The organism is Streptomyces sp. NPDC053069, from assembly GCF_044546895.1.
In the GTDB taxonomy this organism is placed as follows: Bacteria; Actinomycetota; Actinomycetes; order Streptomycetales; family Streptomycetaceae; genus Streptomyces.
Genome location: NZ_JBITZN010000015.1, coordinates 56,693 through 170,484, shown reverse-complemented (window position 1 = coordinate 170,484; position 113,792 = coordinate 56,693). Strand labels below are relative to the sequence as shown.

Below are 113,792 nucleotides of genomic sequence, written 5' to 3'. Positions count from 1 at the left end.
TGCCAGAGGAATGTACGAAGGCCATCGATACCTCCTGCCTCAGGGCCGTGGGAATTCTGTGTCGCCGCGTGCTTTCCGGACAAGGGCGATTTGGTGCTGCCGGGCTCCAGCGGCCCGAAAAAGGACGGCCGCGCCGCCTTACGGCCGCCCTCATCAGGGAAAATGCGGCGCATCGGCTTTCCCGATGGCGCGAATCGGTGCCGGCGATCGGTTTCGGTGGGGCTGTTTCGGCGCTTTCCAGAAGCGGAATTTCCCGTTTCCCTATTGATTGTTTCCCACCCCCTCGCACGTGCGGAGATCAAGGGTTTCCATGCCCAGGGGGTGTGCCGCCGACCTCCCGGTTTCCCTTCCGTTGATCGTTTTCCGGCGGCGGGCCGGGCGGCCGGGAGCGCGTGACACGGGGAGAATCCTTCGTGGGCCACCGGGAAATCCCTTCCATTGAGGTTTTTTATTGCGCGCAGGCGGCCCTTGCTCCATCGGGATTTCTTATCGGGTGGTGCTGGACGAGTGAATCCGGCGCCGCACACAATCCGTGTCGCAAGGCAGCGTCTGCATCGTTCTGCCGCCCTCGGAGGTTGCTTCGTGAACGCCCCCGTTTCCCGCACGGAACCCGTGACCGCGACCCGTACGTTCACCGACGCCCTGCAGCACGCCGCCGCCCGCCGTACGGAGCCCGCCGTGTGGGACGCGGGCCGGTGGCGGACCTGGCGGGACTGCCTGGAACAGGCGGAGCGGGCCGCTGCCGCGCTGCACCGGCGCGGGCTCGCGGCCGGCGACGTACTGGCGGCCCGACTGCCCGACTCCTGGGAGCTGGTGGTGCTGCACGCCGCCACCGCCCGGCTCGGCGTGCTGCTGCTGCCGCTGCACGGCGCGCACGGTACCCGTGAGACGCAGCGGCTGATCGAGCAGTCGGGCGCGGTCGCGCTGGCCGCCGCGGCGTTCCAGCGGGGGCACGACCGAACCGGTGAGATCCTCACCCTGCGGGAACGGTGCCCCGGACTACGGCACGTGTGGGTGTCGACCGCGGGCGCCGCCCGCCCGGACACCGGCGGCCTGCCGGACCTGGCCGAGCTGTTCGACGCGGACCCGGACGCGGTCCCGGGCGCATACCCGGACGCCGACCCGGCGCTGCGGCTGCCGCCCGCGCCGGCCGATCCGCGGACCCCGCTGATGCTGCTGGCCTCCTCCGGAACGACCTCCCAGCGGCCCAAACTGTGCGTCCACAGCCATGGCGGGCTCCTCGGCAACGCGGCGGCCGTCGCGGCCGACGGCGGCCTCGGCGCCGCCGACACGATCGTCTCGGCGAGCCCGCTCAGCCACGCCTTCGGACTGCTGTCCGTGCACCTCGCACTGGTCACCGGCGGCGCCGTCGGGCTCGTCGACGGCTGGGATCCGAGCCGGTTCGCCGCCGCACTGGAGGCGGCCGGCGCCACCGCCGCGTTCGCCGTACCGGCTCAACTGCGCGATCTGATCGCCCTTGTGGAGGACGGTACGGAGGCCTCCTGGCCGCCCGTCCGGACGCTGCGCGAGGTACGCACCGGAGGTGCGCCGGTGCCCCGGGAGCTGGCCGACGGGGTCCGCCGGACGCTGGGGGCGCGCCTCGTCGTGCAGTGGGGGATGACGGAGGTCGGCGCCGGCACCTACACCCGTCCCGGTGACCGGCCCGAGGCGGTCGGGACCGTCGGGCGGCCGGTCTCCGGTGCGGCGGTGCGGATACTCGGCCGGGACGGGAGGCCCGCGGCGCCCGGCGAGACCGGTGAGCTGCAGTACCGCAGCCCGTACATGTTCTCCGGCTACCACCTCGACCCGGAGCTGACCCGGGCCGCGTTCACCGCGGACGGCTGGCTGCGCACCGGTGACCGGGCCGCGCTGGAGCCGGACGGCTCGGTCGTCCATCGCGGGCGTGCCGACGAGCTGATCAACCGGGGCGGGCTGAAGTTCAGCGCGCTGGAGGTGGAGGAACTCCTCGACGACCTGCCCCAGTTGGCCCAGCATGCGATCGTCCCACGCCCCGACCCGCGACTGGGTCAGCGCTCGTGCCTGATCGTGGCGCTGCGCGAGGGTACGCACATGACGTTGGACGACATCACCGCCCACCTCCTCACGAAGGGGCTGGCGACCTACAAGCTCCCCGAACAACTGGTGGTGTTGGATCAATTGCCGACCACGGTCACCGGAAAGATCGCCCGAGCCCGCCTCCGCGCGATCCCCCTGCCCCCGCTACCCGCCCACCCGTCCCGCCGCGCCCCGGAACGGACACCGGACGAGCGGGAGGCCCAGCGATGACGCCCCACCGCCGGGTCACCTCGCCGGCCGGGCCGCCGCGGCCCGCGCTCACCGCCCGGCAGCCTGCCTCAGCCCCCCAGTTGCTTACGAAGCACCGTCTGCAGGGTGATCAGGTTCGGGTTGGTCGAGTTGCGTGCGAGCCAGGTCATGGTGATGTGCGTGCGCAGGGACACGTCGTCGACCTCGACGAGTGCGACCTCGCCGCGGTCGGCCTGGGCCCGTACCGCGAGGGACGGCAGCAGGGCGCAGCCCATGCCCGCCGCCACGCACGCGCCGAGGGTGCCGATGCTCGACACCTCCGCGACCGGTTCCTTGGCGGCCGGCCCGGAGAAGGTGTTGTCGAACATCTCCCGGAACCCGCAGCCCCGTTCGGTGGCGAGAAAGGGTTCCGCGGCCAGCTCCCCGAGGTGTGCCCGGCCGCGCGCCGCCAGCGGATGGTCCGGCGGGGTGATGACCACCAGCGGTTCCTCGGCCAGTGTCTCGGCGTGCAGGCCCGCGTCCGGCGGCGGGTCTCCGAAGGTCAGGCAGACGTCGAGGTCACCGCGGCGTACCGCCTTGTACAGCTCGCCCCGGTTGTCCTGGGCGATGCGCACCCGCGTCTCCGGGTACAGCGCGCGGTAACGCGTGAGCACCCCGGGCAGGACGTGCAGGCACACCGTTTCCAGCGCGCCCACCGAGACCTCCGCGCCGGGCCTGCTCACCGCCCAGCGCGCCTCCTCCAGCAGCTTCAGCAGCCGCTCGGCGTACTCCGACAGCGTCACGCCCTGCGGCGTCAGCCGCACCCGCCGCTGCGAGCGGTCGAGCAGCTCGACCCCCAGCTCACGCTCCAGCGCCTGGATCTGGTCGCTGACGCTGGACTGGGCGTAGTGCAGCTCCCTGGCCGCCTGGGTGACACTCAGCGTCCTGGCGACCGTCTCGAATGTTCGAAGATGCCGTAACTCCACGTCCGTGCTCCCCCCGATGACCGATCGGCTGAGCCGATGTTACCCATAGGGCATTCCCGTCGTCACCAGCGACAATTCGCCTTTCCGGTCCGCTTGAATGGTTTGTGCCGCCGCCCGACTCCCCGCGTGGCGCGGCAATTTGACTCCAGCGAAACAAAGGAGAAAAACATGTCGACGCAGGCGGAACCGCAACGGGCTTCCGTCGCACCGGCACGAACCGACAAGCCCTCGCGGACCCTGCTGGTCGGGCTCTCGCTCGGCTACTTCATGGTCCTGCTGGACATGACGATCGTCTCGGTGGCGCTGCCCGCCATCTCCAAGGCACTCCACGTCGGGCTCAGCGGTCTGCAGTGGGTCACCAACGGCTACACCATCACCTTCGCCGCTCTGCTGCTCACCGCCGGCTGGCTGTCCGACCGCTTCGGCGGACGCCGCATCTTCCTCTGGGGCCTGGTGGCCTTCGGTGTCCTCTCCGGCGTCTCGGCCGCCGCGAACTCTCTGGGCGCACTGGTCGCGCTGCGCCTCGCCCTCGGTGTCGCCGGCGCGCTGCTGCTGCCCGCGTCCCTCGCCGTGATCACCAACGCCTACAGCAACCCGGCCGACCGCGCCCGCGCCGTCGGCAACTGGGCCGCCATCACCGGACTGGCCCTCGCCGCCGGCCCGTTGGTCGGCGGTGCGCTCACCGACACCGTCGGCTGGCGCGCGATCTTCCTCATCAACGTGCCGCTGGCACTGATCAGTTTCGTCATCACCCTGCGCCTCGCCCCGGAGACCGCCCGCAAGCAGCGCAGCGGCCTCGACGGGGTCGGCCAGATCAGCGCCGTCGTCGCCCTCGGTGCCCTGTCGTACGCGCTGATCGAGGGCCCGGACCGGGGCTGGGGCACCGGCCTGGTGGTCGGCTCCTTCGTCCTGGCGGCGGTCGCGGCGGCGGTGTTCGTCACCGCGGAGGCGCGCGCCGGGGACGCGGCGATGCTGCCGCTGCGCATGTTCCGCAGCCGTGGCTTCTCCGCCGCGCTCGGCGCCGGGCTGCTCGCCAACTTCGGTCTGTCCGGGCTGCTGTTCGTCCTGTCGCTGTACTTCCAGGAGAGCCGCGGCTACTCCTCGTTCAGCGCCGGCCTGGCCTTCCTGCCGCTGACCCTGCCCACCGCCTTCAACCCCATCTACACCGGGCGCCTCGTCGGCCGTATCGGCCCGCGCCGCCCCGCCACCATCGGGTTCGTCCTGATGGGCGTCGGCGCGCTGCTGCAGGCGCCGTTCACCGGCGACTCCCGTCTCGCGCTGGCCGCCACCGTCGTCGGCCTGCTCGCCTTCGGTTTCGGTGTCTCCTTCGCCCTGCCCGCGCTCGTCGCCGGCATGGCCAGCTCCGTACCGCCCGAGCTGGCCGGCATCGGCGCCGGCGCGCTCAACTCGGCCCGCCAGGTCGGCGCCTCCCTCGGCGTCGCCGTCCTCGGCGTGGTCCTCAACCTGTCCTCGACGAACGCGGGCGGCACCAAGTGGGCCCTCGTCGTCGGGGGTCTGACCCTGCTGCTCGGGGCGATCATCGCCGTGACGGGGCTCAGGGGGCGTTCCGCGAGCTGAACCGACCCCGCCCCGGCGTGCAGCGCCTGTTCCCACCACAGGAGGAGCATTGGCAACCGCATCACCGTCCGCCCGTCCCGGGCCGGGCCTGCCGGCCCTGCACGTCGACGGGGTCGACCATCTCGCCTTCGTCACCTGGAAACCCCGGGCCACCGTCGAGTTCTACACCCAGGCCCTGGGCATGCCACTCGTGCACGCCATCACCGCCACCGGCTGGGTCACCGAGGACTACCCGGACTTCGTGCACTTCTTCTTCGACATGGGCGCGGGCAACCGCCTCGCGTTCTTCTACTACTTCGGACTGCCGGAAGAGGACGCCCCGAGCGACCTCATGCACCGCTCCCGGCATCTCGCCTTCCACGTCGACACCGAGGAGCAGCTCCTCGCCTGGCGCGAGCGGTTGAAGGCACACGGGATACGGGTCACCCGGCCCCTCGCCCACGAACTCATCGAGTCCGTCTACTTCGACGACCCCAACGGCATCCAGCTGGAGATCACCCGCCCGCTGCGGGTGATGTCCGCGATCGACGCCCGGGACGCCGAACTGACCGTCCGCGCACTCGCCGACGTCGCGGAGTCCCCGCGGCCGTCGGTGGAGGCGCTGTGGCAGCGCAAGGCGGAGCTGGTCCGCAAGGGCACGGAAGGAGCGGGACTGTGAGCCTCACCCTGTACGTGCTCGACGTACCGGAGTTCGCGCCGGTGGTGGGCGCGGCCGAGGCGGCCGGCCTGACCGCACGCCGGGCCGGCGACTACCTCGAACTGAGCACCGACGCGGCCGAGGCCGTACTGCGCCGCGACGGGACGGAGATCCGCACCGCCGTGTGGCACGCGGCCCTCACCGGCGGTCTCGACGGCCGCATCGTCAGCTTCACCTCCGACACCCTCCACCTCGCCGAGGAGACGGCATGAACGCGGACACCGGCACCTCCACGCGTCACCCGGTCCTCGTCGTGGGCGCAGGTCCCGCGGGCCTCAGCGCCGCCCTGGCGCTGAGCGCCGCCGGCCTGCCCGCGGTGGTGCTGGAACGCCGTACGGAGGACACCGTACGGCCCGGCAGCCGTGCCGCTTACCTGCATGGCGCCTCGTTGCGCGAACTGGAGCGGCTCAGCCCCGGGCTCGGCCACGAGACGGCCGGCCGGGGCCTGATGTGGGCGACGAAGCGCTCGTACTGGGCCGGCCGGGAGATCTACGTCCGCACCTACCCGCCGACGACCCGCGAGGGGCTGCCGCACTTCACGAGCCTGCCACAGGTGATCACCGAGGACCTGATGGCGACGGCGTGCCGCAAGCAGGGGGTGGAGTTCCACTGGGGCGTGGAGGTGACCTCGGCGCTGAGCACGCCCGAGGGCGTTCTGCTCACGGACTCCGCGGGACGTGAGTGGCAGGCCGACTACGTGGTGGCCGCCGACGGCTCGCGCTCCGTGCTGCGGTCGGCGATCGGCAGCCCGCTGGAGGGTCCGCGGTCCCGCAACACCTTCGTGGTGGTCGACCTCGACGACGACCCGGAGCACCATCCCATGCCGATCGAACGGGTCTTCCACTACCGCCACCCGAACGTCGGCGGCCGCAACGTCCTGACCGTTCCCTTCGCCGGGGGCTGGCGGGTCGACCTGAACCTGAAGGCGGACGACGACCCGGAGCGGTTCGTCTCCCCGGAGGGCCTGCGCCGCTGGATCCCGCGGATCCTCCCGGAGGCCTACGGCGAACGGGTGCGCTGGGTCTCGACCTACCGGTTCGCCCAGCAGGTCGCGGCCCGGTTCACGGACACCCACCGGCGGATCCTGCTGACCGGCGAGGCCTCGCACCTGTTCGCGCCGTTCGGCGCCCGCGGCATGAACTCCAGCATCCCGGACGCGGTCCGGGCGGTGGAGGCGATCGTCCGGGCCCTGGAGGCCGGCCCCGACCGGGCCGCCGCCGGGGCGGCGATCGGCCGCTTCGCCGAGGAACGCAAGGACGCGGCCACCTACAACCGTGCCTGCGCCACCACCGCACTGGACCACATGCTGGCCCGGCGTCCCTCGCTGTGGCTGCGCGAGCGTGCCGCCGCGGCGGTGGCCTCGGCGGGCCGCAGGGCGGGCGAGTGGCTGGATTCGGCGCCGTACGGCCCGAAGCTGACGGCGCGGGGGGCGGCCCGCGGCTCGTACTGAGCCGTCACCGATCCACCTCCGGCGACGGGCCGCCACGGCCGGCCAATCCCCCGGGCCGGCCACCCGAGCACGGGCCGTCGCCGGAGGTCTCCAGGGCACGGGCCACGCGAAGGCCGGCTCAGGGCGGGGAGACGGGTGAGTCCGCCAGGATGGTGCGGGCAGCGGCCCGCACCGCGTCCACGACGGACTCGCGGACGGTCGGGGAGAAGGCCAGGTACACCGGCAGCGGCGCGGGAGCGGGGCCCAGCATGCCCGGTGCCGCCGGGCGCAGTTCCGAGTGCTTTTCGTGGGCGTTCTCGCACAGGGCCGTGTAGGCCAGGCCGGCTTGGACGGAGGCCCGTACGGCCAGCGGGTCGGAGCACCAGGGGATCGAGTACCAGGGGACACCGTTGCGGTCGAGGGTCTCGGCGATGTGCAGGCTGAGCGCCGAACGGCCGCCTATGAGGGCGATGGGCACCCGGCTCCCGGCGGTGAGCGGCACCCGGCCGAACCAGTCGAGGCGCAGCCGCCCCAGCAGTTCGCAGCGCGGGGTGTTCGTGCCGAGCAGCAGGGCCGCTTCGAGTTCGCCCTCGGCGACCCGGTCGGCGAGGGCGGAACTCTGGCCGGTGATCATGGCGCACCGCACATGGGGCCGCTCCACGGCCATGCGGGTGAGCATCCTGCCGAGGCCGTCGGTGAAATGGATGGAACAGCCCATGCTGAATGTTTCCTGGCTGGAAATCGCCGACACGCGATCCAGCACTTCGTTGTTCAGCATGATGACCCGGCGGGCGTGCGCCACCAGTTCCCGCCCGGCCGGAGTGAGGCGCATCGGCCGCTTCTCGCGGTGGAACAGCGGGGCCTGGACGATCGATTCCAGCCGCTGGATCTGCTGACTGACCGTCGGCTGGGTGACGTGGAGCGACTGTGCGGCACGGGAGAATCCGTCTTCGGTGACGACGGCCAGCAACGTACGCAGGAGCTTCACTTCTATGTCGCGCTGCACACGGAATCCCCCCGAACCGTCTGCGTTCCCGCACGATTATGTGGCTATATTGATACCTCATCGGTCAGATATTTCCAATAATTGAATAGGAAAGAATACTTGACGCCCGGGTGGCCGGGGTGACCCGGAGCGGCGCCTCCTGCTCGTCCCCCCGCTACTCCTCGAACAGCACCTCCTGCTCGCCCTCCCGCTTCGCCCGCACCCGCCGCGCGCGCACGCCCACGACCAGCGCCGTCGCCGCGGCCGTGGCGCCGAGGGCCGCCGGCACCATCCAGCCGCGGTCGAAGACATGGCCGAGGGCGTGGTCGAGGGAGAGCCGGCCGGGACCCGCGATGCCGAGGCCGGCTGCCGCGAGGCCCAGGCTCGCCGCGTATTCGTAGCCGCCCTCCTGGGCGAAGAAGCCGTTGGGCAGGTGGACCGCCGCCGCCCCCGCCATCGCGCCGGCCGCCGCCGCGCCCGCCGCCGGGGTCGCCAGACCCAGGGCGAGCAGAGTGCCGCCGCCGGCCTCCGCGAGCCCGGCCGCCGTCGCGCTCGCCCTGCCGGGTGCGTAACCGACGGACTCCATGAACTGGCCGGTGCCCTCCAGGCCGTGCCCGCCGAACCAGCCGAACAGCTTCTGCGCGCCGTGTGCGGCCAGCACCCCGCCGGTCCCCAGCCTGAGGAGCAGCAGCCCCAGATCGCGTCGGTCGTAACAGCTCACGGTGACTCCCATGCAGACAGGCGGACGGAGGCTGGTTCCTCCCGCGTTTCCACCGTCGCAGCTCTCGCACCGGCGGGCCCGCCGTGGCGGGCGTTCGGGTGGCGGGGCCGGGAGAGCGGTGTGAACCTGGCGCCATGACGATTCAGCCGGCCAAGCTCAGCGACCCTGCCGTCCGGGCCTTCGTGAACGCTGTCAACTCCCGTGATCTGGAAGGCTTCATGGCACTGCTCGCCCCCGGCGCGACCATGTCCGACGACGGCTCCGACCGTGACCTCGCCGACTGGATCGACCGGGAGATCTTCTCCTCCCACGGCCACATGGAGGTCGACAAGGAGTCCGCCGGCGGCCGCGCCCTGCTCGCCCGCTACCGCAACGACACCTGGGGCGAGATGCGCACCAGGTGGACCTTCACGGTGGAGGACGACGGCCGGATCTCCCGCTTCGAGACCGGCCAGGCATAGACGGGCAGGCATGGACGGGCGGGCACGGACGGGCAGGTAAAAGGCAGTTGTGAAACCGAGGCGACTCATCGGATTTACATAACGCGGCAAATTCCACGCCGTACCGGCCCGCCCTGAGGGAATGCCCTGCTGGGCGCGGTGTACGGTCCCCGGGTGCGTGAATGTTCCCGGCTCAGCCGACGTGCCGTCCTCGGGTTGACGGCCGCCGCCCTTCCCGTGTCCACAGCCACCGCGGCCGCCGCCGATTCCACCGTCGTCGGGGGCGAGCGGCTGGCCCGCTCCGGCGTCCAGGTGCGCGGGGCCTCGGGGTTGCCCAAGAAGATCACCGCCCAGTCCTGGCTGATCGCCGACTACGACAGCGGAGACGTGCTCGCCTCGTTCAACGCGCACCGGCGGCTCCCGCCCGCGTCCACGCTGAAGATGCTGTTCGCGGACACCGTGCTGAAGAAGTTCGACCGCACCGAGCGGTACACGGTCAAGGACGCCGATGTCGCCGATGTCCCGGCCGGCTCCAGCCTCGTCGGTATCAAGCCCGGCATCACCTACACCGTCGAGCAGCTGTGGCAGGGCGTGTTCCTGCGCTCCGGCAACGACGCCGTGCACGTGCTCTCCCACATGAACGGCGGCATCGCCAGGACCGTCGCCGAGATGCAGGCCAAGGCCGTGGACCTGCAGGCCCTGGACACCCATGTGGTCAGCCCCGACGGCTTCGACCACCCCGGCCAGATCTCCTCGGCCTACGACCTCACGCTGTTCGCCCGGCACGGCCTGAAGGACGCCGACTTCCGCGGCTACTGCGGCACGCGGACCGCCGACTTCCCGGCGGGCGGCAAGAAGACCTTCCAGATCCAGAACACCGACCGCCTGCTGACCGGGGCGTGGGGGCTGAAGACGTACGACGGCCTGATCGGCGTCAAGAACGGTTACACCAGCCATGCCGGCAACACCTTCACCGGTGCGGCCACCCGGTACGGGCGCACCCTGCTGGTGACGGTCATGCACCCCGCCGAGGGCAGCAACGCCGTCTACGAGCAGACCGCCGCGCTGCTCGACTGGGGCTTCGGACTAGGGCGTTCGGCACAGGCCGTGGGCACGTTGGTCGATCCGCTCAGCGAGGGCGGGGCGAGCGCGGGTCCGGCGCCGGCGCGGAAGGCGGTACGGGCGGCGGCCGGCGCGCCCGGCTCGGGCTCCGGCGGCCCGTCCACCGGGCGGCTGGTGGAGGGCGCGGGAGGCACGGCGCTGCTGCTGGCGGCGGCGGGGGTGCTGGTGATGAAACGGCGCCGCAGGGCGGTGGCGGCGGTCGCGGGGGCGGAGGCGTCCCAGGAGGCCGAGGAGCCTGCGGCGCCGGGCGGCCGGCACCGGCGCTGAAACGAGCGGCGGCCGTTCCACCGGCCGGTGCGCACCCCGCGTCCCGCGCGGGGGCCGCCCCCAACTCCGGCCCGGTGGAACGGCCGCCGCCTCCCCCCTCGGTGTGGCTGCGGTGTGGCTGCGGAATCCACATGCTCCAAGTGTGAAGCTCTTGTGGAGGAAAGTTGAGCACATGTGCTCGACCGGCCGCAATACCGCGGATGTTCGAAGTCCGCTTGCGCACGCAGGGTCAGCCGCGCCCGATGTACGGCATCGCCGTCGCCAGTACCGTCGCGAACTGCACGTTCGCCTCCAGCGGCAGCTCGGCCATGTGCCGTACGGTGCGTGCCACGTCGGACACGTCCATCACCGGCTCCGGGACCACCTCGCCGTTGGCCTGGAGCACACCGGCCTGCATCCGGGCCGTCATGTCGGTCGCCGCGTTGCCGATGTCGATCTGCCCGACCGCGATGCGGTACGGCCGCCCGTCCAGCGACAGCGACTTGGTCAGCCCGGTCAGCGCGTGCTTGGTCGTGGTGTAGGCGACCGAGAGCGGGCGGGGGGTGTGGGCCGAGATCGAGCCGTTGTTGATGATCCGGCCGCCCTGCGGCTCCTGCTCCTTCATCCGCCGGTACGCCGCCTGCGCGCACAGGAACGCCCCGTTGAGGTTGGTGTCCACCACGTGCCGCCAGGCGTCGTAGGACAGCTCCTCGACGGGGACTCCGCCGGGGCCGAAGGTGCCCGCGTTGTTGAACAGCAGGTCCACCCGGCCGAACCGCTCCACCGTCGCCGTGAACAGCCCCTCCACGTCCTCGGGCCGGGACACGTCGGTGCGCACGGCGAGCGCGGCGGCCCCCGGGACCAGCGCCGCCGTCGCCTCCAGCGGCTCGGTGCGCCGGCCGGCCAGCGCCACCGACCAGCCGGCCCCGAGCAGCTCCACGGCGACGGCCCGCCCGATGCCGGAACCGGCGCCGGTCACCACCGCGATCTTCGATTGCCTGTCAGTCATGGCTCCGCAGCGTAGGCGGAGCATCCGCCATACGGAATCCACTGTCCGCCATACGGTTGCACGGTCACGGCGGCCGTCTCGTCGCCCCGCCCTCGCTCATGCGTACCCCGGCACTCTGTGCGAGCTGAGAGCATGGGTGCCGGTCACACCCAGGGAGGAACACATGCCCGAGCACGCGGCGGCACCGCCACCGGAGACGGAACAGGGCTCCACCGCCCCTGCCACGCCACCGACCGCCGGCACCCGCCGCACCGGCCTGCTCGTCACCCTCGTCCTCGGCGGCCTCACCGCGACACCCCCGCTCGCGATGGACATGTACCTCCCGTCCCTGCCGGAGGTCACCGAGTCCCTGCACGCGCCCGCCGCCACCGTCCAGCTCACCCTCACCGCCTGCCTGCTGGGCATGGCGCTCGGGCAGCTGGTCGTCGGCCCGATGAGCGACCGCTGGGGCCGCCGCAGGCCCCTGCTCACCGGCCTCGCCGTCTACCTCCTCGCGACCGCCCTGTGCGCCTTCGCGCCGAACGTCGGGACCCTCGTCGCCTTCCGTCTGGCCCAGGGACTCGCGGGCGCGGCCGGCATCGTCATCGCGCGGGCCGTCGTACGCGACCTGTACGACGGAGTCGCCATGGCCCGCTTCTTCTCCACCCTGATGCTGATCTCCGGGACCGCGCCGATCGTCGCCCCGCTGATCGGCGGGCAGATCCTGCGAGTGACGGACTGGCGGGGGGTGTTCGTGGTCCTCACGGCGGTCGGAGCCCTGCTCACCGCGCTGGTCTGGCTGCGGCTGCCCGAGACCCTGGCGCCGGGCGACCGGCACGAGGGGGGAGTCGGCGCGGCCCTGCGTTCCATGCGGGCGCTCCTCGCGGACCTGCCCTTCACCGGCTACATGCTGGCCGGCGGCTTCGCCTTCGCCGCGCTGTTCGCGTACATATCCGCGTCCCCCTTCGTCGTCCAGGAGATCTACGGCGCCTCCCCGCAGACCTTCAGCCTGCTGTTCGGCCTGAACTCGGTCGGCCTGGTGATCGCCGGACAGGTCAACGGCAAGCTGCTGGTCGGCCGGGTCGCCCTGGACAAGGTCCTCGCCACCGGCCTGACGGTGATCGTGCTCGCCGCGACCGCGCTGCTGCTGATGTCCACCGGCGCCCTCGGTGACGTGGGTCTCGCCCCCGTCGCGGCAGCGCTGTTCGTCCTCATGTCCGCCATGGGCATCACCCTGCCCAACGCCCAGTCCCTCGCCCTGCTGCGCACCCGGCACACCGCCGGCTCCGCCTCCGCGCTGCTCGGCACCTCCTCCTTCCTCGTCGGAGCGGTCGCCTCCCCGCTCGTCGGCGTCGCCGGAGAGCACACCGCCGTCCCCATGGCGGTGGTCCAGCTGGCGGGAGCACTGGTCGCGGCGGCCTGCTTCGTGGGAATGTGCCGTCCCTGGAGCGCACGTGGGAACACTCGTGCGCAGGTGGAGGGAGACGGGAACTGAGCGCACCCAGACTGCGCGCCGACACGCCGGAACGGGCCGGACTCGACCCCGTGGAGCTCGGGCACCTGGTCGGCGAGGTGCACGCCCTCACCGCCGGCGACCGCCCCTGGGCGGCCGGCGCCGTCGTGCTGGCCGGCCGCGGCCCCGTGATCGCCGTGGCCGAGGCGGCGGGCTGGGCGGTCCGCTACGCCTCCTGCGACCCCGAGACCGGCACCGGCGTCGAACTGCCGCCCGCCGCCCGGGTCCCGGCCACCGTCGACACACCCTTCGACCTCGCCTCCCTCACCAAGCTGTTCACCGCCGTCGCCGCGGTGCAGCAGATCGAGCGCGGCACCCTCGGCATGGACGCCCGGGTGGGCGACTACCTGCCCGACTTCCACGCCGCAGCCGCCCATGGCATCACGGTGCGGCAGCTGCTCACCCACACCTCGGGGCTGCGCCCGGAGCTGCCCCTGTACGACTGCCCGGACGACGCCGCCCGGCTGGCCCTGCTGCGCGCCGAGGCCCCGACGGCCGAGCCGGGCCGGTACCGCTACTCCGACCTCAACATGCTCCTGCTCCAGTCCGTCCTGGAACGCATCACCGGCCGCACCCTCGACGTCCTCGTCCAGGACGGCATCACCCGCCCGCTCGGCATGACGGCCACCGGTTTCGGACCCTGCCCCGGCGCCGCCGCCACCGAGGACCAGCGGCGGCCGTGGGCCAAGGCGGACCGGGGGATGCTGCGGGGCGTGGTCCACGACGAGAACGCCTGGGCGCTCGGCGGCGTCGCCGGCCACGCGGGCCTCTTCTCCACCGCCCGCGACCTCGCGGTCTTCTGCCGCACCCTGCTCGCCGGCGGCTCCTACGGTCCCGCCCGCATCCTCGGCCCCGACTTCGTCGAGCTGCTGCTGACCCCGCCGGGGCTGGGCTTCGTCGTCGACCAGCCGTGGTTCATGGGCGAACTGGCGGGCAGCGGCGCGGCGGGCCACACCGGCTTCACCGGCACGTCGCTCGTCCTCGACCCGAGGACGGACACGTTCCTGGTGCTGCTGGCCAACACCGTGCATCCCCGGCGCAAGGCACCGGACAGCGGGCCCAGGGCGGCCCTGGCCACCCTTCTGGCACGGGCGGTGATCTGAGTCCGCCGTAGAATCACCGGGTGAACGACCCCGTGACCCCGGCCCAGACCCTGCGCGCCGCCCTGGACGACGTCCTCGCCGGGCTCCCGCCCACCCAGGCCGCCGGAGCCGTGGAACGGCTGATCGCCAACTACCGCGGGGAGACCCCCACCCACGCCCCGATCCTCCGCGACCGCGCCGACGTGGCCGCCTACGCCGCCTATCGCATGCCCGCCACCTTCGAAGCGGTCCGCTCGGCACTGGAGGCGTTCGCCCAGGCCGTGCCCGACTGGACGCCCGGCAGTCATGTCGACGTCGGCGGCGGCACCGGCGCCGCCACCTGGGCCGTCACCGCGACCTGGCCCGGCGAGCGCAGCGTCACCGTGCTGGACTGGGCCGAGCCCGCGCTCGCCCTCGGCCGGGAGATCGCCGCCGCCCACCCGGCCCTGCGCGGCGCCCGCTGGCAGCGCGCCCGGATCGGCGCCGACCTCACCCTTGCGGACACCGACCTCGTCACGGTGTCGTACGTCCTCAACGAGCTGGCCGGGCCCGACCGCGCCGCCCTCGTCGACGCCGCCGCGGCCGCCGCGCAGACCGTGGTGATCGTGGAGGCCGGCACCCCGGCCGGCTACGCCCGCGTCCTGGAAGCCCGCGACCGCCTGATCCGCGCCGGACTCCACGTCGTCGCCCCCTGCCCGCACAGCGCCGCCTGCCCCATCGAGCCCGGCAGGGACTGGTGCCACTTCTCCGCCCGGGTGAGCCGCTCCTCCCTGCACCGGCAGGTCAAGGGCGGCACCCTGCCGTACGAGGACGAGAAGTTCTCGTACGTCGTCGCCACCCGCCTGCCCGCCGAACCGGCCCCCGCCCGCGTGGTCCGGCGCCCGCAGATCCGCAAGGGCCAGGTGCTGCTGGATCTGTGCGAGGCGGAGGAGCAACTGCGCCGCACGACGGTCACCAAACGACACGGCCACCTGTACAAGGCGGCACGGGACGCCGAGTGGGGAGACCCGTGGCCGCCGGAGGACGCCCCGGAGCCGTCCGCGTAGCCGCCGTGGCTTGTTAACGTCGCCCCATGGTCGACAAGCCCGCCCCCGACGCCACCCGCCGCAGCGAGAAGTCCCGCAGGGCGATCCACGCCGCCGCCCTCGCCCTGGTCGGCGAGGTCGGGTACCAGAAGACCACCGTCGAGGGGATCGCCGCCCGGGCCGGCGTCGGCAAGCAGACGATCTACCGCTGGTGGCCCTCCAAGGCGGCCGTCCTGCTGGAGGCGTTCCTCGACCTGTCCCGGCAGGCGGCCCAGGAAGCGGGCCAGGAGCCGTACGCCGTCCCGGACACCGGGGACCTCGCCGCCGACCTCAAGGCGGTGCTGCGGATCACGGTGGACCAGCTGCTCGACCCGCGCTTCGAGGTGCCCTCCCGGGCGCTGGCCGCCGAGGGCGTGGTCAACGAGGAGCTCGGCCGCGAGCTCGTCACCACACTCCTCGAACCCCAGCTCCAGCTGTACGTCGACCGGCTGCGCGCCGCCCAGGACGCCGGGGACGTACGGGCCGGCGTCGACCCCCGTATCGCCCTGGAGCTGTTCGTCTCCCCGCTCGCGCAGCGCTGGCTGCAGCACACGGGACCGATCTCCTACGACTACACGGACACCCTGGTCGAGTACGCACTGCACGGAATCGCATCCCAGCCACCCCGAAGCAGATGAAGATGGGACGATGGGGCACACTGTCCGCACACCAGCGAGGCGACCACCAGACTGAGGGGATAGATGAGCGCGACGTTCGGCGGCCGGTCGGGCCGGCAGGGCAAACTCTCCCAGTGGCTGCTCGGACGCCGCCCGAAGGAAGCCGCCGACGACGGCGGCCGTGAGGCCCTGCTGCTCGCCGCCGCCGCGGCGGGCCTGCCGCTCGCCCCGGCCGCGTACCCCGCCCCCGGCTACCGCTGCTCCTGCGACCGCGTCGGCTGTCCCACCCCGGCCCGGCACCCGGTGTCGTTCGCCTGGCAGACCCAGTCCACCACCGACCGCGCCCAGCTCGAGCGCTGGGCCCGGCACCAGCCGCAGGCCAACTTCATCACCGCGACCGGCATGGTCCACGACGTCCTCGACGTCCCCCTGGAAGCCGGGCGGGAGGCCCTTGAGCGGCTGCTCTCCTCCGGTGTCGAGGTCGGTCCCGTCGCCGAGAGCGACGACGGCCGCATGCTGTTCTTCACGCTCACCCGCGGCACCCCCGAGGACGAGGACGAGTGGTGGCCGTGCGAGCTGGACTGCCACCCCGAGACCATGGACGAGCACCCGGGGCTGCGCTGGCACTGCCGGGGTTCGTATGTGCTGGTGCCGCCGGCGCGGCTGCCCGGTGACGATCAGCAGGTGCGGTGGGTGCGGGGGCCCGAGCATGCGTTGCCGGATCCCCTGAGTCTGCTGGAGGCGCTGACCGACGCGTGTGCGCGGTACACGGGCACGGAGAGTGTGGCCTGGCCGTTGCGCGGCGCCTAGGAGCGCTACTCGCCCTGCGCTGACACCAGACCCGGCACCCGCCCCAGCACCGACACCTTGCCGCTTCCCGGCGGGTCCAGGGCGGCCTCCGCCGACATGAGCTCCAGGGTCAGGGACTGCTTCACCTCACCCTTGGTCAGGGCCTGGACGTCCTTGGGCTGGGCCGGGACCGTGGTGCCGGTGAAGGCGGTCTGTTTCTCGTAGTGGTGCGTGGTGAAGAACACCAGCGCGCCGCCGTCCGCCGTGCGCAGCGCCAGCGGGGCGTAGTCGCCGCTCGTCAGCGGCCGGTCGATGAACTGCGTGACCAGCCCCGGCTTGCGGTCCCGCTTGGCGCGGTTGGCGCGTTCGACACTGGTGTACGTGCCGTCGGCGAAGGTCCGGCCGCCCTTCTTCAGATAGGTCGCGTAGTCCGCGCTCAGCTTCCCCGGCTCGACGGCGAACCGTGCGGAGTCGGCCGGTACCGCTTCGGCCCAGCCGTCCTTGTCCGTCTTGAACTCCGGCACGGTGCCGGGCGCCAGGAGGGTCACATACGCCACCCGCCAGCGCTGACCGAGGTCTTGCCGGGTGAAGACCATCAGCCAGCGGGCCCTGCCGGTCTTGTTGCCCTGGGCGTCGGCGACGAACCAGCGCGGCCAGCCGGCCTTCTCGGGGATCGTGATCTTCACGTCCGACAGCGTCAGCGGCACGTGGTTCGGGTTGCCGGACGGGCTGTTGGCGTGCAGGGCCTTCAGCCGCGCGGCGGTGATGTCGCCGAACGGGCCGGTGAGAAAGGGCGCGTCCAGGGAGTTGTCGTAGGCCTTGTCGGCCTTGTTGTACGCGGTCGTGAACGCGGTGAGCGCCTTGGCGGCCTCGGCGCGGGTGGCGGCGGGGAGCACCTCGCGCTCCCCGTGCACCACCACGCATCCGCTCGCCGTGAGCGACAAAGCGGTCAGCGTGGCCGCTATGAGTGCGTTCCTCTCACGCCTGCGGAGCCTGCGCGGGCTGCGATCCCTGCTCATCGGATCCCTTCACCTTCCCCTTTCCGGAGGCGAACCCTACCGGGGCGAGGAAGATCGCGAGCGTCGGGATCAGGTACAGCAGCCACACCGTGACCTGGAGGACCGTCGGGTCGGGCTGGAAGTTGAGGACGCCCTTGAGCAGGGTGCCGTACCAGCTGTCCGGCGGGATGGTGTCGCTGATGTCGAAGGCCAGGTTCGTCAGGCCGGGGAGCCAGCTCGCCTCCTGCAGATCGTGGAAGCCGTAGGCGAGGACTCCCGCCGCGACCACGACCAGCATGCCGCCGGTCCAGGTGAAGAACTTCGCGAGGTTGATCTTCAGGGCGCCCCGGTAGAACAGCCAGCCGAGCAGGACCGCGGTGGCCAGGCCGAGGGCCACGCCGATCAGCGGGCGCGGGGTGCCGTCGCTCGCCGCGTGCACCGACGCCCACACGAACAGCGCGGTCTCCAGGCCCTCCCGGCCGACGGCCAGGAACGCGGTGGCGACCAGCGCGCCCGTGCCCATGGCGAGGGCCGCGTCCAGCTTGCCGTGCAGCTCCGACCTCAGGTGCCGGGCGGTGCGCCGCATCCAGAACACCATCCAGGTCACCAGGCCCACGGCGACGACCGACAGCGAGCCGCCGAGCGCCTCCTGCGCCTGGAACGTCAGTTCCTGGGAGCCGTACTGCAGGACACAGCCGAAGCCCATCGCGATGGCGACCGCGATGCCGATGCCGATCCAGACCGGCTTCAGCGCGTCCCGGCGGCCGGTCTTGACCAGGTACGCGATGAGGATGCAGACGACGAGCGACGCCTCCAGGCCCTCGCGCAGACCGATCAGGTAGTTGGAGAACACGGGCTACGCCTCCTTGGAGAACAGCGTGCGGCCCCACCAGTCGCCGGAGTCCCGGACACCGGGCGGCACGGCGAACACCGCCGAACCCACGTGCTGGATGTACTCGTTGAGCGCGTCGTGCGCGGACAGCTTGCGCTGCAGCGGGATGAACCCCTTGCGCACGTCCCGCTGGTAGGCCAGGAAGAACAGGCCGGCGTCCAGGCGGCCGAGGCCGTCGGTGCCGTCGGTGAAGGAATAGCCACGGCGCAGGATCGTGATCCCGTTGTTCGAGTCCGGGTGCGCGAGACGCACATGCGCGTCGGGCTTCATCGCCTTCAGGAACGGCTCGTCGTGCTCCTTGGCCTTGCCGACCGGCGCGCCCTCGCGCTTGTCCCGCCCGAACACGTCCTCCTGCTCCTGCAGGGAGGTGCGGTCCCAGGTCTCGATGTTCATCCGGATGCGCCGGGCGACCAGGTACGACCCGCCCGTCATCCAGCCGGGACCGTCGCCGTCGCCGACCCACACGAACTTCTTCAGCCGGTCCGTCTCGGTGCCCGCGATGTTGCGGGTGCCGTCCTTGAAGCCCATCAGGTTGCGGGGCGTCTGTGCGTCCGGGGTCGTGGACGAGGTCTTGCCGAAACCGAGCTGCGACCAGCGGATGGCGACCTTGCCGAAGCCGATGCGGGCGAGGTTGCGGATCGCGTGCACGGCCACCTGCGGATCGTCCGCGCAGGCCTGGACGCACAGGTCGCCGCCGGTGCGGGACTTGTCCAGGTTGTCGCCGGGGAACTGCGGCAGGTCGGCCAGGGCCTCCGGCCGCCGGTCCCGCAGCCCGAAGTGCTCGAAGAACGAGGGCCCGAAGCCGATGGTGAGCGTCAGCCGCGAGGGCTTGAGCCCCAGCGCCTCGCCGGTGTCGTCCGGCGGTGCCTCGGCGAGTCCGCCGTAGGCGCCCTCACCGACGGGCTCGCCCGCGGTCATCCGCCGGGCCGCCGCCGTCCAGTCCTTGAGCATCTGGACGAACTCGTCGCGGTCCTCGGTCTTCACGTCGAACGCGGCGAAGTGCAGCCGGTCCTGGACGGGCGTGGCGATGCCCGCCTGGTGGGCGCCGTGGAACTCCACCGCGCCGCCCGTCTCGGCGGCCACCGGGTCCACGTCGTCGCCGGCCTTGGCCATCGCCACCGCGCCTCCGGCCGCCGCGGCACCGAGCGCGAGCCCGGCGCCGCCCCAGCCGATCAGCGCCCGGCGCGACGGATTGCTCCCCTGGTTCTCGGTCATCGCTCTGCCCCCTGCTTACTTCGCGACCGCGGCGGCGAGCTTGGACAGCGGCTCGGCGAGCGCGTTCACCGCGTCCGACAGCTCCTTGCGCTGCTCCTTGGTGACCTTGTCGTAGGAGACGAAGTCGTAGGAGTTCTTGTCCGTGCGGTACTTGTCGAGCACGCCGTTCAGCGCGGTGAACTGCTTGTCCAGCTCCTTGGCCAGCGCCGGGTCGTTCTTCGCGGCGACCGGCTTGAGCAGCTCGTACGCCTTCTGCGCGCCCTCGACGTTGCCCTTGAAGTCGGCCAGGTCGGTGTGCGAGTAACGGTCCTCCTCACCGGTGACCTTGCCGGTGGCGACCTCGTCGAGCAGTTCCTTGGCGCCGTTGGCCATGGAGGTCGGGGTGATCTCGGCCGTGCCGACCCGCTTCTGCCAGTCCTTCAGGTCGCTCACCAGCTGGTCGGCGAGGGTCTTCTCGTCGGCGCCGATCTTCTTGTCCGCCCAGAGGGCCTTCTCCAGCCGGTGCCAGCCCGTCCACTTCTGGCCCTTCTCCAGGCCGTCGGCGCGGGTGTCGGTCTTCGGGTCGATGTCACCGAAGGACTCGGCGACCGGCTCGGTGCGCTCCCAGCCCAGGCGCGAGGGGGCGTAGGCCTTCTTGGCGGCGTCGAGGTCGCCGGACTTGACCGCCTTGGCGAAGGCCTCGGCGAGCGGCACGGTGGCGTCGGCCTGGTCCTGCGCGTACTGGCGGTAGTCGGCGACCGCCTTGTCCAGCTGCGGGTTCCGCTTGGCGTTCGTACCACCGCCGGTCACGTCGAGCTTCTGCCGGATGCCGCGGCCCTTCATGCCTGGGCGGCAGGCGATCTCGTACGAGCCCGCCTTGATCTCGGCGGTCAGCGTGTACTCGGTGCCCGGCCCGATGTTCTCCTTCTCGGAGACGATCCGGTCGTCCGGGAAGAGGATCTCGACCTCGGTGGCCTTGGTGCCCTTGTTCTCGATCTTCAGCGTGACGTGGCCGGCGGGGACCGACGTGGCGGAGGTGTCGCACTTCGAGTTGGCGGCGGTGACCTGGATGGCGTCGCCGTCCTTGGCTTCGCTCTTCGCGGTGCAGGCCGAGAGGGCGGTCAGAGCGGCCACGGTCGTGGCGGCGGTGACGGTCAGTCGGACGGCTCGCATGCAGGCTCCCAGCGGATCTGGTGTGGTGAGGCTGGCCTAACTTACCTGAGGCTTACCTCACCACTACCCCCCGGGGCCGTGATTCACGTCTCAGAATGGCCCGTGGGCAGACCGTCGCCTTACTGCCGGGCTGCCGTACGAACCGTCCGGCATCCGCGCCCGGCCGCTCCCCGGCGGCGCCCCCGCCTGGGACGCGCTCGCCGCCGCCGCGATGTTTCAATTCCCCCGTGACTGACTACGACGTACTCCGTGTCTTCTGCGGACCGCACGGCGGCTACGGCAACGAACTCGGTGTCGTCCGCGACGGCTCGGTGCTGCCCGAGCGAACCGACCGGCAGGCGCTGGCGGGCAAACTCGGCTTCAGCGAGACCGTGTTCGTGGACGACCCCGAGCGTGGTGTGATCGACATCTACACGCCCACCCTGCGGCTGCCCTTCGCCGGTCACCCCTGCGTCGGCACGGCCTGGCTGCTCGACGTGCCCGAACTGGTCACCCCGGCCGGAGTGGTCGGCGCCCGCCTGGACGGCGAGTTCAGCTGGATCGAGGCACGGGCGGAGTGGGCCCCACCGCGCACCCTGCGCCAGTACGCCACCGCCGCCGAGGTCGACGCCCTGGAGGTGCCCCCGCCCGGGGAGTGGATCTACGCCTGGGCCTGGGAGGACGAGGCGGCCGGCCGGATCCGGGCCCGCGCCTTCCCCGGCCGGGGCGACGGCATCGACGAGGACGAGGCCACCGGCGCCGCCGCACTGCTCCTCACCGACCGGCTGGGCCGCGCCCTGAACATCACCCAGGGCAGGGGCTCCCAGATCCTGACCGCGCCTCAGCCGCACGGCTGGGTGGAGATCGGCGGCCGGGTGTTCCTGGAGCGTTAGGCGCTCAGCGGGAACTCGTCCCCGAGCGCCCGGAACACCGCGGTGTTGAGGGCGAAAGCCCGCTTGCACTCTCCGACGATCCGCTGCTTCTCCAGGTCGTCCACCCCTATTCCGTCGAGCAGTTGCCGGTAACTGCGCTTGAAGGCCGCCGGGTTGGGGACGCCGTCGAAGACGTAGAAGCGGACGCCGTCGCCCTTCCTGGTGAAGCCCCAGGTCTTCTCGGCCCGGTCGCGGATGATCTGGCCGCCGGACAGGTCGCCCAGGTAGCGGGTGTAGTGGTGGGCGACATAACCGCCCGGCCAGCGCTCGGCGCACTCGCGGACCCGAGCCGCGTACGCGTGCGTGGCGGGCAGGGCGCTCAGGCCCGCCCGCCACTCCGGCCCCCGCAGATGCGCCAGGTCCCGCTCCAGCGCGGCCAGCCGGAACAGTTCGGGCCGGATGAACGGCCCCGCCACCGGATCCGCCGCCAGCCGCCCGATGCCGCTCTCCAGCGCCTCGTACACGAACCACAGCTGCTCGGTGTAGCGCGCATAGGCGTCCACGCCGAGCCTGCCGCCGAGCAGGTCGCCCATGAACGTCGAGGTCTCCGCCTCCATGTGCTGCTCGTGGGAGGCGATGCGGATGAGGGACGAGAACGACTCCATGGACACTCCTCGGTTTGCCGACGGCCTGTCGGCAAGTTTACCGACAGTGTGTCGGAAAAACATCAGGACCGCCCCCGGCACGGATCCGGGCATGAGAAAGGCCCGCCCCCCGAAGGGAGCGGGCCGAGCGAAGAGCGGCGGCTACGGCAGGGTCAGGATCTCCGCACCCGTCTCCGTCACCACCAGCGTGTGCTCGAACTGGGCCGTCCGCCTGCGGTCCTTCGTCACGACCGTCCAGCCGTCGTCCCACATGTCGTACTCATGGGTGCCCAGCGTCAGCATCGGCTCGATCGTGAAGGTCATGCCGGGCTGCATGACCGTCGTCGCGTGCGGGCTGTCGTAGTGCGGGATGATCAGCCCGGAGTGGAACGACGAGTTGATCCCGTGGCCGGTGAAGTCCCGCACCACGCCGTACCCGAACCGCTTGGCGTACGACTCGATGACCCGGCCGATGACATTGATCTGCCGGCCCGGCCGGACCGCCTTGATCGCGCGGTTCAGCGCCTCGCGGGTCCGCTCCACCAGCAGCCGGGACTCCTCGTCCACGTCCCCGACCAGGTAGGTGGCGTTGTTGTCGCCGTGCACCCCGCCGATGTACGCCGTCACGTCCAGGTTGACGATGTCGCCGTCCCTGAGGACCGTCGAGTCCGGGATGCCGTGGCAGATGACCTCGTTGACCGATGTGCACAGCGACTTCGGGAAGCCGCGGTAGCCGAGCGTGGACGGGTAGGCGCCGTGGTCGCACATGTAGTCGTGGGCCACCTTGTCGAGCTGGTCGGTGGTGACCCCGGGCGCGATGATCTTCGCGGCCTCCTCCATCGCCTGCGCGGCGATACGGCCGGCGATCCGCATCGCCTCGATGGTCTCCGCGGTCTGCACCTCCGGCCCGGTGTACGGCGCCGGCGCGGGCTTGCCGACGTACTCGGGGCGGCGGATGTTTCCGGGAACCGAACGGGTGGGAGACAGCTCCCCTGGTACGAGCAGCGACTGGCCAGACATGCCAGCGAGTCTATCGAGCGCACATGGGGGAACATGTCGGTGGCGAGAGGAGCTGTTCATGGCCCTGTTCAAGAAGCGCACCGTCGGCAAGCCGGGCGAGTGGTACTACTGCCTGGAACACAAGAAGGTCGAGGAGGGCCCGGACTGCCCGGGCAAGGACCGCTTCGGGCCGTACGCCTCTCCGCAGGAGGCCCAGCGCGCGATGGAGACCGCCGCCGAGCGCAACCTCCAGTGGGAGAACGACCCGCGCTGGCACGACGCGTCCGCGAAGAGCGACACCGACGACGCGTGAGGGCGAGGGGTCACGTCGGTACGGCGGCGCGGCGCTCGCGCATCCGCACCGCGTGCTCGTCGGTCCGGGCGTCGTACGTCATGAGACCCGGCAGGCACAGCGCCAGCAGCCCCATCGCACCCGCGCACGCCAGCCCGCCGGAGACGACGGAGGTCCGTACGCCCGCCCAGGCGGCCAGGCCACCCGCCCGGACCTGGCCCAGCTGCGGGCCGACCGAGTAGGACAGCAGCTCGATCCCGGCGAGCCGGCCGCGCAGCTCGTCCGGGATCGTCTGGTTCCACATCGCGGCCCGGAAGATCCCGCTGACCATGTCGAACCCACCGCCGACGGTGAGGAACAGCAGGACCAGCCACACGTTCCCGCAGGCACCGGCCGCCGCGACCGCGAGGCCCCAGCCGGCCGCCGACAGCACCACCATCAGCCCATGCCGGTGGATCCTCGACGCCCAGCCGCCGGTCAGGCTCACCAGCATCGCCCCGGCGGGCACGGTGGCGTACATCAGGCCGAGGGCCCAGTCGGCGTGCAGCTCGTCGGCGAGGAACGGCAGCACCGCGAGCGGCATGGCCAGAAACATCGCGGCGAGGTCGACGACGTAGGTGCCGAGGAGGTCCTTGCGGCTCCAGGCGTACCGGGCGCCTTCGAGGACGGCGCCCAGCGAGGGTCTCGACGCCTCGTGGGAGGCGGGGGAGGGGGCGATGGGCACGATGAACGCCAGCGAGACGGCGAAGGTCAGCAGGTCGGCGGCGTACGCCCAGCCCAGGCCCGCGTAGGCGACGACCACGCCCGCGAGGGCCGGTCCCGCGACTCCGCCGACGGTCCAGCGCAGCGAGTTCAGCGAGGCCGCCGCCGGCATGTCGTCGTGGGCGACGATCCGTGGCCACAGGGAGTCCAGGGCGGGACGCTGCACGGAGACCAGCGCGGAGGAGAGGGCGGCGACGGCGTACAGCGGCCACACCGCCGGGTGCGGGAGCAGGGCGTCGACCAGCAGGGCGGCGCTGAGCAGCCCCTGGCCGGCCTCCGTCCACACGATGAGCTTCCGCTTGTCGAGCGCGTCGGCGAGGGCGCCGCCGTACAGGCCGCAGACGATGAGCGGCAGCAGTTCCACGGCGCCGATCGCACCCACCGCTGCCGCGGAGCCGGTCAGGTCCTTCAGCTGGACCGGGAGCGCGACGAAGGTGAGGAAGCTGCCGAAGTTGCTGATCAGGCCGGACTTCCACAGACGCCGGAAATCCGCGGATGCCTTCCAGGGGGACAGGTCGGGGAGAAGGGCGCGGGTCACCGGGGCATGTTCGGCCGGGCCGGGTGCAGGGGCAACCGTATTTCCGTGCCGAGCCGCTTGTGTCACCAAGGAGCGGGCGGCGGTGCCGTCAGGATCTCCGTCAGCCGGGCCAGCCTGTCCCGGAACCCCCGCCGAACCCTCGGAGAGCCGCCGTTCTCGCCCGCCGCCGCGCTGAGCAGGTGCTGCACCGTGTCCAGGTCCAGCTCCGCCCCCTCCGGCACGGCCAGCGTGTCATGCGCCATCGCGGCGAGTTCACCCCCGCCCGCACCGAGAGCCAGCACGGTCACCCCGGCCCGGCGGGCGTCGTGGACACGTTCCAGCAGCGGCGCGGGCTCCTCGGGAGCCACCACCAGCAGGGTCTCGCCGCGCCGCGCCGCCTGGATCCGGCCCGGTCCGACGGCCAGGTGCGGCGGGTCGCAGGGGCGCGCGTGATGCCGTACCAGGGTCGGGGCCAGCTCGGGCGTCCCGGACCACGCGGCCTCGTCCACCAGGTGCGCGGCCAGATGCCACGGCTCGTACGCCGGCGTGCCCACCAGCAGTAACCCGCCCCCGTGCGCCACCACCGACCCGCGCAGCACCCCCGCGAATCGCCGGGTGGCCCCCAGCCACTCGGTCCCGGCGAGCACTTCCCGCAGCAACGCGACCCGTACGGCGTCCATGCGTCCGCATCCTGCCGCAACCGGCCATTCGTGACGTGGAGTTCACGCGGAATTCGCCCGCCTCGGGGACGTACCCCGCGCCGCCCCCTCCCCGTGCACCGGCTCACCTGAACCCGTGCCGCCCGCGCCACGGACGTAGGCTCGCCCCATGACCTCTACCGACAGCGCACAGACCCCTGCCAAGGCCCCCGCCAAGGACCCCTGGGACCTGCCCGACGTCTCCGGGTACGTCGTCGGCGTGCTCGGCGGCACCGGACCGCAGGGCAAGGGCCTCGCCTACCGGCTCGCCCGGGCCGGCCAGAAGGTGATCATCGGCTCCCGCGCCGCCGAGCGTGCCCGCGCCGCCGCCGAGGAACTCGGTCACGGCGTCGAGGGCGCCGACAACGCCGAGACCGCGCGCCGCAGCGACATCGTGATCGTCGCCGTACCGTGGGACGGCCACGGCGACACGCTGAAGTCCCTGCGCGAGGAGCTGGCCGGCAAGCTCGTCGTGGACTGTGTCAACCCGCTCGGCTTCGACAAGAAGGGCGCCTACGCCCTCAAGCCCGAGGAGGGCAGCGCGGCCGAGCAGGCCGCCGCCCTGCTGCCGGACTCCCGCGTCGCCGCCGCCTTCCACCACCTGTCGGCCGTCCTGCTCCAGGACCCCGGGATCGAGCAGATCGACACCGATGTCATGGTGCTGGGCGAGGAGCGGGCCGACGTCGAGATCGTGCAGGCCCTCGCCGGGCGCATCCCCGGGATGCGCGGCATCTTCGCCGGGCGGCTGCGCAACGCCCACCAGGTCGAGTCACTGGTCGCGAACCTGATCTCCGTCAACCGCCGCTACAAGGCACACGCCGGGCTCCGCCTCACCGACGTCTGAGCGGATGGGGGACACTGTTCGTCGCAGCAGTGTCCCCCCGCAAGGAGCCGACCCCATGCCCCTCCTGCCTCCGCCCGCCCGGACCCGGCGACTCGCCCTCTACACCCTCGTCGTCTGCGTCCTCGCCGTGGCCGCCGCCGTCGTCTCGTTCGCCCAGGGCAGCTGGCTGGGGATCGTCTGGGTGCTGCTGGCAGGCCTGACGTCCAACATGACCTGGTACTACGTCAAGCGCGACCGGACCACCACCGCGCAGGACACGTCCGTCACGGGGTGACCTGGCAGATCTCGGGGGTGCCCTGCCAGAAGCGGTACAGCTCCTGGCCGCAGTAGCGCGAGAAGCCGCCCACGCCCAGGTGCTGCAGAAGCGCGTCTATGACGTCGAAGAACGCGGTGTTGACCGACGGCACCCACAGCAGCGCGAACACGAACAGCAGACCGAACGGCGCGAACGGCTCCACCTGGCGCTTCACCTGGTAGGACAGCCAGGGCTCGATGACGCCGTAGCCGTCCAGGCCCGGCACCGGCAGGAAGTTCAGGATCGCCGCCGTCACCTGGAGCAGCGCCAGGAACGCCAGCGCGTACTGGAAGTCGGCGGGGACGCCGTCCAGCGCGTGCAGCCAGAACGGTGCGGTGCACACGGCCGCGAACAGCACGTTCGTCAGCGGGCCCGCCGCCGAGATCAGGCTGTGCCGCCAGCGGCCCCGGATCCGGCCGCGCTCGATGAACACCGCGCCGCCCGGCAGGCCGATCCCGCCCATGATCACGAAGAGCACCGGGAGCACGATGCTCAGCAGCGCGTGCGTGTACTTCAGCGGGTTCAGCGTGAGGTAGCCCTTGGCACCGACCGTGATGTCCCCGCTGTGCAGGGCCGTGCGCGCGTGCGCGTACTCGTGCAGGCACAGGGAGACGATCCAGGCCGCCGTCACGAACAGGAACACCGCGACGCCCGGCTGCGCCGCGTACCCGCTCCAGGTGGCCCAGCCCGTCACCGCCGTCACGGCCAGGATCCCGATGAACACCGGGCTGACTCGGCGCTCGCCGCGGCGGGTGGTGGCGGTGGTCATCGGCGGACTCCTGTGCGGACGGGGACGGTCGGGAATGCGACCGTACCGGCCGCGCACTCGTGGGGGAAACGTCTCGCGCTCGCCGTCCGGTTCCTGAAAGCGTGGGGCAATGCCACGGATGAGGGTGTTCTACGAGGACTGGCAGATGGAGTGCTGCGGCAGGCCGTTCGGCGTGGGCCAGGAGGTCGGCTGGCGGCTGGTCGCCGTCGACGGGTCACAGGCCAGGGACGACCGCTGGTACGGCGCCGACGCGTGGGTGGAGAACCACGGAGGCCCGAAGCACAGGACCGTCGGCCGGGTCTGTGCCATCGACCTGGTGCACCAGGAGTACACGGCCCGCCACGACCCGGGCGCCGCCGAACCCGCCGGCCCGGCGCCCGGCACGGTGGTCGTCCGGGCGGCCGGGCGCGCGCTGGAACCGGTGCCCGGCGCACGGACCCTGGAGCCCGTCGACAAGTGTCCCAAGTGGTTCCCGGGGTTCGAGGAGGACAAGCGGCCGGCGCGGCGGGTTCCGTACCGTGTCCGCCGCGCCGTCGGCGTCCTCGTCACCCTGGAGGTCCCGGACGGCACACCGCCGAAACCCGGTGACCGCCGCTGAGCGCTCGGAGACAATGGACCCCGTGCGCTATCGCCTGCTCGGCACCACCCAGGTACTCCGCCCCGACGGTACGGCCGTCCCGGTCGGCGGGGCGCGGCTGCGTGCCCTGCTGGGCGTGCTCGCGCTGCGGGCCGGGCGGACCGTGCCCGTGGGCATGCTCGTCGACGAGGTGTGGGGCGCCGAGCCGCCCGCCGACGCCGCCGGTGCGCTGCAGGCGCTCGTCGGCCGGCTGCGCCGCACCCTCGGCGCGGACGCCGTCGCCTCCGCCGAGGGCGGCTACCGGCTCACCGCCGCGCCCGACGACGTCGACCTCACCCGCTTCGAGCGGCTGACCGGCGACGGCCTCGCCGCACTCGCCGACGGCGACCCGGCCAAGGCCGCCGCCGTCCTCGACGACGCACTCGCCCTGTGGCGCGGCCCCGCCCTCGCCGACCTGCCCGACCACACCGCCGAGGCGGCCCGCTGGGAGACCCGCCGCCTCGACGCCCTGCGTGCCCGGCACACCGCCGCCCTCGCCCTCGGGCACGCCGAGCAGTCGCTGCCCGAACTGACCGCCCTGTGCGACGCCCACCCGCTGGACGAGCCGCTGCAGGCCCTGCGGCTGCGCGCCCTGCGCGACACCGGCCGCCCGGCCCGGGCACTGGCCGCCTACGAGGACGTACGACGGCTGCTCGCGGACCGGCTCGGCTCCGACCCCGGCCCCGAACTGCGGGCGCTGCACGCCGAGTTGCTGCTCACCCAGGCTCCGCCGGAGCCCGCGCGCCCGGTCCTCGGCAACCTCCCCGCCCGGCTCACCTCCTTCGTCGGCCGGGAAGCCGACATCGAGGCCATCGGCGCCGATCTCGCCGCCGCCCGCCTGGTCACCCTGCTCGGGCCCGGCGGCGCCGGGAAGACCCGGCTGTCCCAGGAGGCCGCCGAAGCGGTACGGCACACCGTCCGCGACGGAGTGTGGCTGGCCGAGCTCGCACCCGTGGACGACCCCGACGCCGTACCGCAGGCCGTGCTCACCGCGATCGGCGCCCGCGAGACCGTGCTGCACGGCGCCGGCGCCGAGAGCATGCGCGCGGTCGCCGACCGGTACGACGACCCCCTCGAACGGCTCGTGGAGCACTGCGCGCGGCGCCGGATGCTGATCGTGCTCGACAACTGCGAGCACGTCGTCGAGGCCGCCGCCCACCTGACCGAGCGGCTGCTGGCCCGCTGCCCCGGGCTGACCGTCCTCGCCACCAGCCGGGAGCCCCTCGGTGTGCCGGGGGAGCTGGTGCGTCCGGTGGAGCCGCTGCCCGAGCCGGTCGCACTGCGGCTGCTCGCCGACCGGGGCGCGGCGGCCCGGCCCGGATTCCGTACCGAGGACGATCCCGAGGGCTGCGCCGAGATCTGCCGGCGGCTCGACGGACTGCCCCTCGCGATCGAACTGGCGGCGGCGCGGCTGCGTATGCTCACCCCCCGTCAGATAGCCGACCGGCTCGACGACCGGTTCCGGCTGCTCACCTCCGGCAGCCGCACCGTGCTGCCCCGCCAGCAGACCCTGCGGGCCGTCGTGGACTGGTCCTGGGAACTGCTCGACGAGGACGAACGGGACGTCCTCGCCCGGCTGTCCGTCTTCGCGGGCGGCTGCGACCTGGCCGCCGCCGAGGCCGTGTGCGGCCCCGTCGCCCTGGACGCGCTCGGCTCCCTGGTCGACAAGTCCCTGGTGGTGGCCGCGCCTGTGGCCGAGGGCGGGATGCGCTACCGGCTGCTGGAGACCGTCGCCGAGTACGCCGGCGAACGGCTCGACGAGAACGGCCGCCGCGCCGACGCCGAACGCGCCCACCTGACGTACTACCGCGAACTCGCCCGCACCACCGACCCGTTGCTGCGCGGCCCCGGACAGCGCACCGCCATCGACCGGTTCCAGCTGGAGTACGAGAACCTGCGCACCGCGCTGCGGCACGCTATCGCCGCGGGCGACGAGCAGGAGGCGCTGTGCCTGGTGCTGTCCCTGGTGGTCTTCTGGCAGATGCGGGACCAGCGCATCGAGACCCGCGCCTGGTGCGAGGAGGTCATGGCGCTCGGCCCCGACCCCTTCGCCGCACCCGTACGGCCCGCCGCACCGCTGTGGCAGCGCTGCACCGACGCCCCGCCCCCGTACACCGGCGAGATCCTCGCCGAGGCCCGGCGCGGCGTCCACCTCGCCCATCTCGCCTGCATGGACCACGATCTGGAGTCGTGGCAGACGCCCGAGGCGCAGGCCAAGCTGCACGCCGTCGTGGAGACCTACGAGCCCGGGCTGCCGCAGACCTGCCGGGTGCCCGGCCTGCTCTGGTTCTTCGCCGTCATGCTGACCGGCGGCGCCGAGCGGATGTGGGCGGTCATCGACGCGTGCGTACAGACCTGCCGCGACACCCCCGGTTTCGAGTGGGAACTGGCCACGACCCTGCAACTGCGCGCCAACCTCCTCGCCAACCGTGCCGCCTGGGCCGGCAACGCCACCCGTGACGCCGAGGAGTCGCTGGAGATCTTCCGCCGCTTCGGTGACGCCTGGGGCACCGCGGAGGCGCTGTCCGCCCGCGGCGAGGCCCATGAACGCCAGGGCGCCTACCGCGAGGCCGCCGCCGACTACCGGGCGGCCATCGAACACGCCGAACGCCTCGGCGCCCGCGGCCAGATGGCCGTCCTCCGCGCCCGCCTCGGCAGCGTGCTCATGGAGACGGGCGACCTCGAACGCGGCGAGCAGCTGCTCCGGGACGTCATCGCGAGCCAGGAGGGCTCCCTCAACGAGGCGATGCCGGCCGCCCGGCTCTTCCTCGGCTGCTGGCTGGGCCTGACCGGTCGCGTCGCCGAGGCCCGGGAGCAACTGCGCCTGCTGCGCGAGGAGTTCAAGATCGCGCACTTTGTCGTCTTCGACTCCATGATCCTCGCCCAGGAGGCCTGGCTGGACGCGCTGGACGGGCATGCCGAGGCGGCCCTGGACCGGTCCCGGCGGGCGATGCACCTCGCCCGCGACCCACTGGCCCAGACCATCGCCCCGCATCTGCACTCGGTGTGCCTCACCACCGCGGCGATGGCCCTGGCCGCCCTGGACGGCGGCAGCCGCGCCGCCGACGCCGCCCGCTGCCTGGGCGCCGCCGACGCCCTGCTGCCGGCCGGCCACATCCTCTCCGGCGTCGAGCTGCGCTGCCACGACCTGACCGAGGCCCGGATCCGCCGGGGCCTGGACGAACCGGCCTACCGGGCCGCGTACGCCGAGGGCGGTGGCCTCTCCCTCGCGGAGGCCACCGCCCTGGTCTGAGCCACGGCTCAGCTCTTGGTGCGGAACTTGTGGATGGCGACCGGTCCCATGACGGCCGTGATCCCCACCGACCAGGCCACGGTCACCCACAGGGGATGCGCGACCGGTCCGCCGTCCATCAGGCCGCGGGCCGCGTCCGCGAGTGTCGACAGCGGGTTGTAGTCGGTGAAGTGCTGCAGCCAGCCCGGCATCGACTTCGGCGGCGCGAAGATCGAGGACCCGAACTGCAGCGGGAAGAGCACCAGGAAGCCCATCGCCTGCACGGACTGCGCGTTCTTCAGGATCACGCCGAGGGTGAGGAACACCCACATGATCGAGGAGGCGAACAGCGCGGACAGACCCACGGCCGCGAACAGGCCGGCCCAGTGGTGGATGTGGAACCCGACCAGCACGGCGACGACCATCAGCACGGTCGTGGCGAACAGCATGCGGGCCAGCTCGACGGCGATCTTCGCGAACAGAACGGACCCGCGGCCGATCGGCAGCGACCGGAACCGGTCCATGACGCCACTGTTGAAGTCCTGGCTGAACCCGGTGCCGACCCCCTGCGACAGGGTCATGCTCATCATGGCGATCATGCCGGGGATGACGTACTGCACGTACCTGCCCTGGCCGCCGCCGAGCGCCTGCCCGATGGACCCGCCGAAGACGTAGACGAACAGCAGGGTGAAGACGACCGGCATCAGCAGCGCGTCGAACATCGACTCCGGGTCCTGGCGGATCCAGAGCAGATTGCGGCGGATGAGCGCGCCGGTGTGCCGCAGATGCCCGCGCAGCGGGATACGGACGTCGGAGTCGGTGACAGCGGTGGTGGCGGTGGTGGCGCTCATACGGCGACCTCCTGGCGGGCGTCGGCGGACGTCGTGTCCTGCGGGGCACTGGCGCGGTGGCCGGTGAGGGACAGGAACACCTCGTCCAGGCTGGGGAGTTCGGTGGTGATGGAGGAGATCGTGATGCCGCGCGCGGTGACCGCGCCGACCACTGCGGTCAGCTGCTCGTCGCTGAGGATCGGCACCAGCAGGGTGCCGGTCTCGGTGTCGACGGTGGTGGAGGCGAGCCCGGTGATGCCCAGCTCGTCCAGCATGGCGGCGAGCGGGCGCAGTTGCAGCGGGTCGACCGGCCGGACCCGCAGGGTGCGCCCGCCGACGCGGGCCTTCAGCTCCTCGATCCCTCCCGTGGCGATGACCTTCCCGCGGTCCACCACGGTCAGCTCGGAGGCGAGCTGTTCGGCCTCCTCCATGTACTGGGTGGTCAGCAGCACGGTGACACCGTCGCCGACCATCGCCTTCACCTCGTCCCACACCTCGTTGCGGGTACGGGGATCGAGCCCGGTGGTCGGCTCGTCCAGGTAGAGCACGGCCGGCCGCCCGATCATCGAGGCGGCGAGATCCAGCCGTCGCCGCATACCGCCGGAGTACGTGCTCGCCGGCCGCCGGGCCGCCTCGGTCAGGGAGAACCGCTCCAGCAGCTCGTCGGCGCGGGCGCGGGCGTCCTTGCGGGACAGGTCCAGCAGCCGGCCGATCATGTACAGGTTCTCCCAGCCGGGCAGCTTCTCGTCGACGGAGGCGTACTGCCCGGTGAGGCCTATCACCCGGCGCAACTGGCGGGGCTGCCGTACGACGTCGTACCCGGCCACGGTCGCCCGGCCGGCGTCCGGGGCGATCAGGGTGGACAGGATCCGTACGAGGGTGGTCTTGCCGGCGCCGTTCGGGCCGAGCACACCCATCACGGTGCCCTCGCGCACGTCCAGGTCCACACCGTCCAGTGCCTTGGTCTCGCCGTAGTGCTTGACCAGTCCCCGTACCGTCACGGCGTGGCTCGCGCCGACGGGGTTCTCGTGGATTCGCTTCATGGGGAAGACGGTGCCAGGGGCCACCGACAAACCACCGACAGGCCGCCTACAGCCACCGACAACTTCCCGACGACCACCGCAACCATCGGACGACCACCGCAACCATCAAGTGAGGAATCACGACGGCGAGCAATCACGTCCGCGAGAGCGGCGCCGGATCAGGCGCAAAAAAGGGCCAGCCCGCCGACGGGGGATGATCGGCGGGCTGCCCGGTGTTGCCGCAATGGCTCAGTGGACGGAGTGCTCCTCCAGCGGGAACGTTCCGCCGACGACGTCCTCCGCGAACGACTTCGCCGCGTCGCCCATCACTTCACGGAGGTTCGCGTACTTCTTGACGAACTTCGGCACCCGGCCGGAGGTCAGCCCGAGCATGTCCGTCCAGACCAGCACCTGCGCGTCCGTCTCCGGTCCGGCGCCGATACCCACCGTCGGAATGTGCAGCACCCGCGTCACCTCGGCCGCCAGCTCCGCCGGTACCAGCTCCAGGACGACCGCGAACGCACCCGCGTCCTGTACGGCCTTCGCGTCCCGCAGCAGCTGCTGCGCCGCCTCCTCGCCCCGCCCCTGCACGCGGTAGCCCATCGCGTTGACGGACTGCGGGGTCAGCCCGATGTGGGCCATGACCGGGATGCCGGACTCCACCAGCAGCCGGATCTGCTCGTGCGACCGCTCGCCGCCCTCCAGCTTGACCGCGCCGACGCCGGCCTCCTTCACCAGCCGGGTCGCCGAGCGCAGCGCCTGCACCGGGCCCTCCTGGTAGGAGCCGAAGGGGAGGTCGCCGACGATGAGGGCGCGCTGGGTGCCGCGGACCACGGCCGCCGACAGCATCGTCATCTCGTCGAGGGTGACGGGCACGGTCGTCTCGTACCCGAGGTGACAGTTGCCCGCCGAGTCACCGACCAGGATCACCGGGATCCCGGCCTCGTCGAAGACGGACGCGGTCATCGCGTCGTAGGCGGTGAGCATGGGCCACTTCTCGCCCCGCTCCTTGGCGAGCGTGATGTCGCGGACGGTGATGCGGCGGGTGCCCTTCCCCCCGTACAGCGCCTTGCTGCCGTCGGAAGGCTTGTTCTGGGCAGCCGAAAGCTGCGTCATGGCAACGGCTCCTTCAGTCATCTCGAGGCGCCCTGACGGCGTCCCCGGATCGCCTCCATGGTGGCACCTCGTGCCAGTCAGGACCAGAGGGGCCCCTTGTGATCCCCGCCCGGCGCCCGGGAAGGCCCCTGTGGGTAAGGCCTTGGTAAAGAATTAAGATACGAGACGGTTCCGTATCGAAATGGCCGTAGGGTCGAACACATGACAAGTCCCGTCCCTGCCTCCCGGATACCGGAAGCGGTGCACCGGCGCCGCTGGGCGATTCTCGGCGTGCTCATGCTGAGCCTGCTGATCGTGGTGCTCGACAACTCGATCCTGAACGTCGCCATCAAGACCATCTCCAGCCCCGCGCCGACCGGCCTCGGCGCCACCCAGGGCGAGATCGAGTGGGCGATCAACTCCTACACCCTCGTCTTCGCCGGCCTGCTGTTCACCGCCGGCCTCATCGGCGACCGCCTCGGCCGCAAGAAGGTGCTGCTCGGCGGCATCGCCGTGTTCGGCATCGGCTCCATGCTCGCCGCCGAGTCCGGCTCGCCGAACCAGCTGATCGCCTACCGCGCCCTGATGGCCGTCGGCGCCGCCTTCGTCATGCCCGCCACCCTCGCTGTCCTGATGAACGTCTTCGAGCGCGAGGAGCAGCCCAAGGCCATCGGCATCTGGGCCGGCGGCGTCGGCCTCGCCATCGCCATCGGGCCGATCACCGGCGGTGCGCTCCTCGACCACTTCTGGTGGGGCTCGGTCTTCTTCGTCAACGTGCCGATCGTGATCCTCGCGCTGGTCCTGATGGTCTGGCTGGTGCCCGACTCCCGCGACCCCAAGCCCGGCCGCCTCGACCCCGTCGGCGTCGTCCTGTCCGTCGTCGGCCTCGTCCTGCTGGTCTACGGCATCATCAAGGGCGGCGAGCTGGCCGACTTCACCGACACCAAGGTGCTGGCGACGATCATCGCCGGTCTCGTCGTGCTGGCCGCGTTCGTCGTCTTCGAGAAGCGCAGCGACCACCCGTCGCTCGACGTCACCTACTTCAAGAACAAGGTCTTCTCGGCCGCCATGAGCGCCATCGCGCTGGTCTTCTTCGCGCTGATGGGCGTCACGTTCTTCGGCGTCTTCTACACCCAGAGCGTGCGCGGCTACTCCCCGCTGGAGTCCGGTGTGCTGATGCTGCCGCTCGCCGTCGCCCAGCTGATCTTCGCGCCGCGGGCCCGGCTGCTGGTCGACCGGTTCGGCAACAAGGCCACCACCACCGCCGGTCTGGTGCTGATCGCGGCGACACTGGCCATGTTCGCCACCTTCGAGGCCGACACGCCGATCTGGATCCTCGAGGTCGTCTTCTTCCTCATGGGCACCGGCATGGCGCACATCATGACGCCGACCTCGGTCGTCATCATGCAGGCGCTGCCGCGCGAGAAGGCCGGCTCCGCCTCCGCGCTCAGCAACACCTTCCGCCAGGTCGGCGGCGCGCTCGGCATCGCCGTCCTCGGCTCGGTGCTCGCCACGTCGTACCGCAACGGCATCGAGGGCAAGCTCGGCATGCTGCCGCCCGCCCTGCGCGACAAGGCCGCCGAGTCCATCGAGGCCACGCTCGGCATCGCCGACAAGCTCGGCCCGCAGGGCAAGGCCCTGGTCACACCCGCCGACGACGCGTTCCTGCACGCCATGCACGTCACCGCGCTGTGCGGAGTGGGCGTCGCACTGATCGGCGCCGTCGTCACGGCCCTGTTCCTGCCGGGCAAGCCGCCCGCCACCGAGCAGGGCGAGAAGGAAGCAGAGCTGGTCGCGGCCGCCGACTGACGCGGACCGCGGTTCAACGGGGGAAGGAGGCGGCTGCGGGACAATTCCCGCAGCACAGTGAGAGGACGGATCGACGTGAGCCTTGCCGAAAGCCGGCCGCGACCGGGCTGCCCCGCACGGGGCAGGCCCCGCAGTGAGGCCGTGGAGCGCGCCATCATCGAGGGCGTGATGAAGCTCCTGGAGGAGGGCGTGCCCCTCGCCGAACTCTCCATCGAGCGCATCGCCCGCACCGCCGGGGTCGGCAAGGCCACCATCTACCGCCGCTGGAGCGGCAAGGAGGACCTGTTCATCGACGTCGTGCGCGCCGCTGAGCCCGCCGACCCCGAACTCCCCGGCGTCTCCATGCGCGACGACCTCGTCGTCCTGCTGGAGAACCTGCGCCAGCGCGGCCTCGCCAGCCGGACGTCGGCGCTCCTGCACAACGCCCACGCCCAGATCAAGAGCAGCCCCAGGATCTGGGCCGCGTACCACGCGAACGTCGTGGCGCCACGGCGCGACCTCGGGGTCGAAGTCCTGCGCCGCGGGCAGCGCAACGGCGAACTCCGCGCCGATGTGGACCTGGAACTGGCCAACGACATGCTCGTCGGCCCCATGCTCACCCGGGCCGTGCTGCGCCCGGACGCCGACCTGCCCGAGGGCCTGGCGGAGCAGATCGTCGACACGGTCCTGGCAGGCCTACGCCCCGTCAGCTCGACAGCCTCGTAGCACTCATGTGCGCGTTTCGTCACAGACCCCGGCCGTCCCGGGAAAAACGGAACTCCCCGCCCCGGCTCTTTCGTCCTCGTCTTCCGTACGGCCGTCATGGGACGGCGGGAACGGAGCCGATCATCCCCTAGGGTCGGAAGAACACGGGGGACGACGGTGTGCACGGCAGGCAGTGAGGCAGACGGTATGGCGCAGCAGGCGTACATGACGGAGACGGCGGACGGCGGCTCGGGGCCCGAGCGACCGGGATCCCGGCTTCGGCGCCTGACGCACCGTCTGCTCGCCGGGTGGCGCGGGGATCCACGGATCTGGCGCCGGGGCACCGTCCTTGCGGTGCTGGCGCTGCTCCTGGCCCTGGTGATGCTGCTGCACTCGCGCATCCCGAACCGGCTGGGCAACCTCGGCAGTCTGACCGAGACGTTTCTGCCCTGGCTGGGCCTCGCCATCCCGGTCCTGCTGCTGCTCGGCCTGATCCGGAAGTCGGCGACCGCGCTCATCGCCGTCGTCCTCCCGGCGATCGTATGGCTGAACCTCTTCGGCGGGCTGCTCACCGACAAGTCGGGCTCGGGCGGCGACCTGATGGTGGCGACCCACAACGTCAACGCCGACAACCCCGACCCCGCCGTGACCGCCCGTGACGTCGCCTCCTCCGGCGCCGACGTCCTGGCCCTGGAGGAGGTCCCCGGCACGGCGGTGGCCGTCTACGAGAAGGCGCTCGCACCGACGTACCGGTACCACGCGGTCGTCGGCACGGTCGGTCTGTGGAGCAAGTACCCGATGAGCGATGTGCAGGCGGTGGACATCAAGCTCGGCTGGAAGCGCGCGATGCGGGCCACCGTCACCACCCCGCACGGCCCCGTCGCGGTGTACGTCGCCCACATGCCCTCGGTCCGGGTGAAGGTGGAGGCCGGGTTCACCGCCCGCCAGCGCGACAAGAGCGCCGACGCGCTCGGCGAGGCCATCGCCGACGAGCCCCTGAAGCAGGTCGTCCTGCTCGGCGATCTGAACGGCACGATGAACGACCGCTCGCTCAACGCCGTCACCTCCCAGATGCGCTCCACCCAGGGCGCGGCCGGCAGTGGCTTCGGGTTCAGCTGGCCGGCGTCGTTCCCGATGGCGCGGATCGACCAGATCATGGTCAGGGGCATGGAGCCGGAGAGCTCCTGGACACTGCCGCGCACCGGCAGCGATCACCTCCCGGTGGCCGCCCGTGTGAAGCTGGACACGTCCTCGTAAGCCGGTGGAACAGGGCCCGGGGAGAGTTTGTTCTGTAGCTGAACATAAGCTGTACGGAACTCCCTCTCGTCGACTCCCACGTCGAGTCGACTCCTACGTGAAAGGCACAGGCCCTTCATGCCCCTGGCCCTGCTCGCCCTGGCCGTCGGCGCTTTCGGAATAGGCACCACCGAGTTCGTGATGATGGGCCTGCTGCCCGACGTCGCGGACGACCTGCACATCTCGATCCCCACCGCCGGACACCTGGTCTCGGCCTACGCGTTGGGCGTGGTGATCGGCGCCCCGCTGCTCGCCGCGCTCACGGCCCGCATGTCCCGCCGCACGGTCCTGATCGCCCTGATGGCCCTGTTCGTGGTCGGCAACGCCCTCTCCGCCCTCGCTCCCGGCGACGGCTCCCTCCTCGCCGCCCGCTTCCTCAGCGGCCTGCCGCACGGTGCCTTCTTCGGCGTCGGAGCGGTCGTCGCCACGGCGATGGTCCCGCCGGAGCGCAAGGCCCGCTCGGTGTCCCTGATGTTCCTCGGCCTGACCGTCGCCAACATCGCGGGCGTGCCGGTGGCGACGCTGGTCGGCCAGCACCTGGGCTGGCGCGCGGCGTTCCTGGGTGTGAGCGTGATCGGCCTGGCGGCGATCGCCTCGCTGGCCCTGCTCGTTCCGCGTGACGGGGGGCACGGGGCTTCGTCGGCGGGCCTGCGCGGCGAACTGGCGGCCCTGCGCTCCCTCCCGGTCTGGCTGGCCCTCGGTACGACGGTGGCGGGCTTCGGCGCGCTCTTCGCGGCCTACAGCTACGTCACCCCGATGCTGACCGGGTCGGCCGGGTTCGCGGAGGGCAACGTGACGCTGCTGCTGGCCCTGTTCGGCGTGGGCGCCACGGCGGGCAACCTGCTGGGCGGCCGCCTGGCGGACCACTCCCTGCGGGGCACGCTGTTCGGCGGGCTGGCTTCTCTGGGGCTCGTGCTCCTGCTGTTCCCCCTCCTCATGCGGGCGCCGTGGAGCGCGGCGCCGGCGGTGGCACTGCTGGGCATGGCGGCGTTCGTCACGGGTTCGCCCCTCCAGCTGATGGTGATGGAGAAGGCGGCCGCGGCACCGTCCCTGGCCTCCTCCGCCAACCAGGCGGCGTTCAATCTGGCCAACGCAGGCGGCGCGTGGATCGGCGGCCTCGCCCTCGCGGCGGGCTTGGGTACGACGTCCCCCGCGCTCGCCGGTGCGGCGCTGGCGGTGCTGGGGCTGGGCGTGGCGAGCGTGGCGTACGCGGTGGACCGACGCCGGGGGACTCCGTCGGCCGGCCGGGTCGTCACGTCCGGCGTTCCGCAGGAGTCGGGGGCACTGCACCACTGACCCGGCGCAAAGGGGCCCGGGGTCTTCATGACCCCGGGCCCCTTCCGCTCAGCGGAGCGTCAGTGGTTCTTCGCGGGCTTCGCGTACGACGCGACGTATCCGCCTGCCGGCGAGCCGACGCCCGTGACGTCGTCGTAGCCCTTCACCGCGGACAGCGAGCTGTCCTTGCCGAGGCTGCGGACCGAGGTCGCGAGGCCGCCGGAGGCGTCCAGGCCGTTCACGAAGTCGATGCGGGCGACCGCCAGGCCGGAGCCCGTCGGGTTGTCCGTGACGTCGTGGTAGACGCCCTTCTTGCCGTACTTGGCGTAGATGGTCGGGTTGGCGAAGCCGATCGCCTTGCCGCCGCGCGCCTCCTGGGCCAGGGCCTGGACCGCGGCGATCACCGGAGCGGCGAGCGAGGTGCCGCCGATGCGGTACTCGCTGTACTGCTGCGAGCCGTCCGGGAAGGTCTGGCTCTGGCCGACCAGGAAGCCGGTGTTCGGGTCGGCGATGGCCGCGATGTCCGGGACGACACGGTTGCCGTCGGCGCTGTTGGCCTTGGCGAGCGAGTCCGGGACGACGCCCTTCTGGTAGTACGGCTGGGCGACCGTCCTGCTGGTGCCGCCGCCCGCGCCCGAGGTGAAGGTGCCGGGGAAGTTGGTCCAGCTCTTGCCGTCGGCCGACAGGGTCGCCTTCTCGGTGCCCCAGCCGGTCTCCCACTGGTACGTGTCGCCCTTGCCGACGGCCAGGGACGTACCGCCGACCGCGGTCACCCAGGCCGAGTTGGCCGGGGTGTCGACCTGCTTCGTACCGGACTTGGCGACCTGGTCGCCGTCGTCACCGGAGGAGAAGTAGAAGCCGATGCCCTGCACCGCGCCCAGCTGGAAGACCTGGTCGTAGGCGGCGGCGAGGTCCGGCGTCTGATTGCCCTCGATGTCGCCCCAGGAGTTGGAGACGATGTCGGCCAGGTGGTTGTCGACGATCTTGCTGAGCGAGTCGAGCAGGTCGTCGTCGTAGCAGGAGGCCGCGCCGACGTAGGTGACGTCGGCGGCCGGGGCTACCGCGTGCACGGCCTCGACGTCGAGGGTCTCCTCGCCGTACCAGCCGCCGGCGCCGCACTCCTTGGTCTTGGTGTAGTTCTTCGGCAGCACCTGGTGCAGCTGGCCGGTCTTCCAGGCCGCGTCACCGTTCTTCAGCGCGTACTTGCCGGCGTCGTAGGCGATGGTCGGCGAGGCGTAGGCGTCCGTGATGGCGATGCGGACGTTCTTGCCGGTGTAGGAGCCGGCGCCGTAGGCGGCGCGCAGCTGCTTGCCGGTGTAGCCCTTGATCGCGTACGGGATCTTGCCGCCGTACGCGTCGGGCAGGGTCGTCGCGATGTTCGAGCCGAAGTACGAGGAGAACGGCCCGGAGTTCTTGAACACGGCGTCCGGCGGCGGGAGCTGGTCGTCGTGGTTCGCCTTGTGCGGGGCGTTGTCCAGGCCGGTGACGGTCAGGACGGCGTCCTTCAGGGCGGACGGCACGGAGGCCGTCTGCGCCGGGGCGCGGTAGGTCGCCGAGCCCTTGGCGAAGTTGTGCAGCTGGGTGCCGAACGCCTTCTCGGCGGCGGCGACGTCACCGGAGACGGCGACGTAGTGCGGGGTGACCTGGGTGACCTTCAGACCGGCCGAGGTCAGCCAGTTCTTGACGGCGGTCACCTGGGCCTTGGTGGCCCCGAAGCGGGCCTGCGCCTTCTTGGCGTTCAGGTACTTGCCGTACAGCGGCGAGCTGGGGTCGGACACGGCCTTGGCGTAGGCCGCGAGGCCCGCCGCGTCCTTGCCGGCCAGGTACACCCGGGCCTTCACCTGGGCGCTGTCCGGGGTCGCGCCCTTGTCCGCCTTGGCCGTGGCCCAGAGCGGCTTGGTGCCCTTCAGTGCGTCACGAGCGGGGCTGTCCGCGGCGTGCGCCGCGGGTATGCCCAGCGCCAGCGCGCCGGCGACCATGGGCAGTGTCGCTGCCATGCTCACAGCGCGCAGCTTGGCGCGGTTGGATCTCATAGAACCCCCTGCGATGCGGTTCGCATGCATGTAGTGGTCGGTACGTCATGCATCCGCGCGCCGGCCCGCGGCGGTTCGGCCGGTCGAATGGATCACATGATGGGGGTCACTCTGTCGATGAACCGTTCATGCCAGGGGAACGTAAAGGTCAAGAGAAGCTCAAGTGCCCGTCAGGTGGGGCGAATTGCGCGTTTCGTACCTCACGGTTGGGTAACGGAACGGCCCGGGGACTGTTCACGTACCGCTGTTCACGACCGCGGCGCCGCTCCCCGCTCCTTCAGCATCCCGGCCATCACCTCAAGCTCCGACTGCTGCGCGTCGACCATGCCCTGGGCGAGCCGCTTCTCCACGCCGACGGTGCACTTGGCCACACACCCCTCGGCCATGTGGATCCCGCCCTTGTGATGGTCCGTCATCAGCTGCAGATACAGGATCTCGGCCTGCTTGCCGCTCAGCGACTGGAGCTTCTTCAGCTCCGTGTTCGTCGCCATGCCCGGCATCAGCGCGCCGTCCTTGCCGGAGGCCATGCCGCCCATGCCCATCCAGGTCATCGGCGGCTTGGCCGACACCTTCGACAGCTCCCACAGGTCCAGCCAGCCGAGCAGCATGCCGCGCTGGTTGGCCTGCGTCTGCGCGATGTCGTAGGCGAGCCTGCGCACGTCCTCGTTCTTCGTGCGGTCCCGGACGATGTACGACATCTCGACGGCCTGCTGGTGGTGGATCGCCATGTCCCGCGCGAACCCGGCGTCCGCCGACTCGGGGCCCGGCGTCGTCGTCGCCGAGCCGCCGCTGGAGTCCTCGGCGACCGCGTACGTGATCGCGCCGGCCGCGACGAGCACCGCCGCCGCGGCGCCCGCGATCCATCCGACGTGCCGCCGCCTCACTTCATGACCCCGCCGGTGCAGGGGGCGCCCGGCTCGGGCGTCTGCTTGCCCTGGACATAGGTGGCGAAGAACTTGTCCACCTCGGGGTCGCTCGCGCTCTTGACGCTCACCTGGTGGCCCCACGCCGACAGGATCAGCGGGGCGGCCTGGTTCTCGTACGGGCTCATCAGCGAGAACGGCGTCTTCTTCACCTTGGCCGCGAGCGCGTCGATGTCGGCCTTGTTGGCCTTGCCGGTGTACGTCACCCAGACCGCGCCGTGCTCCAGCGCGTGCACGGCGTTCTCGTCCGGCACCGGCTCGGGATAGACGTCGCCGTTGCAGTTCGCCCAGACGGGGCTGTGGTTGCCGCCCACCGGCGGGTGCATCGGGTACGCCACCCCGGTCGCCACGTGTGTCCGGGACAGCTTGCCGGTCCAGCTCTTCACGCCGTCGTCACCGGTGACCCAGTGCCCGACGTCACCGGCGGAGCCCTTGGCGCCGCCCGAGGTGTCCTTCGCGCTGTTCGCCCTGCTGTTCGCCTTGTTGTCCGCCTGGCCCTCTGCCTTGCTGTCCGCCTTGCTGTCCGCCTTGCTGTCCGCTTTGCCGTCCGACCGGGAGTCCACGAGGACCACGCCGCCGACGACGAGACCGGCGACGACCACCACGCTCGCGGCGACGGCCAGCACACGGTTGCGGCGCTCGCGGGCGTGCTCGGCGCGGCGCATCTCCTCTATGCGCGCCTTGCGCGCCACGGTGCTGTTCTTGGCGGTACCCATGAGGTGTGTCCTTCTGGGAAAGGGGTGGCATCGGTAAGGGCGGGCTCGCCGATCGTAATCGGGACGGGCCGTCTTCCGTAGGGAGGCCGGGTCAAACTTCCGTAGGGTCGGCGCTGCGGAGGAGTGACGGCGGGATAATTTGAACCACCGGTGCGTATTACCTACGCTCGTGGTATGCGGCTCCTGCGCTCCACCGACCTGGCCCTGCGCGTCCTGATGCGACTGGCCGTCGCCGCCGACGCCATGCCCACCACCCGCCAGGTCGCGGCGGACATGGACGTGCCCTACACGCACGCCGCGAAGGTCGTCGCGGAACTCCAGCACCTGGGCCTCGTCGACGCCCGGCGTGGCCGGGGCGGCGGTCTCACGCTCACCGGAAAGGGCCGTACGGCCTCGGTCGGCGCGGTGGTGCGCACCTTCGAGGGCGACGGCGACGTGGTCGACTGCGAGGGTACGACGGGTACGGCCCCCTGCCCGCTGAACACCGGCTGCCGCCTGCGCGGCGCGCTGCGCCGGGCGCAGGAGGCCTTCTTCGCCGAGCTGGACTCCGTCACGGTGGCGGACATCGTCTCCGACCCCACCGGTCCCCTGCTGCTGGGCATCTCCCGGGGGCCGGACGGGGGCGCGTTTCCACTGGCCGGAAAACATCGTTGATCGCCCGGCGGACCTGGTGAAGGCTGACCCCGACTCAAGAACGACGACGGGGGTACGTCAATGAAGGTCCTCATCTCCGGCGCGAGCGTGGCCGGTCCCGCGCTCGCCCTCCTCCTGCACCGCGACGGCCACGAGGTGACCGTGGTCGAGCGCGCCCCGGCACTGCGGGACAGCGGCTACGCCGTCGACTTCCGCGGCGCGGCCTTCGAGGCGCTGGCGGACCTGGGGATCCTGGAGGAGGTGCGCGGGCACGCCACCGGGATGCGCGGCACCGATCTGCTGGACGCCGACGGCAACCGCACGGGCGAGCTGCCCGCCGAGCACTTCGCCGGTGAACTGGAGGTGCCCAAGCGGGACTTGACGCGCATCCTGCACGCGCACACGGCGGCGAAGGTGCGCTATGTCTTCGACGACTCGATCAACGCGATCGAGCAGGACGCCGACGGGGTCCGGGTCGGCTTCGAACGCGCCGCCCCGGACACCTACGACCTGGTCGTCGGCGCCGACGGCATCTACTCCGTGGTGCGCCGCCTGGTCTTCGGCCCGCACAGCGAGGCCATCCGGCACCTCGGCCTGTCGGGTGCGGGCTTCAGCGCCCCGAACCGGCTGGGCCTGGACCACCGGGGCGTGCTGTGGCAGACCCCCGGCCGGGCGGTCTACGCGTTCAGCGCGGCCGATCCCGAGCGGATGTCCGTCAGCCTCTCCTTCGCCAGCGACTCGCCGAAGCTGGACCTGCTGAGCCGCGCGGAGCAGGAGCGGACCACCCGGGAGCGGATGGCCGGCGCCGGCTGGATCGTGCCCCGCCTGCTGGACGACATGTCCGCCGCCACCGACCTCTACTTCTCCTCGGCCTGCCAAGTCCACCTCGACCGCTGGTCCGAGGGCCGGGTGGTGCTGCTGGGCGACGCCGGTTACTGCGCCGCCCCCACCTCGGGCATGGGCACCTCCCAGGCGCTGATCGGCGCCCGCACCCTGGCCCGGCACCTCGCCGAGTCCGGCGGCGACCACCTCAAGGCCTTCGCCGCCTATGAGCAGGAGCTGCGCCCGTACGTGGCGCAGAACCAGCAGACCGGCCGGGAGGGCGCCCGCAGCTTCGGCGCCCACTGACCGGAGGGGCTCAGCCCCGGGCCAGCCACAGGTCCGGGCCGAACACCTCGTAGTGGATGTCGGCCGGGGCCACGCCCCGCTCGATCAGCTGGGCGCGGACCGTGCGCATGAAGGGCAGCGGCCCGCACAGGTACGCGCGCGTGCTGGGCCGTACGGGGATGCCGGCCAGGTCGACCAGGCCGGTGCGGGTGCCGGGCTCCGCGTCGCGCTCGTAGAAGAAGTGCACGGACGCTTCGGGGAGCTTGCCGGCGTAGGTCTCGTGGTCGGCGCGCAGGGCGTGGTCGGCGGGGGAGCGGTCGCCGTGGACGACGGTGACCGGGCCCTGGTGGCCGGTGGCCGCGAGGTCGGCCAGCATGGCGACCATGGGGGTCACCCCGATGCCGGCGGAGGCGAGCAGCAGCGGGGTTGCGGCGTCGGTGTCCAGGACGAGGTCGCCGTACGGCTCGGACAGGTCCAGGACGTCGCCGGGCCGCACGCGTGCGTGGAGGTGGTTCGACACCTCGCCGGCGGGGGTGGCGTCGTCGCCGCTCACGCGCTTGACGCTGAACTGGCGCACGCTGTCGCCCGGCGCCCCGGACAGGCTGTACTGCCGTATCTGGCGGGCGCCGTCGGGCAGCTCGGCCTGGACGGAGACGTACTGACCGGCGCGGAAGGCGCGCACCGGGCCGCCGTCGGCCGGGCGCAGCCGGAAGGTGACGACGTCCGCCGTCTCCTCGATGCGCTCCACGACCTCCCACGGCCGCCGGACCCGGCCGCCGCTCTCCTCGTACAGCCGCTTCTCGATCGCCACGAGCGCGTTCGCCATCAGCCAGTAGACCTCGCCCCAGGCGGCGGCGACCTCGGGTGTCACGGCCTCGCCGAGGACTTCGGCGATGGCGGCGAAGAGGTGCTCGTGCACGACGTCGTACTGCTCGGGCGTGACGCCCAGCGAGGCGTGCTTGTGGGCGATGCGGCCGAGCATCGCGTCGGGCCGGGTGTCCGGGTGCTCCAGCAGGTGCGTGGCGAAGGCGGCGAAGGAGCCGGCGAGGGCCTGCTTCTGGGCGCCGGAGGCCTGGTTCCCGCGGTTGAACAGGTCTCGCAGCAGTTCGGGGTGGGCGGCGAAGAGGCGGGCGTAGAAGCGCTCGGTGATCTCACCGATGGCCGCGCCGACGGCGGGAAGGGTGGCGCGGACGGTGGCTGCGGACTGCTCGGACAGCATCGGGACTCCTCACGACTCGACTGATCGGAACGCTATGAAAACTTGCATTTGAGATGCAAATTAAATGGGCGTGGTGTCCCTCACGTCGCGAAACGGACCGGCCATTACGGATGTCGGTCCGAGCAGGCAAGATGGGCGGGAGAGCAGTACACCTGCCGTACGAGAGGCGTTCAGGCCGACGACGCCCGGGCGATCAAGGTCTGCAACGCGCATGAAATGGTGTTGTGGTGGGATGCTCAGGTGCCCGACCGCCTCCCGAGGGATGGGGGACAGGCGGCCTGACCAGCAAGGATGGGGTAGCGGAAGATGGACAAGCAGCAGGAGTTCGTGCTCCGGACACTGGAGGAGCGCGACATCCGGTTCGTACGCCTGTGGTTCACGGACGTGCTGGGCTTCCTCAAGTCCGTCGCCGTGGCCCCCGCCGAGCTGGAGCAGGCCTTCGACGAGGGCATCGGCTTCGACGGCTCCGCCATCGAGGGCTTCGCCCGGGTCTACGAGTCCGACATGATCGCCAAGCCGGACCCGTCCACCTTCCAGGTCCTGCCGTGGCGCGCGGAGACCCCCGGGACCGCCCGCATGTTCTGCGACATCCTCATGCCGGACGGCTCCCCGTCCTTCGCCGACCCGCGCTATGTCCTCAAGCGCGCCCTGGCCCGCACCTCCGACCTGGGCTTCACCTTCTACACCCACCCCGAGATCGAGTTCTTCCTGCTGAAGGACCGCCCACTCGACGGCTCCCGCCCCACGCCGGCCGACAACTCCGGCTATTTCGACCACACGCCGACCAACGTCGGCATGGACTTCCGCCGCCAGGCGATCACCATGCTGGAGTCCATGGGCATCTCGGTGGAGTTCTCGCACCACGAGGGCGCGCCCGGCCAGCAGGAGATCGACCTGCGCTACGCCGACGCGCTCTCCACGGCCGACAACATCATGACGTTCCGGCTGGTCATGAAGCAGGTGGCGCTGGAGCAGGGGGTGCAGGCGACCTTCATGCCGAAGCCTTTCTCCGAGCACCCGGGCAGCGGCATGCACACGCACCTGTCGTTGTTCGAGGGTGACCGGAACGCGTTCTACGAGTCCGGCGCCGAATACCAGCTCTCCAAGGTCGGCCGCTCCTTCATCGCCGGCCTGCTCCGGCACGCCGCGGAGATCTCAGCGGTCACCAACCAGTGGGTGAACTCCTACAAGCGCATCTGGGGCGGCTCCGAGCGCACGGCGGGCGCGGGCGGCGAGGCCCCGTCGTACATCTGCTGGGGCCACAACAACCGCAGCGCCCTGGTCCGTGTGCCGATGTACAAGCCGGGCAAGACCGGCTCCGCGCGCGTGGAGGTCCGCTCCCTGGACTCCGGCGCCAACCCCTACCTGGCCTACGCCCTCCTGCTGGCCGCCGGACTGAAGGGCATCGAGGAGGGCTACGAGCTGCCGCCGGGCGCCGAGGACGACGTCTGGGCCCTGTCCAACGCCGAGCGCCGCGCGATGGGCATCGAGCCCCTCCCGCAGAACCTCGGCGAGGCCCTGACCCTCATGGAGAGCAGCGACCTGGTCGCCGAGACCCTCGGCGAGCACGTCTTCGACTTCTTCCTGCGCAACAAGCGCCAGGAGTGGGAGGAGTACCGCAGCGAGGTCACGGCCTTCGAGCTGCGGAAGAACCTGCCGGTGCTGTAGTCGCGGGCCGGCGGTCGGTCCTCAACGGTTGCGGGCGGTGGTACCGGAGTGCGCCGACAGCGCTCTCGGTGCCACCGCCCAGCCACTTCCCACCGTTCAGGGGTGCTGAACCGGCCTCTTACCAGGCCTTGTTGTCGCAGCCCATGGTCGAACCGATGTGCGTCGCCTGTGCGCCCGGGTCGCCTTCGCCGTTGAGCGCGTTGCCCAGTACGCCGTTGAGGATGCCGACCTCGCCGAGGACGTCGACGTTCAGGTCGTGCGACCGGCAGTTCGAGCTCTGCATGACGCTGTTGCCGCCTTCGCCTCCGGCGTGGGCGGTGCCGGCGGTCAGGAATCCGACGCTCCCGAGAGCCGCGACCATGACGGCAGCCTTGTGAAGCTTGTTCATGTGATCTCCATAGAGTGAGTTGTGGATGCGATCTGTCACGGATCTTCCACCTACAGCAACGGAGATTAGGGTTAAAATCACCCAAGATGGACTTCGACACGCCGATTTCATGATCTCCCGAAGTGCGGACCGGTGTCCGTCGCGGCGGCCACCCGGCACGCAGGGAGCACCCTCTCAGGGCACATACGCCGGCGACACGGCGGCCGTACTGATCCGCCGCGCCCGCCCCGAACCATCCGCCGGCACCTGGTACAGATCGGCGCCGTAGTCACCCGGCAGGGCGTACACGAGCGTCCGGCCGTCCCGCCAGACCGCCTGGTCGTCCACGCTCCTCCGCTCGGCCGACGGAGTCTCGCGCATCGTCCGCAGGTCGAGCACGTACAGCTGCCAAGGGGCGTCCGCGGGCAGGCCCTTGACCCGCTTCTTGTAGGCGATCCGGGTGCCGTCGGGGGAAAGGGACGGACACTCGACGTTGCTGCGCAGGGCCGTGACCGTACGGTCCCGCAGATCTCCACGGACCAGATACGTGTGCCCCTTCGTCGCCAGCGTCGCGTAGAACGTGCGGTCGTCCGCCGCGAACGTCACCCCCCAGAAGTTGACGTCCGGTGCCCGGTATGGATGCCCGTCCTTGACGATCCGGAAGTCCTCCAGGGACGGGATCAGCTCCCCGCTCCTCGTGTCCACGATCGCCGCACGCGTGGAGAAGTCCGTTCCGGCGTACGAGTCACCGCCCACGAAAGCCGTCCAGGCCGCGAAGTGACCCGTGGGCGAGACCCGGGCCCGGGACGGAATGCCCGGGACGCCGTACCGGTGCACCGTCCGCAGCCGGGCGTCCAGGACGAGCGCGCGGTAGGTGTCCGAGACCGGCCCGTGCACCGCCTGCAGACACAGGCCTGTACGCGAAGCGGCGTGAAAACGCAGGCACTTGACCCCGGACGCGGTCCGTTCCCCCGACGGATCGCCGGCCGGAACGCTGACGACCTCGTCCCGGTGCGGGCCCCACGCCATGTTTCGGAACACCATCCGCCCGGCCCCGCTCAGCGTCACCGCCCCCGCGGTGACCCGCGGACCGCCCGCCTGTTCCCGGTCACGGCGGTCGGCGCGGGCCGAGGCGTGCAGCACGGACGCCAGCCCCACCGCCGCGAGCACGGCGACGGCGGCGACCAGGATCAGGATGCGGCTGGGTACGGTCATGCGGGCACCGTTCCCTTCGGGCGCAGGGCCACGGAGAACACGGCACACGCGGCCAGCGCCACGGCCGCGCCCGCCAGCGCCGCCCGGTCGCCCCACACCGTCCAGGCCTCACCGAACAACAGACTGCACGCGAACCGGGCCAGCGCCTGCCCGGTCTGTACGAGGGCCAGCCCGGACGAGCGCAGCGCCTGAGGCACCCCCTCCGAGGCCGCCGCCATCAGCACCCCGTCGGTGGCCGCGTAGAAGGCGCCGTGCAGGGCCAGGACGACGTACGGCAGGGCCGGGCCGTGCCACGCCGTGAGCAGCAACGCGTAGGCGACCAGCAGGGCACCGTGCCCGGCGACGAAGACCGCCCACCTGCCCACCCGGTCCGCGAGCCGCCCGAGCGGCACCGCCAGCAGCAGGAACGAGGCGGCCGTACCGAGCGGCAGCAGCGCGAACCACCGGTCCGCCACGCCCAGTCGCCGCTGGAGCAGCAGATACACGAACGAGTCGCTCACCGTGGCGAGCCCCAGCAGCAGCGCGCACACGGCGACCCGCCGCAGCCCCCGCCGCCGCAGCAGCCCCACCGCACCCCGCACAGTGGGCCGCTCGGCGGCCACCACGCCACCACGCCCGCCGGGCACGAAGAGCACCAGCACCAGAACGCCCAGTACGGCCACACAGGAACTCACCGTGAACACGGCGTCGTAGCCGTCCACCGTGGCCCGCAGGATCACGAACGCCACCAGCGGCCCGAGCAGTGCCCCGGCCGTGTCCATCGCCCGGTGCACCCCGAAGGCACGCCCCCGCGACCCGGCCGTACTGGACAGCGAGATCAGGGCGTCCCGAGGCGCGGTCCGCAGTCCCTTCCCGGTGCGGTCGGCGGCCAGCACGAGCCCGACCGGCGTGAGCGAGTGCACCACCAGCAGCAACGGCTTGCACACGGCGGAGAGGCCGTAGCCGAACCCGGCGACCCATTTGTGCCGCCCGCCGCCGCGGTCCGCGAGGTGGCCGCCCACGAGCCGTACGACCGCCGAGAACCCGTTGTACACACCGTCCAGCAGCCCGAAGCCCAGCGGGGACAGACCGAGCCCGGTGACCAGATACAACGGCAGGACGGCCGTGACCATCTCGGAGGACACATCGGTCACCAGACTGACCGTTCCGAGCGCGAGCACGGTCGGGGCGATCGCGGCACGGCGCCGCCCGGCCGGTGGCCGGACGGCACCGTCCGCGGACGCCGATGGGGGTCCCCCCGCGCGAGCGCCGTCGAGCGCGGGGGAACTTGCGCGGCTGTCCGCTACGTACACGTCAGGACGCCCAGATGCCGGTGATGTCCTGGGCGGCGGCGGCGTTGCCCGCGTGCGAGGTCAGCCCCTGGGTGTCCTCAAGGGTGCGCAGCAGGTCGTAGTGGTCGTACGTCGTGGAGCCGGACGACCCGGCCGTCACCGGCTGCCCGTACAGCACGGTCGGGATCCGGTTGCCGCTCAGCCGGTTGTCCTCGTCGAAGGTGACGACGAGCAGGCTGTTGTGGGTCTTCGCCCAGGTCGCATAGGCACCCAGGTTGTTCTTCAGCCAGGTGTCGCCGGTGGACACCGAGCAGTCGTGCATGTCGCTGCACAGGTCGGGGGTCACGAACGACAGCTGGGGCAGCGTCGAGTAGTCCGTCGGGAACTGGGCGAACGTCTTCGCGCTCGACGCCGGCACATTGCTGAAGCCGAACCACGGGTTGTGCTTGCGCGCGTAGTTCCCGCTGCTGCACGTGGTCGAGCCCGCGCTCGGCAGGCTCTCGTTGTAACTGGCCCAGCTGCGGCCGGCGGCGATCATCTCGGAGGCGAGATTGGGTGCCGACGAGAAGCCGGGCGTGTAGCAGCTGTCGTCCGTGATGCCCTGCGTCGAACCGGAGAACAGGGCGAAGTAGTTGGGCTGGCTCGGGTGGGTCTCGGCGTACGACTGCGTCAGGTTGGCGCCTTGCGACTTCAGCGAGTTGATGTACGGGGCTCTGGAGGAGCCGATGACCTGACTGTAGGCGTGGTTCTCGAAGACCACGACGACCACGTGGTCCGGACTCGGCACGGAGCCCGCGGCGTGCGCGGACTCTTCGCCGAACCCGGTCCACAGCCCGACCGCGGCCGCGGCGAACGCCGCCGCGGCCGCCACGACGGTACGGGCACGGCGGTACACGGAACTGCCGGACACATCAACCTCCGGGTTGGGGGACGGGGCTGGCGGTGCGGACAGAGCATGCACACGTCAATGTTCCCGTCGCCCACGTCGGCCAACCTCGCGGGTGAAGACCGGATGAACGACGGGTACTCCCGCCCCCATGGCGCGGATTCTCGTGGGCACATGCGGCTGGACGGACCGAGCACTGCTGGCGAGCGGCTGGTACCCATCCGGCCACCGGGACGCCGAAGGCCGCCTCCGGCACTACGCGACGCGCTTCCCCGTGGTGGAGGCCGACTCCCCCTACTACGCCCTCCCGGACGAACGGACCAGCTGCCAGTGGCGGGACCGCACCCCACCCGGCTTCCGGTTCGACGTCAAGGCCTTCTCCCTCCTCACCGGCCATCCGACCCGCCCCTCCGCCCTCCCGCCGGACCTGCGCGCGCACCCCCGCGACGCATCACTGCGCCAGGAGGTCTGGACCCGCTACGCCCGCGCGCTCACCCCCCTGCGCGCCTCCGGCCGCCTCGGCACCCTCGTCTTCCAGTACCCGCCCTCTCTGGGCCCCGGCCCCGCCGCCGAGGCCTTCATCCGCACCGCCCGGGACCGTGCCCGCGACTGGCCGTTCGCCGTGGAGTTCCGCGACCCCGCCTGGTGGCACCCCGACCGGGCCCGCCGCACCAGCGCCTTCCTCACCGACCTCGACGCCACCGCCGTAGCAGTCGACACCCCCCAGGGCTTACCGACCTCGCTGCCGCCCACCGCCCCCGTCACCACGGCCCGCCTCTCGGTGATCCGCTTCCACGGCCGCAGCCGCCACTGGGGCACGGGCACCAAGGAGGACCGCTTCCGCCACGCCTACACCCCCACGGAACTGAGCGAATGGCTCCCACGCATCCGCACCCTGGCGGCCGCCACGGAGGAGATCCACATCCTCTTCAACAACTGCTGCGGCGACGCGGCCGTGCGGGCTGCGGAAACCATGCGCGGCCTGCTGGCGGCCCAACTGCCCCACCAGCGGACCACTGGCCGGCACGTTCCGACATGAGGCATGGGCCCCCGGACCGGGGCACGCGTCCCAGCCGCCCACGGCGGGAAGGGGACGTGTCGGGTGGTGTCCGCCCGCAGTGGCCGGCGAAAACTCGTTGCACCTCTGAGGCAACAGCGCGCCGGACCGAGGACGGACACCGCCCGGCGCGGCACCGACCCACGACGCACCGCAGGCGGGACACCAGCCGCGACGACGCACCCCCGGCCGCCGCAGGAATGCGCCCCGCACCGGACGCGCCACCACCCAGCCCCGCCCCCGCCCCCTCACCGGCCCCGCGCCGTCACCCGCACCGACTCGACACGGACACCGCATTGGACCGGCGCCGTCACTCGTGCCCGACCTCTGACCGGCACCGCATTGGACCGGCGCCGTCACTCGTGCCCGACCTCTGACCGGCACCGCACCGGACCCGCGCCGTCACCTGCACCGACCCTTCACCGGCACCGGCACCGACCCTTCACCGGCACCGGCACCGGCCCCGCTCCCGACACCGCCCCGCCCCCAACACCCCCCTGCCACTCAAGCCACCCACCCCCGCCCCGCCCCGCCGGATAGGCTCTGGCCAGGACGACCGCATCGAGGGGAGGTCACGGAGATGACGCCGGGCCGCAGAAGCAGCACCTTCACCCGCCTGCTCCGACACGGCTTCACCGACCCCTCCGCCGCAGAGCGCCTCCTCGACGGACCGGAACTCGCCCCCGTCCGCAACGACCCCGTCCTCCTGGAAGCCCTCGGCGCCACCGCCGACCCCGACCTCGCCCTGCACGGCCTGGTCCGCCTCCTGGAGGCCCAGGACGGCCGAACGGCCCACCGGGAACTGCTGGACACCCTCATCGCGGCCAAGCCGCTGCGCGACCGCCTCCTCGGCGTCCTCGGCGCCTCCGCCGCCCTCGCCGACCACCTGGCCCGCCACCCGGGCGACTGGCGCGCCCTGGTCACCTACGAGCCCCGGGACCTGCACCCCGGCGTCGAGGAGTTCGAGCGCGGCCTGGCCGGGGCCACCGACCCCGTCTCCCTCCGCGTGGCCTACCGCCGCTGCCTGCTCTCCATCGCCGCCCGGGACGTCTGCGGCACCACCGACGTCGCCGAGACCGCCGCGGAACTCGCCGACCTGGCCACCGCCACCCTCCGCGCGGCCCTGGCCCTGGCGCAGGCGAACGCCCCCGAGGACGCCGCCGCCTGCCGCCTCGCGGTGATCGCGATGGGCAAGTGCGGCGGCCATGAACTGAACTACGTCTCGGACGTGGACGTGATCTTCGTGGCGGAGGCGGCCGAGGGTGCCACGGAGGCCCACGCACTGAAATCCGCCACCCGCCTCGCCTCGCACCTCATGCGGATCTGTTCCGAGACCACCGTCGAGGGCTCCATCTGGCCGGTGGACGCCAACCTCCGCCCCGAGGGCCGCAACGGCCCCCTCGTCCGCACCCTCTCCTCCCACCTCGCCTACTACCAACGCTGGGCCAAGACCTGGGAGTTCCAGGCCCTGCTCAAGGCCCGCCCGGTGGCGGGCGACGCGGAACTGGGCCGGGCGTACGTCGACGCACTCGAACCCATGGTCTGGAAGGCCGCCGAGCGCGAGAACTTCGTGGCGGACGTCCAGCAGATGCGCCGCCGCGTCATCGCGAACATCCCCGCGGCCGAGATCGAGAGGGAACTCAAACTCGGCCCCGGCGGCCTGCGTGACGTCGAATTCGCCGTGCAGCTCCTCCAGTTGGTCCACGGCCGCACCGACCAGGCCCTCCGCAGCGGCACCACCCTGGACGCCCTCCAGGCCCTGGCCGCCGGAGGCTATGTGGGCCGCGAGGACGCCGCCCGCCTGGACGAGGCGTACCGCTTCCTGCGCTCGATGGAGCACCGCATCCAGCTCTACCGCCTGCGCCGCACCCACCTCGTCCCCACCGCGGAACCGGACCTGCGCCGCCTCGGCCGCTCCCTCGGCCTGCGCACCGACCCGGTGGCCGACCTGAACCGCGAGTGGAAGCGGCACACCGGGGTCGTACGACGGCTGCACGAGAAGCTCTTCTACCGTCCGCTGCTCGACGCGGTCGCCCAACTCGCCCCCGGCGAGGCCCGGCTGAGCCCCGAGGCGGCCCGCGAGCGCCTGGTCGCCCTCGGCTACGCCGACCCCGCCGCGGCCCTGCGCCACCTGGAGGCCCTCGCCTCCGGCGTGACCCGCAAGGCCGCCATCCAGCGCACCCTGCTCCCCGTCCTCCTCGGCTGGTTCGCCGACTCCGCCGACCCGGACGCGGGCCTGCTGAACTTCCGCAAGGTCTCCGACGCGCTCGGCAAGACCCCCTGGTACCTGCGGCTGCTGCGCGACGAGGGCGCGGCGGCCGAGAACCTGGCCCGCGTGCTGTCGGCGGGCCGCCTCGCCCCCGACCTCCTGATGCGCGCCCCCGAGGCGGTGGCCCTGCTGGGCGACGGAGACGGCGGCGGCCTCGAACCCCGCGGGCGCGCCCACCTGGAGCAGGAGATCCTGGCCGCCGTGGGCCGCGCCGAGAACGCCGAGCAGGGCGTCACGGCGGCCCGCGGCGTCCGCCGCCGTGAGCTGTTCCGTACCGCCGCCGCAGACATCGTCGGCTCCTACGGCACCGAGACCAGCCCCGCCGAGGCCGACCAGGGCGCGCTGGTGGACCGGGTCGGCGCGGCGGTCTCCGACCTCACCGCGGCCACCCTCGCCGGCACCCTGCGCGCGGTGGTCCGCGACGGCTGGGGCGACACGCTCCCCACCCGGTTCGCGATCATAGGGATGGGCCGTTTCGGCGGTCACGAGCTGGGTTACGGCTCCGACGCGGACGTTATCTTCGTGCACGAGCCGCAGGACGGCGTCGACGAGCACGAGGCGGGCGCGGCGGCGAACAAGGTCGTCGCCGAGATGCGCCGCCTGCTCCAGCTGCCCAGCGCCGACCCGCCGCTGCTCATCGACGCCGACCTGCGCCCGGAGGGCAAGTCGGGCCCGCTGGTGCGCACCCTGAAGTCGTACGAGGCGTACTACCGCCGCTGGTCCCTGGTCTGGGAGTCCCAGGCGCTGCTGCGGGCGGAGCCGGTCGCCGGCGACGAGGAGCTGGGCCGGCGCTTCATGGAACTGATCGACCCCTTGCGCTACCCGCGGCAGGGACTCGGCGACGAGGCGGTCCGCGAGATCCGCCGGCTGAAGGCCCGTATGGAGTCCGAGCGGCTGCCGCGCGGCGCCGACCCGAGGCTGCACACCAAGCTCGGCCCCGGCGGCCTGTCCGACGTCGAGTGGACCGTCCAGCTGCTCCAGCTGCGCCACGGCTGGCACGAACCCGGCCTGCGCACCACCCGCACCCGCGAGGCCCTGGCCGCCGCCCGCGCGGCGGGGCTGCTGTCCGCCGAGGACGCGGAGACCCTGGACGAGGCCTGGGTGCTGGCCACCCGGGTGCGCAACGCGGTGATGCTGGTCCGCGGCCGGGCCGGCGACACCTTCCCCACCGCGCCCCGCGAACTGACGGCCGTGGGCCGGTACCTGGGCTACGGCGCCGGTCACGCCGGGGACATGCTGGACGCCTACCGCCGTACCACGCGCAGGGCGCGGACCGTGGTGGAGGCGCTCTTCTACGGTGACTAGCCGGGGCGGCCAACCCCCCGGTCGCATTGCCCGAGTAAAGGGCAATCAAAATAGACTGACTGTAGTTGCGATCTACACGCAACGTTTGATTGAGTGATCACCGACAGCAGGCCACACCCTGGCCGCGTCCGCGTCAGACAATGCACCTTCATCAGCCGTAACAAGCGGAGGAAGACTGCCGTGACCGCCGTCGGAGATTTAGCTTCCCCCCACCTCCAACGCCGCGTTCCCCCTTCCCGGTGCAGAGCACCTTTCTTGCAGGAGAGATAGCTCAGGCAGCTCTCCTTTCCTCATTGCGCCCCTCGGTCCGCTGACCGGGCGTATTTTTTCGGGCCGGTCCCCCCGTTTTCGCGTGCCGCCTGTTCCGGCACCCGTACACCCGCCGGCTTTCCCCTTTCCGCCGTTTCTCCGGTGCGCCCTGCCTTCCCGCACGCCCACCGGAGCACCGGCGCGCCACATGAAAGGAAGCATTTCCGTGAGCCAGAACACCGCGTCCCCCCTCCTGCAGCCCGGCCGGCACACGTTCATGGACTGCACCCTGCGCGACGGCTCCTACTCCGTGGACTTCCACTTCGACACCGAGACCGTCGAGACCGTACTGACCTGCGTAGCGGCGGCCGGACTCGAATGGGTCGAGGTCGGCCACGGCCTCGGGATCAACGGCGGCACCGTCGCCGGGACGAACCTCTCCGACGAGCAGTGGTGCGAACTGGCCACGCGTTTCCTGCCGGAGGGCTGCCGCTGGGGCATGTTCGTCCAGCCGGGCCTCGCCTCCGTCGCCGACCTGCGGCGGATGGCCGACGCCGGCATGTCGTTCGCCCGCATAGGCGTCGACATCATGGCCTACGACCAGGCCTACGAGCACGTCGAACGGGCCCGGGAACTGGGCCTCACCGTCTTCGTCAACCTCATGAAGTCCCACCTCGTCGACGCCGGCGAAGCGGTACGCATCGGCCTCGACATCGAGAGGGCGTGCGCCCCCGACGGCCTCTACTTCGTGGACTCCGTCGGCCAGTTCCTGCCCGAGCAGACCGCCCGTCTCTTCGCCGAGGCGTCCCGCCGGCTGCGCACCCCGCTCGGCTTCCACGGCCACAACAACCTCGGCCTCGCCAACGCCAACACCCTGGCCGCCACCAACAACGGAGCGGCGATCGTGGACTGCACCCTCGCGGGGCTCGGCCGCGACGCGGGCAACGCCGTCCTGGAGCAGCTCTCCGCCGTCCTGGAGCTGCAGGACGGCAAGCGCCTGTACCACACGGACGCCCTCGCCCACGCGAGCGAGCACTGCGTCTCCCGGCTGGAGACCGTCGCCACCGACCGGGAACTGCAGGTGCTCGGCGCGCTCTACGGCCTGCACTCCAAGTACTTCCCGGCCATCGACGGCGCGGCCGAGACCTACGCGGTCGGCCGCACCAGCCTGATGGAGGCGGTCAAGCCGCACGCCTACGAGCGCGACCTGACCCGCGCGGACATCGAGGCCATCGCCAAGTCGCTGCTGCAGACGGCCTGACGGACCACCCGCGCGTGCAGACCGAACAGAGCAGACCCAACAGCGGAAGGAACGGGACGTGCAGCTGAGAATCCACCCCTACGAGGTCGACGGCCGCCCGGACGTGGTCATCGAGGACCACGACGGCTACCAGGCGTCGGTCCGCAGGCTGGCGGAGGGCTCCGGGGAGCCGTTCCCGGCCGACGTCGCCGCACTGGCCGCGGGCGGGCACATGCCGGCCCTGATCGACCGGTTCCACGCGCACCGGGCCGCCGGCCGCCCGGGACTGGACCTCGGCGAGGTCTCCCTGGCCGACGCGCTGCTGCTGACCGACGTGCCGCAGATCTGGGGCGTGGGCCTGAACTTCGCCCGGCACGCCGACGACCTGGAGACCGAGCAGCCGGCGTTCGGACCGGGGTCGTACCTGCGGCCGTACAGCTGTGTGATCCCCAACGGCGCGCCGATCGTCATCCCCCGGCAGTCCTCGCGCGTCACCGCAGAGGGCGAACTGGGGATCGTGCTGGCCAAGGAGTCCAAGGACGTGCCGGCCGACAAGGCGTTCGAGCACATCCTCGGGTTCACCGTCGTCCTGGACATGACCGCCGAGGACGCCATCCGGCAGAACCCCCGGTACATCCCGTGGAGCAAGGGGTTCGACACGTTCTGCAGCATCGGCCCCTGCCTGGTGCTGCGGGACCAGGAGCGGTGCGAGGACATCGGCGGCCTGTCCGTCGCCACCTACCGCAACGGCTCCCTCGTCGCCCGCAACACCGTCAGCGCCATGAAGTACGACCCCGCACGGCTGGTCGAGTACTTCTCGGCGGGCCGCACGCTCCCGGCCGGAACCGTCATCTCCACCGGCACCCCCCGGGCCACGGTGATCGCCCCCGGCGACACCGTCCGCGCCGAGGTCTCGGGAGTGGGTGTTCTCGAACACCCCGTCGAAGCCGCGTAGTCACCGAGGACGAGAAGGAAGGGAAAAGACATGGTTTTCCAGTCCCAGCATTTCGACGACCTCGCCAAGAAGGGCTACTGCGTGATCGATGGATATCTCGATCCGGAAGCCGTCCGCAGTCTCCGCGAGGCGTCCGAGAACATACTGTCCGGAACGGTCGGCGACACGATGCCGCCGAGCCTCTTCCTGGAAAACCGGGAACTCAGAAACGCGTTCTTCTCGCCGAAACTGGAAGAACTGGTCACCGATCTGCACGCGAAAGTCGGACCCCTGCTGCTCTATCCGAACTTCACCGTGCGCAAGGGACTGGTCGTCGGCTGGCACATCGACGACCGCATGCTCTCCAAGCCCGTGGACGAGGCCGGTGATTTTCCGTCAATCCTGATGTTCAACGTATTCCTTCAGGACAACGATCCGGTCACGGGCGGCGGGGTGGACATCGTCTCGCTCAGTCATCTTTTCAGTCGCGAACAGCGCGAGGACCTCGTGAACCACCACGAGTACACGACGGAGGACACGGTCGCCGGCAAGGCCGGAGACCTCGTGGTCTTCGACTACCGCTGCGTCCACCGCGGCACCCACCCGCAGGTCCCCACCGACGTCCCGCGGCTCGCGCTGCAGTGGACCTTCTCCGTCGGTGACGCGGTCGAGCAGGACTACCTGAGGTACCTGCGCGCCCGGCTCACCCAGAAGCTGCACATCTCCGACTACACCAACCACCGGGCGAAGAACTTCTTCGCCGATCTGCCGCACATCACCCGGCAGCTGGTGGAGGAGTCCTGCGGCAGGCCGGTGTTCGACGACCGGCTCGGCTACCGGGGCCTCGCCGACCTCGCCGACCCCTCCGTGGAACGGGAAGCCGTCTGATGCCCGACGTCGCACGCGTGATCCTCGACTCCCTCGGGGACGAGGGCGTGTCGGTGTTCTTCATGGTCCCCGGCAAGATGATCAACGGGTTCATGTCGAACTACCGTGCCGCCGAACCGGAGAACCACCCGCGCGTCTCCCCGGTGATCGCCGCCGCCGAGGGCGGTGCCGCGATGATGGCCGACGGCTACGCCCGGGCCGCCGAGACGTTCGGCGTGGTGATCGCGCTGGACGGGCCGGGCGTGGCCAACACCGTGGGCGGGCTCGTCAACGCGGCCGCCGACCGGTCGGCCGTACTGCTCCTGTCGGGCCATGTACCGACCGGCTTCGACGCCCATGACGCGCTCCAGGACGTGACGCCGACGGGCCTCGACATCGCCGCCATGCTGACCCCGGTGACCAGCTCGGCACTCCAGGTGCGAGACCGCCGGCACCCCGTCCGGTACTGGAACCGCACGCTGCGCAAGCTCGTCGAGCAGCCGTCGCGGCCGGCGTACCTGTCGTACGCCGCGGACGTCCTCGCCGCCGAGACCACCGAGACCGCCGTCTCCACCGGCTCGCTGTCCAGGCCGCGGGTGGTCGGCGACCGCCGGGAGATCGACCGGGTGGTGTCCGCCCTCAACGGCTCCCGCAGCGTCGCCGTCCTGCTCGGCTCGCACGCGAACAAGAAGGCCGTACGCCGCCTGCTGACCGGGCTGTCCGACACCTACGGCATCCCCGTCGGCTGCACCGTGGACGCCAAGGGCGCGTTCACCGAGACCCACCCCAACAGCCTGGGTGTGTACGGCTATTCGGGCAACCCGCGGGCGATCGAGCTGTTCACCCGGCAGCCCCCCGAGACGGTGCTGCTGCTCGGCTGCCGGCCCTCGCAGTGGAACACCAACGGCTGGGACCCGGGCATCGGCGACGCACGGCACGTCGTCGAGGTGACCTCGGACCTGGAGGACATCGGCTGCTTCGCCCCCGGCTCCGACACCCTGGTCTGTGACGAGGAGACCTTTCTGCAGCACTGGGCCGAGTCGCTGCGCGAGGCCGCGGCGGCCGGCCCGGTGTTCCCGGACAACGCCGACCTGCGCGCCCGCGCCGCCCGCATCCCGCTGCACGACCCGGTGCCCGACGAGCCCACGGACGCCCCGCATCCGGCGCGCGCCGTGCGGATCCTCAACAGATGGCTGTCCGACCGGGTGTGCGTGGTCGACTCCGGCAACCACCGGTCCTTCGCCACGCACTACTGGACCACCGACATCGACGCCGGCTTCCACTCCAGCACCTCGATGGGGGTGATGGGCTGGGCGTTCGGCGCGGCGATCGGGGTCTCCTTCGCCCGCGAGGAACCCTGCCTGGTCATCACGGGCGACGGCTGCGCCCTGATGAACGGCATGGAGATCCAGACGGCCGTCCGCTACCGCCGGAACATCATCTACGCGGTCTTCGACAACTCCTCCTACGGCGCCACCTACATGAACAACAAGCAGAACCTGCCGGAGCTGAGCGTGCTCCCGGGACACGACTGGGCGAAGTTCGCCGAGTCCGTGGGCGCGAACGGCTACCGGGTGACCTCGCTCGACGAACTGGACACCGTGGTGCAGAAGGTCAAGGACGTCGACGGCGTCCATGTCCTGCACGTCCTCGTCGACCGTGACGCCGCCACCCCGGCCCGGACGTACCGGGCGAACCTGAAGGCGTTCGAGCGGGCCAAGAGCGGGAGCGAGGCGTAGTGCGATCCGACACCAAGGCGCAGCCGGGCGCTCAGGAGCGGCCGGCCGCCCGGTTCACGCCCGCCGAGGCCCGGGTCCTGTTCTTCGCCTTCTTCAGCGTGGTCATCGGACTGATGGCGGTGGACTTCTTCAACCCGTCCCTGCCGCTGATCCAGAAGGACCTGTCGGTCGGGCAGAGCGCGATGAAGAACCTGATCGTGTTCTACATGATCGTGCTCGGCCTGGCGCAGTTCTTCTACGGCAGCCTCTCCGACGCCCGGGGCCGCAGGATCGCGCTGACGAGCGGGCTGGGCGTCGCCGCGGTCGGGCTCTTCCTCGGGTATGCCGCCCACGACGTCGGTGTGCTGGTGGCCTCCCGGGTGCTGACCGCGCTGGGGACCGCCGCGTGCACGGTGATCTCCCGTGCGCTGATCGTGGACACCCTGCAGCAGGGGGACAAGCTGCGCAAGGCCTTCTCGTACTTCTCGATGGCCAGCCAGCTGTCCCCGTCGCTGGCCCCGCTGGTCGGCAGTTTCATCGGGGTCCACTTCGGCTGGCACGCGCAGTTCCTGCTGTTCGCGCTGGCCGTGGTGCTGGGGCTGGTGATGGTGGCGTTCCTGATGCCGGAGACCCATCCGGCCTCGGCCCGCGCCGCCGGGCAGCCGGGCCGGGTGGCGGCCTACCGGACCGTGCTCGCGAACGTCAACTTCACGTCGTACAGCGTGGCGTCCGCGCTGATCTTCTCCTTCACCATCGCCTACTACGCGACGGCCCCGTTCGCCTTCGACGCGCTCGGCGTCAGCCCGCTGGTCAACAGCCTCTTCTACATCCTGTACTCGGTGTCCATCGTCGCCGGGTCCTTCTTCAACAGCTGGGCGAGATGGCCGGCGAAGAAGACCTACGGTGCCGGCCTGATCGCCTATGTGTTGATCTTCGTCGCCGCGGTCTGCGCGGACCTCGACGGCAGCCTGGTACGGATCGGGGTGTTCTCGGTGGCGCTCGGCTTCACCTGCGGGGTGATGGCACCGCTGACCCTCACACTGAGCATGACCACGGTGGAGACCGCCCGCGGAGCCGCCAGCGCGCTCCAGGGCGCCATCAAGATGTTCTTCACCGGTGTCCTGCTGGTCGTGTTCGACAGCGTGTTCATCGCCGGGTTCCGGAACATCGTGCTGATCTTCCTGGGCTTCGCGGTCGCGCTGGTGCTGCTCTTCGCCGTCACGGGCGCCGCCGGCCGGAGGGAGAAGGCCCGTGCGTGAGCGTACGGCCCTGGTCCTGGGCGGCACCTCGGGCATCGGCCTCGGCATCGCCCGCCGCCTCGCCGCCGACGGGGCGCGGGTGACCGTGGCGAGCCGGGACCCGGACCGTGCCGCCCGGACCGCCCGGGACCTCAGGAGCGCCCTCCCCGACGCCGCGGTCTTCGGCATCGGCCTGGACCTCGGCCGCCCCGAGACGATCCGGGACGCCCTGCGGGCCCACGGCGACCGCGACGGGCCCGCCGGCGGCGGCGCCTTCGACGTGGTCGTGCTCAACGGCCCCGGACACCGGCCGGGGCCCGTCACCGAGGCGACGCCGGAGGACTTCGCCGACGCCTACCGCACGATGTTCCTGTCCCTGAAGCAGGTCGTCGACTCCGTCGTGGACGGCATGCGCGCCCGGCGGTGGGGCCGGCTGCTCTACGTCTCCTCCAGCTCCGTGGTCACCCCGCTCGACGAGCTGGCGGTGTCCTCGGTGGTGCGGGCGGCCGTGCAGACCTATCTGAAGCTGCTGGCGAACGCCCTCGCCGCCGACGGGATCACCGTGAACTCGGTCGTCCCCGGCCGCATCGACACCCCCCGGGTGCGGACGGTGGACGCGGCGCGCGCCACGGCCCGGGGCGTGGCCGCCGAGCAGGTCCGCGGGGAGGCGGAGCGCCGCATCCCCGCGGGCCGGTACGGGACACCGGAGGAGGTGGGAGAACTGGCGGCCTTCCTGTGCTCGGAACGGGCGGGCTATGTCACCGGCTCCGCGTTCCGGTGCGACGGCGGGATGATCGCCGCCGTGTGAGACGCGGGCCGGCCTTCCCTCACCGGCCCGTCGAGGTGCCGGGCACGCGGTCGTCCCGGACGAGGACCGGGGCCGCCGCGTGCCCGCCCTCAGCCCGAAACCGCCTCGGCAGCCGGTACGGCAGGGCGCCGTACCAGAGCCGGGCCACCGTGAAACCGAAGGTCAGACAGAGGACGCCACCGACCGCGTCCAGCCAGAAGTGATTGGCCGTGGCGACGATCACCAGCAGGGTCGTCGCCGGATACAGCACGCCCAGCACCCGCACCCACGGCACGGACGCCAGCGCGAAGATCGTCAGCCCGCACCACAGCGACCAGCCGATGTGCATCGACGGCATCGCCGCGTACTGGTTCGACATGTGCTTCAGATCGCCCGACGCCATCGAGCCCCAGGTGTGATGGACCATGACCGTGTCCACGAAGCGCCCGCCGCGCATCAACCGGGGCGGAGCCAGCGGAAACAGATAGTAACCGACGAGGGCCACACCGGTGGTCGCGAAGAGCGCCAGCCGCGCCGCCGCGTAACGCCCCGGATGCCACCGGTACAGCCACACCAGCACACCGATCGTGACGATGAAGTGCAGGGTGGCGTAGTAGTAGTTCATGCCGATGATCAGCCAAGTCGCCGAGTTCATGGCGTGGTTGACGGACTGCTCGACGGCGATGCCCAGATCGTGCTCCGCGCGCCAGATCCAGTCGGCGTTGCGCAGCGCCTTGCCCTTCTGTTCCGGGACGGCGTTGCGGATCAGTGAGTACGTCCAGTAACTCACCGCGATCAGAAGGATCTCGAACCAGAGCCGGGGCCGCCGCGGACGCCGCAGCCGGCCCGGGAAACCCCGTGCGCCCTGCCCGTCCTCGCCCGTGACGGCCTGCGGAACGGCCACCTCCTCGCGACCTTCCGGCTGCGTCACGGTCGAGTCACTCATAGCCATCAAGTCTGCCAGAAAAGGCTTCCTCGACCGATCATCCCAAGGTCGGGTCCGCGGCGCACCTTCTACGACGTACGGACGACATGCGGTGCCGATGCGGTGGAACCGCGCACCACCAACTCCGGCATGAAAACGAACTCGCTGTGCGGCGCGGGCGTCCCGCCGATCTCCTCCAGCAGCGTGCGCACCGCGGCCTGCCCCATCGCCGGAACCGGCTTGCGGACGGTGGTCAGCGGCGGATCGGTGAAGGCGATCAGCGGGGAGTCGTCGAAGCCCACCACCGACACGTCCCGGGGCACCTCCAGACCGCGCTGCCGGGCCGCCCGTATGGCACCGAGCGCCATCATGTCGCTGGCGCACACCACGGCCGTGCAGTCCCGCTCGATCAGCGCCGTGGCCGCCGCCTGACCACCCTCCAGGGTGTACAGCGAATGCTGGATCAGCTCGGTCTCGATCGTCTCGGCGGCGAGCCCCAACTGGTCCTGCACGGCCCGCACGAAGCCCTCGATCTTGCGCTGCACCGGCACGAACCGCTTCGGCCCGAGGGCGAGCCCGATCCGGGTGTGCCCGAGCGAGACCAGATGCGTCACCGCGAGCGTCATCGCGGCCCGGTCGTCGGGGGAGATGAACGGCGCCTGCACCTTCGGCGAGAAGCCGTCCACCAGCACGAACGGCACGCCCTGCGCCCGCAGCCGCTCATAGCGCTGCATATCGGCGGTGGTGTCCGCGTGCAGCCCGGAGACGTAGATGATCCCGGCGACCCCGCGGTCCACGAGCATCTCGGTCAGCTCGTCCTCGGTCGACCCGCCCGGGGTCTGGGTGGCGAGCACCGGGGTGTAGCCCTGGCGGGTCAGTGCCTGGCCGATGACCTGGGCCAGCGCCGGGAATATCGGGTTCTCCAGCTCCGGAGTGATCAGCCCGACCAGTCCCTCGCTGCGCTGCCGCAGCCGCACCGGGCGCTCGTAGCCCAGCACGTCCAGCGCGGCGAGCACGGACTGGCGGGTGGTGGCGGCGACGCCCGGTTTCCCGTTGAGGACCCGGCTGACGGTCGCTTCGCTCACCCCCGCCTGCGCAGCGATGTCGGCAAGCCGTGTGGTCACAGGATTGGACTGTACCGGTCGCATCTCAGACTGCCCACCAGACGGCGCAATCCGCGGGGATCTCGGTGCGCGCCGGACCGGGTTCGACATCGGCGCTGGCGAGCAACAGCGTGCCGGGAGTGGTCACGGAGACCGGGGCGGCGGTGAGGTTGACCATGCAGACGAACGAGCCGTCGGCGGTGTCGCGGCGGAAGGCCAGCACACCGTCCGGCGTGTCCAGCCAGGTCACCTGGCGGCCGGCGCCGAGCGCCGGGTGCTCGCGGCGCACGGCCAGCGCGCTGCGGTAGAACTCCAGGGTGGAGGTGGGGTCGCCGTCCTGCGCCGCGACCGTCAGGTCCTTCCACGCCTCGGGCTGCGGCAGCCAGCTCGGGCCGCCCTCGACGGGACCGAAGCCGAACGGCGGCGCCTCGCCCGACCACGGCAGCGGCACCCGGCAGCCGTCGCGTGTGCCGTCCTGGCCCGAGCTGCGGAAGAACGCGGGGTCCTGGCGCACCTCGTCGGGCAGGTCGACCACCTCGGGCAGGCCCAGTTCCTCGCCCTGGTAGAGGTACGCCGAGCCGGGCAGCGCCAGCATCAGCAGGGTCGCCGCCCGGGCCCGGCGCAGACCACGCGCCTCGTCCCCTTCCGCGAGGCGCGTGGAGTGCCGTACCACGTCGTGGTTGGACAGCACCCAGGTCGCGGGCGCGTGCACCGAGTTCATGGCGCTGAGCGAGCGGTCGATGACGTCGCGCAGATCCGCCGCGTTCCAGCCGGTGGTCAGGTAGGAGAAGTTGAAGGCCTGGTGGAGCTCGTCGGGCCGGATGTACAGCGCGCTGCGCTCGACCGTGGGCGTCCACGCCTCGGCGACGGCGATCCGCTCGTCGTCGTACTCGTCGAGGATCCGCCGCCAGCCCCGGTAGATCTCGTGCACGCCGTCCTGGTCGAAGTACGGCACGGCCTCGGTGCCGAGCAGCTTGACCTGCTCGTCCCGGCCGATGTCCGGCAGCCCGGCCGCCTTGACCAGGCCGTGTGCCACGTCGATGCGGAAGCCGTCGATGCCGAGGTCCAGCCAGAACCGCAGGATGGAGCGGAACTCGTCGTGCACGGCCGGGTGGTCCCAGTTGAAGTCGGGCTGCTGCGGGGCGAACAGGTGCAGGTACCACTCACCGGGGGCGCCGTCCGGCTCGGTGACCCGGGTCCAGGCCGGGCCGCCGAAGATCGACTCCCAGTCGTTCGGTGGCAGTTCGCCGTGCGCTCCCTTGCCCGGCCGGAAGTGGAACCGCTCCCTCAGCGGTGAACCGGGACCCTCGCGCAGCGCCTGCTTGAACCACTCGTGCTGGTCGGAGCAGTGGTTGGGCACCACGTCGACGATCACCTTCAGACCCAGCGCATGGGCGTCGCGCACCAGGTCGTCGGCGTCGGTCAGGGTGCCGAACATCGGGTCGACGGCCCGGTAGTCGGCGACGTCGTAACCCGCGTCGGCCTGCGGGGAGGCGTAGAACGGCGACAGCCACACGGCGTCCACACCCAGCCGCTTCAGGTACGGCAGCCGGGAGCGGATGCCGGGCAGGTCGCCCATGCCGTCGCCGTTGCCGTCGGCGAAGCTGCGCGGGTAGACCTGGTAGATGACCGCGTCGCGCCACCACTCCCGGCGCCCGGAGGCGGCGGAGGAGGCGTCGGTGGGGACTGCGTCGGTGACGTGCTGGGTCATGGATTCCCTTACGTGATGCGGGGGGAACGACGAAGAAGCGTGCGGGGTGCCGGGCCGGGCGGTCAGGACTTGGTGCCGCCGGCGGTCAGTCCGGAGACCAGGCTGCGCTGCACGAGCATGAACACGAGGGCCGCCGGGATGGTGATGATGATCGCGGTGGCCGAGGTCCACGCCCAGTCGGGCCGCTGGTCCTGTGCGAAGGTGCGGATGCCGACGGCGAGCGTGTAGTGGTCGGACTGCATGAACTGCGTGGCGTAGGCGACCTCGCCCCAGGCGGTGAGGAAGCTGTAGAACGCGGTCACCGCGAGGCCCGGCTTGGCCAGCGGCACGATCAGCCGCCAGAAGGTGCCGAACGGGGTGAGGCCGTCCACCCGGCCCGCCTCGTCGATCTCCTTGGGGATGGTGTCGAAGTAGCCCTTCATCATCCAGGCGCAGAAGGGCACCGCCGTGGTCGCGTACGCCAGGATCAGACCGAGGTAGTTGTCGAGCAGGTCCAACTCGGACAGAAGCAGATACAGCGGCACGATCAGCACGATACTGGGGAACATCTGGGTGACCAGGAAGGTCCACATCAGCTGTCGGCTGCCCGGGAACCTCATCCGGGACACCGCGTACCCGGCGGTCGCCGCCAGGAAGACACCGAGGGCGGTGGTGCCGCCGGCCACGACGACGGTGTTCAGGAACCACTTCGGCAGGTCCGAATGGGCCAGGACGTCACTGTAGTTGTGGAGGCTGAGGTCCTTGAGCACCTCGCTCGGCTGCTGCCAGGCGTTCTTGGGGCCGAGCGAGATGAACAGGATCCACACCACCGGGAAGGCCGCGATGACCGTGGCCAGGATGAGGGTGGCGTGCAGGGCGATCGACGCCGCCAGGCCGCGCTCCTCACGTCCGCGCACCTTGCGGGAGGGAGCGGCCGGGGAACGGGTGGCGGCGGGAGCGGTCGCGGGGGTCTCGTGGGTCGCTGCGGTCATGGCGGTTGCTCCTTACGCCTGCTCGGACTTCAGGGTGCTGCGGCGGTAGAAGGTCGAGAAGGCCAGCAGGAGGGCGAGGATGATGATCCCGTAGGTCGCCGCTCCCGAGTAGTCCGAGATGCCGGTGAAGGCCTTGCGGAAGGCGAAGGTGACGAGGATGTCAGTGTCGCCGGTGGTGTTGTTGCCCAGCAGCAGGTAGATGACGTTGAACATGTTGAACGTCCAGATGCAGCCCAGCAGGATCACGGTGTTGGACACCGGGCGCAGACCGGGCAGGGTGACGTTGACGAACCGCTGCCAGGGCGAGGCGCCGTCCATCTCGGCGGCCTCGTACAGCTCCTTGGGGATCGACTGCAGGCCGCCGAGCACGGCGACCATGTTGAAGGGAATGCCGATCCAGACGTTCACCATGATCACGGCGACCTTCTGGGCGAGCGGGGTGCCCAGCCAGTTCTGGGCGGGCAGGCCGACCGCGGTGATGATCTCGTTGAACACACCGAACTGGGCGTTCAGCATCAGCCGCCAGGCGAAGACGCCGATGAACGACGGGACCGCCCAGGGCAGGATCAGCATCGCCCGGTAGAGGCCGCGCAGCCGCATCTTGCGGTTGAGCAGCACGGCGAGGCCCATGCCGATGCCGACCTGCAGCGCGACACAGGAGACCGTCCACACGACCGTCCACACCAGGCGCGGGTAGAAGTCGCCGTCCGCGCCCGACAGGACGTGCCAGTAGTTGTCGAGGCCGACGAAGCCGTATGTCGCGGGCCGGTGGAAGGCGCCGATGGTGGTGGCGACGTTCGCCTCGTTGGCGTCCGTCAGCGACTGGTAGAAGCCGTACCCCAGCGGATACAGGACCAGCACGGCGATCACCACGGCGACCGGGGTCACCATCGCCCAGGCGTACCAGTACTTGTCCCAGGACCGCCTCAGGCGTGAAACGCGTGCGGGGCGCGTGGACCTGTCGTCCCGCGCTGTCTTGTCGGTCTGTGCCGTGCTCGCTGCGGTGCTCATCCTCATCGACTCTTTATCGGCTCGTTCGCGGCAAAGGTGGGGTGGTTCCGCAGCCCCGGGGAGCCCCGGTCGGGGCGGCAGCGGGGAAAGAACGTTCCCCGGGGCTGCGTGTCCTTCGGTTACGGTGCGGCTACCGACCGTTCAGGTCAGCCGATGGAGTAGCCGGGCAGGAGCGTCTGGAACTGCTTGGCGGTGGCGTCCAGACCGGACTTCACCGACGCGTCGCCCTGCAGGATCTTCACGTAGTTCTGCTGCAGCGGCGTGAACAGCGAACCGACCTGGGGGAGCGCGACGCGCGGACGGGCGGTCTGCTCCAGGATCGGCTTGAAGCCGGCGATCTTGGCGTCGGAGGTGACCGCGGAGGTGTAGGCCGACTTGCGGGTCGGCAGGGTGCCGGTCTTCTCCGCGATGGTGATCTGGCTCTGGGTGGACGTCATGAACTGCGTGAAGAGGTAGCTGGCGTCCAGGTTGCCGGAGCCCTGGTAGACGGCGAGGTTGTGACCGCCGGTGGGGGCCTGGGCCTTGCCGCCGGCGCCGGCCGGGACGGGCGCGTAGCCGAGGTTGGCCTCCTTGCCCTTGAACGCCGAGCCGGTCAGGTCGTCGCTGACGGACCACGGGCCCTGGATCAGCATGGCCACCTTGCCGTTCTTGAAGGCGGTCTGCATGTTCTGGTAGGCGTTCGCGAAGTCGACCTTCATCGACGCCTCGTCGTAGACCTTCTTCGCGGTGTTCAGCGCGGCGACGGCGTTGCTGTCGCTGATGGTGATCTTCTTCGCCGACGTGTCGGCCAGGTCGGCGCCGTTGCCGTACAGCAGCGGCAGCAGGAAGTACGAGTCCGGGTTGACGTAGGTGCCGTACGCGCCGGTCTTCTTCTTGATCGTCTTGGCGTCGGCGATGAACTCGTCCCAGGTGGCCGGCGGCTTGGCGATGCCGGCCTTCTTGAACAGGTCCTTGTTGTACAGCAGGGCGAGCGTGTCGGTGACCGACGGGACGCCGTAGGTCTTGCCGTTGATCTTGGCCGTGTTCATCGCGCCCGTGCTGAAGTCGGAGGTGTTCTGCAGCGCGGGGGTGCCGTCGAGCGGGGCGATGTAGCCCAGCGAGGCGTATTCGGCCATCAGGCCCACGTCGGTGCGCACCACGTCCGGGGCGCCCTTGCCGCTCTTGGCGGCCGACTTGAACTTCTGCTCGACGTCGGTGAACGGGACGCTCTGGTAGTTCACCTTGATCTTCGGGTACTTGGCCTCGAACTGCTTGATCAGGGCCTGGTACGTCGGGGCTTCGGTCGCCGCGTCGGAGGTGTCCCAGTAGGTGATCGTGCCCGAGACGTCCTTGGGGTCCTTCGGCTTGCCGTTGGCGTTGTCGTCCGAGCCGCCGCAGGCGGTGGCGGCCAGGGCGACCACGGTGACCGCGGCGGCGATCGATATGCCACGTCGCATATGAACTCCTAGAAGAGGGTTGCCCGGATCATCCCTTGGGAAGACCGCGGGTGCCGTCTGTCCCAATCGACGGCCGCCGGGCGCGGGAGGAACGTAGCAAGGCTGCAAGTCCTTGCGAAAGATGTTGCAAGGAAATTTCCGCAAGATCCTGCAAGCGTGACGTCCCCGTTACCCCCGCATGTCCTCCGGACTGCTGCGATACGTGCGCACCGCCACTCCGACCACCCGTTCCACCGGGAAGTAACCGATCTCCCGGGAGTCCACGCTCTCTTGCAGGTTGTCGCCCAGCACCACCACGGATCCGGCCGGTACGGTGCGCGCACCGAGCCGGTCCCGCGCGGCGGCCGGCACCGCCTCGCCGGGCACGGCGGCGAGCCGCTTGATCATGAAGTGGGAGGCCCGGTCCGGCCAGCTCCAGCTCTTCCAGTCGGCCCCGGGGTCGGGCATCTCGACCACCACGATCTGCCCCGACCGCAGCCGGCCCGCGCGCGTCCGGCGCCCGATCAGCACATCGCCGGCCCGCAGCGTCGGCCGCATGCTCACGCCCCTGACGGTGATCACCACCATCCGGCGCCGGATCCACAGCACGCCACCGGCCACTGCGGCGACGAGCAGCAGCGCGATCACCGCACATACCCCTCGGCCTGCCGGCGGAACAGCCCCGCGTACCGGCCGCCCGCCGCGACCAGCTCCGCGTGCCCGCCCGACTCCACGACCGTCCCGTCCCGCAGCACCACGATCAGGTCCGCATCCCGTGCCGTGCCCAGCCGGTGCGAGATCAGCAGGCTCGTCCGGCCCCGCCGGTGCAGCCGCAGAGCCTCCTGGATCTCGTACTCGGCCTGCGGATCCAGCCCCGAGGCCGGCTCGTCCAGGATCAGCAGATCGGGATCCTCCCGCAGCAGGGCCCGGGCCAGCGCCACCCGCTGCCACTGCCCGCCGGACAGCTCCACCCCGGCCTCCTCACCGTCGCCGTAGGACCGCGACAGCAGGGTGTCGTAGCCGTGGGGGAGCGCGGCGAGCGTGTCGTGGACACCGGCCGCCCGCGCCGCCCGGACCACCTCACCGGCCCGCTCGGGCGCGCCCAGCGCGATGTTCTCGGCGGCCGTCAGGTCGTACCGCACGAAGTCCTGGAACACCGCTCCGACACGGCGGCGCAGCTCACGCGGGTCCAGCTCGCGAAGGTCGGTACCGTCCCACAGGATGCTGCCCCGGGTCGGGTCGTAGAAGCGGCACAGCAGCTTGACCAGGGTGCTCTTGCCCGCGCCGTTGTCCCCGACGAGCGCCAGCGTGCGGCCGTACGGGATGGTCAGGCTCACTCCGCGCAGCACCCAGTCGTGCTGCTCCGAGTAGCGGAACCAGACGTCCCGCAGCTCGATGCCGCGGCTCAGCTCGCCCGCGGGGCGGGGCTGACGGGGTACGGGCAGGTCGGGCGGCGCCGTCGTCACGTCGAGGTAGTGCTCGAACAGCAGCAGATGCTGACGCGTCACGGCGGCGGAGGCGGCGATGCCGCTCAGCCCGCCCTGCACGGCGGCGATCGCCGAGGTGAGCACCGCCAGGTCGCCGACCGTCAGCTCGCCCCGTGCGGCCGCGCGCACCGCCCAGACCAGACCCGCCGCCGCGATCCCCGCCGACACGGCCGCCGGCCCGGCCTGCGCCGCCGCCGTGCGCAGTTCCATCCGGCGCCGGGTCGCGTTGATCGCCGTACGGTCCCGGCGCATCCGCTCCCGCAGCAGCCCGCCGATGCCGAACAGCCGGATCTCCTTCGCCGCCTCCACGCTGCCCAGCAGATGCGCGTAGAACGACTCCCGGCGCTCCAGAGGGGTCGTGTGCAGCATGACCTCGGACCAGGCACGCGCCAGCCGCAGCTCGGCCGCGAGGGCGGGCAGCGCGCCGAGCAGGACGAGCACCGCCAGCCACGGGCTCATCAGCCACAGCGACACCAGGAAACCCGCGACGCTCGTCCCGGCCTGCCCCAGCGACACCGCCGCCGAGACGATCTGCACCGGAGTGTCCTGACCGCACTGCTCGGCCAGCCGCAGCCGGTCCAGCCGCCCCGGATCCTCGAACGGGGCGAGCCCGGTGAAGCCGTTCACCCGGGCATACAGCCGGTCCTGGGCCGCGAGCCCCACCCGGCGGCCCAGCTCCCCGCAGAGAAACCGCTCGGCGTGCGGCAGCACCGCGACGGCCACGGCCACGGCGGCCAGCCCGGCGGCGGGGCCCATGACGTCCGCGGCAGCTCCGTGCCGGGCGACGGCCACCAGGTCCAGCACCTGCCGGGTCAGCCATGCCGCGGCCACCGGAAGTCCGGCAGCCGGCAGCGCGGCCAGCACGATGCCGGCCAGCGGGACGGGGGCGGCGCGCACGGCGAGACCGGCGACGGCGCGCAGGCCGACGGCGCGGCCCCGGTCCTTGCCCCGGGTGCTCATACGCCCACCGGCGCCTTCAGTTCACGCAGGTCGCGGGCGAGGGCCGTGAGCCGGCCGCCGGCCTCCACCCGGCACACCACCGGGTACGCACTCACTCCGAACGCGGCTTCCACCGTGCGCGCGTCGTCCCCCGTCAGCACCGTCGCCACCTCTCCCAGCGCCGAGGTGTACGGCGCGGAGTCCTCCTTGCCCGGTACGACCACGGCCAGGACCTCCTCCGCAGGGCGGCCGGAGTGCGCCACGGTCTCCACGAAGTGCGGCAGCAACTCCGTGCAGGGGCCGCAGCCCGGCGCGAAGAAGGCCACGAGGGTGTCGTCCGCCACCGTGTCCCGGGATATCTCCCGGCCGTCCTCCAGGCGCACGCTGAACTCCTCGGCTGTCGCGCCCAGGCTGTCGGCATCGGTCACCGGAAATGCGGCCGGGGGTGAATTCCGTGCGTCGGACCGGAGTCTGCGGATGATGCCGTAGGCGAGCACCAGATTCAGCAGGCCCAAACCGATCGCGAACGTCACGGCGGCGGCGAGAATCGACACGGAAAAATCTCCTGAATGACGGAATCAATGCGGCAGGAATCAATGCGGCAGGAATCAACTCGGCAGGAATCAGCCAGACAGGCGGAAAAGGGCTACGAGGTCGTCGAGGCGAATGACCAGGGTCGCCAGAACCGCCCCGGCGAGCACCGCGAGCAGCACCCCGGAACCCTGCCCGGACGCCCCGCCGCCGACCGTCGCCAGCCCCGCCGCCGCGACGCCCGTCAACACGGTGTTGCGGACGACGTGACGCACCCCGAACGGCGCCTGCGCAGCCCCGAAGCAGGGGCAGGACGCCACCGTCCCGCGGCGCAGCACCACCCCCACGGCCAGCGTGAACGCACTCAGCAGCAGCACCGCGAGCCCGAGGCCGAGCCGTGCCGTGCCCGGCGCGAGCAGCAGCACCGGCACCACCGCCTCGGTCACGGCCACGACGCCGGCGAGTTCCCGCAGGCCCCGCTCCGGAACCACCCGCATGGCCGCCAGCCCCTTTGTGAACCCGGCGAACGCGGCTCGACGGCGCAGTTTCGCGAACGCCGACGCGGCAAAGACAAAACCGAGCAGGACCCGGCACAGTACCGCCGTGTACCACACGCTCATTCCCCCTTCCGTGAAGACGACGGCCCAGCGTAGGAGCCGGATGTACAGGGGGCATACACGCGGACCTACATCGGCGGTGGAAGGCGACCTGTATCCGGCCCTCGTAATGTGCCGGTGGAATCGGTCGCGACGGGCGGCCGGCAGTGAAAGGAAAAGGGGTATCCGTTGTTTCAGCGAATCGCGGACGCGCTCGTGAACAAGCTCGCGCCGAAGGTCACGGCCGACGCCACCTGGTGGACCGACACCAAGTGCGCGGGCGGCTGTTCGTCGTACCCGGCCTACCAGGCGAAGTACACCCGCCAGTGCTGGGACAGCACCGGCAGCTGCACCAGCTGGACCAACACCGGCAAGTGCTGCAGCTCCTGACCCGACGGCGCCCGCGCTGAGTCCGCGCCCCGCTCCCGCCCCGGGGAGCGGGGCGTCACGCGCTCCTCGGCAGCCGCCCGCCCATCAACTCGGCATACACGTCCGCCAGTTCACGACCGGGCGCGATGCCCAGCTCCGCCCGGTAGACCGCGCACGCGCTGCGGTACGCCTCCAGGACACCGCCCACCTCGCCCAGCCGGTGATGGGCCCGCATCCGCAGCGCCCAGCCCCGGCCGCGCAGGGGCGCCGAGGACAGCAGACCGGTCAGATCACGCAGTGCCGCGCGCGGCTCGCCGACCCGCAGATGGGCCTCGGCCAGGTCCTCCACCGCCCGCATCCGCTCCTCGTCCAGATGCCCGAGCGCACCGAGAAGCGGACCGACGCGTGGCACCCCGACGGCCGCGCGGTCGCCGTCCCACAGCAGGAGCGCCGCCGCGAGCAGCCGCGTCGCCCGGTCGGCGTCCCCCGCGAGCAGCGCGGCCCGCCCCGCACCCGCCAGGTCCAGGAAGCGCAGGTGGTCGCAGGCCTCGGCGGGCGCCTCCAGCGCGTAGCCGCCGTCGCCCGCGGCCAGCCTCGCGGTGCCGCCCAGCGCCGAGCGCAGGGCGCTGGCGTGCGTACGGATGTTGGCCACGGCGGAACGCGGCGGCTCCCCGTCCCACAGGGCCTCCTGGAGCACATCGAGCGAGACGCGGCGCCCGGCGTGCAGCAGCAGGGTCACCAGCAGGGCACGCGGTTTGACGCCCCGCACCCCGGCCGGATCCCCGCCCAGCCGCACACGGCCCAGTATGCGAAACCCTTCGGCCATGGAAGTCCCCCTCTCCCCGCCCGCCCGCACGCGCGAGCGTTGATCCTGTGGAGCCTGTGACGGGCGAACTGCCCTCGTCAAGACGCTTGTTGGAATTTCTTTCTGCATCTTGCTGAAACGTTGGTGCAACAGTTAGGTTCACGCCACCCGTTGGTCGTTGATCAGTCAAACTCCCCCCACCCGCACAACGAAGTGCAGGAGCACACATGGCCAGAAAGACCCTGGCCGCCACGCTCGCCCTCGTGGCCGGCCTGGCGGTCCCCCTCACCGTCCCCACCGGTGCCGCCGAGGCCTCTCCGCCCGGCACGAAGGACGTCACCGCCGTCCTCTTCGAATGGAACTACGCCTCGGTGGCCCGCGAGTGCACCCGCACCCTCGGCCCCGCCGGCTACGGCTATGTCCAGGTCTCGCCGCCCGCCGAGCACATACAGGGCTCGCAGTGGTGGACCTCGTACCAGCCGGTGTCGTACCGGATCGCCGGCCGCCTCGGCGACCGCACCGCGTTCAAGAACATGATCGACACCTGTCACGCGGCCGGCCTGAAGGTCGTCGTCGACACCGTCGTCAACCACATGTCGGCGGGCAGCGGCACCGGCACCGGCGGCTCGACGTACACGAAGTACGACTATCCGGGCCTGTACTCGTTCCCGGACTTCGACGACTGCACCTCCCAGGTCAGCAACTACCAGGACCGCTGGAACGTCCAGCACTGCGAACTCGTCGGCCTGGCCGACCTGGACACCGGCGAGGAGTACGTCCGCAAGACCATCGCCGGCTACATGAACGACCTGCTCTCCCTGGGTGCCGACGGCTTCCGCATCGACGCGGCCAAACACATCCCCGCCGAGGACCTGGCGAACATCAAGTCCCGTCTGGCCAACCCCTCCGTCTACTGGAAGCAGGAGGTCATCTACGGCGCGAACGAGGCGGTCCAGCCCTCCGAGTACACCGGCAACGGGGACGTCCAGGAGTTCCGCTACGCCTACGACCTCAAGCGCGTCCTCACCAACGAGAAGCTGGCCTATCTGAACAACTTCGGCGAGGGCTGGGGCTACCTGAACAGCTCGGTCGCCGGCGTCTTCGTGGACAACCACGACACGGAGCGCAACGGCAGCACGTTGAACTACAAGGACGGCGCCGACTACACCCTGGCGAACGTCTTCATGCTCGCGTGGCCCTACGGCGCCCCGGACATCAACTCCGGCTACGAGTGGTCCGACGCGGACGCCGGCCCGCCCAACGGCGGCACGGTCAACGCCTGCTGGCAGGACGGCTGGAAGTGCCAGCACGCGTGGCCGGAGATCAAGTCGATGGTCGCCTTCCGCAATGCGACCCGCGGCCAGTCGGTCACCAACTGGTGGGACAACGGCAACAACTGGATCGCCTTCGGCCGCGGCACCAAGGGCTATGTGGCGATCAACCACGAGTCCGGCAGCCAGACCAGGACGTACCAGACGTCACTGCCCGCGGGCACGTACTGCAACGTGCAGAACAACACGACGGTGACGGTGAACTCCAGCGGACAGTTCACCGCCACCCTGGGCGCCGACACGGCGCTGGCGATCTATGCGGGGAAGCCGAGCTGCTGAGCTGCTGCCCCGTGTCACTCGCCGCGTAGCCGGAGTTGTTCAGCGAGAGGGCCGACGTGGTCGTCGTCGACCTGTTGGCCTTCGACTCCCGGGTCACCCTGCCCGCGGAGTCCCTTTGCGGCAGTCGCGGAGCAAGCGTCAAGGTTGACGTTGAAACTTCTTGCTATGAGTTTCAAGACTGTTGCTGTAAAGCTTTCGGCAGCGATACGGTCGCGCCGGGTCGGACCCAAGAGAGCCGCATTCGCTAGGAGTTACCGCCTGTGATACCGAGAGCGAGACGGGCCGCGGCCGTCGCCGCCGTAGCCCTCGCCGCCGCACTGATCCAGCCACTGGCCGCCCACGCGGCCGGCCCGCCCGCGCCCCCCTCGGACGCGGCCCTCGCCGCCCAGCCCGCACGGCACGGCGACACCCACGAGCAGTTCTACTTCGTCATGCCGGACCGTTTCGCCAACGGGGACAAGGCCAACGACGAGGGCGGACTCACCGGTTCGCGACTCAGCACCGGCTACGACCCCACCGACAAGGGCTTCTACCAGGGCGGCGATCTCAAGGGTCTGACCAAGCGGCTGGACTACATCAAGGGCCTCGGCACCACTGCCATCTGGATGGCCCCCATCTTCAAGAACCGCCCCGTGCAGGGCACCGGAGCCAATGCCTCCGCCGGCTACCACGGGTACTGGATCACCGACTTCACCCAGGTCGACCCCCACTTCGGCACCGGCAAGGACCTCAAGACCCTCATCTCCAAGGCGCATGCCAAGGGCATGAAGGTCTTCTTCGACGTCATCACCAACCACACCGCCGACGTCGTGGACCACGAGGAGAAGTCCTCCGACTACCTCTCCAAGGGCGCCTTCCCCTACCTGACCAAGGACGGCCGGCCCTTCGACGACGCCGACCACGCGGACGGCACCAGCAAGTTCCCGGCCGTCTCCCGCGACTCCTTCCCGTACACCCCGAGGGTCACGAGCCGGTCCAAGGTCCCGGCGTGGCTCAACGACCCGACGATGTACCACAACCGGGGCGACTCGACGTACTCCGGCGAGTCCACGACCTACGGTGACTTCTCGGGCCTGGACGACCTGTGGACCGAGCGTCCCGAGGTCGTGCACGGCATGGAGAAGATCTACGAGCGGTGGGTCGAGGACTTCGCCGTCGACGGCTTCCGGATCGACACCGTCAAGCATGTCGACCTGCCGTTCTGGACGCAGTGGGCGACCGCGCTGGACACCTGCGCGGCGGCCCACGGCCGCAAGAACTTCTTCATGTTCGGCGAGGTCTACTCCGCAGACACCTCGATCACCTCCCCGTACGTCACCCAGGGCCGCCTCGACGCCACCCTCGACTTCCCCTTCCAGGACGCCGCCCGCGCCTACGCCTCCCAGGGCGGCAGCGCGCAGAAGCTCGCGGGTGTCTTCGGCGACGACTACAAGTACACGACCGACAAGGCCAACGCGTACGAGCAGGTCACCTTCCTCGGCAACCACGACATGGGCCGCATCGGGTACTTCCTGAAGCAGGACAACCCGAAGGCCACCGACGCCGAGATCCTCAAGAAGGACGAGCTGGCCAACGAGCTGATGTTCCTCAGCCGCGGCAACCCGGTCGTCTACTACGGCGACGAGCAGGGCTTCACCGGCTCCGGCGGCGACAAGGACGCCCGCCAGACCATGTTCGCCTCCAAGGTCCCCGACTACCTCGAAGACGACGAGATCGGCACCGACCGCACCCACGCCGACGACTCCTACGACACCTCGGCGCCCCTGTACCGGCAGATCGCCGCGCTCGCCAGGCTGCGCACGGCCAACCCGGCCCTGACCGACGGAGTCCAGACCGAGCGCTACGCGGCCGACGGCGCCGGGGTCTACGCCTTCACCCGTACGGACGCCGCGTCCGGGCAGGAGTACGTCGTCGCCCTCAACAACGCGGGCACCGCGCAGACCGCGAGTTTCGCCACCGGGTCCGCCGGCATGGCGTACCAGGGCATCTACGGCGCCTCCGGCTCGGTGCGGTCCGACGGCGACCACAAGGTCACCGTCACCGTCCCGGCCGAGTCCGCCGTCGTCTACAAGGCCACCGGCCCGCTCGGCAAGCCCGCCGCACCACCGGCCGTCACCCTGAAGGCCCCGGCCGCCGGAGCCACCGGCACGGTGCAGATCGGCGCCGACGTCGACGGTGGTCAGCTGAACCGGGTCGTCTTCGCCGCCCAGGCCGGCGACGCCAAGTGGCAGGTCCTCGGCTCCGCCGACCACGCCCCGTACAAGGTCACCCAGACCCTCGGCAAGGACATCCCGGCCGGGACCACGCTGCGCTACAAGGCCGTCGTGATCGACTCGGCCGGGCACACCGCGAGCACCACGGCGAGCAGCACCTCCGGCACCCCGCCCGCGCCCGGTACCCCCACGGCCTCCTCGCGCGACTACGCGATCGTCCACTACAAGCGCACCGACGGCGACTACGCCGACTGGGGCCTGTACGCCTGGGGCGACATCGCCGACGGCGAGGCCACGAACTGGCCGGCCGGCCACCCCTTCACCGGCCGGGACGCCTACGGCGCCTTCGCCTGGGTCAAGCTCAAGCCCGGCGCGTCCGACGTCGGCTTCCTGGTCGTCGACAAGGACGGGAACAAGGACGTCTCCGCCGACCGGAGCATCGACGTCACCCGGACGGGTGAGGTGTGGGTCGAGCAGGGGAAGACGGACGTACTGACGCAGCAGCCCGACCATCCCGCGCAGGACAAGACCAAGGCCGTCATCCACTACCACCGCGCCGACGGCGACTACGACGGCTGGGGTCTGCACGTCTGGACGGGTGCCGCGCACCCCACCGACTGGTCGGCCCCGCTGAAGCCGGTGAAGACTGATGCCTATGGCGCGGTCTTCGAGGTGCCGCTCACCGAGGGTGCCACCAGCCTCAGCTACATCGTCCACAAGGGCGACGACAAGGATCTCCCGGCCGACCAGTCCCTGGACCTCAAGGCCGGCGGCCATGAGGTGTGGCTGTTGAACGGCCAGGAGCAGTACCTGCTGCCACAGCCGGCGGGCAGCGCCGCCGCCCTCGACCTGAGCACCTCCAAGGCGATCTGGATCGACCGGAACACGCTCGCCTGGAACGGCGTGGACGGCGCCGCCTCCACCCAGCTGCTGTACAGCCACGACGGCTCGATCACCGTCAAGGACGGGGCGCTGACCAGCGACGACGAGCGCTGGATCCGGTTGGGCAGGACTCAGCTGACCGATGCCCAGAAGGCGAAGTTCCCGCACCTGAAGGACTACACCGCCTGGTCCGTCGACCCACGTGACCGCGACCGGGTGCGCGCGGCGCTGAAGGGCCAGCTGGTGGCCTCGCAGCGGGCGGCGAACGGTGCCGTGCTGGCCGCGACCGGCGTGCAGGTCGCGGGCGTGCTGGACGACCTCTACCCCGGCGCCACCCGGGCCGCGCTCGGGCCGGTCTTCCACGACGGGAAGCCGACGCTCTCCGTGTGGGCGCCGACCGCGCAGAGCGTCGCACTGGAGCTGGACGGCTCGGTCCACGCCATGCACCGGAACGACACCACCGGCGTCTGGTCCGTCACCGGCCCGGCGTCCTGGAAGGGCAAGTCCTACCGGTACGTCGTGAAGGTCTGGGCGCCCAGCGTCCGCAAGACGGTCACCAACAAGGTCACCGACCCCTACTCCCTCGCGCTCACCGCCGACTCCGAGCGCAGCCTCGTCGTCGACCTGGACGACAGGTCCCTCGCCCCGAGCGGCTGGTCGGCCCTGCGCAAGCCGAAGGCCGTACCGCTGAAGGACGCGCAGATCCAGGAGCTGCACATCCGGGACTTCTCCGTCGAGGACCGCACCTCGAAGCACCCGGGCACCTACCTGGCCTTCACCGACAAGGACAGCGACGGCTCCAAGCACCTGCGCGCGCTGGCGAAGTCCGGGACGTCGTACGTCCACCTGCTGCCCGCCTTCGACTTCGCCACCGTCCCCGAGAAGAAGGCCGACCAGGCGAGCCCCGGCTGCGACCTCGCCTCCTACCCCGCCGACTCCGACAAGCAGCAGGAGTGCGTGGCGAAGACGGCCGCGAAGGACGCCTACAACTGGGGCTACGACCCGTACCACTACACGGTCCCCGAGGGCTCGTACGCCACCGACCCGGACGGCACGGCCCGTACGGTCGAGTTCCGCAGGATGGTCCAGGGCCTGAACGAGGACGGCCTGCGGGTCGTCATGGACGTCGTCTACAACCACACGGCGGCCGGCGGCCAGGCGGACGCCAGCGTGCTGGACAAGATCGTGCCGGGCTACTACCAGCGCCTCCTCGCCGACGGGTCGGTGGCCAACAGCACGTGCTGTGCCAACACCGCGCCGGAGAACGCGATGATGGGCAAGCTGGTCGTGGACTCGATCGTCACCTGGGCCAAGGAGTACAAGGTCGACGGGTTCCGCTTCGACCTCATGGGCCACCACCCGAAGGCCAACATCCTGGCGGTCAGGAAGGCCCTGGACGCGCTGACGCCGCAGAAGGACGGCGTCGACGGCAAGAAGATCATCCTGTACGGCGAGGGCTGGAACTTCGGGGAGGTCGCCAACGACGCCCGGTTCGTGCAGGCCACGCAGAAGAACATGGCCGGCACCGGTATCGCCACCTTCTCCGACCGCGCCCGTGACGCCGTGCGCGGCGGCAGCCCCTTCGACTCCGACCCCGGCGTCCAGGGCTTCGCCTCCGGGCTGTACACCGACCCCAACTCCACCACCGCCAACGGCTCGAAGGAGGAGCAGAAGGCGCGCCTCCTGCACTACCAGGACCTCATCAAGGTCGGCCTGACCGGCAACCTCGCCAAGTACCACTTCACGGACACGGACGGCAAGGAGGTCACGGGAGCGGAGATCGACTACAACGGCTCGCCCGCCGGATACGCCGACGCACCCGGCGACGCCCTCGCCTATGCGGACGCGCACGACAACGAGTCGCTGTTCGACGCGCTCACCTACAAGCTCCCGAAGGACACCTCCGCGTCCGACCGGGCCCGGATGCAGGTCCTGGCGATGGCCACGGCCGGCCTCTCGCAGGGGCCGTCCCTGTCCCAGGCGGGCACCGACCTGCTGCGCTCCAAGTCGCTGGACCGCAACTCCTTCGACAGCGGGGACTGGTTCAACGCCATCCACTGGAACTGCGCCGACGGCAACGGCTTCGGGCGCGGACTGCCCCCGGCGGCCGACAACCAGTCCAAGTGGGACTACGCCCGGCCGTTGCTGAGTACGGTCGAGGTGGGCTGCGAGCAGATCACCGGGGCCTCCGCCGCCTACCGGGACCTGCTGAGGATCCGTACGACGGAGAAGGCGTTCTCGCTGGGCACGGCCGCACGGGTGCAGGACGAGCTGTCCTTCCCGCTGTCCGGCAAGGACGAGACGCCGGGTGTCGTCACCATGCGGCTCGGTGACCTCGTCGTGGTCTTCAACGCCACCCCGCAGCAGCAGGAGCAGACGATCGGCGCCCTCGCCGGCACCGGCTACCGGCTGCACCCGGTGCAGGCGAAGGGTGCCGACCCGGTGGTGAAGACCTCCGCCTACGCGGCCGGCTCGGGCACGTTCACCGTCCCGGCGCGGACCGTGGCGGTGTTCGAACGGGTGGCGGACTAGGTCGTCCCGGGGGATTCACGCCGGGGTTCAGGAACCGAGGGCGATCAGCCGGCCGACGAGCTCCGCGAAGGGGCCGTCGGCCGGCTCGTCCTTGACCATGGTGCGCAGCAGGTCGGCCATCTCCTCGTCGTAGGCGGCGCTGACGGCGGCCAGCGCGGCGAAGTCGTGCACGAGCTGGAGTTCCAGCTCGGCGCGCGGGACGCGGCGGCCGTCCAGCCAGATCAGTGCCGTCGACTCGGCGAGCGAGATCCATGAGCGCACGACCAGCTCCAGACGCGGCGGCGCGTCGGTGACGCCGAGGTGCGACAGGATCTGTTCGTAGGCGGCCTGCCGCACGGAGTCGATGAGCGCGTTCGTCGCCGAGGAGCCGACCGCCGGGCCGCCGCGCATCAGTGCCGAGAAGCCGGGGCCGTGCTCGTCCACGAAGTCGAAGAAGCGGCGCATCACGCGCAGCAGCCGGGCGCCGAGCGGCCCTTCGTGCGGCTCGCTGAAACGGCCCGCGAGATCCTGCGAGGCACGCTTCAACGCGGCCTCGTAGAGGCTGAGTTTGCCGGGGAAGTAGTGGTAGACCAGCGGGCGTGAGATGCCCGCGGCCGACGCTATCTCGTCGATGGAGACCTCGTCGGGCGAGCGTCGGCTGAACAGGTCGAGGGCGACACCGATCAGCTGCTGCCGCCGCTCCTCGACGCCCATCCTGCGGCGAACCCCGGTACTCATGGGCACACCTTACCGATCGGATACCGGCAAGAGTGATCACATGTCGAGCACCAAACGATCGCTCCTGGACCGGGACACACAGATCAGCATCGAGTCGGGCCGTTCGTCGTCCGTCAGCAGCTCGTCCCGGTGGTCGATCTCGCCCTCCAGCACCCGCTGTTGGCAGGTCCCGCAGAACCCCTGCTCGCAGGAGTAGGCGGTGTCCGGCAGCTCCCTGCGCACGGCCTGCAGCACGGTGGAGCCGACGGGGACGGTCACCGTCCGTCCGCTGCGCCTGAGTTCCACCTCGAACTCCGTGTTGCCGTCGGACGACGTACGGGGCGCGAACCGTTCGAGGCGGACGTCCGGGAAGCGTGCCGCGACCGCCGTCATGAGCCCCTCGGGCCCGCAGCAGTAGAGGGCGGTCCCCTCGCTCACCTCCAGAGCGTCGAGGTCCGGCCTTCCCTCCACGACGGTCACCCGGTCATGGCCCAGCTTCTCGACCTCCTCCAGGAACGGCATCGAGGCCCTGTCGCGCCCCGCGTACAGCAACCGCCACTCGGCGTTCTCCGGCAGGGCCCGCAGCATGGGCAGGACCGGGGTGATGCCGATACCGCCGGCGACGAAGACGTACGCGGGCGCCGCGACCAGGGGGAAACGGTTCCTCGGGCCGCGCACCTCCAGTGCCATGCCCTCGGCGAGCTGCTCGTGCACCTCCCGCGAGCCGCCCCGCCCGTTCTCGACCAGCCGGATCGCGATGGTGTACGAGGAGGTGTCCTCGGGGTCGCCGCACAGCGAGTACTGCCGGACGAGGCCTGACGGCAGGACGAGGTCGAGATGGGCTCCGGGCTCCCAGCGCGGCAGGTCCCGCCCCTCCAGGCGCAGTCGGACGACACCGTCGGCCACCGTCTCGTGCGAGGACACCAGCAGCCGCAGGGCCCGCGAGCGCGGTCGGCCCGAGATGGGCTCCTCCAGCGCGGGCATCGGCCACAGCGGTGAGGCCTGGATGCGGCGGCGCAGGGCCCGCCGGGTCAGCAGGGCGGCGCCCGCGACGAGCACGACATGACGCAGCTTCGGCATCAGGCGGCCCTCTTCTCCGCCGCCGTGGCCGCCGGCGAGGAGGCCAGGTAGGCGATGGCCTGCTCGGTGTCGCCCTCCTGTGAGGGATGGTAGTCGCGGCTGAGATAGCGGGGGATGGACCTGATCATGTCTCCGGTCGCGGGCAGCAGGCCCCGCCTGCCGCGGACGTGGAACTCCCTGAAGGAGGCCTTGCCGCCGACGAGAGTCGGATCGTTCTCCATGAAGAACCGGGCCCCGCGCTGCCACAGGAACACCAGTGCCGAAAAGGCCGTGGCCCAGGTCCGTACGCGCCGGCGGTAGCTGCCGTCGACGTGCATGAACAGCTCGAAGGCGACGGAGCGGTGCTCCACCTCCTCCGCGCCGTGCCAGCGCAGCAGGTCCAGCATGGTCGGATCGGCGCCGCGCCGGTCCAGTTCGTCGGCGTTGAGCACCCAATTGCCGAGGAACGCGGTGTAGTGCTCGATGGCCGCGATGAGCGCGACCCGCTCCATCAGCCACCAGCGGCGCGGCCTGCCCGGCGGCAGCGTCCGGTCGCCGAGCAGCTTCTCGAAGAACCAGTCGACCTGCGCGGTGTACGGCGTCGGATCGAGGCCCTGCTCGCGCAGGTGCGGCAGCACCTCGTCATGGGCCTGGGAGTGCATCGCCTCCTGGCCGATGAACCCGATGACGTCCTCGCGGAGCCGGTCGTCCCGGATGTACGGCAGCACCTGCTTGTACACATGCACGAACCACCGCTCACCGGCGGGCAGCAGCAGGTGCAGCACGTTGATGGTGTGCGTGGTGAGGGGATCTCCCGGCACCCAGTGCAACGGCGTGCCGTCCCAGGAGAAGGACACCTTGCGTGCCTTGAGCGGCACCCGGGCCTGCGTGTTAGACATGGCGTCAATGTACTGGCGGGTAGGGGTGCTGAGAACCCCTGCGGCAGCGCTTGTTTACGCGACTGTCAACAAAGCCCCTCCCCGTGGTGCCTCTCTACCGCAACCCGCTGATCTCCGTGCCGTCGACCAGCGTGCCCTTCAGGTCGGCCCGTGCCCCCTGCTTGGCCCGGGCCACCAGGAACCGGCCCTGTCCGGCGGCGGAGACCCCGCCCCCTGCCTGGATCGTCGCGGTGTCCTTGTCGCCCGCCGCCAGCAGATACCAGTGCCCGGCCGCGGACTTCCACAGCACCCCGGCCAGCACATGGGGGGCACGCGGCCCGCAGGAACGGGCGTCCGTGCCCTTGGCGACCACCGCACCGACCCGTCCGCCCGGCGGGTGGAACTGGGCGAACGCGCCCGTACCGTCGCCGCGCCAGGTCTCGGCCCGGGTGCACACCCAGTCGGCCGCCCCGCTGCCGTCCGGCAGCGGCTGGCCGGCGAACGTCCAGGCGTTGACGCTGCGCACCCCGGCGGAGCGCTCCAGCGACAGTGAGCAGGCGTACGGCGCCCAGGCCCGCAGCCCGGCCGCGCCGGACGCCTCGCCGGCCGCGCCGGGCCGGCCGGCGGTGAGGTGGGCCGGTACCAACTCGCCCAGGTCGGTGCTGAGCTGGGAGCCGGTGGCGCCGGTCAGCTGGAGCACCGGCCAGGAGGTGCAGTTGCCGGGGCGCAGTGCCGGGCTGGCCAGCGGGGCGGTGACGCCGTTGCTGATCGTCAGCGGCGTCGCGGCCGCCTCCGGCTTCATCAGGTCCCGCGAGGCCGCCTTCTTCACCCAGGGCGCGGTCAGATACTGGACGTTGCCGTCCGAGCGGCCCAGCACCAGGGCGCTCGCCTCGGCACCGGTCGCGCCGTCGGCACGGGCGAGGTCGAGGGCCGCGCCCTGGGTGCCGTCGACCGGCTCGGCGTAACGGGCGATGCGCAGACCGTCGTAGAGCATCACCACGCGGGCATTGTCGACCTGGCCCGCGTACAGCAGCTGGGGCGGACCGGCCGGGCCGCCGGTGTCGGTGCCGGGAGTCGCCGAGACATGGACGGTCTCGCCGGGGCGGGCCCATACGGCGAGGGCGCGGCGCAGCAGGGCCGTGTCGCCGGTGAGCGGGCCGCGCGCGGGCCACACCGAGAAGTCGCTACGGGCGGCGGACTCCCAGGTGATGGGGGAGACCCGGATCAGCCTGCCGGGGTCGAGGGCGGCCTCGGCGGCCGGATTCCCGGCGTAGGCGGGTGCGGCGGCGCCGTCCGGGCCCCAGCCGCCGCGGGGCAGGGCGACCAGCGCCCCGCACACCGCGAGCGCCGCGGCGGCCGCCAGCGCGGCCTTGGTGTGCTGGCGGCGGCGCATCAGATCGGTGGGCCGGGCCTGGAGCAGACAGGGGTCGAACTCGGGGGAGGAGAGCAGCGCGGGCTGGGTCGGCAGGCCGTTGGCGTCGGCCAGCGCGCCGCCCGGGTCGTCGACCCCGGCGGCCGTGAGGACCGTACGGATGTCGGCGTCGGACAGCTCCTCCAGGCCCCGCAGCACATAGGCGGCGCGGGCCGGGCCGGACAGGGCGGACAGCCGCTGGTCCAGGGCCAGTTCGTCGGCGCCGCCCGAGCGCGGGAACAGTTTCAGACCCCACACCTGGGGCAGCAGCGGCGGCAGCTGGGAGAGCCGGGGCAGGCCCTTGCGGGGGCGGGCCGCCTCCAGGGCCGCCCGCAGGACGCGCTCCCGCAGGAAGGCGTACCCCAGGTCGCCCTCGCGGCCGGAGGTCTGGGCCGGGATCGTGCACTGCTGCCCGCGGCCCGGGGGCAGGGAGCGCTGGGCGAGGGCGTGTGCGGTCAGCACCCGGCGGCTGCGGCCGAGGCCCGGTGGCAGCACCAGGTAGGCGATCCGGACCAGCCGGGGATAGTGCTCGACGAGCGCGGCCTCGGCCTGTTCGAGGCCGACCGGTCCGGTCTCGTCGGCGGAGGCGGGTGCGTGACGCTGGGCTACATCCTGTGACTGCACGTCCGGAAGAACGAACGAGCCGGAAGGTTGGTCACCCCCGGATGGGTGATTCACCCTTCCGGGGGTGGCCTGTCCGTCCCGCGCCCCGATTGAGCGCCCGGCGGCCCGCAGCCGTATCCGAAGGAGCTGAGGCATGCTTGGCCGACCGGGACCGGAGGAACAGATGAGGCTGACACGTACGGTGCTCTGCGCGGCGGCGGTACTCGCGCTGGCGGGCTGCGGCTCGGGCGGGGACACCAAGGCGGTCCCGCCCGCCGCGACGGGCAGCCTGGAGAGCCTGGCCGCCGAGGTGAAGTGCAAGCCGAACATGCAGACCGACGCCGACGAGATCCGCCAGGCCATCTGCAAGAACGGCGACGGCAGGTTCATCCTCGCCACCTTCGCCACCGACCGCGGCCAGCGCGAGTGGATCAACGACGCGAAGGACTACGGCGGCTACTACCTCGTCGGCCGCAAGTGGGTCGCCGTCGGCGACGACGGGGTCGTCAAGGCGCTGCGCGGCACGCTCGGCGGAGACGTCGAGATCGGCACCGACCACCACGCGCACCACGGCTGAGAGCCCGGTCCTTCCGGGAGCGGACACGGCGGAGGCCGGTGACGGGAGGGGGGTCCGTCACCGGCCTCGTTCATGGCCCGGGTCAGATGGTCAGCGCATGGTCACGCGCAGTTCTGGCCGCGGTTGATGCAGTCGGCGATGCGGTTCGCCAGGCCGCCGGTCGTGACGCTGATGAAGTCGTCGTGGTCGGTGGCCGGCTTGTGGAGCTGCTCCGGGAAGCCGTCCACCGCGTAGGCGTTCTTCACCTGGCCGTTCTGGACGACCGGCGGGGTGATGTTGTAGACCAGACGCATCGTCAGCTGCGGGATCGCCTTGAAGCCGTTCGGGCAGACACCGCTCGCGGGGTCCGCGAAGGCGACGTGCGTACGGTGGTTGGCGCTGTCGATGTTCTGCCCGTCCCAGCAGCTCTGGAAGGCGAACGTACGCACCACCTTGCTGCCCTGCGGGCAGATCGGGTACTGCTGCGTCAGCTGGACCTTGTTCTCGAAGCCGGTGCAGCTCCAGTGCGCGTTGGCGTTCGCCAGACCGTTGGTGGTGGTCTTGGCGTCACCGGTGATGATGCGCAGGAACTGCGGCATCGCGACGACCTTGCTCGCCGGGCTGCCCACGTACTTGATCTGGGCCTGCACCGGAGTCAGGATCTTGCCGACGTTGCCTTCCTTGCCACCGCCGTCGGCGTTCTGGTCGAAGTCCTGGCTGCCGTCCTGGACCCGGACCACCGGCCAGTAGTACGACGACAGGTCGTTCCGGTTCTGGCAGCTGGTGCCGCCCTGCAGGAACGTCTGGTTGCTGGAGAAGGCGTTGACCTTCTGGTTGCCGACGTAGTCGTGCAGGTGGTGCGCGCCGTTGGTCACGCCGGGCGCCACGATGACGTTGTCGGTGTTGTGGTTCTTGTTGGCGTTGACACCGCAGCGCGTGGTGAACGTACCGGTCGAGGCGTTGCCCTGCCGGCGCGGCTTGCCCTGGACGTTCGGCGCGACCTTGGTGATGTCGACGAAGTCGGCCGCGACCGGGCCGTTGCCGGCCTGCCCGCCGATGTTCTGCGCGTTGCCCTGCTGGCCGTTGTTGCCCTGCTGCTGGCCGCCGTTCTGCTGTTGCTGGCCGCCGTTCTGCTGCTGGCCGCCGGTGTTCTGCTGCTGGCCACCGGTGTTCCCCCCAGCGGTGGTCTGGTTGGCGGTCTGCGTCGTACAGGCGGCGAGCTGCTTGAGCGAGTTGTCGAAGGAACCGCCGACGCGCTGGATGTCGATCCGGATCCGGTCGATCGTCGCCGCCCGCTTCTCCTTGAGGGGGCCGACGATCGCGTTCTGCACGAAGCTCGGATCCTTGGCCTGCGCGTCCCGGGTGGAGGCGAGCCGGTTGTAGGCCTCGGTGACCTGCCGGTCGAGGTTCGCCAGCTCGGTCGCCACGCCCTGACGGGCCCGCCAGGGCACGTTCGTCAGCTTCTGCTGGACGTCCGGGCAGGAGACCGTCGCGACCTGCGCCGTCGCGGCCTTCGTCTGATTGCCTCCCCACATCTGGTTGTTCGACTCGTGCGCCGAGGCATAGAAGTTCGCCCAGATCAGCCCGCCCCCACCGAGCGCTAGGGCCGCCGATGCGGCAATGGCCTTGGTGGCCAGCGGCGTACGGCGTTTTCGTGTGTTGCGTCCCATGGAACTCCTCTGACTTCCTTGCGGGGCAGCATCGAGGCGCCCGACAGGAGTGAAGCGGCGTCCTTCCATACGGACGCCGCCCCAGAGGTGTTCACCGGTCTCACAAATTCCTCCCAGGAACACAGGAGTTGGCAGGTCGGCGGTCCCTGTCGGGTTGCCGAAGACGTTGGAGGTGTGCGGGGATGTACCGGAGGGCGACGACCAGGAGCGCGGCGGCCGGTCGCCCCGGGGCCCACGCGCGGGTCATTCGCCCGAAGACCCGTCTTCCGGGGTGGTGCCGGGTACACCCCCCGCCCCGGCCAGCGCCCGCGCCTCCACCTCCGGATCGACACCCTTGACCGTCCGGTCCGGCTGCATCGGGGCCACGCCGCCGATCTCCGTCAGCCACCGCCAGGTGTCCGCGACGGTCTCCGCGGCGGGCCGGCACACCAGCCCGGTGGCCAGCGCACGGGACACGTCGGTGCGGTGCGCGCAGGCGTACAGCTCGGTGTCCGGCGGCACCCACACCGGCAGCCCGGTCCACGGTTCGATGCCGGCGGCCAGGACCGCCTCCGGGTCGGTCCAGCGCAGCTCGGCGTCCGCACCGGTGACCTGGACACACAGGTCGAGCAGCTCGCCCATGGTGCTGTGCCCCGGGGGGCCGATCAGGTCGTACGGCCCGCTCAGCGACTGTGCCACCGCGCCGAGCAGCCAGCCGGCCAGGTCCCGGACGTCGATGAACTGCACCGGCAGCTCACGCGGCCCCGGGGCCAGCACCGGGCCGCCCCGGGCGATCCGGGTCAGCCACCACGGCAGCCGGCCGACGTTCTCGTGCGGGCCGAGGATCAGCCCGGCCCGCACCAGCAGCGAGTCCTGCGCACCGAAGACCTCCAGGGCGGCCAGCTCCCCGCCCCGCTTGTCCTGGGGGTACGCGGTCTGCTCCGCGTCGGCGAAGGCACCCTCGACCAGCGGCCCGAGCTCGGCCTCACCGCCCAGCGAAGGCCAGGGCCAGGCGTACACGGACCGGCTGGACACGTACACGTACCGCGCGGCACGGCCCCGCAGCAGCCGCGCCGCCGCGAGCACCGCACGGGGCCCGGCCGACCAGGTGTCGACCACGGCGTCCCAGGTGCCCGTGTCCGCGGCGAGCGCGGCCAGGCCGTCGGGGGCGGTGCGGTCGCCGTGCAACGACCGTACACCGGGCGGGGGTTGGTGGCGTCCCCGATGGAAGACGGTCACCTCCCAGCCGCGCCCCAGCGCCGCCTCCACGACGGCCCGTCCCACGAACTCCGTACCGCCCAGCACCAGAAGTCTCATACCGGTGATCATGCCCGCTCGGGTCGTGCGCCGGTACCGGGCTCTGCCGAGGGCAGAGCCGGAGTCAGCGGGCGGCCGGCGGCGTGTACTTGTAGCCGACCCGGCGCACCGTCTGGATCGACTGACGGTGCTCGGCGCCCAGCTTGCGGCGCAGCCGCGCGATGTGCACGTCGACGGTGCGGCCGTCCCCGACATGGCCGTAGCCCCACACCGTGGTGACCAGCTGGTCGCGGGTGTGCACCCGGTGCGGATGGGCCACCAGGTGCGCCAGCAGCTCGAACTCCAGGTAGGTCAGGTCGAGTACACGGCCGTCGACGCTGGCGGTGCGCTGCACGGAGTCGATCCGCACCCTCGGCTCGGCGTCCGTGTCCACGGCCGGCTCCGGCTGGTCCGGCACCGCGACCGGCAGGAACGGCGGCTGCTGGTCGGCCGGGACCAGCACCAGGTAGCCGACCATCGGCGGCCGGCCGGGCAGGGTGGGCAGGGTGTGCTGCGGCGCGGGCAGCCAGGTGGCGCCCGGCGGCAGGAAGTCCGCGACGTCGACCACCTCGTCCCGGTCGACGGCGCGCAGCCGGTGCCGGGCGGGGGCGGCGAGGGCGGGGGTGGAGGAGAGAGAACGAGTGGTCGCCATGAGAGGTCAGCTCTTTCGCGCGAGAGGTTCGTCGGTTGATGCGACGGCCGCGATTCGTGGTCGGGCGCGCCGGGGACGTACGTCGTTCCGCGCTGGCCGAAGGCCGGGGGTTACGGCTTTAGAGGGCCCGCGCGTTCATCACGCGGCAACACACCCGGTCGAAGTCGTGGTGCTGACGGGAAGGCCAGAAGGGCTCGAGGTCATGGCGACCCGTCGCGGAGATCTTCTGGAAGCTGGCCATGCGCCCATTGAAGCAGACACCGGCGCCGGGCAGGACCCTCCTCTCACTGCTTGGACGCTTCCTTGGTGCGAAGTTGACGTTGCGTGGATTGCCGTGCCCCGCACAAGGCCCTGATCGCGGGCCTGCCCGCCGTTCGCCCGTCCGAAATGCCGTCTCGGTATGCGGACGCGGCCGGCTCAGTCGAGCACGCTCGCCGTCGCCAGCAGCTCCCGCACGGCGGACCGCAGGACGTAGTCCGGGTGCGGGTCGCCCGTCACGAACAGGTCGTGGGCGGCACGGCGGGCCGACTCGGCGACCTTGCGCAGCGGGTCCACGGCGAACCGGGGCAGCAGGCCGATCGCGATCAGTGCCGGCAGGGCGGGCGGCTCGAAGGGGGGCCAGTGGTCGTCCGCGACCAGCCACCGGGCGAGCGGCTCCACCGTGTCCTCGGTCCTGCCCGTGATACGCCACACGGTGAGTGCCGCCCGGCCCCGGCGGCCGGCCGTGTGCCCCTGTGCCAGCCATGGCTCGACGAGCGGCAGCAACGGCGCGGCGTCCGGCCCCAGTTCTCCCGCCTGCGCGAGCGCTTCCGTGGTCTCCTCCGCGAGTTGCGCACCGAGGAGAGCGAGCGCGGGCTCCGGATCGCCGGTCACCCGGTGGTACGCCAGCGCGGCGGCCGTCGACACCGGGGAGTCGGCGTCCCCGGCCGCCGCCCGCAGTGCCTGCGTGCCGACGGCACCGGCGGCAGGGCCGAGCGCGCCGAGGACGGCGACCGCGCCGCCGGATCCGCCGGTGCGTTCCGCCACCAGCGCGGCGAGTCCGGCCAGGGCCTGCGAGGCCGCCTCGGGGTACCGTGCCAGCACGGTGACCAGCTGCGGCGGGGCCGCGTCGAGCCGCGCGGCCACGGCCCGGGCCACGGGCAGCGCCCCCGCCCCGCACACGTCCGCCACCGCGGTGACGGCACGGACGGTGCCGTCCAGGCCGGGTGCCTCCGCGATCAGCCGCACCGCTTCCGGTACGACTCCGGCCGCACCGGTGCGGGCCAGCACGGTGAGCGCCGCCGCCCGCACCTCCGGGTCGTCCGCGACCAGGTACGGCAGCACCCGCTCCCGCACGCGGGGGCGGGCCTGCGCCGGCAGTGCGCAGGCCGTCCGGGCCAGCCGGTACAACTCCCAGGGTGTGCCGCCGAGTTCCGCCAGGACCCACGGCAGCACCTCCGCCTCGCGGTCCCGCCAGCGCTCGGTGATCTCATGGGCGAGCGGCACGCCCTGGGCGAGGGCCCGCAGGGCCGCTTCCGGGTCCTCCTCCAGGAGCCGGTCGGTGAACGGGCGGTAGGGGGGCGGCCAGTACCCGGTCCCGCGGTCGTGCGGGTCGGCCGTGTACGCCCGCGCGCAGACGTCGACCAGCTCTGCGGGCAGCGGCAGATCGGCGGTGCGCAGCAGGTCCTCGGCGGCGGCGAGCCGTACCCGGGGCCCGGGGTCGGACAGCAGACCGTGCCGCCAGCCGCCGTCACCCGCCTCCAGCAGCGCCAGCGCGGTCACCACACGCCCGCGCACCTCGGCGTCGGGCTCCGTGTCGAGCCGGGCGCGCAGCAGGGGGAGCAGCGGCAGGGCGTGGGGATGGCCGAGGCACGCGATCAGCAGCACCATGGCGTCCCGGACGTCCGGGTCGGGGGCGTGTGCGAGGTGCAGCAGGGACGGCAGCGCCTCCGCCACGGCCCGCCGTGCGGCGGCGCGTTCGGCGGGTTTTCCGGATCCGTCCGCGATGCCGGCGATCAGCCCGAGCAGCTGCGGCCGGTGGCCGGGGCCGTGGAGGGTGAGCCGGGCGAGGTGGGGGACGGCGGCGGCCGAGGCGTCGTAGATGTCCCCCTGGTGGCACAGGGCGGAGAACAGGTCGTGCGAGGCCTCCTCGCGTACGCCGGTGTCCTCGGACTCCATCGCCCGCAGCAGGCCGGGGATGTCGTCGGCCGGGCCGTACGCGTGCGAGAGCTTCCCCCAGTCGGTCTCCGCGTCGATCTCCATGACAGCGCACGATAGGACAGGGCGCGACACGCAGCAGGGGCGCCCACCGTTGCGGCGGGCGCCCCTGTGCGAAGCGGGACGGATCAGACCTGGCCGGCCTTCTCCAGCGCGGAGCAGCAGGTGTCCACCAGCAGGCGGGTCACCACGTACGGGTCGACGTTGGCGTTCGGGCGGCGGTCCTCGATGTAGCCCTTGCCGTCCTTCTCGACCTGCCACGGGATACGGACCGAGGCACCGCGGTCGGAGACGCCGTAGGAGTACTTGTCCCACGGGGCGGTCTCGTGCAGGCCCGTCAGGCGCTCGTCGATGCCGGCGCCGTAGTTCTTGACGTGGTCCAGCGGCTTGGAGCCCTCGCCGAGCGACTCGCAGGCGGTGATGATCGCGTCGTAGCCCTCGCGCATCGCCTTGGTGGAGAAGTTGGTGTGCGCGCCCGCGCCGTTCCAGTCGCCCTTGACCGGCTTGGGGTCCAGGGTCGCGGAGACGCCGAAGTCCTCGGCGGTGCGGTACAGCAGCCAGCGGGCCACCCACAGCTGGTCGGAGACCTCCAGCGGGGAGACCGGTCCGACCTGGAACTCCCACTGGCCGGGCATGACCTCGGCGTTGATGCCCGAGATGGCGAGACCCGCCTTCAGGCAGTTGTCCAGGTGGGCCTCGACGATCTCACGGCCGAAGATCTCGTCGGCGCCGACACCGCAGTAGTAGCCGCCCTGCGGGGCCGGGAAGCCGCCCTCGGGGAAGCCCAGCGGACGGGAACCGTCGAAGAAGGTGTACTCCTGCTCGATGCCGAAGATCGGCTCCTGCGCGGCGAACCGCTCGGCGACCTCGGCCAGCGCGGCCCGCGTGTTGGACCGGTGCGGGGTCATGTCGATGTCGAGGACCTCGCACAGCACCAGGATGTCGTCGCCGCCGCGGATCGGGTCCGGGCAGGTGAAGACCGGCTTGAGCACGCGGTCCGAGGAGTGGCCCTCGGCCTGGTTGGTGGAGGAGCCGTCGAAGCCCCAGATCGGCAGCGCGTCGAGACCGGCCGGGGCACCCGTGATGATCTTCGTCTTGGAACGGAGCTTGGCCGTCGGCGCGGTGCCGTCGATCCAGATGTACTCAGCCTTGAAGGTCACGGGGCCACATCCTTAGGGGTAAGTCGGGCGCACTCGTCGTCGCGGGTGCTGCGGCGCTGCGGCACTGGGGCGCCGCTCGATCTGCCCGGCAGCCTGTCAACAGGCCATTTCCCGACCATTGCCCCTATGTGAACCCCGTGTTACCTGGTGGTTTTGTGTCGCGGCTCACCTTGTGAGGCGCCGACGGGTGAGGTATGTGTGCCCGCCGCCGCCGCTTCCCGCACCCCGTCGAGGAACTCCCGGACGGCGGCCCGCCGTTGGCCGACGTGGCCGCGCAGCAGCTCCACCGACCGCTCGATCAGCGGCCCAAGAACGCCCGGCCGAGCGGGAGGCGCTGACGGTCGCCACCGGGCCGCCGGGCTGAGCCGGATCCGGCGGTTGTGTGCGGTCGACGTGGTCGGCGCGCCGGGGCCGAGTGGTCGGGCCGGCGACCGCCACCCCCGCACGGTCGCCGACCTGACAGCCTGGCTGCACGCGGTCCCGGGCGGCCCGGGCGCCGACTCGGCCGGCCTGGACGGCCACTCGTACGGCGGGCCGGATCGCCGTGCACCACGCCCTGCGCGCGCCCGCGCGGGTGCGCCGCCTGTTCCTCCTGGACCCGGTCCACTGCTTCGCCGGGTCCAAGGCGGCGTACCTGCTCCACGCCCTGCCGATGCTGCTGCGGCCCGCGCGGTGCCGGGTCCGCGTGTTCGCGGAGTGGGAGGGAGACCGGGGAGTGTTCCGGTCGCCAGGCCCCCTCCGGCACCGGACGCGCTGCGGGCACGGGGTGCCGGTCCTGCTGTTCGTGGCCGCGAACAGCAGGACCCATGACCCCGGTGAGGTGGCGAGCCGGACCCGCCGCCTCACCACGTTTCTGTCCGGTCCCCGAGCCTCACCCCACCTTCTCGATGACCGCGTGGCGGATGAGGAACTTGCCGGGCTCCCGGACCTGTTCGAAGGCCGCGTTGTTGAGCAGGACGCAGCTGCCGGACACCGAGGTGACCTTCACCGTCGTGGACTTGTTGTTGTCCAGGTTGGTGACCTTCAAAGTGGTCCCGGCCGGGAACTGGCCGCTGGACGCGGCCGGGGCGCCGCCCTCGCCGGAGAGCGTGACCGTGGAGCCCTTGCAGACCTGCTGGCCCGAGCCCGCCGCGGCACCACCGGCGTTTGCGTCACCGGCGGCGGACTGCGAGGGCTGTGCCGACTGCTGGGCGTCACCGGCCTGCTGGCCGGCACCCTGCTGCTGTCCCGCGCCGTTGCCGCCCTGCGCCGCCTGGGAGCCCTGAGCCGACTCCCCAACGGTGCATCCGGCGGCCTTCTGCTGGACCTCGATCTGCTTGATGACCGCCTCACGGTTGGCGATCCGGGCTGCCGACTGCGCGTCCGGATGGGCCTTCTGGTCCGCGATGAACCGGTCGTTGTTGCCATGGGCCGTGGCCAGCCCCTGGCAGACGTTCGAGTCCCCGGCGGACAGCGTCTTGGCGTTGTGCGCGGGCGGCGCGGCGTTGGACGTCGTGGCCAGCGCGAAGGCCCCGCCGCCCGCCACCGCCGCGGCGCTGACGAGCAGCGCGATCTTCTTCTTCGTACCGAGAGTTCTCCTGCGCGACATGCGCGCCTCCTGAAGAGGTAGGGGAGCGTACGCCGCTATGTACGAGATACCGAACGAGGTTACTCAGCGGTTTCAGGAGATGCTGAAGTGGCCTCCGTCACAGGGGAGTTGAGCGCCGCTCAACTCTTGTTGTGCTCCAGGGCCTCCCGTACCGCCTCCTCGGAGCGGGCCACCACGGCCGTTCCGTCGTCGGCGGTGATGATCGGGCGCTGGATGAGCCTGGGATGCTCGGCGAGCGCGGAGATCCACCGCTCCCGCGCGCTCGCGTCCCGCGCCCACTCCTTGAGCCCCAGCTCCTTGGCCTCGGCCTCCTGGGTGCGGGTGATGTCCCAGGGCTCCAGGTTCAGCCGGTCGAGTACGGCCCTGATCTCGTCCTCGCTCGGCACGTCCTCCAGATAGCGGCGGACGGTGTACTCGGCCCCCTCGGCGTCGAGCAGACTGATGGCGCTGCGGCACTTGGAGCAGGCCGGATTGATCCAGATTTCCATGCGGCACACGGTACTCGGCCTCGACTCTGTTCGAATTTCTGACGTCTCGGCAGTCCCTCCTCGACCGCCTGTCACACACCCGGATTTCCTTTCCCACCTGGGCATTTGGCCGCTGTCGCGGAACTCCGATTGTCAGTGGCCGCCGGTAGACTGGAAGCAGTGTTCGAGGGCATCGCCGGACTGTCCGGCCGGTGCCCTGCCCGCGACAGGAGGATGCCTGTGCCCGCTGCCGCCCTGAAGCCGAAGCCGTTGCCCACCCAGTCCACCGTCCAGCGCCCCGTGCTGTTCGACTCGCCCTACGAGCCCGTGATCAAGCGGCCGCTGCCGGCCGGACGGCCGCGCGAGTGGTACGTCAGCCACAACCGCCGTCTGAAGGCCATGCGGCTGGCCATAGCCCTGCTCGACTCCGGGATCTACCAGCCGGCCCAGGCCCGCGACGACAGGATCCGCAGCACGGCGGAGGAGATCGGCATGCGCCCGCCCTCCGACACCACGTGCCGCATGGTCCGGGCGTTCATGCGCTACAGCCGCTGACGCCGGCGCCGGGTGCCTCCGCGCGTCCTCGGGGGTGCCCGGCGAAGCCGGAACAGCGAGCGGGAGTGCCCGCAGCCCTGCTGTCCGCCGAGACCACTCACCGGCGCCGTCACGCACTCCCGCCGGTCCTTGGTGTGCTCCCGGGACCACGGGCCCAGCCGATGGCCTGCCACCGCCTGCTCGAACTGTCGCGGACCCGTTCGCCGCGAAGTCGTGGGCGAGTGTGGAGAGTTCACTCATGGGGTCGTGCACTCACACAGGGCCCCCGCCGGGCGGAAAACCGGATGCGGTCGCCGCCACGGCCTCCCTACGCTGAACAAACGGCACGAAGCCGACACACTCCACCCCCGCCACACTCACCCCACGGAGGTCCGTCATGCGTGGCATCGTCGCGTCCGGGACCGTCGTCCTGGTGATCCTCGGAATCGGAAACCACCTGTGGTGGCTCGCCGCCGTCGCGCTGCTGTATCTGTACGCGACGCACGGACGCGGGTCGCCCGGCACCCCCACACCGCCTGCCGGAGCGGGCGCCCCGCCCCTGCCCGACAGCTACCGGGCCTACCGCGAGCGCCGGGACCGGCAGGCGAAGTGGGAGCGCCGCTACCGTCGTGAGCGCCCCTTCGAGACCCGCCGGCAGCAGCGCGAGAAGAGCCGGTGAGAGCGGTGAGCCAGGGCGTCCCCGGTCACAGACCGGGGGCGCCCCACACCGGGAACCAGCGGCCGAGATCCTGCTCGATCCGCAGATCGTTCGTGAGCGTCGCCTTCACCTGGAGTTCGAGCGCCCCGTCCCGCCGCTGCGCGGCACCGGGCAGCGGGGCGAACGGGTAGAAGGTGCCCCGTTTGTAGAGGTAGACCAGCGCCAGCTTGCGGCCGGTGTCGTCCGTGAAGGCGGCCAGCGAGCACAGCAGCTGCGGACCGAAGCCGTTGACCTCCATCGCGCTGTTCACCGCGTGCAGGTCGTTGACCAGCTCCGGCAGCTGGTCGGGCGAGCGCTGCGAGACCAGCCAGGAGTAGCCGTACTCGTCCCGGCGCAGCTCCACCGGCGCGCTTCTCCCGCTCTCGGCTTCGCCGGAGCCGGGGGACCCCCACCGGCCGGTGTCCGCGTCGAGCAGCGCCTGCACCTCCCGGTGGGTCTGCTCGAAGGCCGCGCCCTCCACCGTGGCGAAACACACCGCCCCGGTTCCGGTCGGGGTGAAACCGGCCGCGGCCTGCAGGGTCACGGCCGCCGAGGGCAGCGCGAAGAGCTGGTCCAGATCGGGCGCGACCGGTTTCGTACGGCCCAGCAGGATGTCCAGCAGCCCCAACGCTCAGCCCGCCTTCCCCGGTGCGGCGGCCCCGCCCAGCTCCGCCGAGATCCGGCCCAGCTGTTCGAGCCGCTGCTCCAGGGTGGGGTGTGTGGAGAAGAACCGCTCGATGCCGGGTTCCCTGCCGGTCGCCGGGGTGAAGTAGAAGGCATTGAAGGCCTGGGCGGTGCGCAGGTCCTTGGTCGGGATCCGGGCGATGTCCCCGGAGACCTTGGTGAGCGCCGAGGCAAGGGCCGACGGGCGGCCGGTGAGATGCGCGGCCGCGCGGTCGGCCGCCAGCTCCCGGTACCGGGACAGGGCCCGGATCAGCAGGAAGCTGATCGCGTACACCGCGGCGGAGACGCCCATGATCGCGGCGAAGACGGCGGCGGTGTTCTGGTCCCTGCGGCCCCCGCCGAAGACCTGCGAGTAGAACGCGAACCGCACGATCAGGCCCGCCAGCACACCGAGGAAGGACGCGACCGTGATCACGGCGACGTCCTTGTGCGCCACGTGCGACAGCTCGTGCGCGAGCACGCCCTCCAGCTCGGCCGGCTCCAGCCGGCGCAGCAGTCCCGTGGTCACGCAGACCACCGCGTGGTCGGGGTTCCGGCCGGTCGCGAAGGCATTAGGCATGTCCATGTCGGACACCGCGACCACCGGCTTGGGCATGTCCGCGAGTCCGCACAGCCGGTCGATCACCGCGTGCAGCTCGGGGTACTCCTCGCGCTCCACGACCCGCCCGTGCATCGCGAACATGGCGATCCGGTCGGAGAACCAGAACTGCGCCACGAACATCGCCCCGACCACCACGACGACCAGCACCCAGGACTTCAGCAGCGCGATCAGCGCGGCGACGAAGCCCACGTACAGCAGCCCGAGCAGGAACAGCGTGAGTCCCATGCGCACGGTCAGCCGTCGGTCGCTCCGGAAGCGGCTCTGCATCTTGCATCACCCCGCAGTCAGGCACTCGTCCCGCTGTCCAGTGTGCACCTGCCGATTGCCATGAAGGGGTTCCGAACGGCCCCAGGAGCGGCAAAGCGCGCGACCGGTGCCGCGATCAGTACGACGAGCCGAACTGCACCAGGCCTATGAGCACCATGACCGCGATCACGCAGCCGAGGACCATGGCCGTCGACGCCCACGACGTCCGGCGCGGCACCGGGTCGGGGTCGGCGCGGAAGGGCGCCGGATTCGGCGGGTTCTCCTTCCAGCGTGCGGCGAGCATCCGCGCCCGGGCCGAGGGCTCCTTGTGCTCGGCGGAATTCGCCCAGCGGTGATCGAACTCCCGCTCCCAGTCCTCGTTCTCCGTCATCCCCGTTCAACCTCTCTCGTCGGACAGAGCCAGGGGGATGATCCCCCGAGAGTAGGAAGCATGGGAAGCGGCAAAGGTTGCCCGGGATGCCGGGTGGCCGCCGGACGGCTAGCATTTACGGGAGAGCCGCACCGCGGGGTGCCCACCTGGTCTGCCCCTGCTTCCCCTACTCGTGCGGCATCCCCCACGACCGCGCCGGACTCTTCACTCCGAGGTCGCGGCCCATCCCGTCTCGTGCCCGAGAAGGCCGCACGAGGGGTGGAAGGAAGGTGGATCCATGAATGCACATCGCGCGAGGCGTCTCGCCGCAGTGTCCGCCATCGGTGTTCTGATGGCCGGCGGAGCCGCGATCAGCACGGCAGGCACCGCGTCGGCAGCCACCCCGGCCCAGGTCACCACCAACCGTGGCTGCTTCCACGGTGGCTGGGACTGCGGTTTCAACAACCGCTTCGGCTTCAACAACGGCTTCTTCGGCTTCAACAACGGGTTCGGGTTCGGCAGCGTGCCCGTGGTCGTCGTCGTGGTGTGACCACGGCGGAGGGCGAAACGGCCGAGGGCCGCCACCCGGAGCGATTCCGGGTGGCGGCCCTCAGTCACGAACCGCGCGGGGCGGCCCGATCACACGTCGAAGTACAGCTCGAACTCGTGCGGGTGCGGACGAAGCTGCAGCGGCGCGATCTCGTTGGTGCGCTTGAAGTCGATCCACGTCTCGATCAGGTCCGACGTGAACACGTCGCCCTGGAGGAGGAACTCGTGGTCGGCCTCCAGCGCGTCGAGGACGGCGTTCAGCGAGGTCGGGACCTGGGCGACGTTCGCGTGCTCCTCGGGAGCCAGCTCGTACAGGTCCTTGTCGATCGGCTCGGCCGGCTCGATCTTGTTCTTGATGCCGTCCAGACCCGCCAGCAGCAGGGCCGAGAAGGCCAGGTACGGGTTGCCGGAGGAGTCCGGGGCGCGGAACTCGACGCGCTTGGCCTTCGGGTTCGAGCCGGTGATCGGGATACGCATCGCAGCGGAGCGGTTGCGCTGCGAGTACACCAGGTTGATCGGCGCCTCGAAGCCCGGCACCAGACGGTGGTACGAGTTCACCGTCGGGTTGGTGAAGGCCAGCAGCGACGGGGCGTGCTTGAGGATGCCGCCGATGTAGTAGCGGGCGGTGTCCGACAGGCCCGCGTAACCGGCCTCGTCGTAGAACAGCGGGTCGCCGTTGCTCCACAGCGACTGGTGGACGTGCATGCCCGAGCCGTTGTCGCCGAAGATCGGCTTCGGCATGAAGGTCGCGGTCTTGCCGTTGCGCCAGGCCACGTTCTTCACGATGTACTTGAAGAGCTGCAGGTCGTCGGCGGCGGCCAGCAGGGTGTTGAACTTGTAGTTGATCTCGGCCTGGCCGGCGGTGCCGACCTCGTGGTGCTGGCGCTCGACCTTCAGGCCGGACTTCTCCAGCTCCAGGGAGATCTCGGCACGCAGGTCGGCGAAGTGGTCGACCGGCGCGACCGGGAAGTAGCCGCCCTTGTAGCGGACCTTGTAACCACGGTTGTTCTCCACCGCACCGGTGTTCCAGGCGCCCGCCTCGGAGTCGATGTGGTAGAAGGACTCGTTCGCGCTGGTCGCGAAGCGCACCGAGTCGAAGACGTAGAACTCGGCCTCGGGACCGAAGTACGCGGTGTCCGCGATACCGGTCGAGGCGAGGTAGGCCTCGGCCTTCTTCGCCACGTTGCGCGGGTCACGGGAGTACTGCTCGCCCGTGATCGGGTCGTGGATGAAGAAGTTGATGTTGAGGGTCTTGTCCCGGCGGAACGGGTCGACACGAGCGGTGGACAGGTCGGCACGCAGAGCCATGTCGGACTCGTGAATGGCCTGGAAACCACGGATCGACGATCCGTCGAAGGCCAGCTCCTCATCCGGGTCGAACGCCTCAACGGGCACCGTGAAGTGCTGCATGACGCCCGGCAGGTCGCAGAAGCGGACGTCGACGAACTTGACGTCCTCGTCCGCGATGAACTTCTTGGCCTCGTCGGCGTTCTGGAACATCCAGCTCCTCCTACTCCCGACCGTCCTCGCCGGGGTGGTAGATCGTTCGTGCGGCCAGTGCGGTGGCACACGCTGGTCTCGACCCTAGGGACGGGTGATTTCTCGGGCGTGACCCGTTTGTTTCGCAGAAGTTAATCGGCCACGGTTCCACCCTAGCCCCGGGACACCCCGCCGTACCCCGGTCATTTCGGGCGCAGTACCGTGGTCGGGTGGACAACAGGCAAGCACTCGGATCGTGGCTCTCCGGGCCCCGCGCGGCCATGGAAGAGGCCGGTGCCGACTTCGGTTACCGGGGCGAGCAGCTCGGTCTGCCCGAGGAGGGGCCGAACTCGATCGCCCGGCCCGGCCGGCGCGTGGGCGCGCTCGCCGTGGACTGGGGGCTGAGCGTCCTGATCGCATACGGCCTGATCACCCACGGCTACAAGGTCCCCGCGACGAGTAACTGGGCGCTCGGGGTCTTCCTGGTGATGAGTGTGCTGACCGTCGGCACGATCGGCTTCACGCCGGGTAAGCGGCTCTTCGGCATCCGGGTGGTGGCCCTGGAGACGGGCACGGTCAGCCCGCTGCGGGGCATGCTCCGCACGGTCTTGCTGTGTCTTGCCATTCCGGCGCTGGTCTGGGACCGGGATGGGCGGGGCCTGCACGATCGGCTCGCGAAGACGGTGGAAGTGCGGGTCTGAGCCGGGGCCGCCCTGCTGTCTGCCGGGTGCGGGTGCGTCGTGGTCGCTCGCGCAGTTCCCCGCGCCCCCAGGGGGTGCGGTCGCCGCAGGCTCGCAGCGCGCCGTGGCTGCGGCCGAGCCACGCCGGCGGCACCTCGCAAGCGCCGAGTCGCGCGCCCCGTCCCCGCCGGCCCGGCCCAGGCACCCGGATCGGGTCAGCCCCGCCGCAGCAGCGCCCCCAGTACCTTGCGCAGCGCCGCCTCCGGGTCCGGTGCCGCGTCCATCGCCCGCCACGCCACGAACCCGTCCGGCCGCACCAGCACCGCCCCCTCGGCCGTCGTACCGTGCGCCCCTGCCCAGTCGCCGTCCGGGCCGTCGTACGTCAGCTCGGCCTCCGCACCGGCACCGCCGATCCGGTGCGCCTCGAACCGTACCCCGTCCGTCTCGGCGATGCGCAGCGCAGCCGCCCGCCAGGCCGCCCCCGCTCGCGTCGAAGCGTCACTCAGCAGCACCAGTGACCGCTCGTACAGATCGAGCGTGGAGATCCGCTCGCCCGCGCGGCGCAGCCACATGTGCGGGGCCCGGCTGCCCGGTTCCCCGGCCAGGCGCAGCGCGTCCGGTACGACCGGCTGGTCCGGGTCGGCGCCCACGACGGCACCCTGCGGGTAGCGGTAGCCGAGGACCACGTTGAGGATGCCACCGCGCTTGCCGCCGCCGATGCCGGGCGCGGGGGCGAAGCCGGGGTGGCTGTGTTCCACGGAGCGGGCCGAGGCCCGGGCACTGGTGGCGAGGGCGACGGGCCGGCGCTCGGTGTCGTAGGTGTCCAGCAGCCCGGGACCGGCCCAGCCGTCGAGGACGGCGGACAGCTTCCAGGCCAGGTTGTGGGCGTCCTGGATCCCGGTGTTGGAGCCGAACGCCCCGGTCGGGGACATCTCGTGGGCGGAGTCGCCGGCGAGCAGCACCCGGTCGTGCCGGTAGCGTTCTGCGACGCGTTCGGCGGCGCGCCAGGACGCCTTGCCGGTGACCTCGACGTCGAGGTCGGGGACGCCGACGGCCCGGCGGATGTGCCGGGTGAGCCGCTCCTCGGTGAACTCCTCCAGGGTCTCACCGTGTTCCGGGTGCCAGGGGGCGTGGAAGACCCAGCGTTCCTTGTTGTCGACCGGCAGCAGGGCGCCGTCGGCCTCGGGGTCGGTGAGGTAGCAGCAGATGAAGCGGCGGTCGCCGACCACGTCGGCGAGGAGTTTGGAGCGGAAGGTGACGCTGACGTTCGCGAACAGGTCGCCGGGGCCGCTCTGCCCGATGCCGAGCCGGTTCCGGACGGGGCTGCGCGGGCCGTCGGCCGCGACCAGGTAGTCCGCGCGGACGGTGTAGAGGCCGTCGCTGTCGCGGTCCCGGACGTAGGCCGTCACTCCTTCGGCGTCCTGGGCGAAGGACTCCAGCTCGTGGAAGTACCTGAGGTCGCCGCCCAGGGCGCGGGCCCCGTCCAGGAGCACCGGTTCCAGGTCGTTCTGGCTGCACAGACACCAGCTGGTGGGGCTGAACCGGGCCAGCCCCCCGCCGGGATCGATCTCCCGGAACAGCCACTCGCCGGCGTCCCCGGCCAGCGTCGGGGTCTGCAGGATGCCGTGGTTGTCCGCGAGGAGCGACGCCGCCGTCTTGATGTCCGGTTCGATGCCGGCCACCCGGAACAGCTCCATCGTCCGCACGTTGTTGCCGCGGCCGCGCGGGTGGATCGAGGTCCCGGAGTGCCGCTCGACCAGCATGTGGCGGACGCCTAGACGGCCCAGGAACAGGGACAGGGACAGGCCCACCAGCGAGCCGCCCACGACAAGGACGGGCACGTGGTGATCGGCTTTGTGCTGCATCGACGACTCCAGAGGCAGGGGCGGGGGTGTGGGGCAGCTAGGGCCTAGGAGTTTCCATGCCCCCTCCAAGGGGCTTCGCGTGCTCAATCACCCTCCTGGTTCACACGAGTCGCGCACTCCGGAGGACAGGAACAGGATCAAGGAACGCTGACGTCGCGTCACGGGCGGCGTTGCCCCTCTGCTCCCCTGAAGGAGATGTGCGCAGTATGACCACCACGTCGGAAAAGGTTTCGGAACAGCTGGCGCGGCAGGTGTCGAAACGGGTCTCGCAATCCGTCTTCGACGGCTCCCGTCTCCGGGTCGTCCTGCTGGTGGACGTATACGACGGCGCCCAGCAGCAGTTCCTGGAGGCCTACGAGCAACTGTGCAACCAGGTCGCGTCGGTGCCCGGCCATGTCAGCGACCAGTTGTGCCAGTCGATCGAGAACCCGTCCCAATGGCTCATCACCAGTGAGTGGGAGAGTGCCCCGCCGTTCCTCGCCTGGGTGAACAGCGAGGAGCACGTCCGCATGGTGGAGCCGCTGCACAGCTGCGTCCGGGACACCCGGTCGCTGCGCTTCCACATCGTGCGCGAGACGGGCGGCGAGGCGGCGGCCGCCCCCGCGGGCCGGCGCCGGCTCCAGGCCTCCCCGAGGATCGGCGACGGCGTGATCCGGCACGCGCTCACCTTCACGGTGAAGCCCGGCAGCGAGGCGAAGGTCGCGAAGATCCTCGCCGACTACGCCTCGCCCCAGGCACGGGTCGACGAGAACACCCGGCTGTGCCGCACCTCCCTGTTCATGCACGGCAACCGGGTGGTACGGGCCATCGAGGTGCGCGGAGACCTGCTGGCGGCGCTGCGCCACGTCGCCCGGCAGCCCGAGGTCAGAGCGGTCGAGGAGGCCATCAACCCGTATCTGGAGCAGGAGCGGGACCTCAACGACCAGGAGTCGGCGCGGGTGTTCTTCACCCGGGCGGCGCTGCCGGCCGTGCACCACGTCACCGCGGACGAGCTGGTCGAGGGCGAGCGGCTCGCGCTGTACTACCCGACCCGGCCGGGCCGCGGGATGGAGCTGGCCCAACTGCTCGCGCAGGGGGACGAGGCGGCGGCGGAGGACCCGCGCAGCCCGGTGCTGCGCAGCACGATCTTCCAGCGGGACGACGTCGTCGTACGGCTGGTCGACCACCGTGCCGGCGTGGCCGTGGACGTCGCCCCGGCGGCCCCGCTGACCGCGCTGCTGGACGGCGAGGTCGTCCGGATGCAGCTCGTCACCGACCGGCGCTCGCCGGACGCCTGAGACCCACAGCCGCACCACACTCACGGAGGACTGTCGTGATCAAACCCCTTCCGAAGATCGTGGACCTCAGCGAGGTCGAGCCCAACACCCGGCGCGGCGGCGATCTGCGCGCCATGCTCACCCCGGCCACGGTGGGCTCGACCAGCGGTTTCATGGGCGTGGCCATCGTGCAGCCGGGCGACCGCATCGGTGAGCACTACCACCCGTACTCCGAGGAGTTCGTGTACGTCGTCTGTGGCCAGCTGGAGGTGGACCTGGACGGCGAGCCGCACCCGCTGCGGCCCGAGCAGGGCCTGATGATCCCCATGAACATGCGCCACCGCTTCCGCAACGTCGGCAATGTGGAGGCGCGGATCGTCTTCCACCTGGGGCCGCTGGCCCCGCGACCGAGCCTCGGCCATGTCGACACGGAGGAGACGGAGCCGGTGGCCGTCGCCGCCGAGGCGGGGCAGGCCCGATCATGACCCGGCGCGTGGCGGTGACCGGTATAGGCATCGTGGCCCCGGGCGGGATCGGCGTGCCGGCGTTCTGGGATCTGCTCGCCGAAGGCCGTACCGCGACGCGCGGCATCACGTTCTTCGACCCCGCCGGGCTGCGGTCGCGGATAGCAGCCGAGTGCGACTTCGACCCCGCGGCGCACGGTCTGGACGCCGAGCAGGTGGAGCGGGCGGACCGGTACATACAGTTCGCCCTGGTCGCCGGGGAGGAGGCGGTCCGGGACTCCGGTCTCGACATCGCCCGGGAGGACCCGTGGCGGGTCGGGGTCTCCCTGGGGACCGCCGTCGGCGGCACCACCCGCCTGGAGCACGACTACGTCCTGGTGAGCAGCCGCGGGCAGCGCTGGGACGTGGACCACCACAAGGCGGAGCCGCAGCTGCACCGGGCGTTCTCGCCGAGCACCGCGGCCTCCGCGGTGGCGGAACGTTTCGGCGCTCAGGGTCCGGTGCAGACGGTGTCCACCGGCTGCACCTCCGGACTCGACGCCGTCGGATACGCCTTCCACACCGTCCAGGAAGGCCGGGCCGACATATGCATCGCGGGGGCCGCGGACTCGCCGATCTCCCCGATCACCATGGCCTGCTTCGACGCCATCAAGGCCACCTCCCCGAACAACGACGACCCCGAGCACGCCTCCCGGCCCTTCGACAACAACCGTGACGGCTTCGTCATGGGCGAGGGCGGCGCGGTGCTCGTCCTGGAGGAACTGGAGCACGCCCGGGCCCGCGGCGCCCGCGTCTACTGCGAGTTCGGCGGCTACGCCACCTTCGGCAACGCCTACCACATGACCGGCCTGACCAAGGAGGGCCTGGAGATGGCGCGGGCCATCAAGACCGCCCTCGACCAGGCCCGGCTCGACCCGACGGCGATCGACTACGTCAACGCCCACGGCTCCGGCACCCGGCAGAACGACCGCCACGAGACGGCGGCCGTGAAGCGGGCCCTCGGCCACCACGCCTACGACACCCCGATGAGCTCCATCAAGTCCATGGTGGGGCACTCCCTCGGGGCGATCGGCGCCATAGAACTGGTCGCCTGCGTGCTGGCCCTCGCCAAGCAGGTCGTACCCCCCACCGCCAACTACGAGATCCCCGACCCCGAGTGCGACCTGGACTACGTCCCGCGGGTCGCCCGCGAACGCCGGCTGACCAGCGTGCTGTCCGTGGGCAGCGGGTTCGGTGGCTTCCAGTCCGCGGTGATCCTGACCCGGCCGAGGGAGTGAGGACACGATGAGCGAACCACAGGACCGGCAGGCGGCCGTCACCGGTATCGGGGTGGTCGCGCCCAACGGCACCAGCACCGACACCTTCTGGAAGGCCACCCAGGAGGGCCTCAGCGTCCTCGACCGGATCACCCGCGAGGGCTGTGAGCACCTTCCCCTCAAGGTGGCCGGCGAGGTCCGCGCCTTCGACCCGGCGGCCACGATCGAGGAGCGCTTCCTCGTCCAGACCGACCGGTTCACGCACTACGCCATGGCCGCCGCCGACTTCGCGCTCGACGACGCCCGGCTCGGCCAGGCCGACACCCCGGACGCCCCCTACTCCATCGGCGTGGTCACCGCCGCCGGGTCCGGCGGCGGCGAGTTCGGCCAGCGCGAACTCCAGCAGCTGTGGGGCAAGGGCAGCCGGTTCGTCGGGCCGTACCAGTCCATCGCCTGGTTCTACGCCGCCAGCACCGGCCAGGTCTCCATCCGCCGCGGCTTCAAGGGACCCTGCTCGGTCGTCGCCTCCGACGAGGCCGGCGGTCTCGACGCCCTCGCCCACGCGGCCCGCGCGGTGCGCCGCGGCACCGACGCGATCGTGGCCGGCTCCACCGAGGCACCGCTCGCGCCGTACTCGATGGTCTGCCAGCTCGGCTACGAGGAACTCAGCCGCGAGAGCGACCCGGCCCGCGCCTACCGGCCGTTCACGGAGGGCGCCTGCGGGTTCGTGCCGGCCGAGGGCGGCGCGATGCTCGTGATCGAGGCGGCGGGCACGGCGCGCGACCGCGGCGCCGACGTCCGGGCCCTCGTCGCCGGACACGGGGCCACCTTCACCGGCGCCTCCCGCTGGACGGAGTCCCGCGACGGCCTCGCCCACGCGATCCGGCAGGCCCTGCGGGAGGCCGGCTGCGCCCCCGAGGAGGTCGACGTCGTCTTCGCCGACGCCCTCGGCGTGCCGGAGGCGGACCGGGCCGAGGCACTGGCCATCGCCGACGCCCTCGGCGAGCACGGCACCCGGGTGCCCGTCACCGCCCCGAAGACCGGAATCGGCCGGGGATACTGCGCCGCCCCCGTGCTCGACACCGCGGCGGCCGCGCTCGCCCTGCAGCACGGCCTGATCCCGCCGACGCCGAACGTCTTCGACGTCTGCCACGACCTCGACCTCGTGACCGGCCGCGCCCGGCCCGCCGAGCTGCGCACGGCACTGGTGCTCAGCCGCGGGCTCATGGGGTCGAACTCTGCGCTGGTGCTGCGGCACGGCGCCGCGCAGTGAGCACAGCAAAGGAGGAAAGCGCATGTCCCAGATCACCGTGGAAGAACTCGCCGCGCTGATGAAGAAGGCCGCCGGAGTCACCGTCAGCCCCCAGCAGCTCCAGGAGAAGCCCGACACCGGCTTCGACGTCCTCGGCGTCGACTCGCTGGGCCTGCTCGGCATCGTCGGCGAGCTGGAGAACGCACACGGCACCCCGATGCCGGTCGACGCGGAGCGCTGCAAGACGCCCCAGCAGTTCCTCAACCTCGTCAACAGCACCCTGATGGCAGGAGCCTGAGATGGCAGGACACACCCAGAACGAGATCACCATCGCCGCCCCGCTGGATTTGGTCTGGGACATGACCAACGACCTGGAGCGCTGGCCCCAGCTGTTCAGCGAGTACGCGTCGGTGGAGGTCCTCAAGAGAGAGGGCGACAAGACGACGTTCCGGCTGACCATGCACCCGGACGAGAACGGCACCGTCTGGAGCTGGGTCTCCGAACGCGAACCGGACCGCGACAGCCTCACCGTCACCGCCCGCCGCGTCGAGACCGGCCCCTTCGCCCACATGAACATCCACTGGCGGTACGAGGAGGTACCGGCCGGCACCCGGATGGTGTGGACCCAGGACTTCGCGATGAAGCCGGACGCCCCCGTCGACGACGCCTGGATGACCGACAACATCAACAAGAACTCCAAGGTCCAGATGGCCCTGATCCGCGACAAGATCGAGAAGGCGGCCGCCGGTCACCGGCCCGCCCCGGCCCTGGCCGACTAGCCGGACGGAGGACACGACCGTGCACCAGGCCCTGATCGTCGCCCGCATGGCCCCGGGTTCCGCCCCCGACATCGCCAAGGTGTTCGCGGAGTCGGACCGCGGAGAGCTGCCGCACCTCGTCGGAGTCGTCCGGCGCAGCCTCTTCCAGTTCGGCGATGTGTACATGCACCTCATCGAGTCCGAGCGCGAGCCGGGACCGGCCATCGCCAAGGTCACCTCGCACCCCGAGTTCAAGGAGGTCAGCGAGCGGCTCTCGGCGTACGTCAGCGCGTACGACCCGGAGACCTGGCGGTCCCCGAAGGACGCGATGGCACAGCGCTTCTACCTCTGGGAGCGCGACGCCGGCGTCTGATCCCCCTCCCGGACACCGGTGCCGGGCCCGCCTCCGATGCGGGCCCGGCACTGGTGTGCGGCGAGGATGCGCAGCTCACATGGGGATCGTGCAGTCGAACGCGTGCAGATAGGGGTTGACCGGCCGGATCTCACCGACCGTCAGGCCCGCCGCCTCCAGCCGCCCGACCATGCTCTGCGTGGTGTGCTTGGCCCCGCCGACGTTCAGGAGCAGCAGCAGGTCCATCGCGGTGCTGAAGCGCATCGACGGGGTGTCGTCGACGAGGTTCTCGATGACCACGACCCGCGCGCCGGGGCCGCCCGCCTCGACGACGTTGCCCAGCAGCCTGGCCGTGGACTCGTCGTCCCACTCCAGGATGTTCTTGATGATGTAGACGTCGGCCTCGACCGGGACCGACTCGCGGATGTCACCCGGCACGATCCGCGCCCGCTCCGCGAGGTCGCCGCCCGGACGCAGCCGGGGCAGGGCGTTCTCCACCACCCGCGGCAGGTCCAGCAGCCAGCCCCGCATCGCCGGGTACTTGTCGAGCAGGCTGGCCACCACGTGTCCCTGCCCGCCGCCCAGGTCCGCCACCGACCTGCTGGCGGACAGGTCCAGCAGCGCGGCGACATCGCGCGCCGACTGCTCGCTGGACGTGGTCATCGCCCGGTTGAAGACATCGGCCGACTCCGGGGCGTCCTCGTTCAGATAGACGAAGAACTCCTTGCCGTAGAGGCCCTCGACGACGTTGCGGCCGGTGCGCACCGCCTCGTCCAGCTTCGGCCAGGCGTCCCACGTCCAGGGCTCGGTGCACCACAGCGAGATGTCGCGCAGGCTGTGCGGGTCGTCCTCGCGCAGCAGCCGGGACATCTCGGTGTGGCCGAACCTCCCGTCCGGGTGCTCGGCGAAGACGCCGTAGCAGGACAGGGCGCGCAGCAGCCGGCGCAGCGGCTTCGGCTCGGTCTTCACCGCGGCCGCGAGGTCCTCCACGGCCGTCGGAGCGTCCCCGAGGGCGTCGGCGACCCCGAGCCGGGCGGCCGCGCGGACGGCGGCGGCGCACGCCGCCCCGAACACGAGCTCTCTCAGCCGCATCGACGGCGGCGGGGACGGGGGTGCGCCCTGCGCGCAGGGAGCCGAGAGCTCGGGGGATGGTGCGGTCATGTGCCGCCTTCCTTCCTTGCCTGGGTGGGGTACGGCGCCTGGGTGGGGTACGGCCGTCCGGTCAGCACAGACCCGCGGGCTTCGAGGCCCCGCAGACGTTGCGCTGGAAGACGTTGCTGCTCTTGGCGGCTTCCTGGTTCACGAGGTCGGCCGGGCCGTTGCCGCCCAGCCGGTTGCCCGAGATCCGGTTCCGCTCGCTCGTGGCGCCCACGAAGCTCTTGAACAGGACGATCCCGCCCGACAGCGGGGACGCTCCGGAGTTGGCGCCGACCACGTTGTGCGTCACCACGGTGTCCTCGGCGCCGGTCAGGATGATGCCGGAGCCCTGCAGGAAGGGCAGCCGTGCGGTCGCCGCACAGTACTTGTTGTTCCGTTCGATGAGGTTGTGGCTGACCGTCAGGGCGCCCGTCTTCGGCTTGTTCTCGTCGCCGACGACGAAGACGCCTGCGCAGTTGCCGGTGATGTAGTTCTGCTTGACGGTGAGGTTGCGCAGCCGGCGGACGGTGATGCCGATCCGGTTGTCCTCCAGCCGGTTCTGTTCGAGGACGGTGCCCCCGGTGTCGGCGGCGCCCTGCTCGGCCGTGATGGTGTTGGCGAGGAACAGGCCGGCGTCACCGTTGGACCGGGCGATGTCCTGCCGGTAGACACTGCGGGTGGAGCGCTCCTCCGCGATGCCCCACTGGCCGTTCTTGTCGGCCGTCACCGCGCGCACGGTCAGGCCGTCCGCGCCCACCGCGACCACACCGATCTTGGAGAAACCGGTCACGGTCAGGTCGGCGACGGTGACGCCCCGGACAGGCTGGTTCTTGGCTCCGACCACACAGATGCCGTTGCCCTGCCCCGCGCAGCTCTTCCCGGCCTTCTCGGTGCTCCCGGCCTTGTCGGCGGCCGGTTGGAGCACGGTGTCCGGGCCCACGCCGCGCAGCGTGATCCCGGACGTGGTCACCTCGACGCTTTCGTGGTACGTGCCGGCCTGCACGAGCACCGTGTCGCCGGACCGCGCGGCGTCCACCGCCTTCTGGATCGACTCACCCGGATGCACGACGTGCACCTGGGGATCGGCCGACGCCGGGGCGGCGCCGAGGAGCGCGCCGAGGACTGCGGTGCTGCAGGCAATGTACGGGATATGGCGTTTTGTCACATTCGGAAGGCTAGGAGCGCATGAGCCGATTACCGGCAGGATGCTCCGTTCGGCGGCGTGTCAGCGGCCGGTCCGCGCCACACCGGCGGCCGGACGTCCCGGAAACGGCCGCGCCGGCTTGCTAGCTTCGCGAGCTGTCGAAGAGGTCCCGGCCGCCGTGTGCGCAGGCGGGGCAGGACGGAGCGGAGGCAAGGTGACGGGCACGAGCGAACATCCGGACGGGCCGACGGCCGCCCCGGTCGGGCGCAGAGGCTTCCTGGCAACGGCCGCCCTGGCCGCCACCGCACCGGTCCCGGGCACCGCTCCGGCACCGCCGCCCGCTGTCGCACCGGCAGCCGCAGGGCCGCCCGACGGTCCGGCTGCCACGCCCGGCGCCGCGCCGGGCTCGCTGCCCGGCTCCGGGCCCGGCCGCGGCTCCATGGCCCGTCTGCTCGCCGTGCCCGAGGGCGACCGCGGGATCGAGTGGATCCGCGCGGCCCTGGACATCGCCGTGCGGCTCGAACTCGCCACGATCCCGCCGTACCTGTGCGGCTGGTGGTCGGTCAGGGACCGCCGCGGCGAGGCCGCGCGGCTGATCCGGCGCATCGTCGGCGACGAGATGTACCACCTGGGCGTCGTCTGCAACCTGCTCGTGGCCGTGGGCGGGCGGCCACGGATCAGGGACGCGGCGCTGCACTATCCCGGCCCGCTGCCCGGCGGTGTGCGCGCCGGGGTGCACGTGTACCTCTCGGGCCTCACCAGGGACTACGTACGCGACGTGATGATGGCGATCGAAGCCCCCGAGGCCCCGCTCGCCCGCACGGCGGCCCACTCGCCCACCATCGGCGGCTTCTACGGCGACCTGCAGGAGGCGTTCCGGCGCACCGCGCCGTATCTGTCGGCCGAGGGACAGCTCTCCGACCGCATCGGCTCCGACGTGCTGGAGCCGGTCACCGGCCTCGACGACGTCGACCGTTCCCTGGAGATCGTCAGGGAGCAGGGCGAGGGCACCACCAGCTCCCCGGCCAACGCCTTCGAGGACGACCACCCGGCGCACTACTACGCCTTCGCGGAGATCTACCACGGGCGGCGGCTGAGCCGGACCCCCCAGGGCTGGCAGTTCACCGGCGCGTCCGTACCCTTCCCCGACGCCCGCCCCATGGCCGCGGTCCCACCCGACGGCTGGCCCCGCCCGCCGGCCCAGGTCCAGCGGCTGCTGGACCAGTTCGACAGCACCTACTGGGCGGTGCTGGACTCCCTGGACGAGGCGTGGGGCGGCGGTGGCGGCCGCAGCCTGGGCGCGGCGGTACGCGCCATGCGCGCCATGGAGGACCCGGCAGTGGAACTGATGGAGACCCCCCTCCCCGACGCCCCGGGCACCTACGGCCCCCAGTTCCGGCCCAGCTGATCCGGCGGGGTGGTGTAACGGTCAGCGGCCCTTCGGCATCCGCATGCCCTTGGGCATGGGCCCCTTCGGCACCGGCATGTTGCTCATCAGGTCCCCCATGGCCCGCAGCCGGTCGTTGGTGGCCGTCACCTGGGGACCGGTGAGCACGCGCGGGAACTTCAGCAGCGTCGTGCGCAGCTTCTTCAGCTCGACCTGCCCCTCGCCGCTGCCGACGATCACGTCGTGTACCGGCACGTCCGCGACGATGCGGTTCATCTTCTTCTTCTCGGCGGCCAGCAGGCCCTTCACCCGGTTCGGGTTGCCCTCGGCGACCAGCACGATGCCGGCCTTCCCGACCGCCCGGTGCACCACGTCCTGGCTGCGGTTCATCGCCACCGCCGGAGTGGTCGTCCAGCCCCGGCCGATGTTGTCCAGCACGGCGGCCGCGGCGCCCGGCTGGCCCTCCATCTGGCCGAAAGCGGCCCGCTCGGCCCGGCGGCCGAACACGATGGCCGTCGCCAGCAGAGCGATCAGCAGGCCGAAGATGCCCAGGTAGATCGGGTGACCGATCAGGAAGCCGATCGCGAGGAAGACACCGAGGGTGCCGATGCCGACGGCCGCGAGTACAAGACCGATCTTTTTGTCGGCCTTGCGGGTCATCTTGTACGTGAGAGCGATCTGCTTCAGTCGCCCTGCGTTCGCGGCGTCCGCCGCGGTTTCCTTCCTCGCCATGCCACGAAGTCTACGTGCCCCCGGGAGTGCGGACGACGGCAGTGCCCG

Annotated in this window: 103 protein-coding genes; 49 read left to right on the top strand and 54 right to left on the bottom strand. The window is 71.3% G+C overall.

The window, feature by feature from the left end; all coding sequences use genetic code 11:
* The first annotated feature begins 582 nt into the window (after window positions 1–582).
* Window positions 583–2,286, top strand: coding sequence for a class I adenylate-forming enzyme family protein (locus ACIGXP_RS30610; RefSeq protein WP_399773793.1), 1,704 nt, complete (start codon window positions 583–585; stop codon window positions 2,284–2,286).
* Between the two features lie 68 nt (window positions 2,287–2,354).
* Here the strand turns inward: ACIGXP_RS30610 and ACIGXP_RS30605 are convergent, their stop codons facing one another.
* Window positions 2,355–3,230: a LysR family transcriptional regulator gene (locus ACIGXP_RS30605; protein ID WP_363216350.1), complete on the bottom strand. Its 876-nt coding sequence runs from the start codon at window positions 3,228–3,230 to the stop codon at window positions 2,355–2,357.
* A gap of 168 nt (window positions 3,231–3,398) precedes the next feature.
* On the opposite strand from ACIGXP_RS30605, the gene ACIGXP_RS30600 reads away from it, so the two are divergent.
* Genes ACIGXP_RS30600 through ACIGXP_RS30585 form a run of 4 tightly spaced genes read left to right on the top strand, consistent with a single transcriptional unit; the run spans window position 3,399 to window position 6,955 of the window.
* Complete coding sequence (locus ACIGXP_RS30600; RefSeq protein ID WP_363216349.1) at window positions 3,399–4,808, top strand: MFS transporter; 1,410 nt, start codon at window positions 3,399–3,401, stop codon at window positions 4,806–4,808.
* Window positions 4,809–4,857: 49 nt separating this feature from the next.
* Window positions 4,858–5,466, top strand: coding sequence for a VOC family protein (locus tag ACIGXP_RS30595; RefSeq protein ID WP_363216348.1), 609 nt, complete (start codon window positions 4,858–4,860; stop codon window positions 5,464–5,466).
* A complete protein-coding gene (locus ACIGXP_RS30590; RefSeq protein ID WP_363216347.1) occupies window positions 5,463–5,717 on the top strand; it encodes a hypothetical protein in 255 nt (84 codons plus the stop codon). The genes ACIGXP_RS30595 and ACIGXP_RS30590 overlap by 4 nt, the downstream gene beginning before the upstream one ends.
* Window positions 5,714–6,955: an FAD-dependent monooxygenase gene (locus ACIGXP_RS30585; protein ID WP_399773785.1), complete on the top strand. Its 1,242-nt coding sequence runs from the start codon at window positions 5,714–5,716 to the stop codon at window positions 6,953–6,955. Before ACIGXP_RS30590 ends, ACIGXP_RS30585 begins: the two co-directional genes overlap by 4 nt.
* 118 nt (window positions 6,956–7,073) lie before the next feature.
* Here the strand turns inward: ACIGXP_RS30585 and ACIGXP_RS30580 are convergent, their stop codons facing one another.
* Together ACIGXP_RS30580 and ACIGXP_RS30575 are read right to left on the bottom strand one after the other, a co-directional pair.
* The gene (locus ACIGXP_RS30580) at window positions 7,074–7,940 is read right to left on the bottom strand and encodes a LysR family transcriptional regulator (protein WP_363216345.1); all 867 of its coding nucleotides are present in this window, start codon (window positions 7,938–7,940) and stop codon (window positions 7,074–7,076) included.
* 154 nt (window positions 7,941–8,094) lie between these two features.
* A complete protein-coding gene (locus ACIGXP_RS30575) occupies window positions 8,095–8,640 on the bottom strand; it encodes a DoxX family membrane protein (protein WP_399773782.1) in 546 nt (181 codons plus the stop codon).
* 134 nt (window positions 8,641–8,774) lie between these two features.
* Between ACIGXP_RS30575 and ACIGXP_RS30570 the strand changes: the two genes are divergently transcribed.
* Window positions 8,775–9,101, top strand: coding sequence for a nuclear transport factor 2 family protein (locus ACIGXP_RS30570; RefSeq protein ID WP_363216343.1), 327 nt, complete (start codon window positions 8,775–8,777; stop codon window positions 9,099–9,101).
* Window positions 9,102–9,254: 153 nt separating this feature from the next.
* A complete protein-coding gene (locus ACIGXP_RS30565) occupies window positions 9,255–10,469 on the top strand; it encodes a D-alanyl-D-alanine carboxypeptidase family protein (protein WP_399773779.1) in 1,215 nt (404 codons plus the stop codon).
* Window positions 10,470–10,698: 229 nt separating this feature from the next.
* On the opposite strand, the gene ACIGXP_RS30560 is transcribed toward ACIGXP_RS30565, so the two are convergent.
* Complete coding sequence (locus ACIGXP_RS30560; RefSeq protein WP_399773776.1) at window positions 10,699–11,457, bottom strand: SDR family oxidoreductase; 759 nt, start codon at window positions 11,455–11,457, stop codon at window positions 10,699–10,701.
* A 163-nt stretch (window positions 11,458–11,620) separates the two neighbouring features.
* Here ACIGXP_RS30560 and ACIGXP_RS30555 point away from each other — a divergent pair, with 163 nt between their 5' ends.
* From ACIGXP_RS30555 to ACIGXP_RS30535, 5 genes are all read left to right on the top strand, one after another.
* Window positions 11,621–12,931: a multidrug effflux MFS transporter gene (locus ACIGXP_RS30555; protein WP_399773774.1), complete on the top strand. Its 1,311-nt coding sequence runs from the start codon at window positions 11,621–11,623 to the stop codon at window positions 12,929–12,931.
* Window positions 12,871–14,052, top strand: a complete 1,182-nt coding sequence (locus tag ACIGXP_RS30550) for a serine hydrolase domain-containing protein (RefSeq protein ID WP_363216339.1) — start codon at window positions 12,871–12,873, stop codon at window positions 14,050–14,052. Before ACIGXP_RS30555 ends, ACIGXP_RS30550 begins: the two co-directional genes overlap by 61 nt.
* Window positions 14,053–14,072: 20 nt before the next feature.
* Complete coding sequence (locus tag ACIGXP_RS30545) at window positions 14,073–15,077, top strand: small ribosomal subunit Rsm22 family protein (protein ID WP_363216338.1); 1,005 nt, start codon at window positions 14,073–14,075, stop codon at window positions 15,075–15,077.
* Window positions 15,078–15,103: 26 nt separating this feature from the next.
* A complete protein-coding gene (locus ACIGXP_RS30540) occupies window positions 15,104–15,733 on the top strand; it encodes a TetR/AcrR family transcriptional regulator (protein ID WP_363216337.1) in 630 nt (209 codons plus the stop codon).
* A 63-nt stretch (window positions 15,734–15,796) separates the two neighbouring features.
* Complete coding sequence (locus ACIGXP_RS30535) at window positions 15,797–16,522, top strand: bifunctional DNA primase/polymerase (RefSeq protein ID WP_363216336.1); 726 nt, start codon at window positions 15,797–15,799, stop codon at window positions 16,520–16,522.
* A 5-nt stretch (window positions 16,523–16,527) separates the two neighbouring features.
* Here ACIGXP_RS30535 and ACIGXP_RS30530 read toward each other — a convergent pair whose 3' ends face one another.
* Genes ACIGXP_RS30530 through efeO form a run of 4 tightly spaced genes read right to left on the bottom strand, consistent with a single transcriptional unit; the run spans window position 16,528 to window position 20,758 of the window.
* The gene (locus ACIGXP_RS30530; protein ID WP_363216335.1) at window positions 16,528–17,520 is read right to left on the bottom strand and encodes a hypothetical protein; all 993 of its coding nucleotides are present in this window, start codon (window positions 17,518–17,520) and stop codon (window positions 16,528–16,530) included.
* Window positions 17,480–18,352, bottom strand: coding sequence for an iron uptake transporter permease EfeU (gene efeU, locus ACIGXP_RS30525; protein WP_363216334.1), 873 nt, complete (start codon window positions 18,350–18,352; stop codon window positions 17,480–17,482). The genes ACIGXP_RS30530 and efeU overlap by 41 nt, the downstream gene beginning before the upstream one ends.
* Before the next feature lie 3 nt (window positions 18,353–18,355).
* Window positions 18,356–19,606 carry an iron uptake transporter deferrochelatase/peroxidase subunit gene (gene efeB / locus ACIGXP_RS30520; protein ID WP_363216333.1) on the bottom strand — a complete coding sequence of 417 codons (1,251 nt, stop codon included), beginning with the start codon at window positions 19,604–19,606 and terminating at the stop codon, window positions 18,356–18,358.
* A gap of 15 nt (window positions 19,607–19,621) precedes the next feature.
* Entirely contained in the window at window positions 19,622–20,758 is a 1,137-nt protein-coding gene (gene efeO / locus ACIGXP_RS30515) for an iron uptake system protein EfeO (RefSeq protein ID WP_363216332.1), read from the bottom strand.
* Window positions 20,759–20,985: 227 nt separating this feature from the next.
* On the opposite strand from efeO, the gene ACIGXP_RS30510 reads away from it, so the two are divergent.
* Window positions 20,986–21,630, top strand: coding sequence for a PhzF family phenazine biosynthesis protein (locus tag ACIGXP_RS30510; protein WP_363216331.1), 645 nt, complete (start codon window positions 20,986–20,988; stop codon window positions 21,628–21,630).
* Here the strand turns inward: ACIGXP_RS30510 and ACIGXP_RS30505 are convergent.
* Both ACIGXP_RS30505 and map read right to left on the bottom strand, forming a co-directional pair.
* Complete coding sequence (locus ACIGXP_RS30505; RefSeq protein WP_399773769.1) at window positions 21,627–22,274, bottom strand: heme oxygenase (biliverdin-producing); 648 nt, start codon at window positions 22,272–22,274, stop codon at window positions 21,627–21,629. The genes ACIGXP_RS30510 and ACIGXP_RS30505 overlap by 4 nt on opposite strands.
* Window positions 22,275–22,415: 141 nt before the next feature.
* Window positions 22,416–23,273: a type I methionyl aminopeptidase gene (map, locus tag ACIGXP_RS30500; RefSeq protein WP_363216329.1), complete on the bottom strand. Its 858-nt coding sequence runs from the start codon at window positions 23,271–23,273 to the stop codon at window positions 22,416–22,418.
* A gap of 58 nt (window positions 23,274–23,331) precedes the next feature.
* Here map and ACIGXP_RS30495 point away from each other — a divergent pair, with 58 nt between their 5' ends.
* Window positions 23,332–23,565 (top strand): hypothetical protein, encoded by a 234-nt coding sequence (locus tag ACIGXP_RS30495; protein ID WP_399773766.1) that lies wholly within the window; start codon window positions 23,332–23,334, stop codon window positions 23,563–23,565.
* Window positions 23,566–23,575: 10 nt separating this feature from the next.
* On the opposite strand, the gene ACIGXP_RS30490 is transcribed toward ACIGXP_RS30495, so the two are convergent.
* On the bottom strand, window positions 23,576–24,844 hold the full coding sequence (locus ACIGXP_RS30490) for an MFS transporter (protein WP_399773763.1): 1,269 nt from the start codon (window positions 24,842–24,844) through the stop codon (window positions 23,576–23,578).
* A gap of 62 nt (window positions 24,845–24,906) precedes the next feature.
* Entirely contained in the window at window positions 24,907–25,503 is a 597-nt protein-coding gene (locus ACIGXP_RS30485; RefSeq protein WP_363216326.1) for a hypothetical protein, read from the bottom strand.
* A 148-nt stretch (window positions 25,504–25,651) separates the two neighbouring features.
* On the opposite strand from ACIGXP_RS30485, the gene npdG reads away from it, so the two are divergent.
* On the top strand, window positions 25,652–26,365 hold the full coding sequence (gene npdG, locus ACIGXP_RS30480; protein ID WP_363216324.1) for an NADPH-dependent F420 reductase: 714 nt from the start codon (window positions 25,652–25,654) through the stop codon (window positions 26,363–26,365).
* A gap of 55 nt (window positions 26,366–26,420) precedes the next feature.
* Complete coding sequence (locus ACIGXP_RS30475) at window positions 26,421–26,639, top strand: hypothetical protein (protein ID WP_399773759.1); 219 nt, start codon at window positions 26,421–26,423, stop codon at window positions 26,637–26,639.
* Here the strand turns inward: ACIGXP_RS30475 and ACIGXP_RS30470 are convergent.
* Entirely contained in the window at window positions 26,629–27,429 is an 801-nt protein-coding gene (locus ACIGXP_RS30470; protein ID WP_399773756.1) for a site-2 protease family protein, read from the bottom strand. The two genes, ACIGXP_RS30475 and ACIGXP_RS30470, sit on opposite strands and share 11 nt — an antisense overlap.
* Window positions 27,430–27,547: 118 nt before the next feature.
* Here ACIGXP_RS30470 and ACIGXP_RS30465 point away from each other — a divergent pair, with 118 nt between their 5' ends.
* Window positions 27,548–28,027: a DUF6578 domain-containing protein gene (locus ACIGXP_RS30465; protein ID WP_363216320.1), complete on the top strand. Its 480-nt coding sequence runs from the start codon at window positions 27,548–27,550 to the stop codon at window positions 28,025–28,027.
* A 13-nt stretch (window positions 28,028–28,040) separates the two neighbouring features.
* A complete protein-coding gene (locus tag ACIGXP_RS30460; RefSeq protein ID WP_399773752.1) occupies window positions 28,041–31,298 on the top strand; it encodes a BTAD domain-containing putative transcriptional regulator in 3,258 nt (1,085 codons plus the stop codon).
* Window positions 31,299–31,306: 8 nt separating this feature from the next.
* On the opposite strand, the gene ACIGXP_RS30455 is transcribed toward ACIGXP_RS30460, so the two are convergent.
* The 3 genes from ACIGXP_RS30455 to panB all read right to left on the bottom strand — a co-directional run bounded on the left by ACIGXP_RS30455 (window position 31,307) and on the right by panB (window position 34,245).
* A complete protein-coding gene (locus ACIGXP_RS30455; RefSeq protein WP_399773750.1) occupies window positions 31,307–32,128 on the bottom strand; it encodes an ABC transporter permease in 822 nt (273 codons plus the stop codon).
* Window positions 32,125–33,150 (bottom strand): ATP-binding cassette domain-containing protein, encoded by a 1,026-nt coding sequence (locus ACIGXP_RS30450; protein WP_399773747.1) that lies wholly within the window; start codon window positions 33,148–33,150, stop codon window positions 32,125–32,127. Before ACIGXP_RS30450 ends, ACIGXP_RS30455 begins: the two co-directional genes overlap by 4 nt.
* 228 nt (window positions 33,151–33,378) lie before the next feature.
* The gene (panB, locus tag ACIGXP_RS30445; RefSeq protein WP_399773744.1) at window positions 33,379–34,245 is read right to left on the bottom strand and encodes a 3-methyl-2-oxobutanoate hydroxymethyltransferase; all 867 of its coding nucleotides are present in this window, start codon (window positions 34,243–34,245) and stop codon (window positions 33,379–33,381) included.
* Window positions 34,246–34,446: 201 nt separating this feature from the next.
* Between panB and ACIGXP_RS30440 the strand changes: the two genes are divergently transcribed.
* From ACIGXP_RS30440 to ACIGXP_RS30425, 4 genes are all read left to right on the top strand, one after another.
* Complete coding sequence (locus tag ACIGXP_RS30440) at window positions 34,447–36,033, top strand: MFS transporter (RefSeq protein ID WP_363216315.1); 1,587 nt, start codon at window positions 34,447–34,449, stop codon at window positions 36,031–36,033.
* 75 nt (window positions 36,034–36,108) lie between these two features.
* Window positions 36,109–36,738 (top strand): TetR/AcrR family transcriptional regulator, encoded by a 630-nt coding sequence (locus ACIGXP_RS30435; protein WP_363216314.1) that lies wholly within the window; start codon window positions 36,109–36,111, stop codon window positions 36,736–36,738.
* Window positions 36,739–36,924: 186 nt separating this feature from the next.
* Window positions 36,925–37,974, top strand: coding sequence for an endonuclease/exonuclease/phosphatase family protein (locus ACIGXP_RS30430; protein ID WP_363216313.1), 1,050 nt, complete (start codon window positions 36,925–36,927; stop codon window positions 37,972–37,974).
* 117 nt (window positions 37,975–38,091) lie between these two features.
* A complete protein-coding gene (locus ACIGXP_RS30425; RefSeq protein WP_363216312.1) occupies window positions 38,092–39,309 on the top strand; it encodes an MFS transporter in 1,218 nt (405 codons plus the stop codon).
* 59 nt (window positions 39,310–39,368) lie between these two features.
* On the opposite strand, the gene ACIGXP_RS30420 is transcribed toward ACIGXP_RS30425, so the two are convergent.
* The 3 genes from ACIGXP_RS30420 to ACIGXP_RS30410 form a co-directional block, all read right to left on the bottom strand.
* A complete protein-coding gene (locus tag ACIGXP_RS30420; RefSeq protein WP_363216311.1) occupies window positions 39,369–41,321 on the bottom strand; it encodes a S53 family peptidase in 1,953 nt (650 codons plus the stop codon).
* A 248-nt stretch (window positions 41,322–41,569) separates the two neighbouring features.
* Window positions 41,570–42,205, bottom strand: a complete 636-nt coding sequence (locus ACIGXP_RS30415; protein ID WP_399773739.1) for a DUF305 domain-containing protein — start codon at window positions 42,203–42,205, stop codon at window positions 41,570–41,572.
* Entirely contained in the window at window positions 42,202–42,960 is a 759-nt protein-coding gene (locus ACIGXP_RS30410) for a DUF3105 domain-containing protein (RefSeq protein ID WP_399773736.1), read from the bottom strand. The genes ACIGXP_RS30415 and ACIGXP_RS30410 overlap by 4 nt, the downstream gene beginning before the upstream one ends.
* 174 nt (window positions 42,961–43,134) lie before the next feature.
* Here ACIGXP_RS30410 and ACIGXP_RS30405 point away from each other — a divergent pair, with 174 nt between their 5' ends.
* A complete protein-coding gene (locus ACIGXP_RS30405; RefSeq protein ID WP_363216308.1) occupies window positions 43,135–43,614 on the top strand; it encodes an Rrf2 family transcriptional regulator in 480 nt (159 codons plus the stop codon).
* A 60-nt stretch (window positions 43,615–43,674) separates the two neighbouring features.
* Entirely contained in the window at window positions 43,675–44,721 is a 1,047-nt protein-coding gene (locus tag ACIGXP_RS30400; RefSeq protein WP_399773733.1) for an FAD-dependent monooxygenase, read from the top strand.
* A 10-nt stretch (window positions 44,722–44,731) separates the two neighbouring features.
* On the opposite strand, the gene ACIGXP_RS30395 is transcribed toward ACIGXP_RS30400, so the two are convergent.
* Window positions 44,732–45,919, bottom strand: a complete 1,188-nt coding sequence (locus ACIGXP_RS30395) for a globin domain-containing protein (RefSeq protein WP_399773730.1) — start codon at window positions 45,917–45,919, stop codon at window positions 44,732–44,734.
* A 306-nt stretch (window positions 45,920–46,225) separates the two neighbouring features.
* On the opposite strand from ACIGXP_RS30395, the gene glnA (ACIGXP_RS30390) reads away from it, so the two are divergent.
* Window positions 46,226–47,587, top strand: coding sequence for a type I glutamate--ammonia ligase (glnA, locus tag ACIGXP_RS30390; RefSeq protein WP_363216305.1), 1,362 nt, complete (start codon window positions 46,226–46,228; stop codon window positions 47,585–47,587).
* Between the two features lie 118 nt (window positions 47,588–47,705).
* Here glnA (ACIGXP_RS30390) and ACIGXP_RS30385 read toward each other — a convergent pair whose 3' ends face one another.
* The 4 genes from ACIGXP_RS30385 to ACIGXP_RS30370 all read right to left on the bottom strand — a co-directional run bounded on the left by ACIGXP_RS30385 (window position 47,706) and on the right by ACIGXP_RS30370 (window position 51,350).
* Window positions 47,706–47,975 (bottom strand): hypothetical protein, encoded by a 270-nt coding sequence (locus tag ACIGXP_RS30385; protein WP_363216841.1) that lies wholly within the window; start codon window positions 47,973–47,975, stop codon window positions 47,706–47,708.
* 174 nt (window positions 47,976–48,149) lie between these two features.
* The gene (locus ACIGXP_RS30380) at window positions 48,150–49,169 is read right to left on the bottom strand and encodes a TolB family protein (protein WP_399773726.1); all 1,020 of its coding nucleotides are present in this window, start codon (window positions 49,167–49,169) and stop codon (window positions 48,150–48,152) included.
* A complete protein-coding gene (locus ACIGXP_RS30375) occupies window positions 49,166–50,461 on the bottom strand; it encodes an MFS transporter (RefSeq protein ID WP_399773724.1) in 1,296 nt (431 codons plus the stop codon). Before ACIGXP_RS30375 ends, ACIGXP_RS30380 begins: the two co-directional genes overlap by 4 nt.
* A gap of 1 nt (window position 50,462) precedes the next feature.
* The gene (locus ACIGXP_RS30370) at window positions 50,463–51,350 is read right to left on the bottom strand and encodes an alkaline phosphatase family protein (RefSeq protein ID WP_399773722.1); all 888 of its coding nucleotides are present in this window, start codon (window positions 51,348–51,350) and stop codon (window positions 50,463–50,465) included.
* Window positions 51,351–51,477: 127 nt separating this feature from the next.
* Between ACIGXP_RS30370 and ACIGXP_RS30365 the strand changes: the two genes are divergently transcribed.
* From ACIGXP_RS30365 to ACIGXP_RS30330, 8 genes are all read left to right on the top strand, one after another.
* Window positions 51,478–52,365: a DUF72 domain-containing protein gene (locus tag ACIGXP_RS30365; RefSeq protein ID WP_399773719.1), complete on the top strand. Its 888-nt coding sequence runs from the start codon at window positions 51,478–51,480 to the stop codon at window positions 52,363–52,365.
* A gap of 598 nt (window positions 52,366–52,963) precedes the next feature.
* Window positions 52,964–55,957 (top strand): bifunctional [glutamine synthetase] adenylyltransferase/[glutamine synthetase]-adenylyl-L-tyrosine phosphorylase, encoded by a 2,994-nt coding sequence (locus ACIGXP_RS30360; RefSeq protein WP_399773716.1) that lies wholly within the window; start codon window positions 52,964–52,966, stop codon window positions 55,955–55,957.
* A gap of 475 nt (window positions 55,958–56,432) precedes the next feature.
* Window positions 56,433–57,467 (top strand): hypothetical protein, encoded by a 1,035-nt coding sequence (locus ACIGXP_RS30355; protein ID WP_399773713.1) that lies wholly within the window; start codon window positions 56,433–56,435, stop codon window positions 57,465–57,467.
* Window positions 57,468–57,525: 58 nt separating this feature from the next.
* Window positions 57,526–58,401: a fumarylacetoacetate hydrolase family protein gene (locus tag ACIGXP_RS30350; protein ID WP_363216834.1), complete on the top strand. Its 876-nt coding sequence runs from the start codon at window positions 57,526–57,528 to the stop codon at window positions 58,399–58,401.
* 30 nt (window positions 58,402–58,431) lie between these two features.
* Complete coding sequence (locus ACIGXP_RS30345; protein ID WP_399773711.1) at window positions 58,432–59,268, top strand: phytanoyl-CoA dioxygenase family protein; 837 nt, start codon at window positions 58,432–58,434, stop codon at window positions 59,266–59,268.
* Window positions 59,268–60,986, top strand: a complete 1,719-nt coding sequence (locus tag ACIGXP_RS30340) for a thiamine pyrophosphate-binding protein (protein ID WP_399773708.1) — start codon at window positions 59,268–59,270, stop codon at window positions 60,984–60,986. Before ACIGXP_RS30345 ends, ACIGXP_RS30340 begins: the two co-directional genes overlap by 1 nt.
* Window positions 60,986–62,224 (top strand): MFS transporter, encoded by a 1,239-nt coding sequence (locus ACIGXP_RS30335; RefSeq protein ID WP_363216831.1) that lies wholly within the window; start codon window positions 60,986–60,988, stop codon window positions 62,222–62,224. The genes ACIGXP_RS30340 and ACIGXP_RS30335 overlap by 1 nt, the downstream gene beginning before the upstream one ends.
* Window positions 62,217–63,011, top strand: a complete 795-nt coding sequence (locus tag ACIGXP_RS30330) for an SDR family oxidoreductase (RefSeq protein WP_399773705.1) — start codon at window positions 62,217–62,219, stop codon at window positions 63,009–63,011. Before ACIGXP_RS30335 ends, ACIGXP_RS30330 begins: the two co-directional genes overlap by 8 nt.
* A 19-nt stretch (window positions 63,012–63,030) precedes the next feature.
* Here ACIGXP_RS30330 and ACIGXP_RS30325 read toward each other — a convergent pair whose 3' ends face one another.
* The 10 genes from ACIGXP_RS30325 to ACIGXP_RS30280 form a co-directional block, all read right to left on the bottom strand.
* Window positions 63,031–63,936: a phosphatase PAP2 family protein gene (locus ACIGXP_RS30325; protein WP_399773703.1), complete on the bottom strand. Its 906-nt coding sequence runs from the start codon at window positions 63,934–63,936 to the stop codon at window positions 63,031–63,033.
* A 68-nt stretch (window positions 63,937–64,004) separates the two neighbouring features.
* On the bottom strand, window positions 64,005–65,039 hold the full coding sequence (locus ACIGXP_RS30320; protein ID WP_363216828.1) for a LacI family DNA-binding transcriptional regulator: 1,035 nt from the start codon (window positions 65,037–65,039) through the stop codon (window positions 64,005–64,007).
* A 25-nt stretch (window positions 65,040–65,064) separates the two neighbouring features.
* Window positions 65,065–66,729 carry a glycoside hydrolase family 13 protein gene (locus ACIGXP_RS30315; RefSeq protein ID WP_399773700.1) on the bottom strand — a complete coding sequence of 555 codons (1,665 nt, stop codon included), beginning with the start codon at window positions 66,727–66,729 and terminating at the stop codon, window positions 65,065–65,067.
* A gap of 62 nt (window positions 66,730–66,791) precedes the next feature.
* Window positions 66,792–67,700 carry a sugar ABC transporter permease gene (locus tag ACIGXP_RS30310; RefSeq protein WP_399773698.1) on the bottom strand — a complete coding sequence of 303 codons (909 nt, stop codon included), beginning with the start codon at window positions 67,698–67,700 and terminating at the stop codon, window positions 66,792–66,794.
* Between the two features lie 12 nt (window positions 67,701–67,712).
* A complete protein-coding gene (locus ACIGXP_RS30305) occupies window positions 67,713–68,717 on the bottom strand; it encodes a carbohydrate ABC transporter permease (protein ID WP_399773695.1) in 1,005 nt (334 codons plus the stop codon).
* A 140-nt stretch (window positions 68,718–68,857) separates the two neighbouring features.
* The gene (locus ACIGXP_RS30300; protein WP_363216824.1) at window positions 68,858–70,147 is read right to left on the bottom strand and encodes an extracellular solute-binding protein; all 1,290 of its coding nucleotides are present in this window, start codon (window positions 70,145–70,147) and stop codon (window positions 68,858–68,860) included.
* 168 nt (window positions 70,148–70,315) lie between these two features.
* Window positions 70,316–70,774 (bottom strand): S26 family signal peptidase, encoded by a 459-nt coding sequence (locus ACIGXP_RS30295; protein ID WP_399773692.1) that lies wholly within the window; start codon window positions 70,772–70,774, stop codon window positions 70,316–70,318.
* Complete coding sequence (locus tag ACIGXP_RS30290) at window positions 70,771–72,573, bottom strand: ABC transporter ATP-binding protein (RefSeq protein ID WP_399773689.1); 1,803 nt, start codon at window positions 72,571–72,573, stop codon at window positions 70,771–70,773. Before ACIGXP_RS30290 ends, ACIGXP_RS30295 begins: the two co-directional genes overlap by 4 nt.
* Window positions 72,570–73,106, bottom strand: coding sequence for a redoxin domain-containing protein (locus ACIGXP_RS30285; RefSeq protein WP_399773686.1), 537 nt, complete (start codon window positions 73,104–73,106; stop codon window positions 72,570–72,572). The genes ACIGXP_RS30290 and ACIGXP_RS30285 overlap by 4 nt, the downstream gene beginning before the upstream one ends.
* A gap of 69 nt (window positions 73,107–73,175) precedes the next feature.
* Window positions 73,176–73,703, bottom strand: a complete 528-nt coding sequence (locus tag ACIGXP_RS30280; protein WP_399773684.1) for a MauE/DoxX family redox-associated membrane protein — start codon at window positions 73,701–73,703, stop codon at window positions 73,176–73,178.
* 165 nt (window positions 73,704–73,868) lie between these two features.
* Here ACIGXP_RS30280 and ACIGXP_RS30275 point away from each other — a divergent pair, with 165 nt between their 5' ends.
* Complete coding sequence (locus ACIGXP_RS30275; protein ID WP_363216818.1) at window positions 73,869–74,069, top strand: hypothetical protein; 201 nt, start codon at window positions 73,869–73,871, stop codon at window positions 74,067–74,069.
* A 55-nt stretch (window positions 74,070–74,124) separates the two neighbouring features.
* Here ACIGXP_RS30275 and ACIGXP_RS30270 read toward each other — a convergent pair whose 3' ends face one another.
* Window positions 74,125–74,874, bottom strand: a complete 750-nt coding sequence (locus tag ACIGXP_RS30270; protein WP_363216817.1) for a BTAD domain-containing putative transcriptional regulator — start codon at window positions 74,872–74,874, stop codon at window positions 74,125–74,127.
* Window positions 74,875–75,080: 206 nt separating this feature from the next.
* Between ACIGXP_RS30270 and ACIGXP_RS30265 the strand changes: the two genes are divergently transcribed.
* The gene (locus ACIGXP_RS30265; RefSeq protein ID WP_399773681.1) at window positions 75,081–76,463 is read left to right on the top strand and encodes an alpha-amylase family protein; all 1,383 of its coding nucleotides are present in this window, start codon (window positions 75,081–75,083) and stop codon (window positions 76,461–76,463) included.
* Window positions 76,464–76,723: 260 nt separating this feature from the next.
* A complete protein-coding gene (gene pulA / locus ACIGXP_RS30260; RefSeq protein ID WP_399773678.1) occupies window positions 76,724–82,090 on the top strand; it encodes a pullulanase-type alpha-1,6-glucosidase in 5,367 nt (1,788 codons plus the stop codon).
* Window positions 82,091–82,117: 27 nt separating this feature from the next.
* Here pulA and ACIGXP_RS30255 read toward each other — a convergent pair whose 3' ends face one another.
* From ACIGXP_RS30255 to ACIGXP_RS30240, 4 genes are all read right to left on the bottom strand, one after another.
* Window positions 82,118–82,807, bottom strand: a complete 690-nt coding sequence (locus tag ACIGXP_RS30255) for a TetR/AcrR family transcriptional regulator (protein WP_363216814.1) — start codon at window positions 82,805–82,807, stop codon at window positions 82,118–82,120.
* 36 nt (window positions 82,808–82,843) lie between these two features.
* Window positions 82,844–83,866 (bottom strand): PDR/VanB family oxidoreductase, encoded by a 1,023-nt coding sequence (locus ACIGXP_RS30250; protein ID WP_399773675.1) that lies wholly within the window; start codon window positions 83,864–83,866, stop codon window positions 82,844–82,846.
* Window positions 83,866–84,744: a metal-dependent hydrolase gene (locus ACIGXP_RS30245; RefSeq protein ID WP_399773672.1), complete on the bottom strand. Its 879-nt coding sequence runs from the start codon at window positions 84,742–84,744 to the stop codon at window positions 83,866–83,868. Before ACIGXP_RS30245 ends, ACIGXP_RS30250 begins: the two co-directional genes overlap by 1 nt.
* A 94-nt stretch (window positions 84,745–84,838) precedes the next feature.
* Window positions 84,839–86,758, bottom strand: a complete 1,920-nt coding sequence (locus ACIGXP_RS30240; protein WP_399773670.1) for a hypothetical protein — start codon at window positions 86,756–86,758, stop codon at window positions 84,839–84,841.
* A gap of 163 nt (window positions 86,759–86,921) precedes the next feature.
* Here ACIGXP_RS30240 and ACIGXP_RS30235 point away from each other — a divergent pair, with 163 nt between their 5' ends.
* On the top strand, window positions 86,922–87,314 hold the full coding sequence (locus ACIGXP_RS30235; RefSeq protein WP_363216810.1) for a hypothetical protein: 393 nt from the start codon (window positions 86,922–86,924) through the stop codon (window positions 87,312–87,314).
* A 101-nt stretch (window positions 87,315–87,415) separates the two neighbouring features.
* On the opposite strand, the gene ACIGXP_RS30230 is transcribed toward ACIGXP_RS30235, so the two are convergent.
* From ACIGXP_RS30230 to ACIGXP_RS30200, 7 genes are all read right to left on the bottom strand, one after another.
* Window positions 87,416–88,963: a DUF1996 domain-containing protein gene (locus tag ACIGXP_RS30230; protein WP_363216809.1), complete on the bottom strand. Its 1,548-nt coding sequence runs from the start codon at window positions 88,961–88,963 to the stop codon at window positions 87,416–87,418.
* A 243-nt stretch (window positions 88,964–89,206) separates the two neighbouring features.
* Window positions 89,207–90,259 (bottom strand): NAD-dependent epimerase/dehydratase family protein, encoded by a 1,053-nt coding sequence (locus tag ACIGXP_RS30225; RefSeq protein WP_399773666.1) that lies wholly within the window; start codon window positions 90,257–90,259, stop codon window positions 89,207–89,209.
* Window positions 90,260–90,323: 64 nt separating this feature from the next.
* Complete coding sequence (locus ACIGXP_RS30220; protein WP_399773664.1) at window positions 90,324–90,890, bottom strand: winged helix-turn-helix domain-containing protein; 567 nt, start codon at window positions 90,888–90,890, stop codon at window positions 90,324–90,326.
* Window positions 90,891–91,307: 417 nt separating this feature from the next.
* Entirely contained in the window at window positions 91,308–93,131 is a 1,824-nt protein-coding gene (locus ACIGXP_RS30215; protein WP_399773660.1) for a hypothetical protein, read from the bottom strand.
* A gap of 83 nt (window positions 93,132–93,214) precedes the next feature.
* On the bottom strand, window positions 93,215–94,246 hold the full coding sequence (gene glnII / locus ACIGXP_RS30210; protein ID WP_363216804.1) for a glutamine synthetase: 1,032 nt from the start codon (window positions 94,244–94,246) through the stop codon (window positions 93,215–93,217).
* Between the two features lie 871 nt (window positions 94,247–95,117).
* The gene (locus ACIGXP_RS30205; RefSeq protein ID WP_399773656.1) at window positions 95,118–95,834 is read right to left on the bottom strand and encodes a hypothetical protein; all 717 of its coding nucleotides are present in this window, start codon (window positions 95,832–95,834) and stop codon (window positions 95,118–95,120) included.
* A gap of 119 nt (window positions 95,835–95,953) precedes the next feature.
* Complete coding sequence (locus tag ACIGXP_RS30200; protein ID WP_399773654.1) at window positions 95,954–96,322, bottom strand: arsenate reductase family protein; 369 nt, start codon at window positions 96,320–96,322, stop codon at window positions 95,954–95,956.
* Between the two features lie 219 nt (window positions 96,323–96,541).
* On the opposite strand from ACIGXP_RS30200, the gene ACIGXP_RS30195 reads away from it, so the two are divergent.
* Window positions 96,542–96,856 carry a hypothetical protein gene (locus tag ACIGXP_RS30195; RefSeq protein ID WP_363216800.1) on the top strand — a complete coding sequence of 105 codons (315 nt, stop codon included), beginning with the start codon at window positions 96,542–96,544 and terminating at the stop codon, window positions 96,854–96,856.
* A 376-nt stretch (window positions 96,857–97,232) separates the two neighbouring features.
* Window positions 97,233–97,514: a hypothetical protein gene (locus ACIGXP_RS30190; RefSeq protein ID WP_363216799.1), complete on the top strand. Its 282-nt coding sequence runs from the start codon at window positions 97,233–97,235 to the stop codon at window positions 97,512–97,514.
* 25 nt (window positions 97,515–97,539) lie between these two features.
* Here ACIGXP_RS30190 and ACIGXP_RS30185 read toward each other — a convergent pair whose 3' ends face one another.
* From ACIGXP_RS30185 to ACIGXP_RS30175, 3 genes are all read right to left on the bottom strand, one after another.
* Window positions 97,540–98,160: a hypothetical protein gene (locus ACIGXP_RS30185; RefSeq protein WP_363218071.1), complete on the bottom strand. Its 621-nt coding sequence runs from the start codon at window positions 98,158–98,160 to the stop codon at window positions 97,540–97,542.
* 3 nt (window positions 98,161–98,163) lie between these two features.
* Window positions 98,164–99,084, bottom strand: coding sequence for a zinc metalloprotease HtpX (htpX, locus tag ACIGXP_RS30180; RefSeq protein WP_399773649.1), 921 nt, complete (start codon window positions 99,082–99,084; stop codon window positions 98,164–98,166).
* A gap of 115 nt (window positions 99,085–99,199) precedes the next feature.
* Window positions 99,200–99,454: a hypothetical protein gene (locus ACIGXP_RS30175; protein WP_363218069.1), complete on the bottom strand. Its 255-nt coding sequence runs from the start codon at window positions 99,452–99,454 to the stop codon at window positions 99,200–99,202.
* A gap of 277 nt (window positions 99,455–99,731) precedes the next feature.
* Here ACIGXP_RS30175 and ACIGXP_RS30170 point away from each other — a divergent pair, with 277 nt between their 5' ends.
* Window positions 99,732–99,983, top strand: coding sequence for a hypothetical protein (locus ACIGXP_RS30170; protein ID WP_363218068.1), 252 nt, complete (start codon window positions 99,732–99,734; stop codon window positions 99,981–99,983).
* An 89-nt stretch (window positions 99,984–100,072) separates the two neighbouring features.
* Here the strand turns inward: ACIGXP_RS30170 and glnA (ACIGXP_RS30165) are convergent, their stop codons facing one another.
* A complete protein-coding gene (glnA, locus tag ACIGXP_RS30165) occupies window positions 100,073–101,482 on the bottom strand; it encodes a type I glutamate--ammonia ligase (protein WP_385845075.1) in 1,410 nt (469 codons plus the stop codon).
* Between the two features lie 209 nt (window positions 101,483–101,691).
* Between glnA (ACIGXP_RS30165) and ACIGXP_RS30160 the strand changes: the two genes are divergently transcribed.
* Window positions 101,692–102,162: an RDD family protein gene (locus ACIGXP_RS30160; protein WP_363218067.1), complete on the top strand. Its 471-nt coding sequence runs from the start codon at window positions 101,692–101,694 to the stop codon at window positions 102,160–102,162.
* Window positions 102,163–102,356: 194 nt separating this feature from the next.
* Here the strand turns inward: ACIGXP_RS30160 and ACIGXP_RS30155 are convergent, their stop codons facing one another.
* The gene (locus ACIGXP_RS30155) at window positions 102,357–104,006 is read right to left on the bottom strand and encodes an FAD-dependent oxidoreductase (protein WP_399773644.1); all 1,650 of its coding nucleotides are present in this window, start codon (window positions 104,004–104,006) and stop codon (window positions 102,357–102,359) included.
* A 206-nt stretch (window positions 104,007–104,212) separates the two neighbouring features.
* Between ACIGXP_RS30155 and ACIGXP_RS30150 the strand changes: the two genes are divergently transcribed.
* From ACIGXP_RS30150 to ACIGXP_RS30120, 7 genes are read left to right on the top strand one after another with little or no spacing between them, the layout of a single operon-like run.
* Window positions 104,213–105,283 carry a SchA/CurD-like domain-containing protein gene (locus ACIGXP_RS30150; RefSeq protein WP_363218065.1) on the top strand — a complete coding sequence of 357 codons (1,071 nt, stop codon included), beginning with the start codon at window positions 104,213–104,215 and terminating at the stop codon, window positions 105,281–105,283.
* Between the two features lie 35 nt (window positions 105,284–105,318).
* Window positions 105,319–105,747 (top strand): cupin domain-containing protein, encoded by a 429-nt coding sequence (locus ACIGXP_RS30145; RefSeq protein ID WP_363218064.1) that lies wholly within the window; start codon window positions 105,319–105,321, stop codon window positions 105,745–105,747.
* Window positions 105,744–107,003, top strand: a complete 1,260-nt coding sequence (locus ACIGXP_RS30140; protein ID WP_363218063.1) for a beta-ketoacyl-[acyl-carrier-protein] synthase family protein — start codon at window positions 105,744–105,746, stop codon at window positions 107,001–107,003. The genes ACIGXP_RS30145 and ACIGXP_RS30140 overlap by 4 nt, the downstream gene beginning before the upstream one ends.
* Window positions 107,004–107,010: 7 nt before the next feature.
* Window positions 107,011–108,255 carry a ketosynthase chain-length factor gene (locus tag ACIGXP_RS30135; protein WP_363218062.1) on the top strand — a complete coding sequence of 415 codons (1,245 nt, stop codon included), beginning with the start codon at window positions 107,011–107,013 and terminating at the stop codon, window positions 108,253–108,255.
* A gap of 22 nt (window positions 108,256–108,277) precedes the next feature.
* Entirely contained in the window at window positions 108,278–108,532 is a 255-nt protein-coding gene (locus ACIGXP_RS30130; RefSeq protein WP_351244748.1) for an acyl carrier protein, read from the top strand.
* 1 nt (window position 108,533) lies between these two features.
* Window positions 108,534–109,013, top strand: a complete 480-nt coding sequence (locus ACIGXP_RS30125; protein WP_363218061.1) for an SRPBCC family protein — start codon at window positions 108,534–108,536, stop codon at window positions 109,011–109,013.
* A gap of 19 nt (window positions 109,014–109,032) precedes the next feature.
* Complete coding sequence (locus ACIGXP_RS30120; RefSeq protein WP_356938060.1) at window positions 109,033–109,365, top strand: TcmI family type II polyketide cyclase; 333 nt, start codon at window positions 109,033–109,035, stop codon at window positions 109,363–109,365.
* A 75-nt stretch (window positions 109,366–109,440) separates the two neighbouring features.
* Here the strand turns inward: ACIGXP_RS30120 and ACIGXP_RS30115 are convergent, their stop codons facing one another.
* Window positions 109,441–110,505 (bottom strand): methyltransferase, encoded by a 1,065-nt coding sequence (locus ACIGXP_RS30115; protein WP_363218059.1) that lies wholly within the window; start codon window positions 110,503–110,505, stop codon window positions 109,441–109,443.
* 61 nt (window positions 110,506–110,566) lie between these two features.
* On the bottom strand, window positions 110,567–111,646 hold the full coding sequence (locus ACIGXP_RS30110; RefSeq protein ID WP_399773638.1) for a nitrous oxide reductase family maturation protein NosD: 1,080 nt from the start codon (window positions 111,644–111,646) through the stop codon (window positions 110,567–110,569).
* Between the two features lie 193 nt (window positions 111,647–111,839).
* Between ACIGXP_RS30110 and ACIGXP_RS30105 the strand changes: the two genes are divergently transcribed.
* A complete protein-coding gene (locus tag ACIGXP_RS30105) occupies window positions 111,840–113,033 on the top strand; it encodes a ferritin-like protein (protein ID WP_399773636.1) in 1,194 nt (397 codons plus the stop codon).
* Between the two features lie 21 nt (window positions 113,034–113,054).
* Here ACIGXP_RS30105 and ACIGXP_RS30100 read toward each other — a convergent pair whose 3' ends face one another.
* Window positions 113,055–113,744, bottom strand: a complete 690-nt coding sequence (locus ACIGXP_RS30100; protein ID WP_363218056.1) for a DUF4191 domain-containing protein — start codon at window positions 113,742–113,744, stop codon at window positions 113,055–113,057.
* Between the last annotated feature and the right edge of the window lie 48 nt (window positions 113,745–113,792).

Coding starts and splice junctions, on each gene's coding strand:
- ACIGXP_RS30600 (WP_363216349.1), top strand. CDS start 3,399: ATGTCGACGCAGGCGGAACCGCAACGGGCTTCCGTCGCACCGGCACGA.
- ACIGXP_RS30585 (WP_399773785.1), top strand. CDS start 5,714: ATGAACGCGGACACCGGCACCTCCACGCGTCACCCGGTCCTCGTCGTG.
- ACIGXP_RS30570 (WP_363216343.1), top strand. CDS start 8,775: ATGACGATTCAGCCGGCCAAGCTCAGCGACCCTGCCGTCCGGGCCTTC.
- ACIGXP_RS30560 (WP_399773776.1), bottom strand. CDS start 11,457: ATGACTGACAGGCAATCGAAGATCGCGGTGGTGACCGGCGCCGGTTCC.
- ACIGXP_RS30555 (WP_399773774.1), top strand. CDS start 11,621: ATGCCCGAGCACGCGGCGGCACCGCCACCGGAGACGGAACAGGGCTCC.
- ACIGXP_RS30540 (WP_363216337.1), top strand. CDS start 15,104: ATGGTCGACAAGCCCGCCCCCGACGCCACCCGCCGCAGCGAGAAGTCC.
- ACIGXP_RS30535 (WP_363216336.1), top strand. CDS start 15,797: ATGAGCGCGACGTTCGGCGGCCGGTCGGGCCGGCAGGGCAAACTCTCC.
- ACIGXP_RS30530 (WP_363216335.1), bottom strand. CDS start 17,520: ATGAGCAGGGATCGCAGCCCGCGCAGGCTCCGCAGGCGTGAGAGGAAC.
- efeB (WP_363216333.1), bottom strand. CDS start 19,606: ATGACCGAGAACCAGGGGAGCAATCCGTCGCGCCGGGCGCTGATCGGC.
- efeO (WP_363216332.1), bottom strand. CDS start 20,758: ATGCGAGCCGTCCGACTGACCGTCACCGCCGCCACGACCGTGGCCGCT.
- ACIGXP_RS30505 (WP_399773769.1), bottom strand. CDS start 22,274: ATGGAGTCGTTCTCGTCCCTCATCCGCATCGCCTCCCACGAGCAGCAC.
- map (WP_363216329.1), bottom strand. CDS start 23,273: ATGTCTGGCCAGTCGCTGCTCGTACCAGGGGAGCTGTCTCCCACCCGT.
- ACIGXP_RS30495 (WP_399773766.1), top strand. CDS start 23,332: ATGGCCCTGTTCAAGAAGCGCACCGTCGGCAAGCCGGGCGAGTGGTAC.
- ACIGXP_RS30485 (WP_363216326.1), bottom strand. CDS start 25,503: ATGGACGCCGTACGGGTCGCGTTGCTGCGGGAAGTGCTCGCCGGGACC.
- npdG (WP_363216324.1), top strand. CDS start 25,652: ATGACCTCTACCGACAGCGCACAGACCCCTGCCAAGGCCCCCGCCAAG.
- ACIGXP_RS30475 (WP_399773759.1), top strand. CDS start 26,421: ATGCCCCTCCTGCCTCCGCCCGCCCGGACCCGGCGACTCGCCCTCTAC.
- ACIGXP_RS30470 (WP_399773756.1), bottom strand. CDS start 27,429: ATGACCACCGCCACCACCCGCCGCGGCGAGCGCCGAGTCAGCCCGGTG.
- ACIGXP_RS30465 (WP_363216320.1), top strand. CDS start 27,548: ATGAGGGTGTTCTACGAGGACTGGCAGATGGAGTGCTGCGGCAGGCCG.
- ACIGXP_RS30460 (WP_399773752.1), top strand. CDS start 28,041: ATGGACCCCGTGCGCTATCGCCTGCTCGGCACCACCCAGGTACTCCGC.
- ACIGXP_RS30455 (WP_399773750.1), bottom strand. CDS start 32,128: ATGAGCGCCACCACCGCCACCACCGCTGTCACCGACTCCGACGTCCGT.
- ACIGXP_RS30450 (WP_399773747.1), bottom strand. CDS start 33,150: ATGAAGCGAATCCACGAGAACCCCGTCGGCGCGAGCCACGCCGTGACG.
- panB (WP_399773744.1), bottom strand. CDS start 34,245: ATGACGCAGCTTTCGGCTGCCCAGAACAAGCCTTCCGACGGCAGCAAG.
- ACIGXP_RS30440 (WP_363216315.1), top strand. CDS start 34,447: ATGACAAGTCCCGTCCCTGCCTCCCGGATACCGGAAGCGGTGCACCGG.
- ACIGXP_RS30430 (WP_363216313.1), top strand. CDS start 36,925: ATGGCGCAGCAGGCGTACATGACGGAGACGGCGGACGGCGGCTCGGGG.
- ACIGXP_RS30425 (WP_363216312.1), top strand. CDS start 38,092: ATGCCCCTGGCCCTGCTCGCCCTGGCCGTCGGCGCTTTCGGAATAGGC.
- ACIGXP_RS30420 (WP_363216311.1), bottom strand. CDS start 41,321: ATGAGATCCAACCGCGCCAAGCTGCGCGCTGTGAGCATGGCAGCGACA.
- ACIGXP_RS30410 (WP_399773736.1), bottom strand. CDS start 42,960: ATGGGTACCGCCAAGAACAGCACCGTGGCGCGCAAGGCGCGCATAGAG.
- ACIGXP_RS30405 (WP_363216308.1), top strand. CDS start 43,135: ATGCGGCTCCTGCGCTCCACCGACCTGGCCCTGCGCGTCCTGATGCGA.
- ACIGXP_RS30400 (WP_399773733.1), top strand. CDS start 43,675: ATGAAGGTCCTCATCTCCGGCGCGAGCGTGGCCGGTCCCGCGCTCGCC.
- ACIGXP_RS30395 (WP_399773730.1), bottom strand. CDS start 45,919: ATGCTGTCCGAGCAGTCCGCAGCCACCGTCCGCGCCACCCTTCCCGCC.
- glnA (WP_363216305.1), top strand. CDS start 46,226: ATGGACAAGCAGCAGGAGTTCGTGCTCCGGACACTGGAGGAGCGCGAC.
- ACIGXP_RS30385 (WP_363216841.1), bottom strand. CDS start 47,975: ATGAACAAGCTTCACAAGGCTGCCGTCATGGTCGCGGCTCTCGGGAGC.
- ACIGXP_RS30380 (WP_399773726.1), bottom strand. CDS start 49,169: ATGACCGTACCCAGCCGCATCCTGATCCTGGTCGCCGCCGTCGCCGTG.
- ACIGXP_RS30365 (WP_399773719.1), top strand. CDS start 51,478: ATGGCGCGGATTCTCGTGGGCACATGCGGCTGGACGGACCGAGCACTG.
- ACIGXP_RS30360 (WP_399773716.1), top strand. CDS start 52,964: ATGACGCCGGGCCGCAGAAGCAGCACCTTCACCCGCCTGCTCCGACAC.
- ACIGXP_RS30345 (WP_399773711.1), top strand. CDS start 58,432: ATGGTTTTCCAGTCCCAGCATTTCGACGACCTCGCCAAGAAGGGCTAC.
- ACIGXP_RS30340 (WP_399773708.1), top strand. CDS start 59,268: ATGCCCGACGTCGCACGCGTGATCCTCGACTCCCTCGGGGACGAGGGC.
- ACIGXP_RS30325 (WP_399773703.1), bottom strand. CDS start 63,936: ATGAGTGACTCGACCGTGACGCAGCCGGAAGGTCGCGAGGAGGTGGCC.
- ACIGXP_RS30315 (WP_399773700.1), bottom strand. CDS start 66,729: ATGACCCAGCACGTCACCGACGCAGTCCCCACCGACGCCTCCTCCGCC.
- ACIGXP_RS30310 (WP_399773698.1), bottom strand. CDS start 67,700: ATGACCGCAGCGACCCACGAGACCCCCGCGACCGCTCCCGCCGCCACC.
- ACIGXP_RS30305 (WP_399773695.1), bottom strand. CDS start 68,717: ATGAGGATGAGCACCGCAGCGAGCACGGCACAGACCGACAAGACAGCG.
- ACIGXP_RS30300 (WP_363216824.1), bottom strand. CDS start 70,147: ATGCGACGTGGCATATCGATCGCCGCCGCGGTCACCGTGGTCGCCCTG.
- ACIGXP_RS30290 (WP_399773689.1), bottom strand. CDS start 72,573: ATGAGCACCCGGGGCAAGGACCGGGGCCGCGCCGTCGGCCTGCGCGCC.
- ACIGXP_RS30280 (WP_399773684.1), bottom strand. CDS start 73,703: ATGAGCGTGTGGTACACGGCGGTACTGTGCCGGGTCCTGCTCGGTTTT.
- ACIGXP_RS30270 (WP_363216817.1), bottom strand. CDS start 74,874: ATGGCCGAAGGGTTTCGCATACTGGGCCGTGTGCGGCTGGGCGGGGAT.
- ACIGXP_RS30265 (WP_399773681.1), top strand. CDS start 75,081: ATGGCCAGAAAGACCCTGGCCGCCACGCTCGCCCTCGTGGCCGGCCTG.
- ACIGXP_RS30255 (WP_363216814.1), bottom strand. CDS start 82,807: ATGAGTACCGGGGTTCGCCGCAGGATGGGCGTCGAGGAGCGGCGGCAG.
- ACIGXP_RS30250 (WP_399773675.1), bottom strand. CDS start 83,866: ATGCCGAAGCTGCGTCATGTCGTGCTCGTCGCGGGCGCCGCCCTGCTG.
- ACIGXP_RS30245 (WP_399773672.1), bottom strand. CDS start 84,744: ATGTCTAACACGCAGGCCCGGGTGCCGCTCAAGGCACGCAAGGTGTCC.
- ACIGXP_RS30235 (WP_363216810.1), top strand. CDS start 86,922: ATGAGGCTGACACGTACGGTGCTCTGCGCGGCGGCGGTACTCGCGCTG.
- ACIGXP_RS30230 (WP_363216809.1), bottom strand. CDS start 88,963: ATGGGACGCAACACACGAAAACGCCGTACGCCGCTGGCCACCAAGGCC.
- ACIGXP_RS30225 (WP_399773666.1), bottom strand. CDS start 90,259: ATGAGACTTCTGGTGCTGGGCGGTACGGAGTTCGTGGGACGGGCCGTC.
- ACIGXP_RS30220 (WP_399773664.1), bottom strand. CDS start 90,890: ATGGCGACCACTCGTTCTCTCTCCTCCACCCCCGCCCTCGCCGCCCCC.
- ACIGXP_RS30215 (WP_399773660.1), bottom strand. CDS start 93,131: ATGGAGATCGACGCGGAGACCGACTGGGGGAAGCTCTCGCACGCGTAC.
- ACIGXP_RS30205 (WP_399773656.1), bottom strand. CDS start 95,834: ATGTCGCGCAGGAGAACTCTCGGTACGAAGAAGAAGATCGCGCTGCTC.
- ACIGXP_RS30200 (WP_399773654.1), bottom strand. CDS start 96,322: ATGGAAATCTGGATCAATCCGGCCTGCTCCAAGTGCCGCAGCGCCATC.
- ACIGXP_RS30190 (WP_363216799.1), top strand. CDS start 97,233: ATGCGTGGCATCGTCGCGTCCGGGACCGTCGTCCTGGTGATCCTCGGA.
- htpX (WP_399773649.1), bottom strand. CDS start 99,084: ATGCAGAGCCGCTTCCGGAGCGACCGACGGCTGACCGTGCGCATGGGA.
- ACIGXP_RS30175 (WP_363218069.1), bottom strand. CDS start 99,454: ATGACGGAGAACGAGGACTGGGAGCGGGAGTTCGATCACCGCTGGGCG.
- ACIGXP_RS30170 (WP_363218068.1), top strand. CDS start 99,732: ATGAATGCACATCGCGCGAGGCGTCTCGCCGCAGTGTCCGCCATCGGT.
- glnA (WP_385845075.1), bottom strand. CDS start 101,482: ATGTTCCAGAACGCCGACGAGGCCAAGAAGTTCATCGCGGACGAGGAC.
- ACIGXP_RS30155 (WP_399773644.1), bottom strand. CDS start 104,006: ATGCAGCACAAAGCCGATCACCACGTGCCCGTCCTTGTCGTGGGCGGC.
- ACIGXP_RS30150 (WP_363218065.1), top strand. CDS start 104,213: ATGACCACCACGTCGGAAAAGGTTTCGGAACAGCTGGCGCGGCAGGTG.
- ACIGXP_RS30140 (WP_363218063.1), top strand. CDS start 105,744: ATGACCCGGCGCGTGGCGGTGACCGGTATAGGCATCGTGGCCCCGGGC.
- ACIGXP_RS30135 (WP_363218062.1), top strand. CDS start 107,011: ATGAGCGAACCACAGGACCGGCAGGCGGCCGTCACCGGTATCGGGGTG.
- ACIGXP_RS30130 (WP_351244748.1), top strand. CDS start 108,278: ATGTCCCAGATCACCGTGGAAGAACTCGCCGCGCTGATGAAGAAGGCC.
- ACIGXP_RS30125 (WP_363218061.1), top strand. CDS start 108,534: ATGGCAGGACACACCCAGAACGAGATCACCATCGCCGCCCCGCTGGAT.
- ACIGXP_RS30115 (WP_363218059.1), bottom strand. CDS start 110,505: ATGACCGCACCATCCCCCGAGCTCTCGGCTCCCTGCGCGCAGGGCGCA.
- ACIGXP_RS30100 (WP_363218056.1), bottom strand. CDS start 113,744: ATGGCGAGGAAGGAAACCGCGGCGGACGCCGCGAACGCAGGGCGACTG.